Source organism: Bacteroides sp. AF25-5LB (genome assembly GCF_003602965.1).
GTDB lineage: Bacteria > Bacteroidota > Bacteroidia > Bacteroidales > Bacteroidaceae > Bacteroides > Bacteroides uniformis.
In genome coordinates, this window is the sequence record NZ_QTMC01000009.1 from 1 (window position 1) to 115,343 (window position 115,343).

A 115,343-nucleotide genomic window follows, 5' to 3' on the forward strand; every position below is an offset into this window, starting at 1 on the left:
AGTTCCGCGAAAACTCTGGTAATTTCTTATATTGGTATGCAAACCCAGGAGGTGACAATAAAACCTAGCGTAAAAGTGGTGATGAAGTCTGATACAGAGATGCTTGATGAGGTAATGGTAGTTGCTTTCGGTACAGCAAAGAAGTCTGCATTTACGGGTTCGGCTAAGGTGATAGGTACGGAAAAGCTGGAGCAGTCGCAGGTGACAAACGTTACCGATGCTTTGGCTGGTGCTGTGCCGGGTGTGACATTGACATCCAATGACGGTGCTCCTGGTTCAAAGTCATCCATCAAGATCCGTGGTTTCAGTTCACTCAATGCAGGAAACGACCCTCTGATTATTGTGGATGGTGCTCCTTATAGCGGTGATATCAATAATATCAATCCCAACGACGTTGAATCAATGACGGTATTGAAGGATGCGGCTTCCAATGCTCTTTACGGTGCGCGTGGTGCTAACGGTGTAATTATCATCACTACCAAGAAAGCCAATATGTCGGGTGAGGCCAAAGTAACTTTCGATGCCAAGTGGGGAGCAAATACCCGTGCGTTGCAGAAATATGACGTGATTGACAATCCTGGCATGTACTATGAGACGCACTATGAGGCAATGAAAAACTACTATAAATATGAGGGGGGAATGAGTGATCAGGCTGCATGGCTTGAGGCAAATAACAATTTGTTTGGCTCTAACGGTGGCTTGGGTTACAATGTCTATACGGTTCCCGAAGGACAATACCTTATCGGTCAGAATGGCAAGCTTAATCCCAATGCCACATTGGGTAGAGTTGTGAATTATAAAGGACGCGACTATCTGCTTACTCCGGATGATTGGGACGATGTAGGTATGCGTACCGGTTTACGTCAGGAATATAACTTCTCAGTGAGCGCAGCTAATGAAAAATCTTCTTTCTATGTTTCTTTAGGCTATCTTGGAAATGAGGGTATCACTGAAGGTTCTGACCTGAAACGTTTGACTGGCCGTTTAAAAGCCGACTATCAAGCCAAGAAGTGGTTGAAGATCGGTGGTAATATGGCATATGCGCGATTTGATTCCAATTCATTGAGTAATAATGGTTCCAGTAGTTCTCAAGGTAATGTATGGGCATTTATTACCCAAATGGCTCCCATCTATCCTGCTTACGTACGTAATGCTGATGGCAGTATCATGGTTGATAAGAATGGTATTGGAATGATGGACTACGGTAGCGGTATCAATGCAGGTATGCAACGTCCTTTCATTCCTGATGCCAATCCTATTCTGGACAACAAACTTAACACCCATAATGCTGAAGGAAATGCTATCAGTGGTAATGCTTTTGTAGACATAACTCCTATAGAAGGGTTAAAGGTGACATTCAATGGTACTTTCAACTTGGATGAGACACGCTTTACATATGTTTATAATCCTTATTATGGACAGTTCGATTCTACCGGTGGTACAGTAAGCAAGAGCCATCAGAGAACTTACGACTACAACTTGCAACAACTTGTCTCATATGCCAAATCATTCGGAAGCAATAATTTCGATATTTTGTTAGGACATGAATATTATGACTACCGCCTTTCTTATTTGAGAGCCAGTAAGTCACAGATGTTCTCTCAGGACAATCAGGAATTGGATGGTGCCATTATAGATGGACAGAGTGCTTCTTCATATAAGAGTCGTCGTAACAACGAAGGCTTCTTCGGACGTTTGCAATACAACTATGACGAACGCATCTTCGGCTCAGCTTCCTTGCGTCGTGATGCTTCCAGCCGTTTCCATCCAGACCACCGCTGGGGTACATTCTGGTCGGCAGGTGGTGCATGGCTCATCAACAAAGAAAGCTGGTTTGATGCTTCTTGGGTGCAGGAACTGAAGTTGAAGGCTTCAATCGGTTCACAAGGTAACGATAACATCGGTGATTTCCGCTATACGGATAGATTTAATATTATTAATTCCAATAATAGTCTCGGCACTTCGTTCTACTCTAAAGGTACTAAGGACATCACTTGGGAAACCAATACCAATTTCAATATCGGTGCGGAATTCCAATTGTGGGACCGCGTTACCGGTAGCATAGAGTACTACAGACGCAAGACTTCAGATATGTTATTCTCATTCTCCGTGGCTCCTTCATTGGGTTATTCTTCTTATCTGGACAATGTTGGTAACATGGTCAATAGTGGTGTAGAAATGGATTTCAATGTGAATATCTTCGATACACGTAACTTTACGTGGGACGTAAATTTGAACATCTCAACTTTGAAGAACCGTATTACGATGCTTGATCCTGACAAGTTGATTACTACTGAGTATACAGCTGACGGAAAGGGATATAAGGGTTATTCTAACGGAAGCTTCTTCATTGGTGAAGATTTGTCTATGTTTACATGGCGTATGAAGGAATATGCCGGAGTGGACGAAGAGGGAAGAGCCTTGTATTATAAGAATGTTAAGGATGAGGCCGGCAACATCACCGGACGCGAAACGACTTGGAACCATGCTGAAGCTGACTATTACATCACAGAGGAAAGCACGATGCCCAAGGTATACGGTGGTTTCGGTACCAAACTGAAAGTATATGGTGTAGATTTCGGTATTAACTTCACTTACCAGATTGGCGGCAAGCAGTATGATGGCACGTATGCATACTTTATGTCATCACCCAAAGGCACGGCAGGTTACAACTATCACAAGGATATCCTAAAGTCATGGACTCCCGAGAACACCAACACTGATATTCCGCGTTTCATGATGAATGACCCTTCATATCCGGCTTCATCATCTACACGTTTCTTGACCGATGCAAGTTTCTTGAATATCCAGAACATAAATGTGGGCTATACATTGCCTTCCAAGTGGACAAAGAAACTGGCTATAAGCTCTTTGCGCGTGTACATGTCGGCAGAAAATGTTTTCTACTGGTCTAAACGTAAAGGGTTCGACCCGCGTCAATCATATGACGAGACGACCAACGCTACTTTCTATTCACCGATGCGTACCATCTCCGGTGGTGTGTCATTCGAGTTCTAAAACTAAATATTATAGATAACAATGATTATGAAGAAAAATATATTCAAGTTGTTTTCAGCCATGGTGGTATCGGCTACAGTACTAACCGGCTGTATAGAAGAGGTTTTTCCCGAAGATTCTACTGCGACCTCCGAGCAAATCGGTGCGTCAGCTACGGCACTTGAGGCTGCAGTCAGTGGCATGCCGTCACAAATGGTACAAGGCTATCTGGTATATGGTAGCCAAACCCATGAAACCGACCTTGGCTATCCTTCGCTGATGTTGGCACAGTCTGAATTGTTGGGCGATGTAGTGGACACAGACTATGGGTATGACTGGTGGTGGCCCTTCAATGCAAGCTTGCAGATGTATGACAATGGTTATTACTCATATTTGCCTTACTTTACTCTATATAAGTTTGTTAAATCGGCCAATGACGTGATTTCAGTTGTTGACGTTACCGATCCCACGATTACCGATGAGATACGTGGACTCGGCAGTATATCCCATGCTTTCCGTGCGTTTAGCTATTATACGCTGATGGTGCTTTTCGAGCCAGTAGAGAATATCTATACTGATTGTAGCAAGGTGTTGGGACTGACAGTGCCCATTGTAACTGAGGAAACAACTAATGACATTGCGAAGAGCAATCCGCGTGCGACTCACGAAGAAATGGTGAACTTTATCCTTTCTGACCTTGACAAAGCAGAGATAGGTTTGGAGTCTTATATACCTACTAGCAAGAATTTTCCCGACTTGGCTGTAGTATATGGTCTGAAAGCTAAGGTATATATGTGGGATGGCCAATTTGATAAAGCTGCCGAGTATGCCCGCAAGGCTATTGATAAGTCGGGTGCAACTCCTATGAACGAAGCACAGTGGCATAACCCCACTACAGGTTTCAATACGGCTACTTCTGCATGGATGTGGTATCTTCACCCCACAGCTTCCAACATGGGTAACCTTGCTAATTTCATCGGTCACATTTCCAATGAAGCGGATTGGGGATATGCTTCTTTGTCTAAACTCCAAATGGCACGTTCACTTTATGACGCGATTCCTACTACCGATTTCCGCAAATATTCTTACCTTGACCCGGACAGATCTGTTTACGCTTACCAGTCTGTGAGAGGCAATGAGTGGTTGGACGAACAGCCGGATTATATGTCATTGAAGTTCCGTCCCGTGGGCGGTGACTATAGCACTTATTCTGTGGGTGCGGCTGCTGATATTCCCGTGATGCGTGTGGAAGAGATGTATCTCATAGAGGCTGAAGCTGTAGGTGCCAGCCAGAGTGTGGCAGCAGGTGTACAACTGTTGAATAACTTTATGAAGCAAAATCGTCAGTCTGATTACAGTTTTAACGCAGGCGATTTGCGCAGTTTCCAACTTGAGGTCTTGAAGCAGATGCGTATCGAGTTTTGGGGAGAGGGGGTTGCATTCCCTACTGCCAAGCGTTTGAAACCGGATGTTATTCAGCACTATGAGGGTACCAATTTTAAAGAAGATAACTTCAAGATCAACTGTAAAGGTGTGAAGCCTAACTGGACGCTGATGATCCCCAAGACCGAGGTGGATTCAAATATCGCGCTTCAAGGAATGAACAATCCGGACCCGACCGGTGCTATTCCTAAGCGTCCTACTCCGATAGGAGAGTTTGCGCCTGGTAACAATTAAATTAAATGAACTAACTTTATAATTGAATTTGTATATGAATAAGATATTTAATAAACTGTTTTGGGTCATGGCTGTATGCGGCTTGACAATGACGGCTTGTTCAGACGATATTGACTGGAATCCCGGTGCTGCTGCCGATGGACAAGGGGTCTTCTTCCCTTCGAGTCAATCAAGCAGTATAACGCTGACCGAGACGTCTGGTTCTTTCGAGGTAAGTGTATTTCGTACAGTAAGTTCAGGAGCCTCCACCACACAAATAACTGTTACTCCCGGTGAGAATGCTGCTGGCATTTTTACAGTTCCTACCGAAGTAAGCTTTGCTGATGGTGTGACAGAGGCAAAAATAACGGTGACTTACCAGAATATGAAGCGTGATGTCCCCTATACTTTGACCCTCTCTGCAGTGGACGGCACTCCGTATGGCATTACTGACTTGACGATCAGTGCCATTTGTCCATTAGTTTGGGAAGTGGTAAGTACTAATGCCACATTGATAGACAATATGTTTGAGGCATTTGGTGCTGCCGGTGTTAAACTGACCGGTATTACGGTGGAAAAGCATCCCGAACTTAACAAATATCGTTTTAAGAGTCCTTATGACAATTCTTATTTTAACTCTTTGTTTGGCATAGGAACTCTTCTTCCTGATGATTTTAAACTTCCTTATATTGAGTTGGACGGTAATACTTATCCGGGTGGATATTATATCACTGTTACAAAATTGGGATGGAAAATGGTAAATGGTGTAGGTCCTGAGGCCAATAGCGATTGGGGAACTTTCGGTTCTGTTTATGGAAATCTTTCCGAAGACCTTGGTACTTATCCATTGGGAAGCTACAACGATGCTGAGAAGGTATTTGATTTGGGAGCTCTTTTCTTTTGTATAGATGACAGTGGCTCTGAATTAAATTATCCTCTTAAGGGTACAACTTTGCTGTATCTGAACAACTGATTTTTGTTTGTATTCCGTGTGATACGGAACTTATGAATGTGGAGGGTGAATTATAATAGAATTCATCCTCCCTTTATTTTATCTCCCTTTCTAAGGAGCTTCCGCTAAAATTATATATATTTGCTGCCCGAACCAACAATATATATAATAAGGTATAGAAACTATGAAAGAATTTGTAATCTCCGAAGTGCGGGCAGAAACAGCGGTATTGGTAGGTCTTGTCACGAAGACTCAGGATGAGCGTAAGACCAACGAATACCTAGACGAGCTTGCATTCTTGGCTGAGACAGCCGGGGCGGAAGTAGTAAAGCGGTTTACCCAAAAGCTGGACCAGGCGCATTCCGTGACCTACGTCGGCAAGGGCAAGCTGGAAGAAATCAGAGAGTACATCCGTAATGAAGAAGAAGCCGAGCGTGAAGTCGGCATGGTGATTTTTGACGATGAACTTTCTGCCAAACAGATACGTAACATTGAAGCGGAGTTGAAGATTAAGATATTGGACCGTACTTCGCTCATTCTCGATATTTTTGCCATGCGTGCCCAGACTGCCAATGCAAAAACGCAGGTGGAGCTGGCTCAATACAAGTATATGCTTCCTCGTCTGCAACGTTTGTGGACCCACTTGGAACGCCAGGGTGGTGGCTCCGGTGCCGGTGGAGGTAAAGGTTCCGTGGGACTTCGCGGTCCGGGTGAAACGCAGTTGGAAATGGACCGCCGTATCATCTTGAACCGTATGTCATTGTTGAAGGAGCGCTTGGCTGAGATTGACAAGCAGAAGTCTACCCAGCGGAAGAACCGCGGACGCTTGATTCGTGTGGCATTGGTGGGATATACCAATGTAGGAAAATCCACATTGATGACTTTGCTTTCGAAAAGTGAAGTCTTTGCCGAGAACAAGCTGTTTGCCACGTTGGATACTACGGTGCGTAAGGTGATTATTGAGAACCTGCCGTTCCTGCTTTCTGATACAGTGGGCTTTATCCGTAAATTGCCGACGGATTTGGTAGACTCCTTCAAGTCTACCTTGGACGAGGTACGCGAGGCAGACTTGCTGTTGCATATCGTAGACATCTCTCATCCGGATTTTGAAGAACAGATAGAAGTTGTGAACAAGACGTTGGCAGATATCGGTGCCGCCGGTAAGCCTATGATTCTTGTATTCAATAAGATAGACGCTTATACCTATATAGAGAAAGCGGCTGACGACCTTACCCCCAGAACCAAGGAAAACTTGACACTCGAAGAACTGATGAAGACGTGGATGGCTAAGATGGAGGATAACTGCCTCTTTATTTCTGCCCGCGAAAAAATCAATATGGAGGAACTGAAGAGTGTGGTTTATCAGCGTGTGAAGGAATTGCACGTGCAGAAGTACCCCTATAATGACTTTCTTTATCAGACCTACGAAGAAGAAGTTTAATTTTAGTTATGAGTGATAAGTTATGAGTTATTTGCTGGCAGCGGTTTGAATCGGTAGTGCCGGCAAAGGCAATAACTTATAACTCATAATTCATAACTCGTTATAAGGATGAATTACAGAAGACTGACCGAAGATGAAATTCTCCGGTTGAAGAGTCAGTCATGTCTGGCTGATGATTGGGGAAAAGTAGCTGTTGCAGAAGAGTTCTCAACGGAATTTGTGCATCATACCCGTTTTTCGGGTGAGGTGCGTTTGGGAGTGTTCCATTCAGAATTTATGTTGCCGGGAGGAATCAGGAAGCATTCCGGTTTGCGGCATGTGACGCTGCATAATGTAACAGTGGGAGATAACTGTTGCATTGAGAATATCCAGAACTATATTGCCAATTATGAAATAGGGCATGATACTTTTATTGAGAATGTGGATATTATTCTGGTAGACGGTGTGTCGAAGTTCGGTAACGGGGTAGAAGTGTCTGTCCTGAATGAGACGGGAGGCCGTGAGGTGCTGATTAATGATAAACTCTCCGCACACCAAGCCTATATTCTGGCGCTTTACCGCCATCGTCCGGAACTGATTACACGGATGAAGGAAATCACGGATTTTTATTCCAACAAACATGCTTCTGCTGTAGGAAGCATCGGGAATCATGTAATGATATTGAACACCGGTTCCATAAAGAATGTGCGCATCGGTGATTATTGCCGCATCTGTGGTACATGCCGTCTGTATAACGGAAGCATCAACAGCAACGAGGTGGCGCCGGTACACATCGGGCATGGGGTGATTTGTGATGATTTCATCATCTCTACCGGGTCTCATGTAGATGACGGAGCTATGCTGAGCCGCTGCTTCGTGGGGCAGGCATGCAAGTTGGGACACAACTACTCTGCCTCAGACTCTTTGTTTTTCAGCAACTGCCAGGGAGAGAACGGGGAGGCGTGCGCTATTTTTGCCGGACCTTATACGGTGACGCACCATAAATCCACGTTGCTGATTGCCGGTATGTTTTCCTTTATGAATGCCGGTTCGGGGTCCAATCAGAGCAACCATATGTATAAGTTAGGGCCTATCCATCAAGGCACTTTGGAGCGTGGTGCCAAGACGACTTCCGATTCGTACATCTTGTGGCCTGCAAGGGTGGGAGCGTTCTCCTTGGTAATGGGGCGCCATGTCAACCATTCTGATACTTCGAACCTGCCGTTCTCTTACTTGATAGAGCAGAATAATACGACTTATCTCGTGCCCGGTGTCAACCTGCGTAGTGTGGGTACCATCCGCGATGCCCAGAAGTGGCCGAAACGTGACGGGCGTACCGACCCGAACAAACTGGATTACATCAACTATAATCTTCTCAGCCCCTACACGGTGCAGAAGATGTTCAAGGGACGGGAGACGTTGCAGAATCTGCGTCATGCCAGTGGCGAGCTTTCGGACATCTATTCTTTCCATAGTGCGAAGATACGTAACTCGGCTTTGGTGAAAGGTATCCGCTTCTATGAAATAGCCATTCATAAGTTCCTCGGAAACTCTGTCATCAAGCGCTTGGAAGGCATTGACTTCCGGAGCAATGAAGAAATACGTGCCCGTTTGAAGCCCGATACTGCCATTGGCAGCGGCGAATGGGTGGATATTTCCGGATTGATAGCCCCAAAGAGTGAGATAGATGCGCTGATAGACGGTATTGAGTCCGGCAAAGTCAATCGCTTGAAGTCTATCAATGCCGAGTTTGAGAAGATGCACAGCAACTACTATACCTACGAATGGACCTGGGCGTATGAGAAGTTGGAAGAGTTCTATGGTATCAAGCCGGAAGGTATGACGGCAGAAGACGTCATACATATTGTCGAAAAATGGAAAGAAGCAGTAGTTGGCCTCGACCGCATGGTGTATGAGGATGCTAAGAAAGAATTTTCACTGGCTTCCATGACGGGCTTTGGAGCCGATGGCTCACGCTTGGAAAAGGAACTCGACTTTGAGCAGGTACGCGGCGACTTTGAAAGCAATCCGTTTGTAATGGCTGTGCTGAAACACATTGAGGTGAAGACGGCGCTGGGCGATGAACTGATAGGGCGGATGCAGCGGGTGTCAGAAAATTAATTATGATTTGTTGCGTTTTTACTCTAATTAAAGAATTATTTCAATAATAGTTTTTACCTTTGCTCGGTAAAGGCGGTTTTGTGCTGCCTTTACTACCCGAATCACTTTTAAACATTAAATATACGAGTAATTATGGCAACAACACCTCCGTTCAAGTATCAGCCCATGTTCGAGAAGGGGAAAGATACTACTGAGTATTATCTGCTTACGAAAGATTACGTGTCAGTAAGCGAGTTTGAAGGAAAACCTATCCTGAAGATTGAAAAAGAAGGTTTGACGGCAATGGCCAATGCGGCTTTCCGTGATGTATCGTTCATGTTGCGTCGTTCGCACAATGAGCAGGTTGCTAAGATTCTGAGTGACCCCGAAGCCAGCGATAACGATAAATACGTGGCACTCACCTTCCTGCGCAATGCAGAGGTAGCATCCAAGGGGGTACTTCCTTTCTGCCAGGATACGGGTACGGCAATCATCCACGGTGAAAAGGGACAGCAAGTATGGACCGGCTACTGTGATGAAGAAGCTCTCTCACTGGGTGTTTACAAGACTTATACCGAAGAGAACCTGCGCTATTCGCAGAATGCTCCCCTCACCATGTACGATGAGGTGAATACGAAGTGCAACCTTCCCGCACAGATTGACATCGAAGCTACGGAAGGTATGGAGTACGAGTTCCTCTGCGTAACCAAGGGTGGTGGCTCTGCCAACAAGACTTATCTCTACCAGGAGACAAAGGCTATCCTCAACCCCGAAACATTGGTTCCCTTCCTTATCTCAAAAATCAAGACTTTGGGTACGGCAGCTTGTCCTCCCTATCACATCGCATTCGTTATTGGCGGTACCTCTGCCGAAAAGAACTTGCTGACTGTGAAACTGGCTTCCACCCACTTCTACGATAACCTGCCTACTACCGGCAATGAGTTCGGCCGCGCTTTCCGCGATGTGGAACTGGAGAAGCTGGTACTGGAAGAAGCTCATAAGATTGGCCTCGGAGCTCAGTTCGGCGGCAAGTATCTGGCTCACGACATCCGCATCATCCGCCTGCCGCGTCACGGTGCGTCCTGCCCCGTGGGTCTGGGTGTTTCCTGCTCTGCCGACCGTAACATCAAGTGTAAAATCAATAAAGAAGGTATCTGGATTGAAAAGCTCGACAGCAACCCGGGCGAACTGATTCCCGAAGAACTCCGCAAGGCGGGTGAAGGCGACGTGGTGAAGATTGACTTGAACCAGCCGATGGCCGATATTCTGAAGGAACTGACCAAGTATCCGGTTTCCACCCGTTTGTCTCTGAATGGAACCATTATCGTAGGCCGTGACATCGCACACGCCAAGCTGAAAGAACGTCTGGACCGTGGCGAAGACCTGCCGCAGTACATCAAAGACCATCCCATCTACTACGCCGGTCCTGCCAAGACTCCTCAAGGCATGGCTTGCGGCTCCATGGGCCCGACTACTGCCGGACGTATGGACCCGTATGTAGACCTCTTCCAAAGCCACGGCGGCAGCATGATTATGCTTGCCAAAGGTAACCGCAGCCAGCAAGTGACAGATGCCTGCCAAAAGTATGGCGGTTTCTACTTGGGCTCTATCGGTGGTCCTGCCGCTATCTTGGCACAGAACAACATCAAGAGCATTGAGTGCGTGGAATATCCCGAGCTCGGTATGGAAGCTATCTGGAAGATTGAGGTGGAGAACTTCCCTGCATTCATCTTGGTGGACGATAAGGGCAACGACTTCTTCAAGCAACTGAAGCCTTGGAATTGCAGCAAATAAAACAGAAGCCTTTTAGAAAGGCATAATATAAGGAAAGCCGTAACGGAGAAAATCTTGTTACGGCTTTTTTGTTTTGTAGAGGAAAACAAAGTGTTTCGCGGCATAGAACACTCTGTTTCATCAAGCAAAACAAACTGTTCCTTTATGTTGAAACAAATTGTTTCAATAGGAAGAAACAAACTGTTCTTTCATGTTGGAACAAAGTGTTCTTCCCTATTGGAACACTCTGTTCTGCCTTGATAAAACAGATTGTTCTCTATAGGAGAATAAAACTGAAACTCGTTTGTTGTCGTATTTTTGTTACATTCTCCTTTTCATTTCTCAGTTAACTTCTTTATCTTTAGCCCTCCAAACAACCAATTTAATAAAACATGGAACTGACTCTTACACGACAAACTCCGGCACAACACATCGTATGGCTGGATGTGGTACGCCTTGTTGCAATGTTTACAGTAGTTTGCTGCCATTGCACAGACCCTTTTAACTTCTATCCGGGCACATCGCCCGACATTGTTGACATCAAGTTCTGGGGAGCTGTCTACGGTGCGGCGCTCCGTCCTTGCGTACCGCTTTTTGTAATGATTACCGGTGCATTGCTGTTGCCGGTACGGGGTGACGCCTCGGCATTCTACAAGAAACGTATCCCCCACGTATTCTTTCCTTTCCTCATCTGGTCTGTGATTTACAATCTGTTCCCCTGGATAACGGGACTGCTGGGAGTGGAGCCGAAAGTGATTCTGGATTTCTTCCCTTATTCGGGTGAGGAAGTGATGCGCCAGTCTCTGGCAGTGAGCCTGGGATATATTGCAGAAATGCCTTTTAATTTCTCTCTATTGGATGTACACATGTGGTATATCTATCTGCTGATAGGGCTTTATCTCTATCTTCCGATATTCTCGGCATGGGTGGAGAAGGCCTCGGAACGTGCCAAACTATGGTTTCTTGCAGCATGGGGAGTGACACTGCTGCTGCCTTATTATACCGAGTTTGCCGCTCCGTACCTTTGGGGGACTTGCTCGTGGAACTCGTTCGGTATGCTGTATTACTTTGCCGGTTTTAACGGCTACCTATTGTTGGGCCATTATCTGAGGAACCATAACTGGACGGGCCGGCAACTCTGTGGCATCGGCATTCCCATGTTTGCCATTGGCTATGCCGTAACATTCCTTGGTTTCCGTCGTATGACCTCCTTGCCGGATTTTACGGATGAGATGCTCGAACTCTTCTTCACCTACTGTTCGCTGAATGTAGTAATGATGACCATCCCCGTGTTTATGCTTTGCAAGCGGGCCAATTTCCGTTCGGAGCGCATCAAGAAAGCATTGGCAAATTTGACGCTCTGTGGTTTTGGAGTCTATATGATACACTATTTCTTTACCGGACCGAGCGTAGTCCTGATGCGTGCTATCCATGTTCCTATCTATCTTCAGATACCTTGTGCCGCAGTCGTCGCTTTCTGTACTTCCTGGTTTCTGGTGGCAATGGCATACCGTTGTTTCGGGAAGCGGACCAAGTGGGTGCTGGGGTAGTTTGGATGAAAGATTGTTTATCTTTAAAGGAGGAGATTTAGGGCTTATTATTTCCTCCAGATTCTCCACATATAGTAAGCGCAGTGCGTGAATGCGAAAACAAACGAGATAATCAGCAGCACTTTGCTTTCTCCCCATCCCACAGTCTGTTGGTGCCACAACCCGGTGATGACGCAAAGAACGGCAAGGATAAGTCCAATCATGTTCAAGGCAACCTGCCCGTGGCGGGTGTCGCCTCCATGCTCCAGCTTACTGTGCTTCATGCCGTAGCCTACATAGATATCCAGACCGATGAGCATCCACAGTACTAGGCGTATCCATGTATCGGCAGGAAGGAACAGCATCATGCAAAGGCAAGTAAGAATACCCAGTATGGGGATAAGTGGAACAAGTGGGGTTTTAAAGGAACGGGGCACGTCGGGCATGGTTCTACGTACTACCAGTACAGCGGCACAGACCAGCGTGAAGGCCATCAGCGTGCCGATGCTTGTCATCTCCCCGGCCAGCCGTGCGGGTACAAAAGCTGCCAGCAGGCCCACAAGTACCATGAAGAGCAGGTTGCTGCGTGCCGGAGTACGGAACTTTTCGTTGATATGCGAGAAGAAAGGAGGCAGCAGCCCGTCGTGGCTCATGCTTAGGAATACGCGGCTCTGTCCCAGCAACGTCACCATGATGACGGAGCAATACCCGAACAGAATGGACAGCACGATGGCACGGTTCAGCCAGGGATAGTCCGGCTGGATGATACCTGCTGCATCAGCCTGCCCCATGTGCTCTATGGCTATGGCAACGGGAGCAATGCCTTGCTGTCCGCTGAAGGCGGTGTAGTGTGCCACTCCCGTCATGACGTGGGCAAAAACCATATAGAGCACGGTGCATACCAGCAGGGAGACCAGAATGCCGATAGGCATGTTCCGCTTCGGGTTCTTCGTCTCTTGGGCGGCTGTGCTCACAGCGTCGAACCCGAGGAAGGCGAAGAATACGATGGCCGCCCCTCGCAGGATGCCGGAGAAGCCATATTCGCCCAGCACGCCCGTATTGGCAGGGATGTAAGGTGTATAGTTGTCGGTATTGATGTATTTCCAGCCGAGTATGGCAAAAATCAGTATGACGGAAACCTTCAGGAATACAATGAAGCCGTTGAAGATGGAGCTGCCTTCCGTGCCCCGTATCAGGAAGAGGCTCATCAGCACTACGATAAGGAAGGCGGGGATATTTACGATTCCACCATCCCAGGGACAGGCGGTGAGGGCTTGCGGTAGATGTATGTCCAGTCCCTCGAGAAAGACGACCAGATAGCGGCTCCAACTGATGCTTACTGTGGTTGCGGCTACGGTGTATTCCAATACCAGGTCCCACCCGATAATCCAGGCGATGAGTTCGCCCATCGTGGCATACGAGTAGGTGTATGCGCTGCCGGCTACGGGTATCATGGACGCAAATTCCGCATAACACAGTCCGGCGAAGCAGCATCCCAGTGCGGCAATGGCAAAGGACAGTGTGATGGCCGGTCCCGTATAGCCTGCCGCCACCGTTCCGGTGATGGAGAATAGACCCGCTCCGATGATGACTCCCACGCCCAGGGCAACAAGGCTCCACGGACCAAGTACACGTTTCAATGTTTTCTTTCCGGAGGCATTAGCCTCCGCTTGCAGTGCCTCGAATGGCTTTCTGATGAATAATCCCATTATGCTTCAATTCTGATAAATCGGGCGCAAAGGTACGGATTATATTGCTTATTCCATATAGCGCGCTACTTTTCCACTGATTTGCAGTAGGGAGATTTCACATAATTTGGTATCATATTCTGCGGAGAGAATACGTTCTTCTGCATCCAGCAGACTCTTTTGGGCTTCGCGCATCTCGATTCCCGAGAGGTTGCCCAGCATATATCGTTCCATGGCAATCTCGTGGTTCTCCTTGGCAGCCACAAGGTTCTGGCGTTCCAGGTTCAGCATTTGCAGGTTGTTTTGGTAGGCCTGCCATAGGTTGCTGAGGTCGGCGCGCAGGGCTTGCTCCAGTTGCTCCCGTTCCAGGCGAGCGTTCTGCACGGCAATGCGGGCATTCTTGCGTTCGCGGCGCCGGTTGCCGTCGAACAGATTGAAGCCGACCGTGACGCCGAAGTTCAGACCGAGGTTGCTGCGGCGGCTGTTGGCAGAGATGTCATACTTGTTGAGGGTGTAGCCGTATCCGCCGTTCATCTTCACGTATGGGTAGTCGCGCGAGCAGACTTTCTTGTAGTCCAGACGAGCCAGGGTATTGTTCTGTTCGGCACGTAGCAGTGAGGCGTTGATGGTGAGGGTGGCGTTCCACAGCTCCTCGAAGTTCAGGGAGGCGGTCACGTTGATGAGGCTGTCTTGTATGATAAACGGCTGGTCTACATCTTTGTTTGCCATGAGTTCGTTCAGCTGGATACGTGAGGTGTGCAGCAGTTCCTGCTGTTTCATGTATTGGGCACTGTCGGCATTGAAGTCCACTTTGGCCTGCTGGTAGTCCAGGCGCGAGAAGTTACCGATGTGGTAACGCTCTTCCACAATGCGCAGGCGCTCTTTGGATAGCGATACGGCATAACGGAAGTTCTTCAAGCGGATTTTTTGCTGCACATAGTTATAGTATTCAGCGGCTATGTTGGCTATCAGGTCCTCGATGGCGATGCGCGTATTGGTCTCGCCTTGGCGTTCCAGCTCCTTGAGCCGTTGGTAGTTGGCGGTAATGTTGAAACCGTCGAAGATGGTCCAGTTCAGGTTGATGCCTGCATCGAGAGTTTGGTCAAACACTCCGTTGTCCTTGGTTGTCTCTCCGGTGGCTCGGGCTTTGGTTTCGATATTGTCTATGGTTCCCTTGTAGCCGGCGGAGAGGTCCAGTGTGGGCAGGTAGCCCGCATTGCCCAGTGTGGCGTTGTTCTTGCTGACCTGCTCTTCATTGCGGACAATGCGCAGGGAGTAGTTGTTCAGCAATCCCTGCTCCAGGCAGGACTTCAAGGTGTAGGTAGGCGCAGGCTGTGCGTAAAGGCCCAGCGCTGTGCAGGCAGTGGCTATGAAAATTAAAACAATGCGTTTCATTCGGTCTTCAGTTTACTTCGGTTCGTTGATACATAACTATATATGGCAGGCACGATGTACATCGTCAGTAGTGTGGAGATGAGCATGCCGCCTACGACGGCAGTACCCATGGCGATGCGTTGGTTGCAACCTTCGCCGGTGGCGTAGGCAAGCGGTATCAGTCCCAGGATGGTGGAGGCACTCGTCATCAGGATGGGGCGCAGACGTTGCAGGGAGGCGTCCTTGATGGCTCGCATCTTGTCTTCACCCGCTTCCTGCTTCTGATTGGCAAATTCCACAATCAGGATACCGTTCTTTGCCACCAGACCAATCAGCATGATAATACCAATCTGGCTGAATATATTCATTGTAATTCCCCCGAAATACATGAATACCAGTGCACCGGCAATGGCGAGAGGCACCGTCAGCATGATAACCAGCGGGTCCTTGAAACTTTCGAACTGGGCGGCAAGAATCAGGTAAATCAGCACAATGGCCAGGATGAAGGCGAACATCAGACTGGAGGAACTTTCCCGATACTCTTTGGAGTCTCCGGTCAGTGCGGTGCGGAAGGTCTCGTCCAGTGTCTCTTTGGCAATCTTGTCCATTTCATCCAGACCTTGTCCGATGGTCTTGCCGTCCGCCAGTCCCGCGGAGATGGTGGCGGAAACGAAACGGTTGTAACGGTACAACTTCGGAGGGGCGATACCGCCGGTCAGTTCAATCAGGTTGTCCAGCTGCACCATGGTTCCATTGTCGCTACGGATATAGATGCCTTTCAGGTCGGCAGGCTTGTTGCGTTGCTGGCGGTTGATTTCGCCCAATATCTCGTATTGCTTTCCGTTCATGTAGAAGTAGCCCATGCGCTGTCCGCTCAAGCCGTATTGCAGGGTTTGGGCAATGTTCTTGGTGCTTACGCCCATGATGCTCGCCTTGTCACGGTTGATGTTGATGCGCGCTTCGGGCTTGCTGAACTTCAGGTTTACGTCTGCCATCTGGAATACCGGATTTTCGTAGACCTTCGTCATGAACTTGGGGAGCACCTCCTGCAATTTCTCGATATTGGTTGCCTGCAATACATACTGCACGGGCATACCGCCGCGCCGTCCTCCGAATGAGGAGGACTGCTGTACGAAAGAGCGTGCCATTGTCTTTTTCTGCACTGCCTTCGACAACTTTTCGGCAACTTCCATTTGGGTATAGTCACGGTCTTTCATGTCTTTCAGTGTGATACGTACGTTACCGCTACCACTGGACACACGCGCTGTTACCGCTTCTGCATCCGGGATAATGGAGTCCACCAGATGATTGATGTCTTCGGTATAGTCGCGGATATATTCGTAAGTCACTCCTTCGGCACCCATTGTATTGATACTGATTTGCGAACGGTCCTCCAATGGCGCCATTTCAGCCGGGATAGTATTCCAAAGGACTCCGATAAGCAGAATGGTGACGATGGTGAAGGGCAAGGCAATCCAGCGCCGTTTCAGGAAGGCGGCCAGTGACTGGCTGTATACCCGGTTCATCCCTTCGAAGAAAGGTTCGGTCTTGCGATAGAACCAGCTCTGCTGTTCCCTTTTGATTAAAAGTTTGGTGGCAAGCATCGGCGTAAAAGTCAATGCGGCGAAGGAGGAGATAATCACCGAACCGGAGACCACGATACTGAATTCGCGGAACAGTCGTCCCGTCGTCCCGTCCATGAATACAATAGGGAAGAATACCGCCACCAGCGTAATGGTAGTGGAAATGACGGCAAAGAAAATCTCCTTGGCTCCTTCTATGCCGGCTTCTTTCGGTGGCATCCCTTTCTCGATGCGGACATAAATGTTCTCCGTCATCACGATGGCGTCGTCCACCACCAAGCCCACGGCAAGCACCACGGCAAGCATGGAGAGCACATTGATGGAGAAACCGGCCAGATACATGACGAAGAAAGCTCCAATCAGCGAAACGGGGATTACAATACATGGCACAAGCGTCACACGCCAGTCGCGCAAGAAGAGGAAAATGATGATGATAACCAGTACAAAGGCCTCATACACCGTCTGCTTCACCTCGTCGATAGAGGCACGGATAAACTTGGTATTGTCAAAACCGTAGTTGTAATGAACGTCTTCGGGAAGGTCTTTCTTCATCTTCTCCATGCGGTCATATACGGCGTTGGCTATTTCAATGTGGTTGGCACCCGGCTGCGGAATTACTACGACACCTACCATGGGCACATCGTTCATCTTCATATAACTTTTGATGTCGGCTGGTCCCAGTTCGGCACGTCCAATGTCGCTGAAGCGGACAATGCGGTTACCGTCTTCCTTCAGGATAAGATTGTTGAACTCTTCGGCTGTATGCATCAGCCCCAACGTGCGGATGGTGAGCTCGGTAGTGTTTCCTTCGATACTTCCGGAAGGGAGCTCTACGTTTTCGTTGTCCACCGCATTCTTTACATCCAGGGGAGTGATTCCATAGCCGGACATCTTGATGGGGTCCAGCCAAAGCCGCATGGAATAGCGCTTTTCTCCCCAGATACTTACACTACTTACATCTGAAATAGTCTGAAGCTGCTCCTTGACAGTTAGGTCGGCTATTTCACTGAGCTCCAGTAGGGAACGTTTGTCACTTTGGAGGGCAACCATCAGGATAGGGGTGGCGTCCGCATCGGCTTTTGATACGGTAGGCGGATCACAGTCACGAGGCAGATAGCGCTGTGCACGCGACACTTTATCACGTACGTCGTTGGCGGCGGTTTCCAAGTCAACGGAAAGCTCAAACTCTACTGTAATGCGTGATGAACCTTGCTGGCTGACACTGGAGAGGGAGCGTATGCCGGGAATACCGTTGATGTTCTGCTCCAGAGGCTCCGTTATCTGGTTCTCGATGACATCGGCGTTGGCACCCGGATAGGAGCAGGATACTGATATGATGGGATTATCTACAGACGGGTATTCGCGTACACCCAGATAATTGTAGCCGATGAAGCCAAACAGCAGGATTATCAGGGTAAGTACTGTCGAGAGTACCGGTCGCCGTATACTTAATTCGGATATATTCATTCTTTACAATTGATAATTAATGGTTGATAATTGACAGTTGTCAATTGATATTGTCCAGTGTTACCGGCAGTCCGGTACGGAGTTGCAGGGTTCCCGAGGTGATGATGGTATCTCCTGCCTGCAAGCCTTGCAATACTTGTACTTCCGCTTCCGTACGGATTCCCGTAGTAATCTCTACCGGCTGGGCTTTTCCCGACTTATAGAGGAATATTTTGTCTTTTCCCATTTCCGGTACAATGGCTTCGGACGGTACGGCGAGGGCGTTCTGAATTTCGTCCTTGTTCAGCTTGATGCTGGCATAGCGGCCCGGAAGCACGGCTCCGTTGGCATTGGGATAAAGTGCACGGATTGTCAAGGTATGGGTAGTAGGGTCTATCTTTGATTCGCGTGCATAAACCGTGGCGTGGAAGGTGTTTAGTTTTCCTTCGAGAGTGAAGTCCAGTTCGGCGCCGGTCTTTACGTCATTGGCATACCGCTCGGGTACGGCAAATTCCACCTTCAACGGTGAAATCTTGGTGAGCTTGGCTACAATGGTTGTAGGGGAAGCGTAAGTACCCACACTGACTTGGCGCAGACCGATGACACCGTCGAAAGGGGCACGCAGCTCGGTTTGTGCGATGTTCGATTCTATCAAGTCAATGTCGGCATTCAGGGTGGCCAGCTCGGTCTTTACTTGTTCGTAGGCTTCTTTACTGACTGCATCCCTTTCCAACAGGGCGTTCTGGCGAAACACGCGGTCTTCTGCCAACTTTAATTGGGAGACGAGGCGTTGCAATTGTGCTTGCAGCGGCCGGTCATTAACTTTGGCAAGTAATTGTCCTTTCTTGACGAAACTGCCTTCTTCAAAATTTATCTCTATGATTTTGCCGGATGTCTCGAAAGAAAGGTCCACTTCCTCATCAGGCAGCAGGCTGCCGCTGATTTGTATTTCATCCTTCAGCAATTGCGGTTTGATTATTTTTGCGTTTACGTTTAGAATTTTCTTACCGCTACGTTGACCGGTCATCACCTTGTCTGCAGCGGCTAATTCTTCATTCTCTTTAGGTAATTGGGAGTAGATTCCTCCTCCAATCAGTCCGGCACCAATCACGATAATGATGCCCCATTTAACTCTCTTATTCATGTTGTAGTATTAGTAGTAATAAAATCAGCCTTAGATTAGACAGCAGGAAAAAGGAAAGGTTTAAAATATAAAGAGTTAAAAAGTGTAAGAATATGAGATGGAAAGATGATAAAATGACAAATCAGTAAGCAGCCCGGTATTTCCCCTCCTCCTTGTCTTCCAGCATGTTCAGATAAGAAGCGTATCGTGACTCACTGATATAGTGCTTCTCAACCGCCTCGCGTACAGCGCATCCGGGTTCGTGGCGGTGGGTACAGTTGCCGTAACGGCAGTCGGCAGATACTTTGAATATTTCCGGGAAATAGTGGCCTATTTCTTCTTCTTCCATATCGAATGTTCCAAAACCTTTGATGCCCGGGGTGTCAATGATATATCCGTCACCGGGAACCGGGAACATTTCTGAGAAGGTAGTGGTGTGCATACCTTTATTATGATAGGTGGATATCTCTCCGGTTTTAATCTCTATATCGGGCAGTATTGCCTTGATGAGTGTCGATTTCCCTACTCCGGAATGTCCGGAAAAGAGGGTTATACGTCCTTTGAGCTCTTCCTCGATAATATCGATGCCTTCCCCTTTTTTGGCAGAAACCTTGAAACATGGATAACCGATGGTGGTATAAAGGTTGATGAGACTGTTCAGATAGTGCAGTTCCTCTTCGTTGTAGGCATCCACTTTGTTGAATATAATCTTGACGGGAACACGGTATGCCTCGGCAGAGGCGAGAAAACGGTCTATAAATGTGGTGGAGGTTTCGGGATAGTTCACCGTCACTATGAGCATGCACTGGTCGAGGTTGGCGGCAAGAATATGTGATTGCTTGGAAAGGTTGGAGGCACGGCGGATGATGTAATTCTTCCGGTCCTCTATCTCGCTGATAAAGGCCGTACCTTCTTGGTTCAGTATGATGTTTACGTAATCGCCTACAGCCACGGGATTGGTGCTTCGTATGCCTTTCAACCGGAAGTTCCCTTTGATTTTACATTCAATCTCCCTTCCGTCGTCAGTCCGTACCAAGTACCAGCTTCCGGTATTTTTTATAACGAGTCCCCTCAAAATAATTGATAATTGATAATTGATAATTGATAATTGATTGCTGGATAATTAACTATAGGTATTATTACACATGATAATTATCAACTGTCAATCATCAATTATCAATTCATTAAACGGTCATGATTTCTTTATCCTTTGCAGCCAGCATGTCATCAATCCGCTTGATGAACTTGTCGTGAATCTTCTGCAGCTTTTCTTCACCGCCTTTCTGGGCGTCTTCTGCCAGTCCGTCCTTTACGGATTTCTTCAAGGCGTCGATGGCATCACGGCGTGCATTACGTACACTTACTTTGGCTGTTTCTCCTTCTCCCTTGCATTGTTTGGCAAGCTGCTTCCGGCGTTCTTCCGTCAGCGGTGGGATGCCGATACGGATAATTTCACCGTTGTTTTCGGGCATGATGCCAAGACTGGAGTCAATGATGGCCTTTTCAATGACGCGGAACATGCTCTTATCCCATGGCTTGATGGCAATGCTGCGTGCGTCCGGAGTGGTTACGGCTGCCACATTGTTGATAGGAACCATACTTCCGTAAGAATCCACACGGATACCATCCAGTAAACGGATATCAGCTTTTCCGGCGCGGATATGAGCCAATGCCTCGTCCAGATACATGATGGCCATGTCCATACTTTCTTGCGCTTCGTCTAAGATGTCTTTTACGTCTCTCATATTATTTTCGTTTTTGGAATAGCTTTAATTTGAAACTTTGCAAATATAATTATTAAATCGTGAATTGAGAATTAAGAATTAAATAACATTCATTTTTTTATTCTCAATTCTTCGTTTTCCGTTTTTAATTCAATTATGTACCAGTGTACCGATTTCTTCTCCTTGCATCACTCTTTTCAGATTCCCCACTGTATCCATGTCAAAAACGATGATGGGTAGGTTGTTCTCCTTGCACATGCAGGTGGCGGTGAGGTCCATCACTTTCAGACCGCGCTTCACTACTTCGTCGTAAGTGATGTCGTGGAATTTCGTGGCTGTCGGGTCCTTCTCCGGATCGGCGGTATAGATGCCATCCACACGGGTACCTTTCAACATGACATCTGCCTCAATCTCGATGCCGCGCAGACTGGAACCGGTATCGGTAGTGAAGAACGGATTGCCTGTACCGGCGGACATGATGACTACTTCGCCTGCTTCCATACATTCGATGGCACGCCATTTATTGTAGAATTCACCGATGGGTTCCATACGTACGGCAGTCAGCACGCGGACCTTCACGCCGGTAGCTGCCAGAGCTGAACTGAGGGCAAGGCTGTTGATGACGGTTGCTAGCATTCCCATCTGGTCGCCTTTCACGCGGTCGAATCCTTTGTGGGTACCGTTCAATCCGCGAAAAATGTTTCCACCGCCTATCACGATGCCTATTTGTACTCCCAATTCGTGGATTTCTTTGATTTGAGCTGCGTACTCGGCAAGGCGTTTTTCGTCAATGCCGTATTGCTTTTCACCCATCAGGCTCTCGCCGCTGAGCTTCAATAAGATTCTTTTATAGGTTGTCATAATATATAGTTTGTTATATTTCTTTGCAGCAAAGATAAAGAATAAAACTGAAAAGTGCTGCAGAATGAGGTAGGATAGTTGCCTAACGTATTGTCTTTAGGAACTCGTCCATGCTGTGATATAACGGAATACCATAATGGTTACAAGTAATTCGCACATTGTCGTAGCGGTAGAAGCCGGGCTCGCAGATGACGTGCAGTTTGCCGGAACGCATGTGCAGCCCCATCTCCAGCAGAGTGATGGGAGACTTACTGCTTGCCAGGATATTCATGATTATCAGGTCGGCTTTTTCCAGATGTTCCAGTTCCCAGTTCACTTGATGTTCAAAGTCGGACATTTCACCGCTCAACCCCTTGTCCCTTCGGGGGTTGTATAGGAGATATTTGCCTTCGGGACGTGCTCGGAACCAGTCGCAGGTTGCCTTTTGCCAGTCTATGCTCTTGCCCATGTCAATGGTTCCAGCCAGGAAAATTTTGGTATATTCAGCTTCGTTCACTTCGGCTTTGTCTTCATCCGGACGGAGTACGATCACCTCGGACTGAGCTTGTAGGCCGATAGGGAATAACAGAACTAAAAGCAGGTAGAGATTTTTTTTCATGGTTGATGATGGTTTATAGAATTAGTTGTTTTTCTTGCTCTTTATCGGGAGTCTTGGAAACAGTTTCCTAAAACGAACCAGTTGGCCTGTAATGTTTCCCCCTGCGATGACGAGCGTTACGGCTACAATAATCATCACCAGTCCGATGCTTTCTCTGACAGTCAAGCTTTCTCCAAAGACAGCTATTCCGAAGAAGATGGCTGTCACGGGTTCCAATGCACCGAGAATAGCGGTCGGGGTGGAGCCGATGTATTGGATGGCTCCAGTAGTGCAGAGGAAGGATATGGCGGTGGGAAAGACAGCCAGTGCAAGCAAATTGCCCCACAGATACCACTCGTCCGGTGTGTTCAGTACTCCGGAATAGAGCAGGCGTGCTACGAAGAGCGATAAGCCGAAGAGAAGGACATAGAAGGTGACTTTGAGTGTAGCTACATTTTTCAATGACGTCTGGTTGATGCCCACGATGTATATGGCGTAGGAAAGGGAGGAAGCGAAAACCAGCAATGTCCCTATCAGGCTCAGCGTACTGCCGTCCTCACTTTTATAGAGCAGCCCGATGCCTCCCAGTGCAAGCAGCATGCAGACGATGGTTTGCAGTGCCAGCTTCTCTTTGAAGACCATAGCCATAATAAGAGCCACCATGATGGGGTAGACGAACAGCAGTGTCGACGCTATGCCGGCGGCCATATAATTATAACTCAGAAAAAGCGTCAGTGAGGAGAGGGCTACGAGTAATCCCATGATGATGAGCGGAAATGTTTCTTTCCGTTGTATCTTGAATGTCCGCCCTCTCGCTTTTATCATAATGCCCAGCAATGGGATGGCAAAAAGGTATCTGAAAAAGAGTACGGAGTCCGGATCCATGCCGGCTTTGTACAACGGGAGGGCAAACAATGGATTCATACCGTAGGAGGCTGCGGCGATAGAACCCAAAATATATCCTTTAGCTTTTGCATTCATATCTTTATATGTAGATTAGCGTGCAAAGGTAGATATTTACTTTGATTTCCTCTTTCTTTTCTGTATGAAAACCGTATGAATTTTACCCTTATACCTTCAGTGTGTAGTCACCGGCTTCTTCTGTCACTGCCTTCTGCAATTCTTCGAGTGTCTTTTCTCCGTCTGAAAACTCTACGATGGCCACCGGAGGGTTCAGAGTTACGGTGGCATGTACGCCCTCCATACTATTTAATGCTTTCTCTACGTGCATGCGGCAATGGTTGCACATCATACCTTCTACCTTGAATTCTTTTTTCATGATTGTTTCTGTTGATGGTTCAACTTTTTTGTTTTCTTCTCCTTCATGTATCTTTTTCCGTTTTAGCAGCAAGCTGTTGCTCACCACACTGACACTGCTGAATGCCATGGCTGCGCCGGCTATCATCGGATTCAACAGGAAGCCGTTGATGGGATAGAGTATTCCGGCTGCAATGGGCACACCTACTATATTGTATATAAACGCCCAGAACAGATTCTGCCGGATGGTCCGGGCTGTCAGACGGGACAGCCGGAGGGCTTCCGGAATTTTTGTCAAATCGGAGGAGATGATGGTCATTTTGGCTACGTCCATGGCGATGTCACTACCTCCGCCCATAGCGATGCTCAAGTCGGCTTGGGCAAGGGCGGCGCTGTCGTTGATGCCATCGCCCACCATCGCCACTTTCCGTCCTTCTGCTTGTAACCGGCTGATAAAGGCTGCCTTGTCCTGCGGCAGTACGCTCGCTTGATAATGCGCAATACCTGCTTTGCGGGCAATTTCGCGGGCGGTGGTTTCATTGTCTCCGGTCAGCATGTGGACTTCGATACCGGTGGCACGCAGCTCGTCGACGGCACGAATGGAAGTTTCCTTTATCCGGTCCGTGATTCCGGCTATTGCCAGTGCGTTTTCTTCGTCGGCAAACCAGATGACGGTTTGTGCTTTCGCTGTCAGTCGGGTAGCTTCTTCCCGAAGAGACCGGCTGATGGCAATCCGGTTCTCTTCCAGTAGTTTCAGGTTTCCGACAAAATAAATCCGGCCTTGTGTCCGTCCTTTTACACCTTTTCCGGTGATGGTTTCGAAATCTTGGATGTCGTCTATGGAAGCCGATTCCTTGAGGTGATTCACTACGGCGTCTGCCAATGGATGTTCCGATAACTTTTCCAGACTGTAGAAAATGTCCGGCAAGACATCTTTTGAGGAAATGCTTGGATTGGGAGTAGTTGTCGGCGTATTCCATACCAGCTTACTGACTACCGGTTTTCCTTCGGTTACGGTTCCGGTTTTGTCGAGTACTACGGTATTTACCTTTTTGGCAATCTCCAGGCTCTCGGCATCTTTTATCAGTATCCCCCTTTCGGCTCCCTTGCCGATGCCTACCATGATGGCGGTAGGAGTGGCCAACCCTAGCGCACACGGGCAGGCGATGATAACCACTGTGACAAATGCCAATAATCCGTGGGTGAATCCACCGGTTCCGTCCAGCATCATCCATACGATGAAAGCGAGCACTGCAATGCCGATAATGGTAGGTACGAATATCCCTGCTATCTTGTCGACCAGTTGCTGTACCGGTGCTTTGCTCCCTTGTGCGTCTTGCACCATGTGTATAATCTTTGCCAGCAGTGTATCTGTGCCGACTTTCTCTGCACGGAAGCGGAAACTCCCCTTCTGGTTGATGGTACCTGCGAAGACTTTGGCATCTTTTTGCTTGGACACTGCTACCGGTTCGCCGCTCAGCATACTTTCGTCTACGTACGAAGAACCTTCCGTCACGATGCCGTCCACTGCAATCCGTTCGCCGGGCTTCACCAGTATGATGTCGCCGGGGCGAATCTGCTCAATAGGGACAATGCGTTCCTCATTCCCAACGACGGTCACGGTCTTGGGTTGGAGTCCCATCAGCTTCTTGATGGCTGTTGAAGTGTTTCCTTTCGCCTTTTCTTCCAGCAGGCGCCCCAGCAGGATAAAAGCTATGATGACACTTGCCGCTTCAAAATACACATGCGGGTGGATGCCCCTGGACAGCCAGAAGTCCGGAAATAACATGTTGAACAGACTGAACAGATAGGCTGTTCCGGTGCTGATGGCTACCAATGTATCCATATTGGCGCTGCCATGTCTCAACTGTTTCCAGGCACTGCTGAAGAATCCCCGTCCCAGCCAAAATACAATAGGAGTGGATAGTGTCCACATGATAGGATTGGCATAGGGCATATCCATGAAAAACATACCTATTATGACAACAGGTAAGGATAGAATAACGGCCCAGACAGTGCGGAGTTTCAGTGTAGTGAATTTTTTGTTGTGGGCCTCTTCCGCTTCTTCGAGCGTATTGCCGTCCCGATTTATCAGCAAGTCATATCCAGCGGCCTGCACGGCTTGCTGCAATGCCTCGGAAGAACAGTTCTTGGGATCATATTCTACGGTTGCCGTTGCCGAAGCGTAGTTTACGGCTGCTATCTTGACACCGGACTGCCGGTTCAGCGTCTTTTCTATCCGTGCGGCACATGATGCACAGCTCATTCCCAATACGGGAAATGTCTCTTGAACAATATTCTTGTCTGTCATAACAATTATGTATTTAAATTCCGTAAGTTCTTGAACTTGCGAAACTTGAGTTATGTATAAATCATAGCGATACAAAGATAATGCTTTTTCCCCTTGAAATGTTCATCGCTTAAAATCGCAATAAATAGACTACTTCTCACTGGGGAATGCTTTTTTGATGACTCCCCGACTCAATCCCGTCTGCACCGCTCCCCGCATCAGGAGGTAGGTGAGGAAGGCAAGCCATAAAGCATGGTTTGCCAGGACGGGATGTAGGCCATAATACAAGACAAAGAAGCTGACGGCTGCTGCAGTCATGGACAGCAGCATGCCGCGTGTGGCTGTGGCACCTATAAAAATGCCGTCCCAAATGAAGGCGGCTATACCAACGGCAGGAACGGCAAGCGCCCAGTAGAAATAGGTGTCGGCAACCGCTATCACTTCTTTGTCATCCGTCAATAGCCCGAGGAAGGCATTACCTCCCAGTGCATAGGTCAACGTAAAGAGAACTGCCATTACCGCTCCCCATCCAAAGAGATGTCGGACGGTGTCTGTAAAGGCTTCCCGGTTGTGTGCGCCTATGTATCTGCCGCTCAGGGCCTCGCCTGCGTAGGCAAAACCATCCATTACATACGAGAACAAAGTGAAGAGCTGCATCAGCAGCGTGTTGACAGCCAAAATGATTTCGCCCTGCGAAGCTCCTGCTGAAGTAAAGAACAGAGTAACCGCCACCAGGCAAAGGGTGCGCAGAAAAATGTCCCTGTTCACTTGGAAGAATTTTAGCATTGTCTCCTTCTCCCAGATACCTTTTCTTTCTTCCCCTTTAATTTCCAATTTATAATTTTTAATTTCCCAGTATCTCTGCAACTTTCCATAATTGCGTATCCAGAGCATCAGCCCCATCAGGAAACCGGCGTACTGGGCTATCAGCGTCCCCAGGGCAACTCCTTCGACTTTCATTCCGCATAGATAGACCAGGCAGAGGCTGGCAATGATATTGACTATATTCTGTGTGATGGCTATATACATGGGAATGCGTGAATTCTGCATGCCGATGAACCATCCCGTGAGCCCGTATAGTCCCAGCATGGCGGGTGCACCCCAGATGCAGATGTGGAAATAAAGCGTTGCCATCTCTTTGACCTCGTCTGTAGGATGAATCAGCAGGAATGCGCCTTGTCTGATGGGGACTTGCAATGCTATGAGGCAGGACGCGACAGCCAGCCCTATGCCGACGGAGCGCACTAATAGGCGTACAACTTCCGGCAAATCCCGTTTTCCGTATGCTTGTGAAGTCATTCCGCTGGTCCCCATGCGCAGGAAACCGAAAATCCAGTAGATGATGTTGAACAGCATCCCGCCTACGGCAATGGCTCCGATATAGGCCGGTGAGCCTAAGTGTCCGACAATGGCTACATCAATCAGTCCGAGCAAAGGAACGGTGATGTTTGATACGATGGAAGGCAGTGCTATTTGCAAGATTTGCTTGTCTCTGAGCTTCATTGGTAACGCTTATTTCATAAGATTGGCAAAGTTACGCAGAAAAGGGGAAAATAGTGGGAAAGATTAACTATATTTTGTTGATGTTTGCAGTGAAAGTGTGTAAATTTGTAGGTGAATTTCTATGGAGATGATTCAGGCTGTTAAACTATTATATACTTTAAAAATGAAATCCTTAACTTTATTTTTCTCTTTGTTTCTGATGTTGCCTCTGTCAGTTTTCGCTCAGTCGGCGGGTGAATTGTTACAGAAAGTTTCCGAAGCGTTGTCCGAAGGCAAGGACGATTATGCCGTAAGTCTGTTTCGTCAGTCGGCAGATGCCGGTGTGGACCAGGCGGAAATGTTCTATTGGGCCAATGTTGACAAGAACACTGTGGTAGCTTCCCGTTTGGCCAATGAGCTGGCTGCCCATTACAAGGAAATGCGGAATTACGACAAGGCCTATCTCTTCTATAAGGAGTTCTTGCAACGCCATCCCGAAGATGTGCCTGCCCTTGTTTCTTGTGCCGAGATGGAAATGATGCGGGGAAAAGAGAAGGATGCTCTGAAAACCTACGAGAAGGTGCTGATGCTCGACGGTGATAACCTGCAGGCAAATATCTTCTTGGGGAATTATTTCTATCTTCAGGCAGAAAAGGAAAGGAAGAAGCTCGATGATGACTTTAAGAAGATAACTTCCCCTACGCGGATGCAATATGCCCGTTATCGTAACGGTTTGTCGGACGTGCTTACCAATAGCTATAGCAAGGCAAAGACCTATCTGCAACGGGTGCTCCAGGTATTTCCTTCCATGGAGGCAGGCAATACGCTGGAAAGAATAAAGAAGATGGAGGCGGAGATGCGTTAATAGTAGCTCAATCTCCTTTTTGAGATACGGATTGCGCAAGTAATAGATTTCTAACGCTTATTCATCGCGGGTGCGAAGCGAGGTGTTGTGCGGGAAGACTTGTTTGGCGAGGCATAGCTGTTCACTCCCATATTCTTCCGAGCAGCGTCTTCTCCGACAAGATGATGGATGCCTTTCCTTTCATGCCTTTCTGCATGAAAGGGACTTCTTTCAGTGACAGTATAAAACAGAAATAGTTGTGCCCGTTGCGGCTGATTATCCGTGTAGAAACGGTTGTGACAGTTCCTTGCAGATAGCCGTATTCCTTGCTTGTATATCCTTCCAGTTCAATTTCTGCTTTCATGCCGGTACTTACTTGTGTGATGCAGGCATACGGCAGTTCTCCGGTAGCTGACACTTCTCCTTGCTGAATGTCCGTCAGGGTGATGTTGCATTCCGTTGTTTCGGGATAGGGGACAAATGCGGCTACAGCCAGCAGCAAAGCTATAATTATTCCGATGATGCCGATTCCGCTACGTACCAGCAGCGGAGGAATCTGCCCGATGATTTTCCGTACCTGTTTGCTTCTGAGTTCTATATCCTTGCTTTCCATATGCTAACTGCCCAATTCCAATTGATTCTTCACAAGATTATAATAAGCTCCCCGGCTGGCTATCAGTTCCTGATGCTTTCCGGCTTCTATGATTTTCCCTTTGTCTATCACTACTATCCGGTCGGCGTTCTTTACAGTGCTTAGGCGATGGGCCACCACGATCACCGTTTTCCCTTTGTAGAACTCCGTCAGGTTCTCTACAATTATCCGCTCGTTGTTGGCATCCAGCGCATTGGTGGCTTCGTCCAGAAAGATGTACTGCGGATTCTTGTAGACGGCTCGGGCAATCAGTATCCGTTGTTTCTGCCCTTGACTCAGACCCACACCGTCTTGCCCTATCAGAGTGTTGTATTTCAGGGGGAGGCGCATGATGTAGTCGTTTATATTGGCAATCCGGGCAGCCTCTGCCAGCCGTTCCTTGTCTATTTTAGGTTGAACTGGTTGAGATCTGTGTCGCCGATGGAGATTTCTCCGCCCAATGCCTTGTAGTAGCCCAACAGCAATTTGATGATGGTCGTCTTTCCGCTTCCTGTTCTTTATTTCGTTGATGAAGATGCTGCCTGCTTCTTGTGTCTGTTGCAGTTTCAGGTTCTTCATGTTGGCTTCGAAAAGTTCGGCCTGCACGTCTTCCCACTCCCAGCGGCGGCGTTGCTCGCAGTCTTGCAGCTTTATCTCCTGCATGGCGGTGATGAACTGGTAGGTTTTGTTGTTGTTCTTAAGGTTAGGCACAAAGTCTCCTCCCATGTAAAAGGCGGCATTGCGCAAATAGTTTCAGGTTTCTGTATTGTAGTATTTTTCTGTTCCGGAGTAGTGCTGTTCTCCGTATTCAGTTCCTTTTTCACGGTTGTTTCCCGCCCAGGAAAAGATGGTGTAGAAAGAGAATTTATCGTTCCCGGTTTCAAAACTTCCACTATGAGAATTTGTCAACATTCCCGGATGGACGTCATTGTTCAGATTTAGCAGCTGGTAAGTCTAGCTCCTTTTTTTGAGTTTTATATTGAGCACCGTTGCATATCCGTCTTTGAGATATTTATGCGCCAACATAAAAAATGCAGGAAATGTTATTGCGCTTCCTACATTTTTCATATTTTTGCATTTGGAGAGAGGAGTTCTCTCCAAGACATTTTAGAATTTGAAGAAGCGTTATGCTTATCTTGTGGTTGGGAACCTAGGAAATTCGCAATTGTACACAAGGATAGCATAGTGGTTCTCACGCATATAGCGTGGGCTGCTATAACCATATCCGTGTACAAGGTTTTCCTAGGACCTCCAACCAGAACGTGGCATTGCAGTCTCACGCTTTTATGTTGAATGGTTCCCGGGAGAGACTGAGGGAGATTAATTATTTAAATATTATGAATGCACGTCACCTATTCATTTTATACGGTACGTTTTTGTTATTCATGGCCTGCAAAGACTCTCCCAAGCAAAAGTCTCTTTCTGCCTCAAAGAATCCAAACCACACGTATGTAATTGCAATAAAGTCGGACATTAGCGTCAAAAAGGAATCGGTGGAAGGCAAACAGGTAGGGGTTGTTGAACGTGGAGAAATGTGCGAACTGGTAGATTCGGTCAACGGATGGTATAAAGTTCGGTTACGTACAGGTGAAGAGGGCTATGTCAACAGCGAATTTTCCAAAGTGCTATCCCATGATTCTATTCCGAAGAAGGCTTTTGAAGCGTATTGTCCTTTGGCAGAGCAGAGAGTACAATACGGTGCCCTATCTTTCAGACTGGATGGAAACAACGTATTTATGGCGAGGGGTTATAATTCTGTGCCAGAGGATGGAAATCTTTGGAATTCGGTCTACCAAGGGGCAACGGTCTATTATGGAAAGATAGAAGGAAATCGGCTGGTCTTCACACGTCACTTGGAATCCTTTAGGGGACTGCTGGAAGACGTTACTCCGGAGGAGATGGAGGAAGTAAAGCCTTATACCGCATATTATTCGCCCGTTGAGGGAGGATTCATCTTTGAAGGGGCACTATTTAAGACTTCAGATGTTGATGGCATTTTGAATGCGGCTCCCGTTAATAAAGAAACTGAAACTCCTCATCCTTTGTCGGCACGTAAAGGTCTCGGCCTATATGGGAGCGTAGAAAGTCTGACCAATAGTGAAGGGGAAACCACTCGGTTTGACAAGGTTGGGAATATACTGGAAATCAGTAAAGGGGAAGAATATTCCCTGATTTATAAGTACAATGACAACCGTACAGAATACAGCCGAAGCGATTGGGGCTCTTACACCATCACATACAGCGACCATAAGCGGAGCGATATGAGTAAGAATGAATCCGATATGGAAGGTTCTGTAGAATATCTTTTTGACGAGCAGGACAGAATCATAGAACGTAAAAGTCAGGTAAGAATGATTTACCTCACAGAAACATTCACTTACACCGGTGTGAACCTTCTTCCTGATAGTAAAAGTGTACACGATTACGATGAAACCGGAGATTACCTTACCACAGATAGATATGAGTATCTGGAAGTGGACGAGCATGGGAATTGGTTGAAGCGAAAAGTTACCCGCACCAATCAGGTGAAAGAGTATAAGGAGAATGGTGAGTCATTCTCTACCAAAACAGAACCGGAACGTATCGAGACACAATCCCTTGAGTATTTCAACAACTAAAAATAACTATTTATGAGTACGAAAATGAAATTCAAGTGTACTTCATGCCAACACATATTTGAACATGATGCTTATCAAAAGGAATGTTTCTGTCCGAAGTGTGGTAACATCAGTGAACGTTGTGCAGAAGAGGAACAGTTTATTGTTTGTAGTGAATGTGGAACTGAAATCCCTAACGGTGTAACATCGTGCCCCACATGCGGGTGCCCCATATCTGCCACGAAAAATCGCCATTGCCATGAATGTGGTGCTGAGCTGGCTGATTCCGTATACGTTTGTCCGCAATGCGGATGTCCCGTTGTACCAGCTACGCCGATTGCCGCTTCATCTATCCCTCCGGTATCCATTACACAGACAGCATCTCCTATAGAGGTTGAAGAGCAGGAACTTTCCCTTCCCCCAAGGAGTAGGGCTTTATATTGGTTTATTGGTGGTATTGTATTGGTGCTGTTAGTAAGTTTCGGTATATTTTATTATACGACCGATTATTTTAAGGATAAGACCAACACATTGGAATCTGTCGTAGGTACTTCGCGGCAAGTAGTGATTGATGGTGTCAACCTACGTTTACGGTATGCACCATCGTCGGATGCAGAAACATACAAGTGGGCTGACGGAACCAACCGTCACCCGGAGAAAGGTGAACGGTTTCCTTATTTAGGAGAAGTAGGAGACTTTTATAAGGTTGATTATAAGGGACTTGTGCTGTATGTTTCCAAACAACATACTCACCTAGAATAGTTTTTTATTTATTAACGCTAATATATTTTGTATTATGGCACTCATTTTTTGTTCCCATTGTGGAAAGCAGGTTTCGGACAAAGCTACCACCTGCCCTCATTGTAATGCAGTCCTGCAAGCAGGACAACCTCAGGTTCAACCTCAAACAGCCCAGCAGCCGTTCCAGCAGAACACAAATGCTACGCAACAGTCGGTTTACGTAAATGTTCCAGGTAAGCAATCCAATGGTATCGGCACTACTGGGCTGGTATTCGCCATTCTTGGAATCTTTCTTGGGTGGATACCTATTCTTGGGTGGATTATCTGGTTCCTCGGTGCGCTTTTTAGTTTCATCGGCTTATTCAAAAGTCCGCGCGGCTGCGCCATTGCAGGTTTCATTATCTCATTTATATGGGTGATTGTCGCTGTGTTCGTCGTTGGGTCTATTGGAGCCTTTTCACTCTTTAGTTAATGGTTGTTATACATAGAAGGTTCTATCGTTTAAGAATTTTAGATACCAATTAAGTGATGCTGGCAAAAAGAACAAATTCACTTTTTGCCAGCATATTTTGTTACTTTTGTAATCAAAACAAAAGAAAGTAGAGCTAAAGAAATTTCATAATTTTCATTCTCACATTTCCGGTGTCCCTTTTTCTCCGGTCACTTTCTGATAAAGTCGTCTTCGGATGGAAGAAATGCTTTCCGGCTTGGGTGCATCAACCGTGCGATGTCTGTTTGGCGGAATTGGAGCTTGATAAGCATACATACGTGCAGTTCGTTTTCGTTGGGATTGTGCAGTGAATGCAGCTTTTCAAAGAAGTTGGGGCAGACAGGAGACATCAGTTCTTTCAGTATTTCCCATTCTTCAGGGGTGATGTATGCCTCGCCACGAGCGAAGTTTGCCCGTTCTTATAGTTTCTGCTATATATTGGAACCAAGCAGATACTCTTGGCCCTCCTGCTCTTGCTCGTTTTCTATCGCTTTTTGTTGCAAGATGTGGTTGAGCAACTCTAAGTTGTCGCTTTCAGCCGGTTGTTCTCTTTTTCACGCAGTTGATAGTTGTAGAGGGAAGTGCATCCGGTGGATGGTTTCCGTCTGTGTCGCTTGTTCGATGGTGAGTTCCAAAAGTTTGCGATAGGCAACTTGTTTGGCATAGATGGTTCCTCCCTTGTGACGTGATAGCGTGACAGATGAATTTCAAAATAAACTTTGTGATAGGGATGAATCTCCTTTACAGAATGTATTGCACTTCCTTGAACAGATATTCCCGTTCACTTCCTCCTTCATCCTCCAGCACGAACCGTCCGTCTTGCTCTACACGCAGCAACCGGGCAAGGAACTTGCCGTTGGCATCTTCATAAGGGTGCAATCCCCGGCGACGGAAAAGGGAGCGGGCATACCGTGTGGATATCTCGTCGGAGTAGACGGCGAAGTCCTCCATTTGGAGGCTGTTGTAGTAGATTTGTACACGTCTCAGGATATGGGCAAGGATTTCATAACGGTCGTGCTCCTTTCCGGTGATTTGTTTCAGTGAGACGGGGTTGGGAGCATCACTGTTGAAGACTTCCTGGTTGATGTTGATGCCGATTCCGGCAATGCTGCGCCTGATATGATGTCCGGAAAGGTCGTTCTCTATCAGTATACCGCAGATTTTCTTGTCTTTCCAATAAATGTCGTTCGGCCATTTGATGGTGATTTCATCAGACCATCTGCTCAGTTCTTCCTTAATGGCGAGGGAAACGATTTGTGAAAGGATGAACTGTCGGCGGGCTTCCAGAAAAGAAGGGTAGAGTACAAAGCTGAAAAGCAGGTTCTTGCCTTCTTCAGCTTCCCAGGTGTTGCCGCGCTGGCCTTTACCGGCGGTTTGGAACTCGGCAGTCACGGTTGTTAGTTCGGCAACGGATTCTTGCAACTGGTTGCAAAGCTGGCTGAGGTATTGGTTGGTCGATGCCGTTTCGTCCAATGCTACCAGCGGGAACGGGAATGTGTCAGGGCAGGGCTTCATATTCGGTACGCATTTTTTTGGTGAACTTCTTCAATACTTCTTCCATAGAGTGGTCTATCAGTTGCTTCAACAGTTTGTCGTCGACGTCACCGTCAAGGAACACCTGGTTCCAGTACTTTTTGTTGAAGTGATAGGCACCTTCGATGGCAGCATAGTGCTCCCGCAGTTCGAGTGCATATTCGGGGTCGCATTTCAGACAAATCTTGTTGGCGCTTTCCAGGTCGATAAGTGCAAACATTTTATCCATGACTTTCATCACGAGCGAGTATTCGTCGAACGGAAGGCATTCCGTGACGGCCTTTTTGCTGAGGCAATATTCGCGGGCGGTTTCTATGTCCATGATGGTATTTACGGTTTACAATTTATAATCTACGATTTACGATTGAAATAACTCTCACTTATCAATTGTCAATTATCAAAATATGGGTGGATAGAAGGCATCCTTCATGTGCTCTATCCTGAATGCTCCCGGTTCGCCTACAGCAGTTATGATGTCGAAGCGGACGGGTGCATCCAAACAGAAGTGCTTGATATAGGCATCGGCCGCTACGACAATACGTCGTATTTTCTGCCAGTTCACGGCATTCTGCGGCTCGATGTAGTCCGTATTGCTACGGGTTTTCACTTCCACAATAATCAGTTCCTTATCTTTGTCGGCTACAATATCCAGCTCAAGGTGATTCTTCCGCCAGTTACGGTCACGTATGGTGTAACCGTTCTGTTCCAAATATTTGGCAGCGGCGTCTTCACCGGCTTTTCCAAGAATATTGTGTATTGCCATTATTCCGGCAACTTAATCATGCCTTCATGTCCTCGTCGGTAGATGGCAGGGACCTTCAAGGCTTTGCCTCTCATCAGGGGTTCTGCACTGCGTGTTGTGGGTGCCGGAGCCTGACCGGTGATTTCCTGGATGGCACGGGCATATAGGAACTCTTTATCCGAACCATAGTCTCTGTATATGTAATATCCGTCTCCTCTGCCGTAAGGGTCGTTTTCATCTATTTCGATGTCAGGTGTGAACCCATTTTCATAATCTCCAACTCCTTTGGCATTATAGCTTTGGAAGGTGATGGGAACCACTTCGTAGACGTTATTTCTTATGGTATATTCTACTGGTTCCATACCTACATTTTTACCGGTAGTTCTTTTACCTATAAGTGTTACTTCTACATCTATTCCCTTTAGAGAATTGATGACAAGTTCACTGGCTGATGCTGTTCCGTTACCTACGATACAATAGACGTGCTGAAGGTTTAAGGCACCTGCTGATAGAGACGTAGCCAGATTCTCATAGTTGGAATATGCAAACAATTCTTCCTCACGTTTATCGTTGCGTTTTTTCATTCTTTCTTTATTATATCTCAGGCTTGTGAACACTTTGCCTTCAGATTTTGCGCCGGCTATACAAGTTGCTATTAGGTTGGCTGATATAACGTGGCCACCTCCATTGTAACGTAAATCCAAAATTAGGTCCGTGATATTCTGACTTTTGAATTCTTTGAATACATCGAATAATTCTTGGTCAAATCCGGCCTCAAATCCAGAATAAACAAGATAGCCAATTCTGTGCCCTGGGGTTTCTTCTTCTGTTGTCACTTTACTGAAAAGAATAGGATTGCAGTACATGGCTTCGGAAGATATGTCTTTTTCTTGGGTTCCTCCCTCTGTCTTTTCCTCTGTAATTTTCAGGCTGAAAGCCGAAGCTGGTATCAGTAAATCTAGGTAATGTTGCCAATAATTACTCATGGTTAACTTCTCTCCGTTTATTTGCATGATTGAGGAACCTCGTTTAATACCTGCCCGTGCTGCCGGTGAATTGGGGTAAACACCTTGTACAAAGAAGTAGATAGTGTAATTATCTTCGCTTCCAATTGCTCGAACGTCTGCTCCGGTAATGCCGAAACTGTAAGTTTGTTCTTTTTTTACCCATTGAGTGGAACGGGTTGAACCGATGGGATTTTTTTTCTGTATGTATGAAAAGAGAGTATATTTTCCATCCGCAGTGGCCTTTTTATCCAAAGTATTAGTAGTCATACTTCCCAATGCATCATAGAAGAAGTCTTCATAGCCTTTGTTATGGTCAAGATTCAATGTTTTGTATTCATCGTTCCAGAGATACATTTCTCTCAGATATTCATCAACTTTTGCGTTAATCTCCATATCTTCAGTGGTTTGGGGAGCACTGGTCCCTTTTTGTGTAACTTCAAAACTTGCAGGAGAATAGCCGTCTATATTAATGGAGATTCTGGCTGTCCGGTCGGTGGTGGAACTTGTACTTACAGATAATTTCAAGGTACTTTGTCCTTTTGTGCCCGAGGTCGTATTCAGTTTGCACCAATCCGCTCCAGAGGTGACGGAAGCTACCCATTTAGCTGCAGCATTGAAGCTTACAGACAAGTCATTATCCTGGCTGATCTCCAGGGATTTTCCCTCTGTCCAACTTTGATTGGTTATGCCGGTATTAAGCTTATTATCGTCATCGTCACTACATGAGATAAAACTTATACTGAACAACGCGAGTAGAAAGAAGCTGAGATAATTTACATGTTTCATACCTTTTAAATTTAGAACTCTCCAAAAATACGTTTTTAATTATTAAATTAAAATGTTTTTAAGAAATTCTTTAAGTTTATCGGTCAAAAAAATATTTCAGTGCCATTTAAGCGTTTCTGATATAAAAATTACGTAGGTTCGTTTTGTTTTTACAGAAGTAAAAGTAATTTTGCAGGAAATATGAGAAAGAGAGATAAAACGTGTGCGAAAGCAACGCCCGAAGAACCGAAGCGCGAGCAGCGCATGGTATGCCTGATGAGCGAGGAAGAGCAGCGGATTGTGGATCGTTATCTGGAGAAATACAAGATAACGAACAAGTCGCGTTGGCTGCGGGAGACTATTCTCATGTTTATCCATAAGAATATGGAAGAGGATTATCCTACTTTGTTCGGTGAGCACGACATGAGGAGATGAGCATTAAAAATTAGAAATTAACAATTAAAAGGGGATGGCGTTGGACGATAGCTATTATATGAAGCAGGCACTTCAGGAAGCGCAGAAGGCAGGTGAACGGGGAGAAGTTCCTGTAGGTGCGGTTGTGGTTTGCAAGGACCGTATCATAGCTCGTGCCCATAATCTGACGGAGACCTTGACAGATGTCACCGCCCATGCCGAGATGCAAGCCATTACCGCTGCCGCTGCATCCCTTGGCGGCAAATATCTGAATGAATGTACTCTCTATGTCACAGTGGAACCCTGCGTGATGTGTGCCGGTGCCATTGCCTGGGCGCAGATGGGACGTCTGGTCTTTGGTGCTGAAGATGAGAAAAGAGGGTATCAGCGCTATGCCTCGCAGGCATTGCATCCCAAAACACAAGTGGTAAAAGGAATTCTGGCAGATGAATGTGCCGCCCTGATGAAAGAGTTCTTTGCCGCCAAGCGCAAATAATCTCTAATCCTTTATCCCTAATCCCTACTCTTTGATTTCTTCAAAATCCACATACTCTCCCTCGTCTTTGGAGAACAGTTTCTTGTGGCGGGGGCGTATTTCACCTTCTTCAGCTTGTACCTCTTCAGACGATTGTCTATTATCATTGTAGGAGTATCCTCCCGGCTGGTAGTTACCATTTCCTTTTTGGTAGGGACCGGAGTTGGAGGAAGTACGGCGTCCGCCCAATCCGAATATGTTCCGGATGACAGTACCGATAATGCTGAGGCCAATGAGCAGAATGGCAATTATGATGATGAATAAAAATCCTAAAATATGAAACATGGGCTAATGTCTTTTTATGTGTTCGTTTTCTGCGAACTTCAATACAACAACCGTGCCAAAGATTTGTTTATTTACTTTTCCTTGTAATAAGCGAAAGTAGTATATACCACACGATAATTGCAGCAAAGCTGCAGATTCCCAAGAAGATGAGGAACGGAATGCAGACAAGCAGGAAAATGAAGCTTGTTTTATTGTCTTTCCATGACAGATTCTTGAATTTGAGTGAGAACATTGGAATCTCCGATACAAGTAGCCATGAGAAAAGGCAGACCAGCAGCAACAGATAAACCGGATGGAAGCTGCCGCTCACCAGCCAGTCGTGAGCGCCCGTCACCAATGAAGCCCAGAACAAGGCGTTTGCCGGGACGGGAAGTCCTACGAAAGAGCTCGTCTGGCGGGTATCGTTGTTGAACTTGGCAAGCCGCAGTGCAGAGAATACGGACAAAAGAAATGCGAGATAGGGGAAAACACCGGCCAAGCTTTCCATTGCGCCCGAATAGTCCATTTCCTTGAACAAGGAAAATACAATCAGGGAAGGGGCCACTCCGAAACTGACATCATCTGCCAGAGAATCCAAATCCTTGCCGATAATGGAGTGTGCGTCCAGTGCACGTGCCATCATGCCGTCGAAGAAATCGAATACGGCACTGAAAATAATGAAAGCGAGTGCCCATTCATATCTGGCTTCGAATGCCATGACACAAGCAATACACCCGGAGAATAGGTTCAGGCAGGTCAGAGTATTTGGAATATGGCGGGTAATGCAGTTTGCCATTGTTGTTCTTTTATTATTTAAGTTTGGCTATCACTGTCTGATTGCCAGTAGTCAGTTGTCCTAGTTTAACGAATACTTCGGTGCCCAACGGCAGAAAGACATCCACGCGGGAGCCGAATTTGATGAAACCCATATGTTCGTCAATATAGCATTCCTCGCCTGGTTCGGCATAGGTCACGATGCGGCGCGCCATGGCTCCGGCTATCTGTCGTGCCATAATCTCCACGCCTTCCGGGGTTTCTATTACTACGGTGGAACGCTCGTTGTCAGTGCTGGCTTTGGGCAGCCAGGCTTTCATGAACTTTCCGTTTTGGTGCCACACCTTCTTTACCGTACCGTCTACCGGATACCAGTTGGCGTGTACATTAACCAGACTCATGAATATAGATACCATGATACGGCGGTCGTGGAAGTATTCGTTTTCCTCCACTTCTTCCACCACTACGATTTTACCGTCGGCAGGAGCTACCACGACTTTCTCCGTTTCTTGTCCGAACAAACGGATGGGGCAGCGGAAGAAGTTCACGAGTATGCCATATACTATGAGGCTGATGACCGCTACTACGTAAAAAGGAACTTTGCATTCCAATCCGAAGTAAAGGGCAGTGTTGACAGCCAGAATCAAGGCCAGGCTGCCTGCCAATGTATGTGTTCCTTCACGGTGTATGCGTATCTTTTTTAATCTTTTTAATCGACCCATGTATATCGTATTTGCTAATTTAGATAGAAATTATCTGCAAAAATAGGCTTATTTTGAAAATCTAACAAGGATTTGGAGAGAGAAATGTGTATGTTGATAACTTTTTGGGAAATATTTTTGTTAGCTGTGATAGAGGTTGTAATTTTAGGCTCTGAATAGAAAGGATATATATGCAAGATTTTGTTCATTTACATGTCCATACCCAATACTCTCTTCTGGATGGCCAGGCAAGTGTCAGCAGGTTGGTTGACAAGGCCATGAAGGATGGTATGAAAGGCATTGCCGTGACCGACCATGGAAATATGTTCGGTATCAAGGAGTTCACCAACTATGTCAACAAGAAGAACAGCGGGCCGAAGGGGGAGATAAAGGACCTCAAGAAAAGGATTGCCGGTATTGAAAGCGGTGAGATAGAGTGTGAAGACAAGGAAGCGGAGATTGCCGGTTGCCGTGCCAAGATGGCAGAAGCGGAAAGCAAGTTGTTCAAGCCGATTGTAGGCTGTGAAATGTATGTGGCTCGCCGAACCATGGATAAGAAGGAGGGGAAGCCGGACCAGAGTGGCTATCACCTGATTGTGCTGGCGAAGAATGAGAAGGGGTATCACAATCTGATAAAACTTGTATCGCATGCCTGGACAAGGGGATACTATATGCGTCCGCGTACAGACCGCAGTGAACTGGAAAAGTATCATGAGGGGCTGATTGTCTGCTCGGCTTGTATCGGTGGCGAGGTCCCTAAGAAGATTATCAATGACCAGCTGGAAGAGGCGGAAGAAGCTGTACGCTGGTATAAGAATCTGTTTGGCGATGATTACTACCTGGAGCTTCAGCGCCATAAAGCCACTGTTCCCCGTGCCAATCACGAAGCCTATCCGCTTCAGCAGAAGGCGAATGCCAAGTTGCTGGAGCTTGCCCGGAAATATGACATTAAGGTTATCTGCTCTAATGACGTCCACTTTGTGGATGAAGAGAATGCGGAAGCGCACGACCGCCTGATTTGTCTGAGCACGGGTAAAGACCTGGATGACCCTACCCGAATGCTCTATACCAAGCAGGAATGGATGAAGACAAAGGCTGAGATGAACGCCTTGTTTGAGGATATTCCCGAAGCCTTGTCCAATACCTTGGAGATTTTGGACAAGGTGGAATATTATTCCATCGACCATGCTCCTATTATGCCTACGTTTGCTATTCCGGAAGATTTTGGAACGGAAGAGGGCTATCGGCAGAAATATACCGAAAAGGACTTATTTGATGAGTTTACCCAGGATGAAAACGGCAAGGTGGTGCTGGATGAGGATGCCGCCAATGCCAAGATAAAGCGTCTGGGGGGCTACGACAAACTGTACCGTATCAAGCTGGAAGCCGACTATCTGGCAAAGTTGACATTCGACGGTGCCAAGAAGCTGTACGGTGATCCCTTGTCCGACGAGGTGAAGGAACGTCTGGTCTTTGAACTGTACATCATGAAGACGATGGGTTTCCCCGGATACTTCTTGATTGTGCAGGACTTTATCAATGCCGCCCGCACACAGCTGGGCGTTTCGGTAGGACCGGGACGTGGCTCGGCTGCCGGCTCGGCGGTGGCCTATTGCTTGGGCATCACGAAAATAGACCCGATTCAATACGACCTTCTGTTCGAGCGTTTCTTGAATCCCGACCGTATTTCTTTGCCTGATATCGATGTGGACTTCGATGATGACGGGCGTGGAGAAGTGCTCCGCTGGGTGACGGAGAAATACGGGCAAGAGAAGGTGGCGCACATCATTACATACGGCACAATGGCGACCAAGATGGCCATCAAGGACGTGGCGCGCGTACAGAAACTGCCTTTGAGCGAATCGGACCGTCTGTGCAAGCTCGTGCCGGATAAGATTCCCGACAAGAAACTCAACCTGCCGAATGCTATCGCGTACGTACCCGAATTGCAGGCTGCGGAAGCTTCACCCGATCCCCTGGTGCGCGATACGATGAAATACGCCAAGATGCTGGAAGGTAATGTACGTGGTACGGGTGTGCATGCCTGCGGTACTATTATTTGCCGTGACGATATTACGGATTGGGTACCCGTCAGCACGGCAGATGATAAGGAGACGGGCGAGAAGATGCTCGTAACCCAATACGAAGGTTCCGTCATCGAAGATACGGGACTTATCAAGATGGACTTTCTCGGACTGAAAACCTTGTCCATCATTAAGGAAGCCGTTGCCAATGTACGTCTGCACCGCGGCTTGGAACTCGACATCGACAAGATATCCATTTCCGACCCTGCTACCTATAAACTCTATTGCGACGGCCGCACCATCGGTACGTTCCAGTTTGAATCGGCCGGTATGCAGAAATATCTGCGTGAGTTGCAACCGAGCACTTTCGAGGACTTGATTGCCATGAACGCCCTCTACCGTCCGGGACCTATGGATTATATCCCCGACTTCATCGACCGTAAGTGGGGACGCAAGCCCATCGAGTATGACATCCCCATCATGGAGAAGTATCTGAAGGATACCTACGGCATTACGGTCTACCAGGAGCAGGTCATGCTTCTGTCGCGTTTGCTGGCAGACTTCACCCGTGGTGAGTCCGATGCCTTGCGTAAGGCGATGGGTAAGAAACTGCGTGACAAGCTGGACCACATGAAGCCGAAATTCATTTCGGGTGGACAAAAGAACGGCCACGACCCGAAGGTGCTCGAGAAAATCTGGGCCGACTGGGAAAAGTTTGCATCCTATGCCTTCAATAAGTCACATGCCACTTGCTATTCGTGGGTGGCCTATCAGACGGCTTTCCTCAAGGCCAATTATCCGGCCGAATACATGGCGGCGGTCATGAGCCGAAGTTTGGCGAATATTACCGATATAACCAAACTGATGGACGAATGCAAGGCGATGGGTATCAATACATTGGGACCGGATGTAAATGAAAGTAACCTGAAGTTCACCGTGAACAAGGAAGGCAATATCCGTTTTGGCCTTGGTGCGGTGAAAGGGGTAGGCGAGGGTGCTGTGCAGAGCATCGTGGAGGAACGCGAGAAGAACGGTCCTTTCAAAGGTATATTTGATTTTGTGCAGCGTGTCAATCTGACAGCCTGCAACAAGAAGAACCTGGAATGTCTTGCTTTGGCAGGCGGGTTCGACAGCTTCCCGGAGCTGAAGCGAGAGCAGTATTTTGCCGTAAACTCCAAGAACGAGGTCTTCCTCGAAACCTTGGTGCGGTATGGTAACCGTTACCAGGCCGACCAGGCTGCGGCTGCAAACTCCTTGTTCGGCGGTGAGAATGTGGTGGATATCGCCACTCCGGAAATACCGGTAGCGGAACGTTGGAGCGACCTCGACCGTTTGAACCGGGAGCGCGATTTGGTAGGTATCTATCTGTCCGCACACCCGTTGGATGAGTATTCCGTAGTTCTGGAGCATGTTTGCAACACTCACATGGCAGAGCTGGAAGATAAGACGGCACTTGTGGGACGCGAAATAACAATGGGTGGCATCGTGACCGCCGTGCGTCGCGGTATCAGTAAAAATGGAAATCCTTACGGCATAGCCAAGATTGAAGACTATTCCGGTTCGGCAGAGCTTCCTTTCTTCGGAAATGATTGGGTGACCTATCAGGGGTATCTGGGTGAACGTACCTTCTTGTTCATCAAAGCCCGTTGCCAGCCCAAACAATGGCGGCAGGATGAGTTGGAGCTGAAGATAACCTCCATGGAACTGTTGCCTGACGTCAAGGAGAAACTGATTGAGAAGATAACCATTCTCATTCCGCTGAGTGTGCTGAACAAGGCTTTGATAACTGAACTGGCAGAACTGACCAAGGAACGTCCGGGCAGTACGGAGCTTTATTTCAAAGTCAGAGATGAGGATAGCAAGATGACGGTCGATTTGATTTCCCGTCCCGTGAAGCTTTCCGTGGGGCGTGAACTGATTACTTATTTAAAAGAGCGTCCAGACCTTGAGTTCAGGATTAATTAGTTATCTTTGTTGGAAAACGAAGATAGGCTGCACCTCGGCATAAAAAATGAACAAGTTCATTTTGTTTTGCATTCGGTTTGCACTATCTTTGCTTCGAAAGCGAAGGTTGATAAAACGCAATTGACAGTAAATTAATAATTATAGTTGACATTTAATATTAAAAGAAATGGCTTTAGAAATTACAGACAGCAATTTTCAAGAAATCTTGGCAGAGGGAAAACCTGTAGTTATGGATTTCTGGGCGCCTTGGTGCGGCCCTTGTAAGATGGTGGGACCAATCATCGATGAATTGGCTACTGAATATGAAGGAAAGGTAATCATTGGCAAATGTGACGTGGATGAGAACGGCGACGTGGCTGCCGAATATGGTATACGCAACATCCCTACAGTCTTGTTCTTCAAGAATGGAGAGCTGGTGGACAAGCAGGTAGGTTCTGCTCCGAAATCTGCTTACGTGGCCAAGATAGAAGCGATATTATAAGGTACTATTTGACGATTTACTATTTACGATTTACCTTTCGGCATCATAGCGCAGCCAAATAGTAAATAGTAAATCGTCAAATAGTCAATAACATTAACCCTTTAAGCAATAGTAAGTATGGGAATGGAAGACGATTTTTTGCAGAATGATGTCGATGATGAAAAGACCATCGAGTACATCAAGAATTATTTGCCGCAGGAGTTGAAAGAGAAGTTCTCTGACGACGAGTTCTATTATTTTCTCGATTTGATTGACGAGTACTATTCCGAGAGCGGCATCCTTGATGCGCAGCCGGATGCGGATGGGTACATCGAGATTGATTTGGGGAAAATCGTGGACTATATTGTCAAGGAAGCCCATAAGGATGAGATGGGTGACTATGATCCGGAAGAAATCCTTTTCATCGTACAAGGTGAGATGGAATATACGGAATCTTTGGACGAAGAATAGTCTGTATCAAAAGTATAGGAAAATCGCGGATGAGCATGGCTTCATCCGCAATTTTTTGTTTTTATGTAGCCGGTGGCGTATTCAGAAAAAAGAAGATGGACGTGCCGATGAGGATGACACCCAATACACCGTAGAACAGGCGGGCTTGTCGCCGCCCTACATTTTGTACGATAAACTGGGTGTTTCGGGCAGTAAAGAACCAGTTCCAGTCCAATATGGCTGCCAGCAAGGCGGTGATGCCCGCGACGGCAAAAATTCCTTGAACGATGTATTGGCTCATCAGAAATAAAAATTAAGAATTAAAAATTAAAGTGGGGGAAAAGCATGCCTTATTCAAAGTTCTCTAACGTGACTTTCCGCTCTCCGTTCTCCACTTCTTCGATGGTGACCTTGATGGTATTACCTGGCAAGAGCTCCTCTACCAGCTCCGGCCATTCTATGAAGCAGAGGGCGCCGCTGTAGAAGTAATCTTCGTACCCCATGTCATACACTTCTTCCAGTTTCTTGATGCGGTAGAAGTCAAAATGGTAAATCAGTTCACCGGCAGTGTCGGAACGGTATTCGTTGACAATGGCGAAAGTAGGGGAGGTGATGACGTCGGAAACGCCCAACTCCTCGCAAACGGCTTTGATGAAAGTCGTCTTGCCCGCCCCCATTTTTCCATAGAGGGCGAAGACGGTATTGTCGCCCATTTCAGCGATGAACTGGCGGGCGGCTTCATGAATCTGGTCTAATGACTGAATTTTGATTTCCATTGTGTTTATAGATTTCTTTAGCGTTGCAAATATAGCCAAAAACTTTTTCCCGTCTTGCAAATGGCATAGATAATGATGGAAAAGAATATGATGGATGCACCCGAGGGGACATTCAAGTAGAAAGAAATCATCAGCCCGCCCAGGCAACTGAGGTAACCGATGCCGATGGAAAGCCAGATGATGCGGTGGAACCGGTGCGAGAACAAGTTGGCGGTCATCTGCGGAACGGTGAGCAGCGAAATGACCAGCACGATGCCCACCATGCGCAGGCATGCCACGATGGTAAGCGCAATGAACATCATCAGTGCATATTCGAATACCTGCACCGGAATGCCTTGCGAGCGGGCAAACTCCCGGTCGAAAGCCACGTAGATGATAGGATGGAGATACAGTGCAAAAAACAGTATCAGCAGCAGGGCAAGCCCACCCAATAGAGCGATGTCGCTCCAGGTAATCGTGAGAATGTTGCCGAAGAGATAGGCGGACAAGTCGGGTGCGAATCCCGGCGAAAGGAAAGTGAACATAATGCCCAATGCCATGCCCAATGTCCAGAATACGGCAATAGCGGAGTCTTCCCGCATATCCTTCCGTTTGCTGAGCCACTCTACACCGAAAGCGGACAAGACTGCAAACAAGGCTGCCGACAGAATGGGGGAAATGCCGGTATACAATCCCAGACCGATACCGCCGAAGGAGGCATGCGTCAATCCGCCGCTGATGAACACCAGTCTCCGGGTGACGATGTATGTGCCTATCAGCCCGCAAGCAATGCTTGCCAGCAGACTGCCGATGAGGGCATGTTGGAAAAAAGTGTATTGCAGTAGCTCCATTTATTCAATTAAAAATTAAGAATTACAAATTAAAAGTTGGATGTGGAGTGTTAGGAATGGGGGGTGAGACGACGTTCGCCGATAATGAGGAATACTTCATCCTTGATATTCTCCGGCAGGGCTATGCCGCGTAATTGCAGGCTGCGCACCCATCCGGCTACGTCCGTGTCTTGCATGGTGTAGAACACGTCGCGGAACTCGTCTTCCTGCTCGGAAGTATAGGCATCGGGAGCGGTGCCGATGTATTTGTCCAGTTCCTCGTCATCGTAATATTCAATTTGTTTGCTGACGGCTGCCAGTAAGCTGTCACGTTCGCAGATTTCATGCTGTCCGCAGCATTCGGAATCCACTTCCTGCACTTCGGGCATGGCGTCCAGTTCGCCGCGGTCTATCTTCTTCTGCAGTTTCCGGTTGCGTATAATTCCGGCTGTGGCTGCCACGAGGGCAAGGGCAATCAGGCTAATAATCAATATCCACATAGGCCTCCTTTTCTTGAAAAACATGTTCCATTAATAGAACGGACAAAGATACACATTGTTTTGTACACGACAAAATAATGAGTCAGATTGCAGGTAGGCAGATTACTTTCGCCCGACCCAGGCATTACTTGCTTGGAACGTAGTATAAAACTACTTTGGATGCATCCTAATCTTAGAATGTATCCTTTATTCCTAAGAATAAAGGTTATATTCTTAAGAATAAAGGCTGTATTTCTAAGAATAAAAGCTTTATTCTAAGATTGCATTGCATCTTGGCGGACTTTAAATCCCGCCTTTTGCAAGTCTTCCCAGTAAGCAGGGTAAGATTTGGTAACGACCTGTGGTTCATTTATCCGTATTTGGGGCAGTACAAGGCAGGCAGGGGCAAATGCCATGGCCATACGGTGGTCTTCGTAGGTGGCGATGACGGGGTTAGCGTCTGCCGGGCAGCGTTCGCCATCCCATAACAAGATGCTGTCTTGCTCGGAGCGCACGACGTAACCCAGTTTACGCAGTTCCCTAATGAGGGCGGTGATACGGTCGGTCTCCTTTATTTTGAGGCTTTGCAGTCCGGTGAAGCGGAAAGGGATGTCCATCAGGCAGCAGGTGACGACAAAGGTCTGCGCCAGGTCCGGGATGTCCACCATGTCTTCGTCGAGACGGGTGGCGGGAGTACCCTTACGGGTCAGTTTTACTCCCCGGTCTGTATATTCGGTATGGACGCCGAGGCGGGCAAAGACTTCCGCGCCGCGGCTGTCGCCTTGATAGCTGTGGGCGAAGAGACCGAGTAGTTCGATTTCTGCCGTGTGCGCTTCTTCCTTCGTGCTGTCTTCACTTTCTTTTGCGCTACTTCTGTCTCCCCCTTTTATTTTTTCATTTTTAATTCCTTCTATTGCCATCATCTGATACCAGTAAGAGGCGGCGCTCCAATCGCTTTCTACGGTGAAAGGGGTATCCGTGTATCCGCCGGGGCTGACGGTGATGCAATCTTCGGAGACCCAGTCGGCTTGGGCGCCGAAGTCGCGCATCAGTTGCAGGGTCAGGTTGATGTAGGGGCGGGAGATGATGTCACCCGTCAAGTGCAGGCGCAGGCCTTTGGGAAGGACGGCACCAATCATCAGCAGGGCGGATATGTATTGTGAGCTGACATTGCCGGCGAGGGATATTTCGCTGCCGGTCAGTTCTGTTCCGGTGATGCGCAAGGGAGGGAACCCTTCGTTTCCGACGTATTCTATGCGGGCGCCGAGCTCTCGCAGGGCGTCTACCAGTATGCGGATGGGGCGTTGCTGCATGCGTTGCGTACCGGTGATGATTCGGGTGCCAGGAGTTACGCTGAGGTAGGCGGTGAGGAAACGCATGGCGGTGCCGGCGGCAAGGATATCTATATGTCCGGGATTTCCGTCGAGGGCGCGAGTCATCACTATGGTGTCGTCACAATCGCTCAGATTGCAGGGCAGGATATTGCCGTGGGCAAGGGAGTGGAGGATGAGTGCCCGGTTACTGATGCTTTTGGATGCCGGGAGCTGTATGGCTGCGTGCAGTGAGGCAGGAGCGGAAACGGTATATCGCATGGTCGTATTTGTTAAGTTACGGTGGTAAGGCGTTTTTTATTGTCACTGCAAAAGTAGGATAAATCTTTGGGAAATGGAAAAAAGGAAACTTGTTTCTGTGGTTTCAATCTTTCGTTTATCTTTGCGGAAGTAAGTCCTGCTATCGGGACGGATAGATATAATTAAGCATCATTCTTATGGAAATAGATTTAACCACCCCCGCTTTGCTGTTTTCGGCCATATCGCTGATTATGCTGGCCTATACCAACCGTTTCTTGTCCTATGCCCAACTGGTGCGCACCTTGAAGGAACAGTACATGGAGAACCCGTCTTCGGTGAAGGCGGCGCAGATTGCCAACCTGAGGAAGCGGCTCTACCTGACGCGTGCCATGCAGGTGGCGGGTATCGGAAGCCTGCTGCTGTGTGTGGTCAGCATGTTCTTTGTCTATATCCGTCTCCATCTGCTTTCGGCCTATATCTTCGGTTTAGCGCTGATATTGCTGATTGTTTCGCTGGCCATATCAGTGTACGAAATATATATATCGGTGAAGTCTTTGGAGATACATCTCAACGATATGCACGAGTAGCGGCTCTATGGGATGATGTTCCGTACGGGGAGCTCCAGTTCTCCCCAGTCAATCATGGCATTGAATAGTCTGACGGTAGAGAATGAAGGCAAGTCTTCCGGTCTGATGTCTTTTTCCTGCAAGATTCCTTCTTCCAGCAAGGCTGCCCGTTTGGTTCCTTTCAGCAGGGGATGTGCCGGCGTGTACCAGTGGGTGCCGTCGGAAAGGGCGATGTTGGCGATGGAGGTGTCTGTCAGCAGGCCTTGTTTCACAATCAGAATGTCGTCGCATGCGTCGCGCAGGGCAAAGAGGCGGTTCAGCGGTTCGCGTCCGGCGCTTTTGTAGGTGTAGTCGATGTGGTCTGCCTGTATCAGTGCCAGCGAATGCACGTGCCGCATGGTGTAGGGGGAGTAGCTGACATCTTCAATACCTTTCTCACCATACACTACGCGTGCCTTGACGATACCTGCCTCGCAGCCGAGAGACGACAAATGGTCACGCAGTTGTAGCGGTGTACTTTCCGGCCAGAAGTGGGCGCGGGTATCGTTCAGCCTCCGATTGTGGCGGGAAAGGTTGCAGGCTTTTCCGTGGTCGATGCGTATGGTTTCAATAAATAGGCACATATATTTTCTGTATTACTTCGTTGTATTCGCTTTCCCACCGGCTTTTGGCGGTGATGCCGCCTCCTGCCTTGAAGTGGAGCCGGCCGTTTTCCTGCTCGATGAAGCGTATCATGACTGCGCTGTCCAGCTGTCCATCGGCATAATGCCCCATGATGCCGGTGTAGAAGCCCCGTTCGTAATCTTCGGCTTCGGCAATGATTTCCACGGTTTTGGGCTTGGGGGCACCGGTGATGGAACCGGCGGGAAGCAGGCGGAAGAGGATGTCGCCGATGTGTGCGGTATAATCTTCGGGGAGGGTCCCGCATATTTCGGAGCTGGTCTGGAGGATGGGGCCTTTGTTGGTTTGCAGGCGGTCTATGTATCGGTAGGAGGTTACCTCTACGTGCTCTGATACCATACTTAGGTCGTTGCGTATCAGGTCGACGATGGTGGCGTGCTCGGCGGCCTCTTTGGCATCCTGCATCAAAAGCTGTTCCGCATCAGGCAGGGTAGCGTCGATGGTGCCTTTCATGGGGAAGGACTTTATCTTGCCCTTCTCTATGCGGACAAAGATTTCGGGGGAGAAGCAGACGAATCGGTCTTTCAGCCACAGCTTGTACAAGGCTTCGGAGTGGAGGAATATTTCGTCCATTGTCAGATTGGTGCTGACGGGCACCCGGCAGGTGAGGTTTGTCAAGTAGCTGTTGCCCGCCAGTAGATTTTGCTTCACGAGGTCAAACGAGTGTTTGTATGCGGCGGGGGAAGGGGGAGTGATGTCCCACTGAATAAGACCGGCGTATCGGGCGGCTGTTGCAGCTACCCCCACGTTGCCTGCCTTCGGGAATTGGAAAAGGCAAGTGGCGGGATTTATCTGGTCGAGGGGCTCTACGTGCGACTGCTCTTGTGCGTAGTCTACGATGAAGAGGAAGGGCACATTGTCCCCGGCCAGTGCGTTCATGCGGGCGATAGCTTCTGTTCGGTTGTAAGTTTTCATATATCAGTAGACTGCAGAGGATATCACCTGGATTATCAGAATGAGGAATACCATTGCAATGGGATATACCGTGGCATAGGCTACGCTCGGTATGTTGCTGTCCGTCATGGAGTCGGCGGCGGCAAGGCCGGGCGTGCTGGTCATGCCACCGGTGATGGTGCCCAGCAGGTCGAGAATGTTTATCTTGAATACGAACAGTCCGACGATGACGGCCACCAGCATGGGTACCAGCGTGATGGCGGCACCTACGCCGAACAAGAGCCAGCCGCTTTCCTGGAATGTGGCTACCAGGTTCCGTCCTGCCGAGGTTCCCACTTCGGCCAGGAAGAGCAGCAGTCCCAGCTGGCGCAGCAGTTGGTTGGCTGGGCCGGACATAGACCACAGAATGGGACCGGTCTTTCCGATGGCACTGAGGAAGAGGGCCACCATGAGGATGCCTCCCGTCAGTCCCGGTGAGAACGACAGACTGTCCGAGAAGGAGATGTTCAGCTTGCCGAAGAGCACGCCCAGCACGATACCCAGGGCGATGGGAAAGAAGTCGGTGTCGGACAGTTGCTTGTTGTCGTTGCCCAGCAGGCGTGCCACGCCTTTAATACCGTCTTTCTCGCCTACCACCATCAGCTTGTCGCCGAACTTCAGTGCCAGATCTGGCGAGGGGGAGAGGTCGATACCGCTTCGGCGGACGCGGGTGACGGTACAGCCGAAGTTCTTCATCAGGTTGAGGTCGCCCAGTTGTTTGTTTATCATGTCCTTCTTGGTGAGCAGTAGAGATTCAATCTCCTGCATGTCTACGAGTGGCAGTTCGCCTTCTTCGCGCTGGCCCACGAGGACGGCGAGCTGGTTCAAGGCCTCTTCGCTGCCCACGGCTTGTATGTAGTCTCCCTCGTGAAGTATGGTCTGGGCGGTGGGGATGGCTATCTGCTCATTGTGCTTATGGCGTGAGATGACAGCTCCGGTCATGGCGCGCGCATTGATTTGCATCAGGCTCCGGTCGAAGACGGCGGGGTTGGTTACACGGAACAGGCAGGTTGTCAGTTCCGGGAACTGGCTGCGGCGTTCCTTCTCCAGTCGGCGCGCCTCCTTGTCGAGGTCGATGCGCATAATGCGGGGCAGCAGCTTGACGAAGAGGATGACGCCGATGACACCGAAGGGATAGGCGATACCGTAGGCGATGGAGGCTAGCGGAGAGTGGGTGCTGTCGATGGCTACGGCGAGTCCCGGCGTACTGGTCAGCGCGCCGGCTATGAGACCGACCACGCTGGGTGTGTCTATATCGAAAGCGTACTTCAATCCTACGGCTGTGAGGGCGGCAGAACAGATGATGAGCAGGGTGATGACGATAAGTGTCTTGCCCTTGCTCCGGAAGGAGTCGAAGAATCCGGGACCGGCCTGGATACCGATGGTGAAGATAAACAGCACCAGTCCGAAGTTGCCTAACTCTTTGGGGATGATGACGCCGAAGTGTCCGAACAGCAGGGCAATGAAGATGACAGCGGAGACGTCGAGTGAAAGCCCTTTAATCTTGATTCTTCCCAACATGAAGCCTAAAGCCACAATAAGAAAGAGCGCGAAATAGGAGGAGTTTAACAAGTCAGCAAACATAATCAGTTAAAGAGTTAGGAGTTTATGCCACAAAGATAGTGCAAAAAAGTGAGATAGAAAAAGGCATTGTTTTCTTGTGGTATATATTAAGGAGTTAAACCACGGTTTAACTCCTTAATATATATTGGCCTATATGGCCGGTATTCCTGCGTGGGGCAGGGCGGTACTTATTTTTCGAGTTCCTTCAGCAGTTCCTCTACGGCAGCTTTCAGTTGTGTGTCTTCTCCCTTCACGATGGTCTCGGGTGAATTGGCTACCTTGATGTCCGGCTCCAGCTGCGAGTTCTCCAGATAGCTGCCGTCTGGTAGGCGGTAGCCTACGACGGGGATGCCGAATACCAATGACGGGTCTTGCAGGCGCTCCCACGACACGCTGGTCATGGTTCCCGGCACGGGCATACCTACCAGCTTGCCGATGCCGCGGTGGCTGTATACCCACGGCGTGCCGTGCGCATTGGAGTAGTTGGCCTCGCACATCACCATGATGGAGGGTTTGTTCCAGCGGCGGCTGGGCATGTCGCACGCCTCGCGGCCGCGCACCACCTGGGTGAAGTATTTCTGTCCGCTGAAAAGTATTTCTATATCCTCGTGCAAGCGTCCGCCGCCATTGAAACGGGTGTCGATGACGATGCCTTCGCGGTTGTTGTACTTGCCCAGGATGTCCGAGTAGACAGAACGGAAACTGTCGTCTCCCATAGACTCAATGTGCACGTAACCCAATCGGCCACCCGACCATCGGTCAACGTCTGCCGCGCGCTGTTTCACCCAGCGGCTGTAGAGTAAATCGCTGAACGCACCGTTCGTAATGGGGATAATGACCTCTTCCCAGTGCTCCTTGGTCTGCGGGTCGAAGAGAGAAACAAGTGTTTTCTTCCGTGCCTTGTTGTTGAGCAGCGTGTAATAGTCCGCATCGGGGGTGATTTCCACGCCGTCTATCTTTTCGATGACTGTGCCGGCTTTCACCCGGGTGTTGGCTGTGTCGAAGGGGCCTTTCTCTACTACTTCGGCAATGAGCATGCCCCGGCCCGTGTAGTTCCAGTCGAAGAACAGTCCCAGACTGGCAGTAGGCTCGGACTGCCCTTTGGGATAGAAACGGCCGCCGGTGTGAGATACGTTCAGCTCGCCCAGCCATTCGCTCAGCAGTTCGGCAAAGTCATAATTGTTGTCGATATGGGGCAGGAAGCGGCGATAGGCGGCGGTCATCTTCTCCCAGTCCACTCCGTGCATATTGGTATTATAGAATCGCTTCTGCTGCTGGCGGTACACGTGGTCGAACATGTATTCGCGCTCCGCAGCCAAATCCATCTTGGCATCTACCTGGAAGGTGATGGGGGTCAGCGCATCGGATGAAGTGTCCATTTTCTGCATCTTACGGCTGCCCAGCAGGAAGAGGTTTTTACCGTCCTTGTCCAGCTGCATGTCTGCCCATCCGGCATCCATCTTGTGCAGCAGTTTGGTTTCCTTCTTGCGGAGGTTCATCTTCCAGAGGTCGTAGCCACCTTCGAAGGCTGCCAGGTAGTAGAGTGTCTCGCCATCCTTGGAGATGATGGTGCTGCCCATGTCGGAAGAGTTCGGGGTGAGGCGCACCACACGGTCTTCGATGCCTTTCAGCTCTACGACGATGTCTTTCGGCTGGTCATCTTTTTCGTCAGCATTGCTGTCTTTCTTGTCGTCTTTCTTCTTTTTATCCTTGTTTTTGCCTTGGGGGGTGTCCTTCCCGGCAGACTTCTTCTGCTCCTTCTCCAGCTCCTTGTGCAGCTCGTAGTCTTCTTTGCTCAGACAGTATTTGTCGTAGGCGTCTTGGTTGAGGAAGACGAGCATGGCGTCGTTCAGCGAGCCCCATGAGGCGTGGGCACGCATGCCGTAGCGTTCGGTGGTGAAGAGGATGGCGTTGCCGTCCAGCGCAAAGCGGGGATAGCCGCTCATGTAGCCGCTATTGGTGAGGTTGATGATGTCTTTGCCTCCCTCTGCGCTGACCAGGCCGATGTCGGAGTAGGGGTCGTGCTTGTTGCCGGTGAACTCAAGTGTAAACCACTTGCCGTCCGGCGACCATGCGTAGTCAAATCCTCCGCCGGTGCTGTACCAGGTGGAGCCGTCCGTAATCTGGCGCACCTTCTTCGTTTCCAGATTGAGCACCATCAGCCGGATGCGGTCTTCGATAAAGGCGAGTTCCTTACCGTCGGGCGAGAATTGCGGATGGGCACGTTCCACGGTGGTGGAGGGCAGCAGCACTTCTTCTTCAATCAGCGTGGCGTTCGGGAAGTTAGGGTCTTCCTTGCGGGCTATCTTGGCAAGGTAGAGCTGCCAGTTGCCGCCTCGCTCGCTGGCGTAGGCCAGGGTGCGGTTGTCTGGCGCAAAGGAGAGGCCCGCTTCGCGTGCCGGTGTGTGTGTCACCTGCTTGGTAGTGGCATAGTCTGCCGAAGTGACAAAGACTTCGCCGCGCAGCGTGAAGGCAATCTGCTTTCCGTCCGGGGACACAACGGCAGAAGTGGCTCCGTCGGAAGACTGCAGGTTGGCGAATTGCGGCCGGTCATCGCGCACAATTTCTATGGCGACTTTCTTCGGGGTGGCATCCGGCTGCTGGGTATAGATTTCGCCGTCGTAACCGTAGCACAACGTCCCGCCGTCACTCATGGAGAGAAAGCGCACGGGATGTGTCTTGAAGCTGGTGATGGGCTTCACCTCTCGGGGCTGTGCCAGCGGGAAGGCATACACGTTGAATGAGCCGCCGTTTCTCTCACTCAGAAAGTAAACCGTTCTTCCATCGGGTGACAACACCGGGTTGCGGTCTTCGCCCGCGCGGTCGGTGAGGTTGGTATGGATACCCGTCTTTGCATCATACAGCCAGATGTCGCGGGTGATGGAGGAGGTGTGGTGCTTTCTCCATTCATCTTCAAATCCCTTGCGGTCTTGGTAGAGGAACTGCTGGCCCGCCTTGTCGAAGCAGACCGCTTCGGCAGGGGTGCCCAGCACTTGTTCCGTACGCCCTCCCGTTGCAGGTACTTTGTAAAGCTCGGTCATGGCCGACGTGGGGAAAAGAGCGCTGCTTGCCGGGTCCTGGATGGAGGCGGAAAACAAGATATACTTTCCGTCCGGAGTGAATGTGGAGGGTATCTCACCGGTGGAGTGGGTAGTGAGCCGTTGGGCGGTTCCGCCGTCTGCCGGCATCACGAATACGTCGAAGTTGCCGTATCTGTCGCTGGCAAAGGCAATCTGTTTGCCGTCCGGCGACCATATGGGGGTACATTCGTAGCTCTCTTGGGTAGTAAGCTGTGTGGCGGTTCCACCTTTGGCAGGCACCTTGTAGATGTCTCCTTTGTAGCAGAATGCGATTTCCGTACCGTCGGGAGAAATTTGCACATCGCGCATCCAGAGCGGCGTGGCGGCATGTCCGGCAATGGCAGTAAGGCCTAGTGCAAGGATTGCAAGGGTTTTCTTCATAAATGTGTGGGTTGATGTTAATATAGAATGTTTATAAACGTCATGATGCTGTCCACAAGGCAAGGCACGAGGTATGTCATTTCATACCTCGTGCCTTGTATATCTGTTCTTTGGCATTGTTGATGCTTTGGAACTTCTCTTCTGCGGCTTTCTTGATGTCTTCGCCCAGCGTTGCCACCCGGTCGGGATGGTGTTTCAAGGCTAGGCGGCGGTAAGCGGCACGCACTTCGTCATTGGTGGCGGTAGGTTCAATTTCAAGTACTTTATAGGCCTCGTTCAGTGAGCTGCCGCCCAGGTTGAGCATGGATTCCACTTCCTTGACGGATAGTCCCATGTACATGGCCACTTCTTTCAAGGCTTCTATCTCCTCGTTGCAGACGTGTCCGTCGCTTTTGGCAATTTCTACCAAGAATACCAGCAGTTGCAAGCGTTCCTCGTATGTCAGGTTGGCGGCAATCTGCGTTCCACAGTCACGGATGGTGTTTTTAAATGCCAGTGGGTTTTGTCTGTCCATCTGCTTGCGCTGTTCGAAGAGGTTGAGCAGTATTCGTTCTCCCTCGCCCACGGCAGCCTCACCGAATGTGCTTCTCAGAAAGCGGCGGACGAATTCCATTTCACTATGCATGATGCGCCCGTCTGCACGGATAATGTACGAAGCCATCACGAGCATGGAGAAGAGGAAACTGTTCCGTTGCCCGGTATAGGTAGTGCCGCGCGTTGGTTCTTCTCCATAATAACTGCCTGCGTCATTTGAATCGGTGTCGAACAGTGAACCGAATACAAAACCTGCCAAGGCTCCCAGCGGTCCTCCGGCCATGAAACCGATGATGCCGCCTATCCATTTAGCTGCTCCCATAATTTTTCTTGTTTAAAGTGCAAAAATAGAGATTTCTTACGAGAATTCCAGTAATTTGATGGGCTATTCCCACTGAAGCGAATAGCACCGTCTTCTTTTTGTACATATTCAGCATATTCATGGCAGCAAGTCTGTCATTAAGAAATACTATAAAAATTAAGGAGTTAAGTCTTAGACTTAACTCCTTAATGCTCAACAGTCGGGATGACAAGATTCGAACTTGCGACCACACGCCCCCCAGACGCGTACTCTACCGGGCTGAGCTACATCCCGTCTTTCTTTGAATTGCGGTGCAAAGGTACGTATTTATGGGGATTCTGCAAATTTTCTTCCTCTTTTTTTGTATTAATAATGAGTTTTTTTTCTTTTGATATGCGTAACTTGTTGTTTTGTAGTTGATTATCAGCTGCTGTGATGTTGATTGTTGTTTGTATTTGTTTATATACAGTCTACTTTAATATTTTAGGAAAGTTTTAGGGAGAAAACGTGGCAGAAATTAGGTATATATTTTCTTCTGTTAATCAGTATTAAATAGGCGATATTTTTATAAACCTATTTTTCTTCTTTTGAGAAATAACCCTATATTTTTGCTGCACTTTAATATTTATAATATGGCAACATTTAAAGTGCTTTTGCATTCCTCTAATAGGAGGAAGGATGGAACCTATCCGGTTTCATTGAGAATCATAAAGAACATGAAAGCCAAGTATATTTCACTGGGGCTTTACTCCAAGAAGGAGGAATGGGACGTTATTGGTGAACGTTTCAGATGTGATAAGCGTGTCTGTCCTAATTATAAGGAATTCAATGCGCGAATAGTTCAACTGCTGGCACGCGCTCAAGAAGTCGAGCGCCATTTTGAGTTTGATAGGATTGATTGGACGCTGAATCAATTCGAGGATGCTTTCCTATATAAGGATAAGAAGGGAAAGTTCTTGGATTTCGCATTGTTGTGTATTAAAGATATGAAAGAAACGGGACATATCGGTAATGCAAAAGTGTGGGAAAAGGTCATCTGTAATATGAAATTGTTCGACAAGAAGCTGTCCACACGTTATTTTCAAGAGATAGACATCAAGTATGTTTCCGCCTATAATTCTTTTATGGAAAAGAAAGGGTGGTGCGGCAACACCCGTAAGCACGATATGAAGACGTTAAGGGCAATATTGAATCGTGCTATCGTTGCTAAGGAATGTTCTTCGACTTCTTATCCTTTCGGTAAAGGTGGTTTTTGTATTTCCGCATTGGAAGAAGAGACCCGTAAGCGGTATTTGCCTCAAGAATATCTGCTGAGATTGATGAACCGGCAGTTTGAGAACAAGCCCAAGGAAATTGCAAGGCGCTTGTTTCTGTTTTCTTATTTCTGTTATGGGATGAGTTTCATTGATATGGCTAATCTGAGGAAAGGGAATATAAGAGTGGAGGGTACTTCTGTACATATTATATATAAAAGGCATAAGACGGAACACAGTAAGAATGCCAAATTCATTCGAATACCCATGACTGATGAACTGAATAATCTGCTTCTGTGGTTCAAGTCCAACAGTGTTCTTGTAGGTGATTATCTTCTTCCTCTAGTGTCGAAAGACTATGATGGTGAGAAGCTTTATGACCATTTGCGTCGTAGACTGGCACGCTATAATGAGCGTTTAAAAGAAATCGGCGAGGAGCTTGGATTTACAGAGAAATTAACAAGCTATGTGAGTAGACATTCCATGGCTATGACCCTACAGACTAACGGTGTTCCTCGTGAAATGATAAGTCAGGTAATGGGACATAAAGACCTGGAGACTACCAATACTTATTTGGATAGTTTCGGTGATGTTGAAATAGAGAAAATGACAATAAATTCATTGTATAAAATTAACGTAAATTTATAAAAGGGCATGAGAAAGAAAAAAGAAGAGAGTATTGAGAACTTTTTGAATAAGCTGATACGGGCAAAGGGTTGTTTTGACGTTGCGGAGATGGAAAGCTATATTAAAAGAACCACTTCATATGATAGGGATTTGCTGGATAGGCAAATAGAACGTGTTGAGAAACTTTTGGATACGCGTTATGGACATTATGGAAAAATAACGGAGGAGAATGAAGTTGAGGCCTGGAGACAAGGTTTTTATGTTTTAGAAAAATTAGGTGTTACTCTTGATGATGTACGTCGAATGATTGGCAAATTCAATATTGAGGAGGATTCTCCGATGGGGATTCGAATTCGGCAAGACTGGAATTATCTTGGACATTTACTGAATGATTATTTATATCTAGAGAATGCTAATTTGATTACTTATTTGAAATTGTTGAAAGATAGTCAGAAACGAATAGGAAACCAGAAAATGTACAGCGCCTATTCGGATATGCAATTGGATGCTGTTTATGATTATTTGTGTAAGGAGGAATGGATTGACCCTTCTAAAAATGAGAAATTGAATTTTCGTAAGGTGTTTAGGGCTTGCGGCTTGGATGTTACGCAGAAAATAAAATTTAATACAAGAAAACGTGGAGCTAAAGCTTGTTTACGAGTTGTTGTTGAAGTTTTGACGGGTGGTTTTTCAGCAGTTTTAGTAAATCAATATTTTAGTGATAATGAAGGTAAGGAATTGAATTTGGCTTCTCATAATAGAGTGCCTTCATATGATGACTGTAAGAATGAATTAAAACTACTCCTTGCACAGACTGCCTAGACGTAAATTTATGACTTTGCGACTTTTTAAATCGGTATATGATATTGGTAATCAATAGTGTATGCCGATTGTTGTTGTGCTTTATGTCGCATTTTAAATTTGTATGTCTCTTTTTTATTCCTTTATTTTGTGTCAAAATTAAAAAATATGGGAAAGAAAAAAGAAATACAAATAAATGGTTTGACTGTTGATGAACTGAAGAAATTGATTGGTGAGGTTCTGAATTCCTATTTTGGTAATATGAAGAGTTCTAGTACTGAAATTATTGGAATTGACGAAGTGTGTAAAATAACGGGGCTTTCTAAACACACGGTTTATAAAAAAACGTCGAATAAGGAGATTCCTTTCTATAAATCTACTTTAAGGAGGAGGAGTGTTCTGCGGTTTAGGCGTTCTGAAATAGAAAATTGGATACTGAGGCATTCTATAGGGACGGTTGATGAATACCTCGATGCGCAGGATGCTTTATAATAATATGAATAATATAATTAAAATAATAACAATTTAAAAAAGGAGGCAGTAATGTATGACTCAATAAAAATTGTGTTGTCCGAAAAGGACTTGAATAATGAAATTAGTTTCATGGAAGAGATTCCTTGCAGAATTGTTGTGAGTGTATGTTCAGAGAATAGGGTTGTCGGCTATCTGAGGAACATGCGGGTAGAAGTTAGGGGAACTACTTTGGTGGTAGAAGGTAGTCTGACTAAGTGGGTATTGGGTAATAATTATGCAAAGCCTTTAGGGATATGGGAAATTAGAAGTGGGGTTAAGGCATTGAGTGTGGCTCTTGGTGTCCCTATTGAAAAGGCTGTGGTACAGCGTTTGGATGTTGCTTTCAATTTCCGTGTGAAGCATATGCCTTGGTTATATATGCGTAGGTTGTTGTATTCGGATGGTTTCTATAGTGCTCATATAAAGAAAGAGACTTTGTATTTTAGCAAGCATGATTGTCAGATGGTGTTTTATGATAAGATAGCTGAAATGAAAAGTTGTAAAAGGACGGATGATATAAAGCAGGGGCTTGAGGATTTTGAGGATTTGAATGTGCTAAGGTATGAATTCAGATTCAAGAAGGTCAAGTCCATTTTCGGTAGGACAATCCGTGGAGAGGATTTATATACTACGTCCTTTTGTTTGTTGGTACTGAAAAAATGGTATGATTGTTATATGGATATACAAAAGACATATGATATAGAGCTTTCTTATTGTATGTTCAATAGTAAAAAGGCTTTTGAGCTTGCATGTGTTGCTTATTGCATGAATCAGTTCAATGTGTATGATATGCTGGAAGAAGCTTTTATCAGACGGGATATTAGTAGCAAGAACAAGTATGATATAAAGGAGGTGTTGGCGAAGGCTAAAAATGTGGGGATTGATTCACTTAATGCAGCTTCCATGATAGATGAGCTGACCTCTAAAATAGAGCATGCATATGTCAAGTTAAGAAGTAGATATGATGTTGCTCCTGAGCGTTTGGAAAGATTGAATAGGTGGGTGGATAGAGGAGTGACTGGAATGCCCAGTTAGAATATGGTTTATATTCGTTTTTCTGCATGGTATATATTGAAGTCGGGTTCCTCAGTAGGTCTGTTATTGATAATGAAATAAAACGCGTAAAAATGCTTTTATATAATCAATAACAATTTCAATTATGCAGGTGAGTTGAAATGGGCAAGGTATTGGTTGTTGTTACATTAGGAAGGAGGTTTTGTGTCATTGCAGAGCAAGACCTCCTATTTGTAATGGATTTTATTATGAAAGATTTAAATATTGAAATTTAAGCTAGATTTGATGAAAGTCCGTAAAGCTTCTGTGAAAAAGAAAAGCAGTCTCCGAAGAAACTGCTTTAGAAAAGAGTCTCGGTCGTACGACTCCTGACGACTCCGTCTTTCAGCATGGCCTGAATCCGTTCCGGTATAAAACCTCTCCTGCTTTCATCGACTCTTTTAATAAAGAAGAGAGTGGGCGAAGCTGCTCTTCTGATGTAAATGTCATAAGAAAATTTGAGAACACCAACGAAAGGAATACAGAGTTAAATATAATTAACCAAGAAGATAAATTAAAAAAGAGCTTCGATTACACACTTCCTGGTAATTCTGAAACAGACAGGGGTCAGTCATTAACTGTTTTTAGCTCTGAAAGCTCTCTTTTAATTCCTAAAGATACAACAAATCTAAATATTGAACAACAATTTATGGACGAAATTATAGAGAAAGCTAAGAAATCATCCCCTATTGGTACAGAAAAGACGTGGGGAAGTAAGGTTTATATAAATGCTGGAATAGGATGAACATGTTGTCTGTGTACTTTATTTATATTGGTGTTCATTGTGTTGTTACGCTTTCACTACTTTATAAAAGATTATGTAATAAATATTTGGTCAGTCAAAAATAATTAAATATATTTGTTCTTCATAAGGTATAAATGTGCTATATACAGTGTGTTAGTATAGTGCATTGAGTATTAATATGAACAAATATTGGGATTATGGCGACTAAAAAGAACGGCTTTAATACTGGAATTGCTAGTGAGTATTTGGTGTTGTCCATGTTGTATCGGTTGAATTATGAGGCTTATATAACAATGGGAAATAAGAAAAGTGTTGATATTTGGATAATGAGGGATGATAAAACTGCTGTCTCGATTGATGTAAAATCTGTTCGTGAATATGATTCTATTCCCGTAGGTAATGTGGAGGCAAAAGATAACCACTATGTTATATTTGTGATATATAATAAAAAATTTGAAATTGAAGGTACTCCTACACTGCCTGATTTTTATATAGTTCCTAGTTCATATGTGGTAGAAAAACGGAAAAAATTTAAAAGTAATCATGTTGATATATTTAAAAAAGATATTGAAGGATATAAAAATCGTTGGGAGCTGTTGAATTCTTCTATTAAAAGTGGGAATGTTACATATGGTGAACAAATAATATAGCCAACTATATGGAATTTAATTTTTAAAGATTAGGTTATGGAAATATTGGGAATATTGTTTTTTCTTGTACTTCTTGTTGTATGGGTTGGGTTAAGTGCTGAAGTAGGTAGTACTGCTAGAGCATTTGGTAGAAGTGAGATTGGGTGGATAGTTTTGTCTCTTCTTTTTTCTCCTTTGTTTGGTGCGATAATGGTACATTGTCTTGGAAAGAGTAATGATGAACCTGCATGGGCAGACTCTGTTGAAGAAGTAAAAAAACAGTTTAGTAAAGAGACTGAGGATGAACGCATAATTCGTGAGGCTGATGAAAGAATAGCTGTAAAAAGAGATGAAAGAGTGAAATCTACTGATGTGAAATAATTATTTTTTAAGTTTATTATGTCGGAAAGTAATAATAAAGAAGAAGTGAAAGTTCCATGGTTTTTTATTGGAACGATTTTGTTTGCAATATTATTGAGCTTGTTGTTTTTGAATCCCGACACAAGTAATTCACCTACAGAAGTCTCAGAAAAAGAGTCTTTAAGCTACAGTGATACTATTTTAGTTGCTAATGATAGTATAAAGGATAGACTTTATGCTGAATATGGTTTACAAGTTTTAAAAGTGAATTATGATAAGTACCATAATGATTGGATTTTCAAATTAAAAAATGTGAGTAATCGTATAATTGGTGATAGTAAACAATTATCTTTAAAATTGACATATAAAGTAACAGATTTGAAGACTGATGAAGTTGTAAAGGCAGATTATACATTTCTTAATGTTAATAAATTGCAAGTAGGAGAAACAATTCAGCTTCATCCTAATGTTAGTTGGTCAGCTTATGTTGGAGTGAAATATAGGATAGATTTTTGGATGGAAAATCTTCCTATGTGTCCTTATTTTTTGAAATTAAATTATTGATTTTTTTGTTTCTTTATAAGAATGAATAGTAAAGAAGAAAAACATTTAGTTAGTTCTCGGTGGAATGACTGCAGTACAATGAGTATTATTCATACTCCTACTGAGGAAGAGAGGAAAAAAGCAACTGATGAAATGGTTGACAATGTAATTAGTAATGTTGAGAATTTTTATTCCAATAAAAACGAACAAAATATAAAAGACTTGAAAGATTGTCTGAAAGATGTTTTGAGGGAGGAAAAGAAGCTTCAACGGAAAATTTCTCTTGGAGTGAAGAAGTACAAAGAGAAATTATCAAAAGATTATATAGAAACTGGGTATGAAATAGAGTTGTCTTTGGCAGAACAATATATAATTAGTATCTTGGATAAGTATGTAGAAGAGGGTGATTTTGATATGGTAGAACAATATATGTTCTATATGTTTAGAGATTATGGGGTTGACCTGCTTGAAAATTACGAGATAGCCGATAGAGTTAAATATATAAAGAGAATTCTTCCAGCTTTGATAGATATAAAGGTGAGAAATTCTATATTAGAAGAAATTACAAAAATGATTTCTAATGATATTGAGGATATTAAATTTCTAATTGAAATTAAAAGGGAGCTGTTTGTATTGGAGCAGAAAATAAGCTCTCGATAAATAATTTAATTATAAAAGGTTGAATGCCGTTTGACTATTTTGTTGAATGGCATTCTTTTTATATATGGCTTGCCACTATAAGGAAGATAATATTGTGTGTTCTGGATATATGGGGATTTACATTGAAGAACCGCGTTGTAAATAATGGTCTGCTTTGTTGTCCGCGGTTAAAGAATGTCCGAACTTTATAGTGTACTAAAATAAATGATATTATGGTTTGTTTCGGAGTTGATTTGTATCGATTTTCATTAATTTGTAATGATTGTTTTAGAAAAGTTGTATATAAAAAAGAAAAAGGAGATGAACAGATTGTTCTAACTCCTTCTATATCTGAAAGTAATATTAAGTTCTTGAAAATTAGCTCTTTGTTTCCCCCAGACGCGTACTCTACCGGGCTGAGCTACATCCCGAATTGCGGGTGCAAATGTACGGCTTTATTTTAAAATAGCAAATATTTATAGTGCTTTTTTTATTGAATGAACCTATATTTTGCAGTTTCAAGGCTTTCGGCCAACGTGCCCTACTCTCTTTTTACTTGTATGCCTGCTTCGCAAGGCAATGGCTTTGAGCGGGCAGGCATACTTTGAATGAAGTTATTGCAGGTTTAGGCTATTTCTTACGGAAGTGACAGCCGGACTTTCGGGCGTTACGGATTTCCGGGTACAATAATCGAATTCCGCAGACTTTTCGCCGCTGAATGATTTCCATTTCAGTTTCAATTTAACGGTCTTGCCTTCTGTATCAGGCAGGGCATCCAACTTGAAAGCAACCAGACCGTCCGCATACCTGCCGTAAATATCGCCCTTGGCATTGTGGCGGAATTCTACTTCATACGGGTTTTCCGGATTCTCGCTCAGCAGCAGATTGACAAAGTGCTTTGTTTGATAGTCTCCTTGCTGAGTTCTAAAGCGAAGGGTTAGATAACCGTCTTCTGCAATGGTCACCCAATCGTTCACAATTTCCACCGGGTCGGTGCCGTATACGGTATCGTTCTCTTCACCCAAATCCGGGGCGATGGGTTTGGTAAGGATACTGTCTATCCAGTTTATATGTACAGCTTGGGTGTAGATATCGCTGGGCTCGTCCACTTCCTTGTAGTTTACCAAAGCGCGGACTTCCTTTTCGCCATAGGGAGATTTCGTCATGTTGGTAGGCAGCAGAGTGGTCTTGTCATCCAATTGCAGAAAGACTGTCTGGTCTGCATCGGTCTTTACCGTTACCAGGGCATTGGGGAATCTCATGGCATAATTATCATCGTCGTCCAGGCATGATTGGAGGCTTAAGGAACTGATGGTTGCAATAGCGATTAAAATTTTCTTGTTAAAGATTGACTTTATTTTCATAGTGTACTCTTTTAAATTAAACATTCGGAATAGGCTTCACTTTTATAAAAATAGCATATTTGCGAAAACCCTGCATGCGGCATTGTTAATTAATGATAAGAGCCGGAGTAAGCTGGTGCGGAACATTATTCCCCGATACATGAAAGATATTTGTATATCAGGTGGAATATGATTATCTTTGCTGTATGAGATGCACATCTCGCGTGTGTTGAGATGTATGTCTCGAACTGCATGAGATGTGCATCTCGTGCATGTTGGGGAATAGCTGTCAGGCCGTATGGAAACTGGCTTTCTGTTGAGGGGAAGTAAACTTCGGGTGGGGTGTCGGCAGTCTGGTTGCAGTAAGAAACATTATGTTCATTGTGAAAAGAGTATGAGTATAGTCTATTTGGTTCGAAAGAAGGTTTTCCGCACGGCGGAAGGGGTGAAGCAACTCTATTATGCTGTGCAGCGTGTGTTACAGCGGCGTGGAGGTGTGACGGCAGAGCTGCTGGCGCAGCGTATGGCATCCAGAAAAGGGATGAGTTCGGGAGACGTGCAGAGTGTATTGATAGATTTGCCGAAGTTTATAGAGGAAGCGCTGATGGAGGGAGAGTCGGTGACCATTAAGGGGCTGGGTTCCTTCCATGTGGCGGTGACGAGTGACGGGTTTGAGCATCCCGACGATGTGATGCCGGGCAAGGTGCGCTTATCTCGTGTCTATTTTCGTCCGGATAAGTCGCTGGTGGCGAGGCTGAACAGCGGGATGGATTTCTACCGTTATCCGCTTAGCCGATATTTCCCTCACGATATGTTGCGGCCGGAAACGCTGCGAAAGGAGCGGGCCGAGGGAAAGACGGGAATTCCGGATGAAGACCCGGTTGGGATGGAAAATGATACGGAGGACTTTTCGGGGGAGGAGTGAGCGATGAATGTGGAAGAATTCAGAGAATACTGTCTCTCCTTGCCGGGAGTGCTATGCTCCCATGCACTCCCTATAAAAGTCGAACATCTCGAAGATAGTATCCTTGTCTGCCGTCTGGTTGAGACAGATGTTACCCACTTCTTTCAATAGGGTGAAGTTGATGACTCCGGCGGTATTCTTCTTGTCATGCTTCATCAGTTCGTACAGCTGGTCGTACTGTTTGCAGTTGAAGGAGAAGCTGCCATAATTCTCTTTGACGAATTGGATGGTCTGGCGCATCTTGTCCTTCGGGAATCCGGTCTTTATATAAGAAAGGTATAGTTCGCAGACCAGCCCCCATGCCACTGCATAGCCGTGCAGCACCGGACGGTTTTCGGCAAGGGCGAGGCTTTCGAAGGCGTGTCCCACGGTGTGCCCCAGGTTCAGGGCTTTGCGGATGCCATGTTCCTGCGGGTCTTCTTCTACGATGTGTTCCTTTACCTGCACGGAACGTCCTACCATGGACTTCAGCAAGGCATAATCTATCTTCTCCGTATCGAAGGCCAGCAGTTCCGCCAGATGTTCCGGGGTACTGATGAGGCCGTGCTTCAGCATCTCCGCATAGCCGGAGAAGAAGTTATGGGCATCGAGGCTGCGCAGGAACTCGGTTTCCAGCAGCACGCAGGCGGCAGGAGCAAAGACGCCGATTTCATTCTTCAGACCGTTGAAGTTGATGCCCGTCTTGCCTCCCACGGAAGCGTCGACCATGGCGAGCAGCGTAGTGGGAACGTTGATGTAGGCGATGCCCCGCTTGAAGGTGGAAGCGGCAAAACCGCCAAGGTCGGTCACCATGCCACCGCCCAGGTTGATGAGCAGGGAGTGGCGGCTGGCCCCTTTCTCACTCAGGGCTTGCCATACGGCAGCCAGCGTTTCCAGATTCTTGTGTACGTCTTCTGCACCGATAATAATTTCTTCCGCTTCTTCCAAGGCGGGGATACCGTCCAGATGCGGGCGGCAGAGGCGGTGGGTATGCTCGTCGGTAAGGATGAAAAGCTTGTCATGGGGACACTTCGCTATGGCATGCGTCAGGCTGTTTGCCAGTCCTTCGCAAAGGATTACTTCTTGTTTACTCATCTTGTTAATTACAAATTACGAATTACCAATTACTGATGTTACGGATTATGAAGGAAAGGGGGCCTTCTTCATTATATTGTGGCACAAAGATAGCTCTTTTGGCAATAAAACGTTATCTTTGTCCCGTGAAATTCTATGGGTGGCAAGGCGTTTCCGTCATCTGCCTCCCACTATTTGTAATTAGTAATTTGTAATTGATTGATAGAAATGAGAGCATTACTTCCCGTTTATTGCCGTCCGCTGGGTTATTTCATCATAGCTTTGGCGTTGTTCCTCCCTTTCATATTCCTATTGTGGGGAAAAGTGACAGATGCCAACTTGCTGTTTTACAAGGAATGCTCCAAACTCCTGATGATGATGGGGGCACTGATGATAATCTTTGCCTTGACGAAGAACGAGAATAAGGAGATAGAGCAGGTGCGCAACAAGGCCACGCGCAATGCCATCTTTCTGACCGTTCTTTTTATCTTCGGCGGTATGCTCTACCGGGTGGCGCAGGGTGACCTCCTTTCGGTCGATTCTTCTTCTTTTCTCATATTTCTTATATTGAATGTGCTTTGCTTGGAATTTGGTATAAAGAAAGCGACAGTTGATAGATTATTTAAGCGGAATAGTCGATAAACGGAGCAAATCGTCATGTGGGGCATTAAACCTTTTGCCCGGAAGTCTGTCAAATGAAACAGTGAATAAAAGGCATTGTTCATTTAAGAATAGACAAAGAATAGACACATGAAGAAAATTATCACGGGAATGGCGTTGCTGTTGGTAACAACGCTGTCTGCATTCTCACAGACCAAAAACATTACGGTATCGGGCCGTGTCGTGGAGGACACCAAGGAGCCCGCGATACAAGCTACCGTGCAGTTGCTTTTGTTGCCAGACAGTGTCCAGGCATCGGGTACGGCTACTACGGCACAAGGTTATTTCACTCTTCCCAAAGTCAGTGCGGGTAAATACGTGCTAAAGGTTTCTTATATCGGGTTCAAGAGCCGGTACATCCCTTTACATCTTTATGCCACGACAACCGCCAAGAACGTGGGTACCCTGGCACTGGAAACGGATGCGGTGATGCTGGCCGAGGCTGTGGTTACGGCAGAAGCGCCGCAAGTGCAGGTGGTGGAAGATACATTGGTCTATAATTCCTCTGCTTATCGTACCCCCGAGGGAGCCATGCTCGAAGAGCTGGTGAAGAAGTTGCCCGGTGCGGAGATTGATGACGAGGGGAATGTGAAAATCAACGGTAAGGACTTGTCGAAGATTATGGTCGACGGGAAGGAGTTCTTTGGTGGAGACGTAAAGACCGGTTTGAAGAATCTGCCGGTAGATATGATAGAGAAGCTGAAAACCTACGACAAGAAGTCCGATTTGGCACGTATCACCGGTATTGACGACGGTGAGGAGGAGACGGTGCTCGACCTGACCGTAAAGAAAGGCATGAACCAGGGGTGGTTCGGTAATGCCGATGTGGCCGGAGGTACGGAAGACCGCTACATGGGACGTGTTATGCTGAACCGTCTTGTTGAAAATACTCAAGTTACTCTTATTGGCTCTGCCAATAACGTGAACGACCAAGGCTTTTCAGGCGGTGGCGGTCCTCCGCGCTGGCGCAGGAACAACGGACTTACTGCAACGAAAATGCTGGGTGTAAACTTCGCTACCCAGACCGATAAACTGGAACTGGGTGGTAGTGCACGCTACAACTATCAGGATGGGGACATTGCAAGCATTGGCTCTACCGAGGACTTTCTGCCGGACGGCAACTCTTACTCCAACTCGAACAGCAAGCAACGTAACAAAGCCAAGAATTTCAATGCCGATTTCCGTATGGAGTGGAAGCCGGATTCGATGACGAATATTATTTTCCGCCCCAACTTCTCGTATGGTAAAACGGACAATCTCTCCAATTCTGAGAACGGTACGTTCAATTCCGACCCTTACAGTCTGGTGAGCGACCCCAATAACTGGCTGAATCTGGAGAAGATTCTCAATCCGGACGATGACCCGTTGAGAAGTATCCGTATAAATGCCATCAATAGCGGTTCGCTGAGTGACAATAAGAGTGTGTCTACGGATGCAACCTTGCAGTTGAACAGAAAGCTGAATGACAAAGGACGCAATGTCACGTTCCGTGGAAGGTTCGGTTATACCAATACTGACAACAACCAGTATACGGAGTCGGAAACGCACTACTTCCAGTTGTTGAATGCTTTGGGAGGAGACTCCATCTTGGTACGTAACCAGTACATCACTACTCCTACCAAGAACTACAATTACAGTGCACAGCTGACTTACAGCGAACCGATAGCCCGTGCCACTTTCCTGCAATTCAGCTATCAGTTCCAGTACAAGTACAGTGAGAGTGACAAGACGACGTACGATTTGCAGGGCTTTCCGGATTGGGGATTGTCAACCCAGCTTCCCACGGGATATGAAGAGCATGCGGTGGACAGTCTGGGTAAGTATGCGGAATATCGCTACTACAACCACGATGCATCCGTGTCCTTGCGCTTTATCCGCGAGAAGTATCAGCTGAGCGCAGGTATGTCGTTTCAGCCGCAACATTCTGTGTTGTCCTATAAACGTGGCGACTATATGATTGATACCACCCGCAATGTGTTCAACTTCGCTCCGAACCTGGACTTGCGCCTCCGTTTCTCCAAAGTGAGCCAGCTGCGTATAACATACCGCGGGCGTAGCAGCCAACCGAGTATGGAGAATCTGTTGCCGATTGTGGACAACTCCAATCCGCAGAATGTGCGTATCGGTAATCCGGGCTTGAAGCCTTCCTTCACGCACAGCATGAGATTTTTCTATAATACGTATAATGCCGAAAAGCAACGCGGTATTATGTCGCACGTCAATTTCTCGGCAACGCAGAATAGCATCAGCAACAGCCGTGTGTACAATTCGGAAACCGGTGGATGGACTACAACTCCGAAGAATATCAACGGTAATTGGAATGCGTTCGGCTTGTTCGGCTTCAATACAGCGCTGCCCAATAAGAAGTACACCATCAGTTCTTTCTCCAATGCCAGATATCAGAACAATGTGGCTTATCTGACGTCCGGTAAGGGAGCAGATGCCGTGGAACGGAAGAATACGACCACCAACCTGACGCTGGGCGAACGTCTGAATGCCGCCTATCGTAACGACTGGTTTGAATTCGGCTTGAACGGAAGCATTTCCTATTCAATAGAGAAGGATAAACTGACGCCTGACAATAACCAGGAGCCCTATACCTTCTCCTACGGTGCCAATACGCAGATTTCCATGCCGTGGAACATGACGCTCTCTACCAACATTGCCAATCAGAGCCGTCGCGGATATACGGACAGTAGTATGAACCGTAATGAGCTTATCTGGAATGCGCAGTTGTCGCAGACTTTTCTGAAAGGAAATGCCACTGTCAGCTTCGAGATGTACGACATTCTGAAGAGGCAGAGCAACATCAGTCGTTCGCTGACTGCAAGCGGTCGCTCGGTGTACGAATATAACGGCGTGAACAGCTATTGCATGCTTCACTTCATCTATCGTCTGAATATTTTCGGCAGCAAGGCCGCACGCGACAAGATGCAGGGTCGACGTGGCTTCGGTGGTCCGGGCTTTGGTCCGGGGCATGGTCCTGGCCGTTTCGGAGGGCATAGGCCGTTCTAAAATCCTTTTCTGTATAAGGTTTGTAAAAGACACAGAGGCACAGAGCTTATTCTTTATATTATATAAGCTCTCTGTATCTCTGTGTCTTTGTGATTTTCCTTTTCTTTTTCTTTCATTTCATTTTTTGTACTTCATTTCTTTTTCCTACATTTGTTTCACACTTAATTGTCTGTGAACATGCTTGATTGGAACTTCATTGCCAGCCAGATTGCTACGATAGCCTTCGACATTGTTTATTTCGGTGCCATCATCGGAACGATTGTCGTCATTATCCTCGACAACCGCAATCCGGTGAAAACCATGGCATGGATACTGGTATTGATGTTCCTTCCTATCGTGGGGCTGGTGTTTTACTTCTTCTTCGGGCGTAGTCAGCGCCGTGTGCGCATGATAGGGAAGAAGAGTTACAGCCGCTTGTTGAAGAAACCTATGGCGGAATATCTGGCGCAGGATTCATGTACGCTTCCCATCAATTACAGCCGTCTCATATCTTTGTTCCGTAATACCAACCAGGCTTTCCCCTTCGATGGAAACCGGGTGGAAGTCTATACCCTGGGGCTCTCCATGCTGCAATCCCTGCTGCGCGAATTGGGGAAAGCAACGAAGCATATCCACATGGAATTCTATATCTTTGAGGACGATGCCATCGGGCGCTTGGTGCGTGATGTCCTGATGGAAAAGGCGCGTGCCGGGGTAGAGGTACGTGTGATTTATGATGATGTGGGTTGCTGGCATGTTCCCAACCGTTTTTTTGAAGAGATGCGCGAGGCCGGTATCGAGGTACGCAGCTTCCTGAAGGTACGTTTTCCGCTTTTTACCAGCAAGGTGAATTATCGTAATCATCGGAAAATAGTTGTCATTGACGGGCACATCGGCTTTGTGGGGGGGATGAATCTTGCCGAACGCTATATGCGCGGATTCTCATGGGGCATCTGGCGGGACACACATCTGCTGCTGGAGGGCAAGGCTGTTCACGGATTGCAGACCGCCTTCCTGCTCGATTGGTACTTTGTGGACCGTACACTGATTACGTCTACCCGCTATTTCCCGAAAATAGAAAACTACGGTACTTCCTTGGCACAGATTGTAACGAGTGAGCCCGTGGGCCCATGGAAAGACATTATGCAGGGCCTTGCCATATCTATTTCCAGCGCGAAGAAATACTTCTATATCCAGACTCCCTACTTCCTGCCAACCGAAGCCGTACTTGTTGCCATGCAGACAGCTGCCTTATCAGGTGTGGATGTGCGTCTGATGCTGCCCATGCGTGCTGATAATCGCTTGACACATCTGGGCTCCTGCTCTTATCTGGCAGATGTGCTCTATTCGGGAGTCAAGGTCTATTTCTATAAGAAGGGCTTCCTACACTCCAAACTGATGGTTTCGGATGATGAGTTGTCCACGGTAGGCTCCACGAATGTGGATTTTCGCAGTTTTGAACATAACTTTGAGGTGAATGCCTTCATCTATGACACAGAAACAGCGCTTCAGATGCGCGAAATCTTCCTCCAAGATCAGCGCGACTGCGTACAGGTATTCCTGAAGAACTGGGTGAAGCGCCCTTGGTATCGTAAGGCTGCAGAGAGTGTGGTGCGGCTGATGGCGCCGCTTTTGTAATTGTGATAATTATCAATTAAAGAACGTGAAGTTCACGCTACCGTACACCCTTCTCTCCACAAAGTGCGGATGTCCTTCGAAACTGTTTTTCTTCCCGTGTTCCAGAACGAAGAGGCCGTCTTCTTTCAGCAGGTTGTTTTCGAAGATAAGGTCGGGCAAAGTTTCCAGCCCGGCAAGTTCGTAGGGAGGATCGGCAAAGATAAAGTCGAATTGCTCCCGTCCGCTTTTGAGGTATTTGAATACGTCACCGCGTATGGGCAGGCACTTGTCCGTCTTTAATTCCTGCATAATCTTGCAGATGAAGGCATAGTGGTCGCGGTCTTTTTCCACGCTGATTACTTGGTCGCAGCCTCTGGACACAAGCTCGATGCTGATGCTGCCCGTACCGGCAAATAGGTCGAGGGCACGGATGCCGTCCTCAAAGTCCATGTAGTTGGAGAGTACATTGAACAGATTCTCTTTGGCAAAGTCTGTGGTGGGGCGTGCCTTGAAGGAGTGGGGCACGTCGAAACGTCGTCTTTTGTATATTCCACTGATTACTCGCATAGGGTTATGGCTTGCAGGTCAAGATTAGTGGCGGGATTCATGATGAATACCTGCCGGATGAATTTTCGCAGTTCGGGCAGTAGCAGCTCTTTGTCGTTCAGGTCACCGGTTAGGTGCAGCTCATCGCGCTCCTGCTCGAAGCCGAGTTGTTTCCATATATATAATAGGTAGTAGACACGGTCGGGTGTGCTTCTGCACTCAAAGGAATTGGCTAGAAGCAGGCGTCCGCGCTCGTAGCCGTATACGTCTACGGCATCTTTTCGCAAGTGTGCATACATTTTCCGGCTGTTGCCCAAGCGGCTCTTTGAAGAGAAGAACTCAATGAAGGGGCTGGCTTGGGAATAGAACTTGACACCGGGATACTGTTCGCGAAGGAAGGAACAGGCACTCTTATCCATGCCGAACAGTACGACAGTGTTGTTCTTATGCAGTATGTTGTATTGTACGGTTTCATTTTCCCGTTTAGGGTGGTTGTGATAGAAGATGATTTCCGTTTGTTCGTCTTCGAAGAACTCCAGGGGAATGAACGTGAAGCGTTTGTCTGCCATGAGCACATTGACACGGCGGAAGGGGCGTTTCAGCCACTCCAGCTCGCGGAAAGTCTGTTTCAGATTGGCAGTGAGGGAGAGGGACTCATCCACTTCACGGTCGTAGTAAGAAAACTCACCGTCGCCCAGAGGATTGAACACAGAAAAAGAAAATCCATCCGTGCTGAGACGGATGGATAATGTATACTGTTCCGATTTATTAAAATCAGTCGTTTCTATCATACGTTTGTCGGGGTGAGATTATTCCCAGTTACCGGCGTTGTTGTTAGCTGTTTCCAAGCTACCAATCATCAGACCGCAGTACTTGCCAAGTTTGGTTTGTACGTCCTTGATGTTAGCAATTTCCTGCTTATCCAGACCGTTCAAGTAAACTTCATACGGAGTCTTCACTTCGAGCAAACAGAAAGGAGCACCGGATTTGGCTGTATCGTTCTTGATGGCCATTTCGAATTGTGCACCGTTTCCGAAGGGAACATATCTCATTGAATCGGGGTTGAAACCTTTCGGGAAGATAGTGTCCAATACGGCTACCCACAAGGTATCACGTTTGAAGTTTTCCAATCCCCATTTCTTTACTTCATCATATTTGCCGGTCTTCTTGGCTTTATTGATGATGTTGATGGCTTTCTTTTCAGTCAGACCGTCTTCCAGCTGCTTATCGTTCAGTTCTCCTTGCTTGAAGATGAACGGAAGTTTCTGGTTTTTAACAAAGTCAATCAGAGAGTCGAAGCTTGCAGTATATTGCTGGTCATGTAAAGTACGATATTCCAATTGTGCTTTACGGATGTCAATCAGACGTGCAATGACAGCTGCATCTCTGTGCTTCTTTGCTTTTTCAAAGTTGATAGGACCCATAATGCTGGCGTAACAAATATAAATTAGCACCAAAGCACATAAGCCTAAAATGACATTAAATACTGTTTTCATGATAAATATGTTTTTTAGTTGTTATATTCGCACCGCAAAAATAAAAGAAATTAATTTAAAAACGATAGTTCCCTTTACTTTTTTCTGTTACAAAAATGATAAATAACTATTTAGAAAGGCAAATTAAGGAAAATTTTCCTTACCAACCAACTCCTGAGCAAGAAATTGCTGTAAAATCTTTATCGGAGTTCCTTCTATCACCTTGTAGCGAGGTGGTTTTTATGCTTCGTGGTTATGCGGGGACGGGTAAAACATCGTTGGTCGGTGCCTTGGTGCGGACGTTGGATAAGCTGCAACAGAAGTCGGTATTGCTGGCACCAACCGGGCGGGCGGCAAAAGTTTTTTCATCGTATGCGGGGCATCCGGCGTTTACAATTCATAAAAAAATCTATAGACAGCAATCTTTCTCCAACGAGCTGAGCAATTTTTCTGTGAACGATAATTTGACAACTCACACTCTCTATATAGTGGATGAGGCCTCGATGATTTCCAATGAGGGACTGTCCGGTTCCATGTTCGGCACGGGCAGGTTGCTGGACGACCTGGTGCAGTTTGTCTATTCCGGCCAGGGATGCCGTTTGCTGCTGATGGGCGATACGGCACAGCTGCCGCCAGTGGGGGAGGAGCAGAGTCCTGCCCTCTTTGCCGATGCCTTGAAAGGCTACGGGCTGGAAGTGGTGGAGGTGGACTTGACGCAGGTAGTGCGTCAGGAGCAGCAGTCGGGTATCTTGTGGAATGCCACCCGCCTGAGGCAGTTGATAGCGGAAGACGATTGTTACAGCCTGCCAAAGATAAAGGTTTCGGGGTTTGCCGATATTAAAGTTCTGCCCGGTAATGAGCTGATAGAGACGCTGAGCTCTTGCTACGACCGCGACGGGCTGGATGAAACCATCGTGGTGTGCCGTTCCAATAAGCGGGCGAACATCTACAACAAGGGCATCCGTGCGCAGATTCTCTGGCGTGAGGATGAATTGAACACCGGTGATTTGTTGATGGTGGCGAAAAATAACTACTTCTGGACGGAAAAAGAGAAGGAGATGGACTTCATTGCCAACGGTGAGACTGCCGTAGTGCGCCGCGTGCGCCGTACGCGGGAGCTGTATGGTTTCCGCTTTGCGGACGTGACGCTGGTCTTTCCTGACTATAACGACTTTGAACTGGAAGTGAACATGCTGCTCGATACGCTGCATACCGACTCGCCTGCGCTGCCTAAGGCAGAGAACGACCGGCTTTTCTATTCCGTCCTCGAAGACTATGCCGACATCACCGTGAAGCGTGAGCGGATGAAGAAGATGAAGGCAGACCCGTATTACAATGCTTTGCAGGTGAAGTATGCCTACGCCGTGACTTGCCACAAGGCGCAGGGCGGGCAGTGGAGGAATGTATTTCTGGACCAGGGCTATATGACGGACGAATATTTGACACCCGATTACTTTCGTTGGCTCTATACGGCTTTTACCCGTGCCACGGGAACGCTCTACTTGGTGAACTATCCGAAAGAACAAATCGTTTGAAAAAGAGAGGGGTACCGATGCAGTATTCCGGTATTTTTTGTATTTTTGTAGATAGAACAACTATAACAGAACAAGTATGAAGAAGCTATATTCTCTCTTTGCCTTGATAGCACTGCTGTTTACCGCTTCCGGTTGCGAGGACGATTACCGGAGCATGGTACTTTTCGAAGGCGTGGAGCCTATTTATCAGATTGGGACATGTGATAATCTGGTGTCTAATCTTTCTTATTATCTTTCTGAAACAAACGAAGATACAGTGCTGGGCATTGACGGTGGTGACGGTTCCTATAATGTGATTAACGAACATGAGTCGGTGGCTTCCGTGACTTTTACCGATGAGGTCAACGGTTATCAGCGTATCAAAATTCATCCGTTGGCAGAGGGAGAGACGATTGTGAAGGTGATGGATGGTTCCGGTGAGGAGACCCAACTGCGCATCACGGTGAAAGGTCGCAGGCAATATACGTTGACGAAGATGGGCTCCGAGTATGGTATCAGTAATGGTGCACTGACGGAACTGCTGAGTGATGTCTCTAAGGCGCTTGCCGAGCGTCCTTGGGTGAAGGATGGCGGGTATTATGTGCTGGTACCCGAAGATTTCTCCAATAGTATGTGGAAAGGTGTATTGGAAATCTATCCGACGGGGAAAGAGGAGGAACCGCTAATGGGAATATACGAGACAGTTCCAGTGGAAGATGAGAACGGAGATACATATGCACTGTGGCAGTTTACTTATAATGGAGAGAAGAGGCTCTTTACGCGGACGGTCTCGGGAAATGGTAAATGTGTACTTGCGGAAAATGTAACTCCTTTCTGTCCTTCCGGTTTGTTGCCCGAAGGTGCACTGGTGGTTTATCGCGAGATGTTTCTACTTCGGACGGAATGAGGTTTTAGTGAAAATCTTGTCAAGAGTAGATTTACGAAAGATTAACAGACGGGAGGCTTAGGCTTCCCGTTTTTGTTTCTGTTGTGCATCATCTGTCTGTTCTGTATGCATCATTCGTTTGCTTCGAATGTATTGTCTGTTTGTTCTGGACTAATCATCCGTTCCCTCCACTTCACTGTCCCAAACCTCAGGGCTTTTCACGGAAACCCCAGGGCTTTGGAGGGTAAATGCCAGCCATTTCACTTGCTAAGGTGTGGCATTTAGGATGGTAAGGTGTGGAGTTTGGGGAGCCGGCATGTGGCATTTCAAATGGAATACTGTGGAGGGTAAAAAGAAAAGGAGAAGCAATGCTCCTCCTTTCCCGGTAGTTTAATTTTTAAATATCTAAAAAATGACGTTACAAATATACAACATCGCAGAGGCGATGTCAAGTGTTTTGCCAATTATTTTCGATTATAATCCTGCCAATTCCAATACTTTGTCAATGGCAGCGTTCAGTCCATCAACATTCTTACCGCCGGCAGTTGCAAAGTGGGGCTGGCCACCGCCACCGCCTTGGATAAGTTTGGCGGCTTCTTTCACCAGGTTACCGGCTTTCAGTCCACCTGCCACAAGGTTGTCGCTCAGCATGACGGTCAGCATCGGCTTGCCTTCGGCTTCTGTTCCGGCCACGAAGAACAAGTTTTCCGTAATCTGGCCACGCAGCTGGAAGGCGATGTTCTTCACTGTTTCTGCCGGCAGCGGGGCACAGAACTTGATGACTTTAACGCCATTGACTTCCTGCACGTTCTTCAGCAGTCTTTCTTTCAGCTGTGCTTCTTTCTCTTTCATGAAGTCCTCTACCTGCTTCTTCAGTCCGGCGTTCTCGTCGATATACTTGCGGATGGTTCCGGCAAGGTCGGGTGCGTTGTTGAAGAGCGCCTTCAGGTCGTGCAGCGTGTCCTCGATGGTGTTCATCAATTCCTCCACGCGTGCACCCGTGTAGGCTTCGATACGGCGCACACCGGCAGCCACGGAGCTTTCGGAGATAATCTTCACCATACCGATGTTTCCGGTTGCAGCCACATGTGTACCACCACAGAACTCTACGGAAGAACCGAACTGGATAACGCGTACATGGTCGCCGTACTTTTCGCCGAACAGAGCGATGGCGCCCAGTTCTTTGGCTTCTTCGATAGGAATGTTGCGGTATTCCTTCAAAGGTATGTTGGCGCGAATCTTTGCATTAACGATGTGTTCCACCTTGCGGATTTCCTCGTCCGTCACCTTTTGGAAGTGTGAGAAGTCGAAACGCAGGGAGTCTGGTGTAACCAAAGAGCCCTTCTGCTCTACATGTTCGCCCAATACTTCGCGCAGTGCGGCATCCAGCAAGTGGGTGGCAGAGTGGTTGGCAGCACAAGCAGCACGTTTGTCGGTATCTACGCATGCCATCATCGGAGCTTCCAAATGTTGGGGCAGCTTCTTGGTGATGTGGATGGGCAAGTTGTTTTCCTTCTTGGTGTCTACTACTTCGATGGTTTCGAACTCGTTTACCAATACACCGGTATCGCCTACCTGACCGCCGCTTTCGGCGTAGAATGGAGTCTTGTCCAGTACAATCTGATATAAGGTCTGGTTCTTCTGCTTCACTTGGCGGTAGCGCAGAATGGATGTCTCGTATTCCGTATAGTCATATCCCACGAATTCAGTGGTACCTTCTTTCAGCGTAATCCAGTCACCGGTCTCTATGGCAGCGGCATTGCGGGCACGTTGTTTTTGCTGTTGCATTTCGGCGTCAAACTCCTTGATGTCGGCAGTCATGCCGTTTTCGCGGAGAATCAGCTCCGTCAAGTCAAGCGGGAAACCGAAGGTGTCATATAAAGTGAAGGCGTCCTTTCCGCTGATTTTGTTCTTGCCGGCGGCTTTGACGTCTGCCATGGTCTTTTCCAGCAGGCGGATACCCGTCTCCAAAGTGCGGAGGAAGGAATCTTCTTCTTCCTTGATAACTTTGGCAATCAGTTCCTTCTGTGCATTCAGTTCGGGATAAGCGGCACCCATGTTCTCGATGAGTACGGGGAGGAGCTTGTACATGAATGCCTGCTTCTGTCCGAGGAACGTGTAGCCGTAGCGAACGGCACGGCGGAGAATACGGCGGATGACATAACCTGCTTTGGCATTACTTGGAAGCTGTCCGTCGGTAATAGAGAAGGCGATGGTACGGATGTGGTCGGCAATCACACGCATGGCGATGTCCGACTTCTCATCGTCGCCGTACTTCTTGCCTGCTATGTCTCCGATGGCTTTCAGTATCGGTTGGAACACGTCGGTGTCGTAGTTGGAGGTCTTTCCTTGCAGTGTGCGCACCAGTCGCTCGAAGCCCATGCCGGTGTCGATAACCTTGGCGGGAAGTCCTTCCAGGCTGCCGTCTGCCTTGCGGTTGAACTGCATGAACACGAGGTTCCAGATTTCAATCACCTGCGGGTGGTCTTTGTTCACCAGCTGGCTGCCGGGTACTTTGGCCTTCTCTTCTTCCGAACGGGAGTCCACATGGATTTCCGAACACGGACCGCACGGTCCCGTATCGCCCATTTCCCAGAAGTTATCGTGTTTGTTGCCATTCAGAATGTGGTCTTTCGGCAAGAACTGCTCCCAGTAAAAAGCAGCTTCGTTGTCGCGTTCCAGTCCTTCTTCGGCGCTACCTTCGAATACGGTGGCGTAGAGGTCTTTGGGGTCGAGTTTCAATACATCCACCAGATACTCCCATGCCCAGGAGATGGCTTCTTTCTTGAAGTAGTCGCCGAACGACCAGTTGCCCAGCATCTCGAACATGGTGTGGTGGTAGGTATCGTGACCTACTTCCTCCAGGTCGTTGTGTTTTCCGCTTACGCGAAGGCATTTCTGCGAGTCAGCAACTCTTTTGTATTTCGCCGGGTGGTTGCCCAAAATGATATCTTTAAACTGGTTCATTCCCGCATTGGTGAACATCAACGTGGGGTCATCCTTAATCACCATCGGGGCCGAAGGCACTATCTGGTGACCTTTACTTTCGAAGAAACTCTTGAAAGAGTCTCTGATTTCGTTTGCAGTCAACATACTCTCTATTGATTTATCTGATTCTAGTTTGATTTATCTTCTTCTGTCGTTTTTTGTCCGTTTCTTACTACTAACTACTTGCTACTTAGTCTTAATATTCTTGAAAAAACTGTGCAAAGATAGCTTGTTTTTATTACTTTTGTCGCATTGACAAGCGAAATATTTCCTAAGATGCGCAAAGTTTACTACATTTATAATCCCCAGACGCAGACGTATGACCGTATTTATCCTACCGTGAGGCAGCGGGCGTTGAGCATTCTCCGCCGTTTGTTCATCGGTATGGGGCTGGGTGCGGGCAGTTTCATCGTATTGCTGCTTATCTTCGGTTCTCCGTCGGAGAAGGAGCTGCGGAAGGAGAACAGCAAACTGCAGGCGCAGTACAACGTGCTCTCCCGTCGGCTGGACGAGGCGATGGGAGTGCTGCAGGACATACAGCAGCGTGACGACAATCTGTACCGGGTGATTTTCATGGCCGACCCTATTCCTTCTGCCATCCGTCAGGCTGGATATGGCGGCACCAACCGCTATGAGCATCTGATGGATATGGCAAACTCTGACCTGGTTATCAATACCACCCAGAAGATGGACATGCTGACGAAGCAGCTCTATATTCAGTCATGCTCTTTCGATGACGTGGTGGAGATGTGCAAGAATCATGATGAAATGCTGCGTTGCATTCCTGCCATACAGCCTGTTTCGAACAAGGACCTCCGTAAGACTGCTTCCGGTTACGGTACGCGTATCGACCCCATTTATGGTACCAGCAAGTTCCATGAGGGTATGGACTTTTCGGCTCCTCAGGGTACAGACGTCTATGCCACGGGAGACGGTACTGTGGTGCAGATGGGCTGGCAATCGGGCTATGGCAATAGAATCGTGATAGATCACGGATTCGGTTACCAGACAGTATATGCACACTTGCGCGATTTCCGGACGAAGTTAGGCAAGAAAGTGGTACGTGGTGAGGTCATTGGCGGGGTAGGCAGTACGGGCAAGAGCACTGGTCCGCATTTGCACTACGAAGTACACGTCAAGGGAAAGGTTGTGAATCCCGTCAACTACTACTTTATGGACCTCAGTGCTGAGGATTATGACCGCATGATACAGATTGCTGCGAACAATGGTAAGGTGCTTGATTGACGGATGATTGATAAAGAAAGGATTACATCATGTTGAATACAGATAAGAATTTGAAGTTATATTACTCCATCAGTGAGGTGGCTGCCATGTTCGACGTCAACGAATCGCTGCTCCGTTTCTGGGAAAAGGAGTTTCCGCAACTCAATCCGAAGAAAGGAGGGCGGGGAATACGCCAGTACCGTAAGGAGGACATTGAGACAGTGAAACTTATCTATCATCTGGTGAAGGAGCGCGGGATGACCTTGCCCGGCGCCCGCCAACGGATAAAAGACAATAAGGAAGCTACGATACGTAACTTTGAAATCGTAGATCGCCTCAGAGCTATCCGCGAAGAACTGGTAGGCATGAAACTGGCATTGGATGAGTTTACCTACGAGGATGTGGAGAACTTGAAGGAAAATATCCAAGGACTGAAGTAGAATACCACTCCGTTTATTCCTCTACTCTCGTCACTTGTTTTATATTCTGTATCTGCTTCAGATTATTGCAGATAGTGCGCACGTCGTCCACATCGTGTACATAGAGCTGTATCTTTCCTTCGAAGATGCCATCGTTGGTTTCGATGGTCAGTTTACGGATATTCACGTTGAGCTGGCGGGAGATGACTTGGGTCACTTCGTTCAGCAATCCCATGCTGTCTATACCTTTTATATATATGGTGACGAGGAACGACAAATCCTTGTGAGTGTCCCATTCGGTGGCGATGATACGGTTTCCGTAGCTACTTTTAAGGCGGGTGGCAACGGGGCATTGGCGCTTGTGGATGACAACACGGTTCTGTTCGTCGATGTATCCCAGTACGTCGTCACCCGGAATGGGGTGGCAACAGTCAGCCATGATATAGTTCTTTGAGATGGTCTCTTCCGTCAGCTTCAGAATCTGCTTGGTGTTGATTTTCTCTTGCGGTGCTTTCTCTTCCGGTTGTTCTTTGGCATCCTTGTTGTCCTTGTTACCGAAGGAGAAGGTCAGGAACTTCTTCCAGTTGCTGTTCTGTTTTTCCTTGAACACATTCTTGTCGGCATCGCCCAGCACAACCCGCTTGTTACCAATGGCAACGAACAACTCGTCGCGGGTGTGGAAGCCGTGCAGCCTGGTCAGTTTGTCCAGAGCGGCATCATCCATACGTATATCCTCGTTTTTGAAGAATTCGTTCAGTATGGTTTCACCTTCTTTTTGATAGGCTTTTGCTTCTTTACGCAAGATGGCGGCAATCTTGGTACGGGCACGGGCGGTGGTGGCATATACTTCCCACTCCGGCTGCACGCGTTGCGATTTGGAGGTCAATATCTCTACCTGGTCACCGCTTTGCAGTTTGTGGCTTAGGGGGACCAATTTGTGGTTTACCTTGGCGCCGATGCAGTGGCTGCCGATGTCGGTATGCAAGGAGAAGGCAAAGTCCAGTGCCGTAGAGTTCTGCGGCATGGTCTTGAGGTCGCCTTTCGGGGTGAAGACGAAAATTTCCGACGCGAACAAGTTTAGTTTGATGGTATCGAGAAAGTCGATGGCGTCCGGTTGCGGGTCATCCAGAATTTCTTTGATGGTACGCAGCCATTTCTCCAGTTCGCCTTCATCTTCGCTGCCTCCGCCTTCTTTGTATTTCCAGTGGGCGGCAAAGCCTTGTTCGGCAACGTCATTCATACGCTCACTGCGGATTTGTACTTCAATCCATTGCCCGTTGTTACCCATAAGGGTGACGTGCAGGGCTTGGTAGCCGTTGGCTTTGGGATGGCTCACCCAGTCGCGCAGGCGGTCGGGGTGGGGCTTGTATATCTTGGATATGGAGACGTAGATGTCGAAGCAGTCGTTTAGCTCTTCCTCTATATTGCGAGGCTCGAAGATGATGCGGACAGCAAGCAGGTCATAGATTTCCTCGAAGGGGACATGTTTGGTCTGCATTTTGTTCCAGATGGAGTAGATGGACTTTACACGGGCAAGGATACGGTATTTCAGTCCCATTTTGTCCAGTTGCGCCCGTATCGGAGCGGTGAACTCATTGAATACCTTGTCGCGCTCTACAGCGGTGGCTTCCAGTTTCTCTTCTATCTCGTGGTACTCTTCCGGATGTTCGTACTTGAAGCTCAGGTTTTCCAGTTCTGTCTTGATTTTGTACAAGCCGAGGCGGTTGGCGAGAGGAGCATAGATGTAGAGTGTTTCGCCTGCAATCTTGAACTGTTTGTTGGGCAGCATGGAGCCGAGTGTACGCATGTTATGCAGACGGTCAGCTATCTTGATGAGGATAACCCGGATATCGTCGGACATAGTGAGCAGCAGCTTCTTGAAGTTCTCCGCCTGCGCCGAGGCACGGTCGCCGAAGATACCGCCGGAAATCTTTGTCAGCCCGTCTACAATCTGGGCGATTTTGGGACCGAAGATGTTTTCGATATCCTCTACGGTGTAGTCAGTGTCTTCCACCACATCGTGCAGCAATGCCGAGCATATGGAAGTAGACCCCAGTCCTATCTCATTACAGACAATCTTTGCCACAGCAATGGGGTGCATGATGTAGGGCTCGCCGGAACGACGCTTGATGCCCTTATGCGCCTGGTTGGCAAAGTTGAATGCTTTGGTTATTATTTCGACGCGCTTGCGGTGTTTGGTGGCCAAATAGTCGTTCAACAGTTCTTGGAATGCTTGTTCGATCATTTCCTCTTCGGCTTTTTCCTTTTCCTTCTGACTTATATTTTCTTCCATATACTGCTTTCTCCTTTCTTCACTTCACTTTTTGCAAAAATAAGCAATTTTCAACACCGGGCAAGCGTTTATGTCTTTATTTATAAATCTTCAAACGCTTTCCTGCGGAGATTCTGGTACTACGCAATCCATTCCAACTTTTTAACTGATTGACTGTGACGCCGTATTTTCGTGCAATGCTGCCGAGATTGTCCCCCTTGCGTATCTTGTAGTAAGTGACATTCCCCGTAGTGGTACTGCTTTTGCTGCTGCGTGCCGTCGAGCGTGTATTGGAAACGGCCACGACTCTGCGGTTCTTGAACAGCTCATTGCTGCGGTGGGCATAGATTGTATCTTGTTTGTCGATGAAGGCACTGATATAATTGATGGGGAGGCGTAGCGTCTGTGGCTTGCTCTCTCCGGGGATGATACTTTTCTTGAATTGAGGATTCAGACTCTTTATCTGATCCAGACTGATGCCGCATAGGTCGGAAATCTGTTCGAAATGAAGGTTACGGCTTACCTGCACCGTATCGGTTGCTTCCGGAATGTCGGTTTCCATGGGGCAGATGTTGTGCTTGCAGTAGTAGGTCATTACGTAGTTGGCGGCAATGAAGGCGGGCACGTAGCCACGTGTCTCTTTGGGCAGATAGTTGTAGATTTCCCAATAATCAGTTTTCCCTCCCGAACGACGGATGGCTTTGTTGATGGTGCCCGGACCGCAGTTATAGGCGGCAATCACCAGGTTCCAGTCTTTGTAAATGTCGTACATGTCCTTCAGGTAGCGTGCTGCCGCCCAGGTTGCCTTTATCGGGTCGCGGCGTTCGTCTACGAGGCTATTGCTTTCCAGTCCGTATATCTTCCCGGTGGCGAGCATAAACTGCCATAGTCCGCAAGCTCCAGCGCGGGATACGGCAGAAGGGTTGAGAGCGGATTCTATGATGGGCAGATATTTCAGCTCGAGCGGCAGACCGTAGGCATCCAGCGCTTCTTCGAAGATGGGCATATAGAAGTTGCAGGCGCTCAGCATGAAGGCAACTTGGTTGCGCAGGCGTCCGGTATACATGTCGATGAATTTGCGTACAATCTCGTTGTACGGCATTTCCATGACGGTCGGCATGCGCGACAACCGGTCTATGTATACAGAGTCACTGAACATCGGGTTTACGGTAGAGGTGCTGCAGTCTTTTCCCAAGTCTATGTAATTCTTGGCTTTCCAGTCATTGAGCAGGCTGTCCAGCGGATAGGTCATGCTTTTGGGCAGCTCGATGGATTCCTGGCGTTCTGTACCGTTTTCGCGGATAAGTACTTCCACGCTTTCTTGCGCATGCATGGCCGGAACGGCGAAGAGGGCGCAAAACAGAAGCGAGGAACCGAGAATAATTCTTTTCATATATATGGCCTTGTGTATCATTAGGTAATAATTTATGCTTTAATTTTCGTTTTTAGAATCGGAAACTGCATTGCACGCCGACGTTCTTATTAGAGGAACCGGTCATCTGACTGTTGATTATGGCAGGTTCCACTTTCATGCTGAGGTCGGGGGTGATGTCGAAGTTGGACAGTTCTGCGTCTACGTATGCGTCGACAACGGACAATAGATATACACCGATAAAGGCGAAGATGCTCAAGTCGCGGTATCGTCGGAAGGTGTCCTTACGCTTCCGCAGTGTCTCCGTCAGCTGGCTTTCGGTATAGTTATAGTTGGGAGGCAGCAGGTCGGTAATGGTACTGGAGTTGAAATTACCATTTACGGCATCCTTGTAGGCGGCCGAATAGTCCTTGTACATCTTGCTGTTCCACGTGAGGGCATAGGCACAACCGGCAAATCCTCCATAGAAGATGGGCAGTTTCCAATATTTGCGGTTGTAGATTTGTCCACCGCCGGGAATGACGAGGGCAAGCCAGGTGGCTTTTGTGGGGTTGGGCACCCATCGCTTGGGGTCGATGGCCTTTTGCAGGCTGTCTGTAGGTACGGGCTGTTCCTTCAAGTCGGGGCTGGCGGTCATTTCCAGCATCTTCCGTTTGTTTTCGGCCGCAAGACTGTCGGCAACAGCGAGGCTGTCCCGGTTTACCACGGTGTTGAGTGTATCGGTCTGATGCCGCTGCGCACGCTTGGAAGCGGCACGCGGACGGTCCTGACCATACATAGCAATCCCTGCCGTCTGTAAAAAACAGAGCAGCAGGGTAATGGCTAACTGATATATTCTTCCTTTTTTTCTCATTTATTTCTTCAGCGTATCAAGAATGCCGATGATACGTTCCAATTCTTCTTCGTTATTGAACGGGATACTGATTTTGCCTTTTCCTTTCTCCGAGCAGGTGAGTTGCACCTTGGTACTGAAAAAGCCCGAGAGTTGTTGTTTCAGCATATTGAATTCTTCGGGCAGTTTGGCGCGCTTGGGGGCAATCTTACGACCACCGCTTTTCACGGTTTCGCCTTCACTCAGTGACTTTACTATTTCTTCCACTTTGCGTACGGAATACCCGTGCTCCAGGATTTCCTCGAAAATCTTTACTTGCAGTTTGGGGTCGCCGAGCGTTACCAACGCGCGGGCATGTCCCATGTCTATCTGCTTGTTCTGCAGCCCCATCTGGACGGGAGCTGGCAGTTTGAGCAGCCGCAGGTAATTGGCGATGGTGGTGCGCTTCTTGCCTACACGTTCGCTGAGGCGCTCTTGCGTCAGCCCGTATTGCTCCAATAGATGCTGGTAAGCGAGAGCTATTTCTACGGAGTTCAAGTCTTCGCGCTGTATGTTTTCGATGAGCGCCATTTCCATGACGTTCTCATCGTCTGCAGTGCGGATATAGGCGGGGATGCTGGTCAGTCCGGCAAGCTGCGAAGCGCGGAAACGACGCTCGCCGGCGATAATCTGGTATTCGTCGTCGCTAAGCTTGCGCAGGGTGATGGGCTGTATGATGCCGATTTCGGAGATGGAATCAGCTAACTCCTGCAACGCAACCGGGTCGAATTCATGACGGGGCTGGTTGGGGTTGACCGTAATCTTCGACAACTCTATTTCATTGATAGAAGAGGAGCCTTCGGTCTTTACTTCATCCATGGAGAAGAGGGCGTCCAGCCCGCGTCCTAATGCATTTCTTTGTGCCATCTATTTATTTACTATTTATTCCCTACGGTCATGACACATTTCTTATCTTTGACACATAGGTACGTTGACGATTTACAATTTACTATTTAGCCATGCGGGGTGATTTTGTTGTGTATTGTAAATATGGTATTTATCACTACCCCCTAATCATTAATCACTAACTGCTTATTCCTTATCCCTAACCGCTAATCCCTTCTTTCGTTTCTGCTTATCAGCTCCTTGGCAAGTGCCATGTGGTTCTTGGCTCCGGTTGAGTCTGCGTCATAGAGAATGGTGGGCAGGCCGTAGCTGGGAGCTTCGCTCAGTTTCACATTACGCTGGATGACGGTGTTGAACACCAATTCCTGGAAGTGGCGTTTCACTTCATCGTAAATCTGGTTGGCTTGGCGCAGACGCGAGTCGTACATCGTCAGCAGGAAGCCTTCAATTTCGAGGGCAGGGTTCAGCTTGGACTTGATGATTTTAATGGTATTCAGCAATTTGCTGATGCCTTCTAGTGCAAAATATTCCGCTTGTACGGGGATGATTACTGAATCGGCGGCAGTCAGTGCGTTGACCGTAATCAGGCCCAGAGACGGGGAACAGTCTATCAAGATATAGTCAAATTCATTCTTCAGCGGAGCGAGTACCTCTTTCAGTATCTTTTCGCGGTTTTTCAGATTGAGCATCTCTATTTCGGCACCTACCAGATTGATGTGGGAGGAGATTACCTTCAGTGTGTCTATCTCCGTGTCATGAAGGGCTTCGCGTACGTCTGCACGGTCAATAATGCACTCGTAGATAGTACATTCCGACTGCTTGATGTCCACACCCAATCCTGAGGAGGCATTGGCCTGAGGGTCGGCATCCACAACGAGCACTTTCTTTTCAAGTGTGGCGAGTGAGGCTGCGAGGTTGATCGTCGTCGTAGTCTTGCCTACACCACCCTTTTGGTTAGCCATAGCAATTATTTTTCCCATAATCTCAATATTTATTGGCAGCGAAATAAGTGATAATTCCGGATAGCGCCTACAAATTTGGAGAAAGATTGCAAAAACGGTTGATAAGTCGGCTGTTTTGTTAATAACTCACAGACGTTTACCGCTGTTTTTCTTCCTGTAAATTACTCGTAAAGCGTTCTTTCTCTGTTTAGTGGGCAAATATACGTATTTATCTTGAAATGAAGCTGTTTTTTTGTCTCGCTTGCAGAAGATTAAGATTTGTAAACCAATGGAAGACATTGGCTTGGACTATTCTCTCTACTTGCATGAGATGTACATCTCGTGTTGTTTGAGACGGGCATCTCATGTTGCTCGAGATGCACATCTCATGCAGATGGACTACTGTGTGGATGGCGGTCGGCAGATAAGTTGTTTCCGGGCGGAAGGAGAGGAGATGGTGTCAGACCAAGGCTTTGACGAACTCCCAGCAGAAGTACGCACATATGACACATTTCACTACTGTGCCCAGCAAGAATCCAAGCAGCGAGCCCAGCCCCGATTTCAAGGCCTGGTCTGTCTTGCTGCCTCCCATCAGTTCGCCGGCAAAGGCTCCGAGAAAGGGGCCGAGGATGATGCCCCAAGGCATGAAGAACAACCCTACGATGGTGCCTATGAGGCAGCCGCGCGTTCCCCACCGACTGCCTCCGCTATATTTGCTGCCCAGCATCGGGACGAAATAATCCAGTATCTGTACAAGGACGACTGCTGCCAGCCATAGAAGTAACTGCGTGGTGGAAAACTGCGCCTTGTCCGTGAAATGTAGAAGCAACAAGCCTGCATAGGCTACGGGCGGTCCCGGAATCATAGGCAGGATGCAGCCTGCCAATCCGACAATCAGACAGAGGATGCCCAAGATGATGAGAAGAATGTCCATAGGTGTATCGTTTCTGTTGGTGAAGATGACAGCGGTTGTTCCCTGCTACTCGAATCGGTTGTATATGACAATGGGGCGGGAGCGGCGTGTGCTCATCGACGGGAACCATATATCGTCGGCTGTGAGGCCGCATTGCTTGATGGCTTCGGCGCAGTATTCCAGTCGTCCGAAGTCGGCATCGACATTGTTTGTACCGAATGTGAATTTGATTCCACGTGCTTTGGTGCGACGGATAATCTCGAAACTGGGAATCCGGTAGCGTGCATTGATTTCCAGAGCGATTCCATGTTGTTGCAATACATCCAATACGCGTTCAATGCGTCCGTCCGTCCAGTACTTGTCGTAATCATTCGCCATAGTGTCGGGCAAGAAGGTAGGGTTGGCATAAATGTCGGCAGGCTCGTTGGTCAGAATCAGGACTGTTTGGTCGACAAGGTGGTCCATATACCGTTCAAGCGTAATGTCATCAAAGAGTGCTTCTTCGGCCCGGTAGATACGCGAATTACGTCCTTTGTGGTCTATGATGGTCATGGCGTCGGTAAACAGGTAATCGAAAATCCCCAAGGCTTCCTGCGAGAAAGTTGCCGTCCATTTGCGTCCCTCACCTTGTACACCGCACAGGAATGGCATCCCTTTTACTTCATTAAAATAGTCGTACACTTCTTTGTCATCGGCCAGCATACGTCCTACGCCTCCTTCTCCGGCATTGGGGGCGACACCATAGTTGATACCGTAATTCATGGACATGGCGTGTGCCATTTCCTTTGTCAGCCCTCCTTTCAAGTGAACGTGGTAGTCTATAACTGGGAAATCGCGTTGTTGTAGCCTGATTATCTCATCCGTGCGCTCGTCTACCGGAGCAAGCGTGTCGGCTTCGTTGCGTGCTTCCTTGGCAAGCCGTTCGATGGCGAGATTCCGGAATGACACTTCGCCCTGTATGCCTTGCAGGGCAATGGAACCTTGACTCAGCACTTGTCGGGCGTGCTCCTCTGTGCGATATGGGTGTTCGGGTTCGGTATAGCAGACAACTTCGGTTCCGTTAATGCAGACAATGATGTTTTGCCCGCGTACGGTTATCTCGAAGTCAAACCATTCTCCATCTTTTGCGAGTGAGCGATAGAGGTTGCGCACCGAGGCGAGTGAGCCGCTCTTGCGTGTGCCGTCGATGTCTCCGTTACGGAATATCACTTCATAACCGGACTCACCGTCCGTATGAAAGAGGAGGCCTGCTTCGGAGCCGGGCTGTGTGAGGGCTTCTCCGGTGAGTCGGAAATTTTGGTATTCTTTGTCGTTGAAAAGCTTCCGGCCTTCTGCAATGACCGGGTCTGCTGTGTGGAGCGTAGATGTCCCGTCATTCCATTGGTCAAGTGGCTCGAGAGAACTGTTCCTGCCACAGCTTGTCAGGGTTGTTAGAAACAGAATTATTGCGGCAGCTGCCGTCTCGATGCGTGCAGCAATGGTAGGATGGCAAAAAGTGTTCATTATAGCATGGATTTTATGAATGATTATATTCCGATTATTGTCGGTACAAAGTTAGCCTTTTCTGAAAATATCTTTGAATACAAAAGAATTATTATCTTTGTAGTATTCAGTTTAAAGCCTTTTTAGCTACTTTTGCACGATAATAAAAAAGAAAGTTATGGAAAATCAGAGACCTTTGATATTGATTTCCAATGATGACGGCATCATTGCGAAAGGTATTAGCGAGTTAATCAAATTCCTCCGTCCGCTGGGTGAGATTGTGGTAATGGCGCCGGATGCACCCCGCTCTGGAAGTGCTTGTGCGCTGACAGTAACGGAACCTATCCACTACCAGCTGGTTCGTAAGGATGTTGGGCTGACGGTATACAAGTGTTCCGGTACGCCGACCGATTGTGTGAAGCTGGCTTTTCATACGGTGCTCGACCGCAAGCCCGACTTGGTGGTAGGCGGCATCAATCATGGCGACAATTCTTCCGTAAACCTGCATTATTCCGGTACGATGGGCGTTGTGATAGAGGGATGCCTGAAAGGAGTGCCTTCCATCGGATTCTCCCTTTGCAACCATGAGCCGAACGCTGATTTTGAACCTGCAGGTCCTTACATCCGCGAGATAGCCCGGCTGGTATTGGAGAAAGGACTCCCTCCGTTGACATGCCTCAATGTCAACTTCCCCGATACCAAAGAATTGAAGGGTGTGAAGATTTGCGAACAAACCAAGGGGCAATGGACCAATGAATGGGAAAACTTTGCCCATAGAGGAGATGCCCATTACTACTGGCTGACCGGCGAGTTTGAGAACAACGATGCCGAAAATGAGAAGAATGACCATTGGGCGCTTGATAACGGTTATGTGGCAATCACCCCGACCACGGTGGATGCAACGGCATACGGCTTGATTGATGAACTGAAAACATGGTTCTGAATTAATTGACAATTATCAATTGATATGAAGTACTACTTGATTGCCGGTGAAGCTTCTGGTGACCTGCATGCTTCCCATCTGATGGCTGCATTGAAGGAGGAGGACTCGCAAGCGGAGTTCCGTTTCTTCGGAGGCGATCTCATGGCTGCAGTGGGTGGTGTGATGGTGAAGCATTACAAAGAGTTGGCATATATGGGGTTCATTCCCGTATTGCTGCATCTGCGCACCATTTTTGCCAATATGAAGCGCTGCAAGGAGGATATTGTTGCGTGGCAGCCGGATGTGCTGATTTTGGTGGACTATCCGGGCTTTAATCTGGATATAGCCAAGTTTGTCCATGCCAACACGAGGATTCCTGTCTTTTATTATATCTCTCCCAAGATTTGGGCATGGAAGGAATACCGCATCAAGAATATTAAACGGGATGTAGATGAGCTGTTCTCCATCCTACCGTTCGAGGTGGAGTTTTTTGAAGGGAAGCACGGGTATCCGATACGTTATGTCGGCAATCCGACAGTGGATGAAGTGACGGCTTTTCTTGCTTCCAGCTCAGAGACATTCGACGACTTTGTCCGGGCAAACGGACTTCCTACCAAACCCATTATTGCTCTGCTGGCTGGTAGCCGCAAGCAGGAAATCAAGGACAATCTGCCCGACATGCTTCGTGCGGCAGCTTCTTTTCCCGATTATCAACTGGTGCTGGCCGGTGCTCCGGGTATTTCCCCCGAGTATTATAAACGTTATGTGGGTGGGGCGGACGTGAAGATTATCTTCAACAAGACATACCCTTTGTTGAGGCAGGCAGAGGCTGCACTGGTCACTTCGGGGACGGCAACGCTGGAAACAGCTCTGTTCCGTGTGCCGCAAGCGGTGTGCTACCATACTCCGATAGGAAAGGTTATCGCTTTCCTGAAACGGCATATACTGAAAGTGAAGTACATTTCCCTGGTCAATCTCATAGCCAACCGGGAGGTGGTGAAAGAGCTGGTTGCAGATACCATGACGGTAGAGCAGGTACGCTCGGAGCTGAACCGCATTTTGTACGATAAGGAATACCGCCGTCAGATGCTCGAGGGATATGAGTATATGGCATCCCGTCTGGGAGAGGCAGGAGCACCCAAACATACTGCCCGCGAGATGGTGGCATTACTGAGAAGGAGGGAAGAATAATCGAAAAATTAAGAATTTGTTAAAATGGGAAAAGCCGGTGCAGTAAATGCCCGGCTTTTGTATTTTCTATACAGAAACAAATGAAAAGGACTTTGATTATGAAAAAGCTACATTGGTTATTTATGGCAATATGTTTGGCAGTGATGCCCGCTTTGCAATCATGTGATGATAACGACGGATATTCTTTGGGTGATTTCACCCCGCCTTTGTGGGCTACTGTGCGTGTTACGGGAAATGCCTTTTATTTAAACTGCGATGTCTGGGGGACACTCTGGCCGGTGAATACGGACATTGGGTGGTATGATGCTGTGGATGGGCAGCGTGTGATTACCATGTTCAATCCTTTGTGGGATGACTATGCAGGGTATGACCATGCTGTGAAATTGTTACGCTTGCAGAATGTTCTGACGAAAGAGGTGGAGACGCTGACTCCCGAAACAGAAGAGGAGTTCGGCAATGATTCCGTACTTATATATAAAGGTGACATTACCATTAGCGGTGGCTATATGAACATTTTTTTCATGCAGAACCTGCCGTCTTCGGCTGATAATAAACATCGCATTAGTCTGGTACGTCCGCAAGAAGATGATGCTTTGTATGGTGAAGACGGATACATCCACTTGGAGCTCCGCTATAACGACTATGATGACTTGACGGGTTATCGCAGCCCCGGTGCTGTTTCTTATAATCTGAACAGTCTGGACATTCCCTCTGAAACCAAAGGTATCAAGTTGAAACTCAATTCAGAGGAGAATGGAGAGGTGGAAGTAACCTTTGATTTGAAAACTGTGGGTACTAATGAAAAGTTGACTACTAATGTGGATTTGTCCAATATGCAGTTGAAGTAAGAAAGAGTTTGCGAGAGTATATAGTTAGAAAGAGCACCCGGGATTTTGATGTCATTCACCTTGCCCGGGTGCTCTTTTTATATTTGTTTTATGTAAGTTTGGTCATGTGAGTCGTCGTTAGAACATCGTCAAGGCATATAGATAAACAACTGCTGCAGGAATTGCCATCAGTGCACTGTCGAAACGGTCGAGCATCCCTCCATGCCCCGGCAGAATGTTACCGGAATCCTTTATGCCCAATTGGCGTTTCATGAGTGATTCGGTCAGATCGCCCCAAGTGCCGAAAATGACGACAACGATTGCCAGACCTACCCATTGCCATTCTGACATAAATGGAAAGAAGTGTGCAAAGCCAAGAGAGGAAGCGATGGAGAATATTCCGCCGCCGATGCTGCCCTCCCAAGATTTTTTAGGTGAGATACGTTCGAACAGACGGTTTTTGCCTATCAGCGAACCTACGCAATAGGCACCTGTATCGCTCAACCAGATAAATACGAAAATGGAAAGCGGTAGAATAGGGTTATAGGTTACACTGCCCGTTTCCGAGGAATTTTGAAAAGCAAGTACGTTCAGCAGGGCAAAGGGGAGTGCCACGTATAATTGGCTTAGCATGGAGTAGGCCCAGTTACCCGTCGGATTCTTTTTCTTGAGGTAAAGTTCCGTAATCATCATGTAGAGCAATAGTCCCAAATAAGGAAGGAATACCCGTGCTCCTACAGACTGCTGGGTACAGAAACTCATTAATGCAAGGAAAAGGTAGGCTCCCCCCAATGCAGTGATGGTTTTGTTAATGCTTACTTCGCCGCTTTTGCTGACTAATTGGGCAAACTCATGTACGCTCAGTGCGCTGATAATGGTGAACAGTATACCGAACGAAAGGGGGCTGTAAAGAATACAGCCCACCAATACTATGACGAATAACACGCCGGTAACGGCACGTTGGATAAAGTTATTTTTCATGCTTTTCTTCTTCTTCCTTGACTTCCTTTTCTGCTTCTATGGCTTTTTGCTCTTCTTCTTGCTCTGCTTTTTTTAGCTCGGCAGCAGTCTTGTTTGCACTGATTTCCTCCGAGCGGGAAGCCCATGGACGTTTCCCAAAGATGTGCTCAACGTCTTCGGCAAAGATTACTTCTTTGTCAATCAGCAGTTGTGCCAGCCGGTTGTGCCCTTCTTGGTTTTCGGACAATATTTTCTTGGCACGTTCGTACTGTTCGTTGACCATCTGCTTCACTTCTTCGTCAATCAGTTCCGCAGTCTTTTCGCTATACGGGCGGTTGAAGGAATATTCCTCATTATTATAGTAACAGAGATTGGGGAGTTTTTCGCTCATACCCAGATAGGCAATCATACCGTACGCCTGCTTGGTCACGCGTTCCAAGTCATTCATGGCTCCGGTGGATATTCTACCTAAGAATAGGTCTTCGGCAGCACGTCCTCCCAAGGTGGCACACATCTCATCAAGCATCTGTTCCTTGGTGGTGATTTGCCGTTCTTCCGGCAGATACCAAGCCGCGCCCAAAGCGCGTCCACGGGGTACAATGGTTACTTTAATCAGTGGATTGGCGTATTCCAGTAACCAGGAGATACTGGCATGGCCGGCTTCGTGTATGGCAATGGAACGGCGTTCGGCCTCGGTAGTGATTTTGGTTTTCTTTTCCAACCCACCCACAATACGGTCTACAGCGTCCAGGAAGTCTTGCTTTCCGACAAACTTTTTGCCGTGGCGGGCGGCTATCAAAGCTGCTTCGTTACATACATTGGCAATGTCTGCCCCCGAGAATCCGGGAGTCTGGCGTGCCAGAAGGTCTACATCCACACTATTGTCTATCTTGATGGGGCGCAGGTGTACACCGAATACTTCCTTACGCTCATTAAGGTCGGGTAGGTCTACATGTATTTGGCGGTCAAAACGTCCGGCACGCAACAATGCCTTATCCAAAACGTCCACACGGTTGGTGGCGGCTAAGATGATAACACCACTGTTGGAGCCGAAACCGTCCATCTCGGTCAGTAACTGGTTCAATGTGTTCTCGCGCTCGTCGTTGCCACCCATAGCGGCTGCTTTGGCACGGGCACGCCCTACAGCGTCAATCTCGTCGATAAACACGATACAAGGCGCTTTTTCCTTTGCTTGGCGGAACAAATCGCGGACACGGGAAGCTCCCACGCCGACAAACATTTCCACAAAGTCGGAACCTGCCAAAGAGAAGAAAGGTACGTTGGCTTCTCCGGCCACAGCCTTTGCAAGCAGGGTCTTTCCGGTTCCCGGAGGGCCTACTAGCAAAGCGCCTTTGGGTATCTTACCTCCCAAATCGGTATATTTCTGGGGCTCTTTCAAGAACTCGACAATTTCTTCTACCTCTTGCTTGGCTTCGGCAAGTCCTGCCACATCTTTGAATGTAATCTTGATGGGGGAACCTTTTTCAAACAATTGGGCCTTGGACTTTCCTACGCTGAAGATGCCTCCACCTCCACCCATGCCTCCACCACCGCTCATGCGGCGGGACATGAAAATCCAGAAACCGATAAGGAATGCAAAAGGGAGAATCTGCCACAGAATGGCACCGAAGTAGTTCCGTTTTTTTTCGTAGTTAATAGAACCGTCAAAGTGGGCGTCGTCTCTTTCCTTTTGCAGGAAATTGCCCAGGCTCTCGCGTGAAGGGGCCTCGGTCGTAATAAGCGGATTCTTACCTACGCGACTGGAGTCCTGACGAAATACGTTTCCTACGTGTTGCGGTTTGACGTATGCTTCGACAGAATTGTCGTCGTAGCCGATGACTTTGCTTATATAACCGTCTCGTACATATTGCTGGAATTCATCATAAGAAATATTTTTAGTTGCCGTACCACTTTCATTAGTCAGGTACAACCCCAGCAACATCATTGCTATAATCATATACAGCCAGTTCAGGTTGAACTTGGGCATATTCACTTTATTGGGTTTCTTGTTGGTATTATTGTCCATACGTTTTGATTAATCGAGATCAGGAATTTGAGTTAATTTGGCGTCTGCCCAGAGGTGTTCCAGATTGTAGAATTCCCTTGTTTCAGGCAGGAAGACATGCACCAATATGTCCGGGTAGTCCATAGCTACCCATTCGGCATTGCGCAGCCCGTCTACGGCAAAGGGCTTGGTGTCGGCACCCTTGCGTGTGAAGTCCCTGATGGATTCTACAATGGCTGTCACTTGGCTGGGAGAGTTTCCTTGGCAGATGACGAAATAATTGCATATTGTATCGTCGATTTTTGTCAGATCTGCGATGACGATTTTTTTTCCTTTTTTATCTTGAATACCTTCTGTTATCTGTTGAATCAGTTTTTTCGTTTCGTTCATTATACAGTATTATATTAAAACTGTTGACAAATATACGTTGATTTCTCATATCAAACACGCAAAAGAGGAAAACTCTTTCAATTTTTGATTTTTTTTAGTTATATAATCCTTTGGATTACGGTATCTTATCAGTTTTTTGCGAAAAAAATACTCGTTTTTGTTTTGATTTATAGAAATCTTTGTATCTTTGCAACCGCAAAACGGAAATAACAATAATTGGGCTATGGTGTAATGGTAACACTACAGATTCTGGTCCTGTCATTCCTGGTTCGAATCCAGGTAGCCCAACTATCAAACAGCTTATTTAAGTCAAAAAAACACTAAAATCGCAAGTTTTAGTGGTTTTTTTGTTACTTTTCAATCATGTACGAAAATTTCAGTGTAGGCATTCGGTGGCAAATTCAGTGACAAGGCTTCTGTAAGCCGGAAATATTCTGTAAATTTGTAGCATTTCAACATTAAAGCAGAATTTTATGGCAAAAGAATTAGCACTGAAGTACGGCTGTAACCCTAACCAGAAGCCGGCTCGCATTTTCATGCAGGAGGGGGAGTTACCTATTGAGGTTCTGAACGGACGTCCAGGGTATATTAATTTTATGGATGCCTTGAATGGATGGCAGTTGGTAAAGGAACTGAAAGAGGCGACCGGTATGCCTGCTGCAACTTCATTCAAGCACGTCAGTCCGGCGGGGGCCGCCATCGGTTTGGAACTCGACGAAATAATGAAGAAGATTTATTTTGTGGATAATCTTCCGCTCTCTCCGCTTGCTTGCGCATATGTGCGTGCCCGCGGTGCCGACCGTATGTCTTCTTATGGTGACTTTATCGCTTTGAGTGATGTGTGCGACGAGGCTACTGCACGTTTTATTAACCGCGAGGTCTCGGATGGCGTTATTGCTCCGGGGTATACGGACGAAGCACTGGCTATCTTGAGGGAAAAGCGTAAAGGAACTTACAATGTGATTCAGATAAGTCCCGGCTATAAGCCTGCCCCGATTGAACATAAGGATGTCTTTGGTATCACGTTTGAGCAGGGACGTAATGAGATAAAGCTGAATGGAGATGAACTCTTTGCGAATATTCCTACTCGGAATAAGAATTTCCCGGAAGCAGCGAAACGTGATTTGATGATAGCCCTTATCACTTTGAAATATACGCAGTCGAATTCTGTATGCTATGTGAAGGACGGTCAGGCTATCGGTATTGGTGCCGGCCAGCAGAGCCGTATCCACTGTACTCGCTTGGCGGGCAACAAGGCCGACATTTGGTATTTACGCCAGCATCCGAGGGTGTTGAATTTGCCATGGGTAGAGAAAATCCGCCGTGCCGACCGTGATAATACGATTGATGTCTATATCAGTGAAGACCATGACGATGTGCTGGCTAACGGTGTTTGGCAGCAGTTCTTTACGGAGAAACCTGAAGTGCTGACCCGTGAAGAAAAACGGGCTTGGTTGGATACATTGAAAGGTGTTTCTTTGGGTTCGGATGCATTCTTTCCTTTTGGAGACAATATTGAGCGTGCCCATAAGAGTGGAGTAGATTACATTGCCCAAGCGGGTGGTTCTGTACGCGATGACCATGTGATTGAAACTTGCGATAAATATGGCATTGCCATGACGTTCACGGGTATCCGTCTGTTCCATCATTGATAAGACTTAATAAAAAAATAGACCCGCCCCTACAGCTATACAGCCGTGGGGGCGGGGCTATTTTTTTTTTAAGTCTTATCTTGTTGCGTTATCCTTGATTTTTGATATTCTCGTCCACCACTTTTATCTTTTCTTTTACAAGTTCGATATCTGCTTTCAGCTTTTCCACCTTGCGGTTGATTTCTGTCAGCAGACTGTTTCCCTTTTTGGAAGAAGTGGTTAGGAAACCGAGATTGTTTTCATATGTCTGAAGCTCGTTCTTCATATTGTCGAAGGCACGTACCAGCTTCTCACGTTCCCGGTAAAGGGCTTGTGGACTACCTTCCTGAATGGAGCTGATAGTCGACTTGAAGTTGCTTAGCTTCTTGTTGGAGGCGCTGATGTTGAAGCGTTCAAACAATTTGTCTACCTGGCTGTGGTATTGCTTATAGATTCGGTCTTTCTCTTTGAAAGGTACATGTCCTACGCCGTTCCACTCTTTCATGAGGTCGCGTACCAGTTGGGTAGCTTCCTCCGTATCCATTTGGTCATCGATAACATTCAGTTTCTCGATGATGGCTTTTTTCTTTTCCAGATTTTCCTGCTCTACGCTGCGCTGTGAAGAAGTGGCTTTGTTCTTTTGTTCGAAGAAGTAGTCACAAGCGGAGATGAAACGTTTCCATACGGCATCCGAATATTTTTTTGCTACCGGACCAATGGTTTTCCATTCTTTCTGAAGTTTGGTCAGTTCATCGGCGGTTGCTTTCCAGTCGGTACTGTCCTTCAGAGCTTCTGCTTTTTCGCACAAGGCACGCTTCTTTTCCAGGTTTTCGTTCATACCTTCCTTCAGGCTCTTGAAGAACTCTCCCTTTCTACGGAAGAACTCGTCGCACGCTTTGCGGAAACGTTCGAAAATCTTCACGTTCATTTTTTGCGGAGCGAAACCAATGGTTTTCCATTTGTTTTGAAGTGCGATGACTTCTTGCGTCTTGCTCTCCCAAGAAGCAAAGCTTGTCAGTTCTTTGTAGTCAATGGCTTCTATGATTTCGCAAATTACAGTCTTTTGGTCAAGATTGTGCTGTTCCACTTCCTTCAATGCTTCGAAATGTTGCTGGTGACGTCGGTTTACGGTTGTAGAGGCAGCTTTGAAACGTGCCCAGATTTCGTCGCGTAGTTCCTTGGCTACCGGCCCTGTATCACGAAATTCTTGATGTAGCTTCTGTAACTGATGGAAAGCTGAAACTACATCCTCTTCATCCGCCAGCTTTTCGGCAGCTTCACAGAGATGTGTCTTGATTTCCAAATTCTTCTTGAAATCGTATTCGCGGAATTCATTGTTCAGTTTCAGAAGGTCATAGAATTTCTCAACATACAATTGGTAGTTTTTCCAAAGCTCGTTGACCTTAGCTTGCGGAACGAGTTTAACTTCGTTCCATTGCTGCTGTAGTTTCTTGAACTCCGTATAGCTCTTGTTGGCGTCATCTGGAGATTCAACCAGCTCCTTCAGCTCTTCGATGATGGAAAGCTTTACCTGCAGGTTCATTTCCTTTTGCTTCTCCAGTTCGGCTGTGAGTGCACTTCTTTTTTCTTTGATGACGGACATGATATTCTTGAACTCTTCCTCCACACAGTCTGTTTGTGGAACAAAGTTCTCCGCGGCGCCTCCGTTTTCAATGAACAGTTTTCTCGCCGCATCCTGCTCAGCATTGTGCAGCTTGTAGAAAGATTGCTTCAAACCGTCTATTTCAGGTTTTGCCACGTTCTCCACGTCTGCAACCACCTCTTTGAGTTTGGCAAGTATTTCCTCTTTCGTGAGCTTCAGAACTGACTCTACCGGCTTTTTTGAAACGATTTCTTCAGCGGGAGTTTCTGTTGTTGCCGGTTCAGAAACCTCTGCTGTCTTCTTTTCTTCTTCTAATTCCACCGGCTTTTCGGGGAGATTAGTGTCATGAGTGTCCGTCATTGTATTTACTTTTTTAGAAACGGGTTCCTCCCGTTCGGGTTACATTAGGCTACAAATTAATGAAATAAAATGATTACTTCATACAATTTGCCTTGATTTTTTTCTATTTTCTTGTTTTTATGACAGTAAGACTGTGATACCCATGTACAGCATCATGCCTATAATGTCATTGGTGATGGAGATAAATGGGCCGGTGGCAATGGCCGGGTCAACCTTCAGCTTCTCTAAAGTCATGGGGACTAGCGTTCCGAAGATGGAGGCGAACATGACGACTGCAAAGAGGCTGATGGAGACGGAATAAGTGACCGTAGCCGTAGCTCCGAACCGGATAAAATTATAAATGTATACTAGCAGGGAAATGATGGTTGCATTGATAACCGCCACTACAGCTTCCTTAGCTACCTGTTTGAAGATGTCTTTGGCATCCAGTGAGCTGTTGGCAAGGCCTTGTACGATGATGGCAGACGACTGGGTTCCCACGTTTCCCCCCGTACCGCCAATCAACGGAATATAAAGGGCCATTTCCGGGTGGGCGGCGAAAGTCGTGTCGAAGTTGCCCAATATCATGGAGTTGCCTATACCTCCCAGCATACCGATGAGTAGCCATGGAAGGCGGGCTGAAGTTTGGCGCATAACATTATCGTCCGTTTCTACATCTTGGGACAAACCGGATGCCAGCTGGTAATCACGTTCCGACTGTTCGCGGACTTCGTCCATGACGTCGTCTACGGTAATCTGGCCTACCAGGCGCCCGATGCTGTCTACAACAGGAACTGCCACTAAGTCATACTTTTCGATGATTTGCACCACTTCGTCAATGGGGGTATCTACATGGACGGAGATAGGATCTTTTCGCATCACATGCTTTACCTTGGAGACAGAAGGGGAAGTTATCATTTTCTTTAATGGGAATACTCCTTGCAGACGGTCTTCGTCGTCGATGACGTATACGTAGTAAATTTCATCCAGCTTTTCAGCTTGCAGGCGCATTTCCTTCAGACACTCCGGCATACTCCAGTTTTCATTGACAGTCACCATTTCCGTACCCATCAAACCACCGGCAGTGTCTTCATCATATTTCAGCAGGTCAACGATGTCACCGGCTTGTTCTATATCTTCGATGTGCGAAAGTATTTCCTCCTGCTTGTCTTCATCGAGTTCGCGCATCAGGTCTACGGCATCGTCCGTGTCCATATAATCCACGAAACGTTTGGCAATGGTCTCCGAAGGAAGAAGTTCCAGGAATTCTTTCCGGATGTCTTCGTCCATTTCAACCAGTACATCCGCTGCCGTTTCGTTGTCAAGGAGGCGGTAAACGAAGCGGGCTTCCTCCAAGCCGAGGTCATTGCATAGTTCTGCAATATCCGCCGGATGAAGGTCGGTCAAAAGTGTCTTGACGTTTTCCGCGTCTTTCTGTTCTATCAGGCTTTTGACTTTGTCTATATATTCTTCGTCTATTTCCATGATTATTCGTGTTTAATCACTAACCATTAATCATTAATTGTTCTCAATGCCTGCTCCACTTGGTTGGTCAGCTGAATAAATTCCTTTACGGACAGTTGTTCCGGGCGTTTATTAAATAATACGTCCTCCGTCAGTGGACAGTCTTTGCCGAGTATCGGTTTTATGGAGTTCCGCAGTGTCTTGCGTCGTTGGTTGAACGTGGTTTTCACTACTTGCTTGAACAATTTCTCGTCGCAGCCTAAATCGTGCGTTTCATTGCGCATCATGCGGATGACGGCACTTTTAACTTTTGGGGGCGGGTTGAAGACATGTTCGTGTACCGTAAACAAGTACTCCACTTTGTACCATGCTTGTATCAGTACACTTAGGATTCCGTATGTCTTGCTGCCCGGCCCGGCGGCTATGCGCTCGGCTACTTCCTTTTGTATCATACCCGTACAGCAGGGAATCAGATCCTTATATTCCAGCATTTTGAAGAATATCTGGCTGGAGATATTATAAGGATAGTTTCCCGTCAGCACAAAAGGTTGCCCGCCAAACAACCGTTGCAGGTTCATTTTGAGGAAATCGTCCTCAATGATGTTGTCTTCCAGTTGCGGATAGGCTTCCCGTAGGTAGGCCACTGACTCGTAGTCCAGTTCTACTACTTTGACGTTGCGTTCTTTGGGCAGAAGAAACTGGGTCAGTACTCCCATTCCCGGACCAACTTCGAGGATGGGAATTTCGGGACAGACATCTACCGTGTCGGCAATGTCTTGTGCCACTTTCAGGTCTTTCAGGAAGTGTTGCCCGAGAAACTTTTTAGGTTTAACTACTCTCATGTATCAACTAAATCATTACTTTTGCTCCGTAAACGTAGGCTGTAGCGTGAACAACAACCTATCTTTACACGGAGCAAAGGTAGTTCTTTTCAATGAAGAATGAAGAATGAAGAATGAAGAATTTGGGAATATCGTATGAATAAGCTGCTAAAAAAAACGTTGAAAATCATCTTACCCATTTTATTGGGTGGTTTTATCCTCTATTGGGTATATCGTGATTTTGACTTTTCAAAGGCAGAAGAAGTTCTACTTCATCAGACGAACTGGTGGTGGATGTTGTTGTCCTTGTTCTTCGGTGTGATGAGCCATGTGTTGCGAGGCTGGCGTTGGAAGCAGACTTTGGAGCCACTGGATGCTCATCCCAAAACAAGCGATTGCGTCGATGCCATTTTCGTATCTTATGCCACCAATCTGGTACTGCCCCGTGTGGGAGAGGTTTCACGTTGTGGAGTACTTGCCAAATATGATAATGTTTCCTTTGCGAAGTCCTTGGGGACGGTGGTGACAGAGCGGTTGGTAGATACGCTTTGCATTCTGCTGATTACGGGGATTACTTTTTTGGTGCAGATGCCCGTTTTTTTCCGTTTTTTTGAGGAGACGGGCACCAAGATTCCATCACTGATGCATCTTGTGACTTCTCCTTGGTTTTATGTGGCTCTTTTTTCTATTATTGGTGTTCTGGTACTTCTCTATTTTCTGTTGCGTATGCTCTCTTTTTTTGAAAAGGTGAAGGGGGTAGTCTTGAATATATGGGAAGGTGTGATGTCGCTTAAGAATGTGAAGAATGTGCCTTTGTTTGTTCTTTACACTTTACTTATTTGGCTATGCTATTTTTATCATTTCTATATAACTTTCTATTGCTTCCAGTTTACAGAGCACCTTAGTTTCCTTGCCGGAATGGTGATGTTTGTCGGAGGAACGTTTGCAGTCATTGTTCCTACGCCCAACGGGGCAGGTCCCTGGCACTTTGCTGTCATCACTATGATGATGCTTTATGGGGTAAATGCTACGGATGTGGGTGTCTTTGCGCTGATAGTGCATGGCATACAGACGTTGCTGGTGATAGTGCTGGGCATCTACGGGTCGTTGCACCTGGTGTTGGCGAATAGGACAAAGAAATAGACGTTTCTTGTGGTGAGTTCCTATATTGTTATTTCTTATGTTAGAGGACAGAAACAGTTATTTATAGAGAACCACTGTAGTACTCCTTTAAAAGTACTGTAATACTTCTTTGCAATAACTTCGGCATTTCCTTATATGTACTGGAGTCGTAAAGGTTGTTGGAAGATTGGTTTCTTTAAACGATATTGTTGCTTGTATATGGAAGCGGGAGAAATTCCTAAATGATGTAAAAGCCATATTTAAGATAGCCGATGATTTAGTACTTTAGAAAAATCCCGGTTTATTGTACTTTCCGAGAATAAACCGTTATATTTGCGAAAACTAACTTTTTAGAATTATGAGTACAATCTTACAGTTAGCTCCACAGAATGTATGGAAGCACTTTTATTCACTGACCCAGATTCCCCGTCCGTCAGGACATATGGAGAAGATTACCAAATTCCTTATTGATTTTGGAAAAGGCTTGGGGTTGGAATCATTTGTCGACGAGGTCGGCAATGTTATTATTCGTAAGCCTGCCACTCCGGGTATGGAAAACCGCAAGGGCGTCATCCTTCAGGCGCATATGGACATGGTGCCCCAGAAGAACAACGATACTATCCACGATTTTACAACAGATCCCATTGAAACCTATGTTGACGGTGATTGGGTGAAAGCCAAAGGAACCACGCTGGGGGCAGATAATGGTTTGGGAGTGGCTGCCATTATGGCGGTACTTGAAGATAATAACTTGAAGCATGGTCCATTGGAAGCTCTGATTACTAAGGATGAAGAAACGGGAATGTATGGTGCATTCGGCTTGAAACCGGGAACTATGCAAGGGGAAATTCTGCTGAACCTTGACTCTGAGGACGAAGGAGAACTCTATATCGGCTGTGCCGGTGGTCTTGATATTACTGCTACTTTGGAATATAAGGAGGAGATGCCTATGGTCGATTTCGTTGCTCGTAAAATTACGTTGAAAGGTTTGCGTGGCGGTCATTCCGGTTTGGAAATCAATGAAGGGCGCGGTAATGCCAATAAATTGCTGGCACGTATCGTACATGATTTGCTGATTGAGTTTGACTCCCAGCTGGCAAGTTTTGAAGGTGGCAATATGCGTAATGCTATCCCTCGCGAAGCACATGCGGTATTGGTGTTCAATCCTGAGGATATGGACGGTTTGGAAGATTATATGAAGGAATACGAGGCACAACTGAATGACGAATATGCTCCGATTGAAAGTGGTATTACTCTGAGTGTAGAAGAGGTGACTCTACCTGCTGCCGTTGTTCCCTCAGAAATCCAGGATAATATGATTAACGTGTTGATGGCTTGCCAGAATGGTGTGATGCGTATGATTCCTACTGTTCCCGATACTGTAGAAACCTCCTCTAATTTGGCTATCGTAACCATTGCAGATGGTAAGGCCGAAGTTCGTATTTTGGCGCGTAGTTCTTGCGATACAATGAAGGATTTCCTGGCAGACAGCCTGACAGCTTGTTTCGCTATGGCAGGTATGAAGGTGGAATTGAGTGGTGGTTATTCCGGATGGCAGCCCAATGTGGATTCTCCTATACTGCATGCCATGAAGCTGTCCTATAAGCAGCAGTTTGGTGTGGAACCTGCCGTGAAGGTTATTCATGCAGGTCTGGAATGCGGTATTATTGGTGCCAATTGTCCAGGACTTGATATGATTTCTTTCGGTCCCACTTTGCGTTCTCCGCATTCACCGGACGAGCGTGCGTTAATTCCTACTGTTTCCAAGTTCTATAGTTTCTTGGTGGCTACATTGGAGCAGACTCCTGAAAAGTAGAGAATACTTTATGTTATGAATAGGGGCGGGGTGCTTTATAAGTATCCTGCCTTTTTTTGTCTGTGACAGTTTGTCCTCTTTCTGCCAGAATGTCTCGGACTTATTACAATGCATGTCAATATCCTTTCACTTTCTCCTTGAAAATTGACTTAAGTCAAGAAATATGTTATAAAACATGTTTTTTATCCATTTTTTGCTTGTTATCTTGAACAAAGGCTCTATTTTTGTGTTGTAAAACATGAAAACAATAGAAAACTAGTAGATTTTTTAAGGATAACAAGATTGATTTTAGGAGGATAACAAAATGAAAGTGTTAAAGAGTTTTTTTAAGCATGTCGGCGAAGCCGATAAGAACATTTGGGGGTATGTAATGCTTTAAGCATTCCTCCCCTTTCGTGAAGTATTGAATTTTAGTTTTCAGGTATTGGTTTAATTTTTTAAGATTATGAAAAAGAAGATTGCAAATTCATTTAAGCACATTCTTACCGCCGCTGGTAAGAATTGGATGGAGGCAATGAGATATTATAGCCTCCAAATGTGAGTACACTAACATTTAAGTATAGAACAAGGGATATGTTTGCAAAACATATCCCTTGTTTTTTTGTAGGAGTAGAATAAGATTTTTTATATCTAAAAGTACATTTGTTTGAACTTTATTCACTTCCTTTGTTATTAATACAAAGACTAACAAACGAATAATCATGAGAGTAATTCAAAGAATTTGTAGCATATTGTTGCTGCTGGTTACATTTGGGGGGTCGGCATTGTATGCGCAGACGTACGATAAGTTGTGGAAGCAGGTGGAGCAGGCTCAAAAGAAAAGCCTGCCTCAAACAGTGATAAAACTGGCTGATGAAATCTATCGGAAAGGTCGGCAAGAGCAGAATGCTCCGCAAATGTTGAAAGCCTACATTTGTAGGGAGACTTATCAAGAGGGGCTGACTCCGGACAGCCTTTACTCCAGTCTGAAATATATGGAATCTTGGGCACAATCGGAGAGGAATCCTGTGAACAAGGCTATTCTACACTCTTTGTTGGCATATGAATATGTTGACTTGATGCGGAAGAATCGCCGTGTCTTGCTGTCACGTACTCTACTGGCTGTTGACGAGGTCCCGGAAGATATCCGTGAGTGGAGTATCAGCCAGTTTGTGGATAAAATAGATAGGTGTAACCGTGCATCCTTGCAGGATTCCATCCGCTTGCTTGATACATCTGCAGAAAAATATGTGCCTTTTGTGGTGTTGGAAGACGGTAGCCGGTTCTATGGGCACGATATGTACCATCTATTGGTAAGCCGTGCTGTTGATGCTTATCGGCAGCTGGATGGTTTCAGCGTAGATTCTTTGGTACAGACCCGTATCGAAAGGATTTATCTGGATATGATGAATGCTTATCGACATCGTGCCGGTTCGGAAGATGCTATGTTGCTCTGTTCTCTTGATTATTGGAGCTGGAAGCTGACCGGTGGTATCAGCCAGCAGCCTTATCCTACTTTCCGAATGCGTCAGGAAAAGGCTAATCGGGAATATCTTGAGGTTTTGGATAAATTGATAAAGGAATACGGTTCACGAGAGGTTTGTGCCGAGGTTTACATTCATAAAGCCAACCACCTGCGCCGTTTGGAACCGAAACGCGCTGATGAGGCTCTAAAAGTCTGTGAAGAAGGCTTGAAGCGCTATCCTGCGTATAAGCGTATCAATGAGTTGAAAAATATCCGTGAACAGATTTTGCAGCCTGAACTCATTCTGACTATGAATGAAAGCGGTTATCCCGGCGATTCGGTAAATATGAGACTGCATTATCGTAATGTCGGGGGCTTCACTCTCAACTTATATGCCACTACTTTAAGTGAAGTGCCTTGGATGGACCATGGTATAAATAAAGATACTTATAGAAAGTATGCCCGGAAGTTTTCTTCCACGCATTTTGGCTTAAAGCCGTTGCCAGGCAAGGATAAATTGCCTGAAGATGTCCCTTATCTTGCCTCGGACACTGTATTTAAGTTCATGATACCTCGGGAAACGGGAGTCTATATTCTTCAAATAGTACCTGATGCTGAAACGGCCCGTACAGATGATAAATTTTTGGTATCTACTCGCTTCAAGGTGCTGACATTGGATTTGGGTGACGACCGTATGGAAGTGGTTACATTGGATGCCCGTAGCGGACAGCCGATTGCTGATGCCAAGGTGAGTTTCTACTCTTCTTATGATGAGAAGAATAGAAAAGTGATGGCAGAGGTACTGACTGATGCCGGGGGGAAAGCTGTATTACCCTGGCAGAGTGGAATCCGAAGTTATGTGGCGCGTAAAGGCAGAGACACAGGTATGATGCCGCAGAATGTTTATATGAATCATTCTTATTACGGTATAAAGGATACAGATTGGAGGCAGATGGCATTGCTGACAGACCGTTCGCTTTATCGCCCCGGGCAGACCGTCCATGTAAAAGGAATAGCTTACAAACAGAACAGTGATAATGCCCAGGTGCTACAAGGAGTTGATTATGAGCTTGTCTTGTTGGATGCCAACCGAAAGGAACTTGCCACTAGGAAGGTGCAGACCAATGATTTCGGCTCTTTTGCTACGGAGTTTGTACTTCCGGCAGCTTGCCTGAATGGCATGTTCAGTATACGGACTAAAGAGCCTCAATCTACCGTCACTTTTAGGGTAGAGGAGTACAAGCGACCTACGTTTGAGATTGCCTTCACTCCGGTTTCGGAAGCTTACCGACTGGGGGGCAAGGTAGTGTTGAAAGGAAATGTCAAGGCTTTCAATGGCATGATGGTACAGGATGTGCCATTGGCATATACGGTGACTCGCCGGAATCCGAGACCTGGCTATTGGAGCAATGCTGATAAACCATTACTGTCTGACACCATACAATTGGATGCCAACGGGGATTTTTCCATACCCTTGACTTTAGAGGTTCCGGTTGTAGATACAGACGGGTATGGAAGTGTGTATACTTATCATGTGGAGGCGGTGGTGACGGATGAGGCTGGTGAAACGCAGTCCGCTTCGTATAACTTGCTGGCAGGCCCTAAGGCTTATTCCTTTGATGTCCGCCTGCCTCAATATGTTTGTAAGGAAGATAGCATGCTGTTCACTTTTAGAGTGAATAATATGATGAATGTTCCTCAAGATATGAAAGGCTCCTATTATCTGTATCCATTAACAGAACGGGATCGGGGGAGGAATATAGGAGACTCTGACCCTTTGACTGATGTAATATTAGAGGGGGACTTCATGGCCAATCGGCTCCAGGATTTTTCGGCTTGGAACAAGCTTCCTTCAGGTAACTATCGTTTGAAACTTTCCGTGCGTGATAGTTTGGGACGTGAAGAGAATAACGGGGCATATGGCAGTGACAGTTTCATGCTCTTTTCAAAGAGTGACAAGTGTCCGGCTGCGTTTACAGATTTCTTTTATTATAAAGAAAATGAGGAATTTGATGTACAGCACCCTGCCGCTTTTCTGTTGGGGACTTCTTATCGGGATGCATATGTGCTGATGGATGTATTTTGTGAGAGAAAACGCATTGAAAGCCGTGTGTTGCAGTTGAATGATACTATTATCCGTATGGAATTCCCTTATAAGGAAGCATATGGCAAGGGAATCACCGTTCTTTTCAGTTTTGTGAAAGATGGTGAGATGTATAACCATCAGGTTGAACTGAAGAAGCGGCAGCCTGAACGTGCTCTCGGCATGAAATGGGAAGTGTTCCGTGACCGTTTGCATCCCGGACAAGAGGAAGAGTGGAAGCTCGTCATAAAGACGCCTCAAGGTATGCCTGCTGCGGCTGAAATGCTGGCTACGATGTACGACGCTTCACTGGATAAGATTTATAAGAGTAACCAGATACTACGGGTCTTCTATCCGGATAATCTGTATGGAGCATTCCGTGGTGCGAGCCGTTATAATAGCAATTACTTCTCCATTTATTTCCCGTTGAAGGCTTGGAGGGTTCCGGTGTGGTCGTTTGACCACTTCTGTTCTCCTTATATGGATGGAAGGATGCGGATAGTGATGGTAGAAGACAATGCGCTTTTGGAAGAAGTAAGTGTTGTGGGATATGGGACTACCCGGAATGGCTCTTTGACCGGTAATCTTAGAATACGTGGTGCCAACCAGCCGATGCTTGCTTCTAAAGCAGAATCTGGGAATGCCGTTGAAGTGAAATATGTTCCTGCACAAGTAGTGGAAGATGTTGTTTTTGAATCGGAAACGATACCGGTTGGCGAGGCCTTGCAACCTATTGAGGGACTTCGCACCAATTTTGCCGAAACAGCCTTTTTTTATCCTCAACTTCGTACCAACGAACAAGGGGAGCTTGCATTTTCCTTTACGATGCCGCAGAGTTTGACCCGTTGGAATTTCCGTGGTTACTCACATACTAAGGATATGCAGACTGGGATGTTGGATGCTTCTGTTGTAACTGCCAAGGAGTTTATGCTGACTCCGAATATGCCTCGGTTTGTCCGCGTAGGAGATAAAACACAGATAGTCGGAACAATAGCCAATCTGACGGGTAAAGCGGTGAAAGGAACAGCTGTATTCACACTGTTCGACCCTATGACGGAGAAAGTTATTGCTACTCAGCGTCAGAAATTCTCAGTAGAAGCAGGAAGAAATACTGCCGTCAACTTCCATTTTGATGTGTCCGACTGCTATGATTTGCTTGGTGTCCGTATGGTCGCTGATGGAGGCGCGTTCAGCGATGGCGAGCAGCATCTGTTGCCCGTATTAAGTAATAAGGAGTACATTACGGAAACGCTTGCTATGCCTATTCGTGGCGAAGAGACCCGTACGTTCTCATTAGACAGCCTTTTCAATCGTAATAGCCGTACAGCGACAGACCGTCGTCTAACTGTAGAATTTACCGGGAATCCGGCTTGGTATGCTGTACAAGCGTTGCCGGCATTGAGCCTGCCTGCCAATGATAATGCCATTTCTTGGGCTACAGCTTGGTATGCCAATAGTCTGGCAGGCTTCATTGCCAACAGCCAGCCCCGCATTAAGACTGTATTTGACAGTTGGAAGGCTGCCGGTGGTACGAAAGAAACCTTCCTCAGCCAGTTGGAGAAGAATCAGGATGTGAAGAATATCCTGCTCAGCGAGTCTCCGTGGGTACTGGAAGCTACTACTGAAGCCGAACAGCAGGCACGTATTGCCACGCTGTTTGATATCAACCAACTGAATAACCGCAATCTTTCCGCTTTTACCAAATTGAAAGAATTGCAGGGTGAAGACGGTGGATGGAGCTGGTATAAAGGAATGCCCGGTAGCTGCTATATAACTGGCTATATTACAGAATTACTTGTTCGTCTTCCTTTGCTGACGAAAAATGAGCTGCCTGAAGAAGTTGCCGCCATGCGGCAGAAAGCTTTCGGCTATTTGAATCGGCAGGCTTTGGAAGAATATCGCAATATCCGTAAATCTGAGAAAAATGGCGCTAGAATTACTGTCAACTCGGAAGCTGCCATGACGTATCTGTATCTGATTGCTGTCAGCGGTGAAAAAGTACCGGCTGCAAACCAGGATGCTTACCGTTACTTCTTGTCGAAAGTTGGGGCCAATCTTAAAGATGGAACAATGAGCAGCAAGGCGCAGTCTGCCATCATTCTGAAAGCGGTAGGGCGTACAGCCGAGGCGCATGAATTCATCGCCTCTCTCAAGGAACACTTGGTACAGACGGATGAACTGGGTGCATACTTTGCTTTCCAGGCAAATCCGTACAACTGGGGTATGCTACCCATCCCTGCCCATGTAGAAGTAATGGAAGCCCTGCGTATGGCAGGTGGCAACGATGCTTTGGTGGAGGAAATGAAACTCTGGCTGCTGAAACAGAAGCAGACTGTCAGCTGGAATTCTCCGGTTGCAACGGCTGATGCTGTTTATGCATTGCTTTGTCAGGGCACTAACCTGCTGGAAAGCCGGGGAGACGTACGTATTACGTTAGGCAACGAAGTTCTGGAAACATTGTCGCCTGCAAAGACCATAATCCCAGATTTAGGTTATGTCAAGGAAACTTTCATTCAAGGAAGTCCGGAGCTGAAAGCTAAAACCGTTACAGTAGAGAAACGGGATGCAGGCATTGCCTGGGGAGCTGTTTATGCCCAGTATCTGTCACCCATATCCGATGTAAAGCAGCAGGGTGGTGAATTGAATGTAGAGAAGAAACTTTATGTAGAGCGTATATCGGCCAGTGGCGGCAAGTCCTTGCAACCGGTTGCGGAAGGGACCGTATTATCCGTCGGTGATAAAATAGTGGCCCGTTTGACTATCCGCTTGGATCGTGCTATGGATTTTGTTCAGTTGAAAGACCTGCGGGGTGCCTGCTTTGAACCTATAGGCTCGCTTTCCGGTTATCGTTGGAGTAATGGCCTCGGTTATTATGCAGAAGTGGAAGATGCCGCAACCAATTTCTTCTTCGACCATTTGGGCAAAGGCGTTTATGTCTTAGAGCACAGTTATCGCATAGCCCGTGGCGGAACATACGAAACGGGGCTGGCCACTATACAATGTGCGTATGCTCCGGAGTATGCTTCGCATTCGGCGGGAGGGATAATTGTAATAAAGTAACAATAGAGTATGGAGCGCAATTTGTACAAATTGCGCTCCTCTATTTTAGGTACTCTCGCTAAAAACACCTATTTTTGTCCGGCTAATATTGAATAAGAGTAGCAGAATTAGGAAATCTTGATATTAAAAAATAGATGAAGAGGATATTGATCACTTTATATGTGCTTGCAAGTGTGGCATTGGCTGCCGTAGCGCAAGCTCGTTTTACCTCGAATACAGAGATGTACAGTTTCGGCCAGATAGAATGGAAGCATCCCGTGACTGTGCAATATACCATCACCAATACGGGTGACCGGCCTTTAGTGCTTACAGAAGTGGAGCCGGATTGTGCCTGCTCCGTAGCTCAGTGGACAAAAACGCCTATTGCTCCGGGGGCAAAAGGAACGGTGAATGTGACTTTTGATGCTAAGGCATTGGGGCATTTCCAGAAATCCGTGGCTATTTACAGCAATGCGCAACCCAATCTGGTCTATTTGAAATTCAATGGTGAAGTAGTACAGGAAATCAAGGACTTTACCAAGACGCATCCCTATCTTATCGGTCAGATACGTATTGACAAGAACAGCCTCGATTTTCCCGATATTCAGCATGGTGAGCAGCCGGTGATTCATATCGGCGTGGTCAATCTTTCCGACCGTCCTTATGAACCGGTACTGATGCATCTACCCCCTTATTTGCAGACAAAAGTAGAACCTAATGTATTGCAAAAGGGAGAAAAAGGAGTGATTACACTTACATTGAATTCGGAAAGACTGACTGACCTCGGACTGACTCAAGCGTCGGTCTATCTTTCTCGCTTCTCCGGTGACAAGGTGGGCGATGAAAACGAAATTCCCGTTTCTGCCATTCTTTTACCGGATTTCTCCGGAATGACGGAAGTGGAGAAGGCTAATGCTCCTGCCATCAACCTTTCTACCAAAGAAGTTGATATGAGTGCGATATTGGCCAAGAAGTCAAAAGCACGTCAAGATATTACCATTACCAATACCGGGCGTTCTCCTTTACAGATAAACAAGCTCCAGGTATTCCACCCGGCAGTGGGAGTTAACCTCAAGAAGAGTGTATTGCAACCCGGTGAAAGCACTCGCCTGCGGGTAACGGTAGTGAAGAAGAATATAGGCAAGAAGCGCCGTCATCTGCGTCTGCTGATGATTACCAATGACCCGATGCAGCCGAAAGTTGAAATCAACATCAAGTAATGTTCTAATGTGAGGAATGTGCCAATATGCTAATGGAGATAGTAGAGATTGTCATAAAAGCCTATTAATATATTCAGCACATTCCTCATATTAGCACATTAGCATATTAACCATATTAGCACATTAAACCATGGAACATCCCGAAAATAATGAAGCATATAAAGGCTTGGTTGTCAATGCAGGCATTGAGCAACCTTCATCGGTCAATCCTTACTTGAAGAACCGTCCCAGGCGGAAGAAACGCGAGCTTTCCGTATCAGACTATGTGGAGGGCATAGTGAAAGGTGATGTTACGGTACTCAGCCAGGCTGTGACGCTGGTGGAAAGTGTGAAACCGGAGCACCAGACTGTGGCGCAGGAGGTGATAGAGAAGTGTTTGCCCTATTCGGGAAACTCTGTTCGTGTGGGCATCAGTGGTGTGCCCGGTGCTGGTAAAAGTACCTCTATTGATGTATTTGGCTTGCATGTACTGGAGGAACACGGAGGCAAGTTGGCCGTTCTTGCCATTGACCCGAGCAGCGAACGCAGCAAAGGCAGTATTCTCGGTGATAAGACGCGTATGGAGAAGCTCTCCGTTCATCCCAAGTCCTTTATACGTCCCAGTCCCTCTGCCGGTTCGCTGGGTGGCGTGGCACGCAAGACGCGTGAAACGATTGTGCTTTGTGAGGCTGCCGGTTTCGACAAGATATTTGTAGAGACAGTAGGGGTGGGGCAGAGTGAGACTGCCGTACATTCTATGGTAGACTTCTTCCTGCTGATACAGCTGGCGGGTACGGGCGATGAGTTGCAAGGCATCAAACGCGGCATCATGGAAATGGCCGATGGCATTGTTATTAATAAGGCTGATGGCGACAATCTGGAGCGGGCCAGACTGGCAGCAACGCAGTTCCGTAATGCGCTGCACCTCTTCCCGGCTCCGGAGAGCGGTTGGACACCCCAAGTGCTGACTTATTCCGGTTTCTATAATCTTGGTGTAAAAGAAGTGTGGGATATGGTCTACAAATACATTGACTTTGTGAAAGATAACGGCTATTTTGAATACCGCCGCAACGAGCAAAGCAAATACTGGATGTACGAGACCATTAACGAACAGCTGCGTGACAGCTTCTACCACAATCCGCAGATTGAAGCGATGCTGACTGGCAAGGAAAACCAAGTGCTACAAGGCAACTTGACTTCTTTTGTGGCTGCCAAGAACTTGCTGGACACCTATTTTGCAGAACTGAAGAAATAAGGGCATATCCCTTTCTCTATATCGATGACTAAGGAAAACAACATGGAAGTGGCGCGGCGGTTTACCCGCCGCCTTCATGAACTCCCTTCTGAGGAGCTGGAGCTCATTGCCGGTTTGTTTGTACGCCGTGAGGTGCACAAAGGAGAACTGTTGATTAGTGAGAAAGATATAGCCAGGGATATTGTTTTCGTAGAGAAAGGACTGCTTCGCCAGTTCTATTTCAAAGAAGGCCGGGACATTACAGAGAACTTTGCCTGCGATGGTGACGGCGCCATGTGTATCGTCAGCCTTTTCACCGGACGCCGTAATTGCCTTCAGCTGGAATCCCTGGAGGAAGGCGTCATCTGGAGCATTTCGTATGCAGGACTGGTCGAACTCTCTGAGCGCTATCTGCATATAGCCCGTCTGCTTCGTCATTTGTTGGAGGGGTCTTTAATGCTTTCCCAATATAAAGCAGACTCTTGGCGTTTCGAAACCTCACGCGAACGGTATGCGCGTTTCGTCAGAGATTATCCGGAGATAGCCCGGCGTGCCTCAGTCAACCACATAGCATCTTATCTGTTAATGACTCCCGAATCTCTGAGCCGGGTACGTGCCGGTGTGCTGTGACGGCGGAATGGCTGTCCTATACGGCTTTCCCTTCTTTCTCAAAGTCCTTGCGTGACTTGCTTTGTGTCACGATGTACACTCCCAGGAATACCAGGGCTATGGCTATCCCCTTTTCCAAATTGAACACTCCCAAGCCTAAGATGATGGCAACGGTTGAGGCCACGATGGGCTGCATGTAGTTGTACATGCTCACCACAGTGGGGCGCAACAGTCTCTGCGCACTCATTATGAAGATATAGGCAAGGAAGCTTCCACCCACAACCACATATCCCGCTTGCAGCAGGGCGGCTGTGGAGATGCTGCTCCACTGTATGGAAGCCACGTCGTGGTAAGAGAACGGGATGTAGCACATGGAGGCATAGACAAACATCCATTTGTTCAGGGTGATGGGAGAGTATTTCTGCGACAACCCCTTGAATACGGTCAGATAAATGGAGAAGCTGATTTGGGCGAGCAGGCAGAGAAGGTCTCCGATAAGGTTGCCATTGCCGGCACCGGTGGTCTGGCTGCTCATGATGAGTATAAATGCTCCCATAGCCCCTACAAAGATACCCAGCACTTTCTTGTTGGTGACCGGTTCTTTCAGATAGATTGCAGCTACTATCATGGTGACGATAGGCAGCGTGGTTGTAACGAT

At 47.1% G+C, this 115,343-nt stretch carries 94 protein-coding genes, 2 tRNA genes and 1 pseudogene (1 of these 97 running past the window's edge); 44 read left to right on the plus strand and 53 right to left on the minus strand.

Annotation, left to right across the window (positions count from 1 at the left end):
* The 7 genes from DWY57_RS11180 to DWY57_RS11215 all read left to right on the plus strand — a co-directional run.
* The coding region (locus DWY57_RS11180; protein WP_317126736.1) for a SusC/RagA family TonB-linked outer membrane protein at positions 1-3,018 on the plus strand (3,018 nt) is incomplete at its 5' end.
* Between the two features lie 27 nt (positions 3,019-3,045).
* On the plus strand, positions 3,046-4,674 hold the full coding sequence (locus DWY57_RS11185) for a RagB/SusD family nutrient uptake outer membrane protein (protein ID WP_226791303.1): 1,629 nt from the start codon (positions 3,046-3,048) through the stop codon (positions 4,672-4,674).
* Positions 4,675-4,708: 34 nt separating this feature from the next.
* Positions 4,709-5,626 (plus strand): hypothetical protein, encoded by a 918-nt coding sequence (locus DWY57_RS11190; RefSeq protein ID WP_120164391.1) that lies wholly within the window; start codon positions 4,709-4,711, stop codon positions 5,624-5,626.
* Between the two features lie 163 nt (positions 5,627-5,789).
* Positions 5,790-7,046, plus strand: coding sequence for a GTPase HflX (hflX, locus tag DWY57_RS11195; protein ID WP_119961765.1), 1,257 nt, complete (start codon positions 5,790-5,792; stop codon positions 7,044-7,046).
* 108 nt (positions 7,047-7,154) lie between these two features.
* On the plus strand, positions 7,155-9,146 hold the full coding sequence (locus DWY57_RS11200; protein WP_165491381.1) for a DUF4954 family protein: 1,992 nt from the start codon (positions 7,155-7,157) through the stop codon (positions 9,144-9,146).
* A 132-nt stretch (positions 9,147-9,278) separates the two neighbouring features.
* Complete coding sequence (locus DWY57_RS11205) at positions 9,279-10,919, plus strand: fumarate hydratase (protein ID WP_005824254.1); 1,641 nt, start codon at positions 9,279-9,281, stop codon at positions 10,917-10,919.
* Between the two features lie 371 nt (positions 10,920-11,290).
* Positions 11,291-12,448: an acyltransferase gene (locus DWY57_RS11215; protein WP_119961767.1), complete on the plus strand. Its 1,158-nt coding sequence runs from the start codon at positions 11,291-11,293 to the stop codon at positions 12,446-12,448.
* 47 nt (positions 12,449-12,495) lie between these two features.
* Here DWY57_RS11215 and DWY57_RS11220 read toward each other — a convergent pair whose 3' ends face one another.
* From DWY57_RS11220 to DWY57_RS11270, 11 genes are all read right to left on the minus strand, one after another.
* On the minus strand, positions 12,496-14,136 hold the full coding sequence (locus DWY57_RS11220; protein ID WP_119961768.1) for an amino acid permease: 1,641 nt from the start codon (positions 14,134-14,136) through the stop codon (positions 12,496-12,498).
* Positions 14,137-14,184: 48 nt separating this feature from the next.
* Positions 14,185-15,510, minus strand: a complete 1,326-nt coding sequence (locus tag DWY57_RS11225; protein WP_117599267.1) for a TolC family protein — start codon at positions 15,508-15,510, stop codon at positions 14,185-14,187.
* On the minus strand, positions 15,507-18,539 hold the full coding sequence (locus tag DWY57_RS11230) for an efflux RND transporter permease subunit (RefSeq protein WP_119961769.1): 3,033 nt from the start codon (positions 18,537-18,539) through the stop codon (positions 15,507-15,509). Before DWY57_RS11230 ends, DWY57_RS11225 begins: the two co-directional genes overlap by 4 nt.
* 40 nt (positions 18,540-18,579) lie before the next feature.
* Entirely contained in the window at positions 18,580-19,662 is a 1,083-nt protein-coding gene (locus DWY57_RS11235; RefSeq protein ID WP_119961770.1) for an efflux RND transporter periplasmic adaptor subunit, read from the minus strand.
* Between the two features lie 121 nt (positions 19,663-19,783).
* Positions 19,784-20,716 carry a ribosome small subunit-dependent GTPase A gene (rsgA, locus tag DWY57_RS11240; RefSeq protein ID WP_117599270.1) on the minus strand — a complete coding sequence of 311 codons (933 nt, stop codon included), beginning with the start codon at positions 20,714-20,716 and terminating at the stop codon, positions 19,784-19,786.
* A gap of 109 nt (positions 20,717-20,825) precedes the next feature.
* Positions 20,826-21,386 (minus strand): ribosome recycling factor, encoded by a 561-nt coding sequence (gene frr / locus DWY57_RS11245; protein WP_025834253.1) that lies wholly within the window; start codon positions 21,384-21,386, stop codon positions 20,826-20,828.
* 129 nt (positions 21,387-21,515) lie between these two features.
* Complete coding sequence (gene pyrH / locus DWY57_RS11250) at positions 21,516-22,226, minus strand: UMP kinase (protein WP_119961771.1); 711 nt, start codon at positions 22,224-22,226, stop codon at positions 21,516-21,518.
* Positions 22,227-22,308: 82 nt separating this feature from the next.
* The gene (locus tag DWY57_RS11255) at positions 22,309-22,824 is read right to left on the minus strand and encodes a nucleoside 2-deoxyribosyltransferase domain-containing protein (protein WP_117964922.1); all 516 of its coding nucleotides are present in this window, start codon (positions 22,822-22,824) and stop codon (positions 22,309-22,311) included.
* 21 nt (positions 22,825-22,845) lie between these two features.
* Positions 22,846-23,784, minus strand: a complete 939-nt coding sequence (locus DWY57_RS11260; protein WP_119961772.1) for a DMT family transporter — start codon at positions 23,782-23,784, stop codon at positions 22,846-22,848.
* Positions 23,785-23,872: 88 nt separating this feature from the next.
* Positions 23,873-26,371 (minus strand): heavy metal translocating P-type ATPase, encoded by a 2,499-nt coding sequence (locus DWY57_RS11265; RefSeq protein WP_119961773.1) that lies wholly within the window; start codon positions 26,369-26,371, stop codon positions 23,873-23,875.
* A 129-nt stretch (positions 26,372-26,500) separates the two neighbouring features.
* Positions 26,501-27,853 (minus strand): MATE family efflux transporter, encoded by a 1,353-nt coding sequence (locus DWY57_RS11270; RefSeq protein WP_117599275.1) that lies wholly within the window; start codon positions 27,851-27,853, stop codon positions 26,501-26,503.
* A gap of 163 nt (positions 27,854-28,016) precedes the next feature.
* Between DWY57_RS11270 and DWY57_RS11275 the strand changes: the two genes are divergently transcribed.
* The gene (locus DWY57_RS11275) at positions 28,017-28,697 is read left to right on the plus strand and encodes a hypothetical protein (RefSeq protein ID WP_117599444.1); all 681 of its coding nucleotides are present in this window, start codon (positions 28,017-28,019) and stop codon (positions 28,695-28,697) included.
* 121 nt (positions 28,698-28,818) lie between these two features.
* Here the strand turns inward: DWY57_RS11275 and DWY57_RS11280 are convergent, their stop codons facing one another.
* The 3 genes and pseudogenes from DWY57_RS11280 to DWY57_RS20895 form a co-directional block, all read right to left on the minus strand.
* Entirely contained in the window at positions 28,819-29,289 is a 471-nt protein-coding gene (locus tag DWY57_RS11280) for an HlyD family secretion protein (protein ID WP_117599276.1), read from the minus strand.
* Between the two features lie 3 nt (positions 29,290-29,292).
* Positions 29,293-30,097 (minus strand): annotated as a pseudogene (locus DWY57_RS11285) (ATP-binding cassette domain-containing protein); the annotation flags it as partial.
* Positions 30,061-30,219, minus strand: coding sequence for a hypothetical protein (locus tag DWY57_RS20895; protein ID WP_158562813.1), 159 nt, complete (start codon positions 30,217-30,219; stop codon positions 30,061-30,063). The pseudogene DWY57_RS11285 and the gene DWY57_RS20895, both read right to left, overlap by 37 nt.
* A 581-nt stretch (positions 30,220-30,800) precedes the next feature.
* On the opposite strand from DWY57_RS20895, the gene DWY57_RS11290 reads away from it, so the two are divergent.
* Genes DWY57_RS11290 through DWY57_RS11300 form a run of 3 tightly spaced genes read left to right on the plus strand, consistent with a single transcriptional unit; the run spans position 30,801 to position 33,117 of the window.
* On the plus strand, positions 30,801-31,925 hold the full coding sequence (locus DWY57_RS11290) for an SH3 domain-containing protein (RefSeq protein ID WP_165491383.1): 1,125 nt from the start codon (positions 30,801-30,803) through the stop codon (positions 31,923-31,925).
* 12 nt (positions 31,926-31,937) lie between these two features.
* Positions 31,938-32,666 carry a zinc ribbon domain-containing protein gene (locus tag DWY57_RS11295; RefSeq protein WP_117599278.1) on the plus strand — a complete coding sequence of 243 codons (729 nt, stop codon included), beginning with the start codon at positions 31,938-31,940 and terminating at the stop codon, positions 32,664-32,666.
* A 34-nt stretch (positions 32,667-32,700) separates the two neighbouring features.
* On the plus strand, positions 32,701-33,117 hold the full coding sequence (locus DWY57_RS11300) for a zinc ribbon domain-containing protein (RefSeq protein ID WP_117599279.1): 417 nt from the start codon (positions 32,701-32,703) through the stop codon (positions 33,115-33,117).
* 159 nt (positions 33,118-33,276) lie between these two features.
* Here DWY57_RS11300 and DWY57_RS21545 read toward each other — a convergent pair whose 3' ends face one another.
* The 5 genes from DWY57_RS21545 to DWY57_RS11325 all read right to left on the minus strand — a co-directional run bounded on the left by DWY57_RS21545 (position 33,277) and on the right by DWY57_RS11325 (position 37,203).
* Positions 33,277-33,411, minus strand: coding sequence for a hypothetical protein (locus tag DWY57_RS21545; RefSeq protein ID WP_256163060.1), 135 nt, complete (start codon positions 33,409-33,411; stop codon positions 33,277-33,279).
* Positions 33,412-33,876: 465 nt separating this feature from the next.
* Positions 33,877-34,650 carry a biotin--[acetyl-CoA-carboxylase] ligase gene (locus DWY57_RS11310; protein WP_005835105.1) on the minus strand — a complete coding sequence of 258 codons (774 nt, stop codon included), beginning with the start codon at positions 34,648-34,650 and terminating at the stop codon, positions 33,877-33,879.
* A complete protein-coding gene (locus DWY57_RS11315; RefSeq protein WP_025834268.1) occupies positions 34,634-34,990 on the minus strand; it encodes an MmcQ/YjbR family DNA-binding protein in 357 nt (118 codons plus the stop codon). The genes DWY57_RS11310 and DWY57_RS11315 overlap by 17 nt, the downstream gene beginning before the upstream one ends.
* Before the next feature lie 75 nt (positions 34,991-35,065).
* On the minus strand, positions 35,066-35,431 hold the full coding sequence (locus DWY57_RS11320; RefSeq protein ID WP_117599281.1) for a YraN family protein: 366 nt from the start codon (positions 35,429-35,431) through the stop codon (positions 35,066-35,068).
* Positions 35,431-37,203, minus strand: a complete 1,773-nt coding sequence (locus tag DWY57_RS11325; protein WP_119961774.1) for a S41 family peptidase — start codon at positions 37,201-37,203, stop codon at positions 35,431-35,433. The genes DWY57_RS11320 and DWY57_RS11325 overlap by 1 nt, the downstream gene beginning before the upstream one ends.
* A 180-nt stretch (positions 37,204-37,383) precedes the next feature.
* On the opposite strand from DWY57_RS11325, the gene DWY57_RS11330 reads away from it, so the two are divergent.
* Positions 37,384-37,617 (plus strand): hypothetical protein, encoded by a 234-nt coding sequence (locus tag DWY57_RS11330; protein ID WP_005824205.1) that lies wholly within the window; start codon positions 37,384-37,386, stop codon positions 37,615-37,617.
* Between the two features lie 40 nt (positions 37,618-37,657).
* Positions 37,658-38,092 (plus strand): nucleoside deaminase, encoded by a 435-nt coding sequence (locus DWY57_RS11335; RefSeq protein WP_117599445.1) that lies wholly within the window; start codon positions 37,658-37,660, stop codon positions 38,090-38,092.
* 24 nt (positions 38,093-38,116) lie between these two features.
* On the opposite strand, the gene DWY57_RS11340 is transcribed toward DWY57_RS11335, so the two are convergent.
* From DWY57_RS11340 to DWY57_RS11350, 3 genes are all read right to left on the minus strand, one after another.
* Positions 38,117-38,416 carry a DUF4834 family protein gene (locus tag DWY57_RS11340; protein ID WP_016274162.1) on the minus strand — a complete coding sequence of 100 codons (300 nt, stop codon included), beginning with the start codon at positions 38,414-38,416 and terminating at the stop codon, positions 38,117-38,119.
* Between the two features lie 67 nt (positions 38,417-38,483).
* Positions 38,484-39,191 (minus strand): CDP-diacylglycerol--serine O-phosphatidyltransferase, encoded by a 708-nt coding sequence (gene pssA / locus DWY57_RS11345; RefSeq protein ID WP_117599282.1) that lies wholly within the window; start codon positions 39,189-39,191, stop codon positions 38,484-38,486.
* Positions 39,192-39,204: 13 nt separating this feature from the next.
* The gene (locus DWY57_RS11350) at positions 39,205-39,891 is read right to left on the minus strand and encodes a phosphatidylserine decarboxylase family protein (RefSeq protein ID WP_117599283.1); all 687 of its coding nucleotides are present in this window, start codon (positions 39,889-39,891) and stop codon (positions 39,205-39,207) included.
* Positions 39,892-40,061: 170 nt separating this feature from the next.
* Between DWY57_RS11350 and dnaE the strand changes: the two genes are divergently transcribed.
* From dnaE to DWY57_RS11365, 3 genes are all read left to right on the plus strand, one after another.
* Positions 40,062-43,859, plus strand: a complete 3,798-nt coding sequence (gene dnaE / locus DWY57_RS11355) for a DNA polymerase III subunit alpha (protein ID WP_119961775.1) — start codon at positions 40,062-40,064, stop codon at positions 43,857-43,859.
* Positions 43,860-44,025: 166 nt separating this feature from the next.
* On the plus strand, positions 44,026-44,340 hold the full coding sequence (gene trxA / locus DWY57_RS11360; protein ID WP_005824191.1) for a thioredoxin: 315 nt from the start codon (positions 44,026-44,028) through the stop codon (positions 44,338-44,340).
* A gap of 117 nt (positions 44,341-44,457) precedes the next feature.
* Positions 44,458-44,790: a hypothetical protein gene (locus DWY57_RS11365; RefSeq protein WP_005824189.1), complete on the plus strand. Its 333-nt coding sequence runs from the start codon at positions 44,458-44,460 to the stop codon at positions 44,788-44,790.
* Between the two features lie 61 nt (positions 44,791-44,851).
* Here DWY57_RS11365 and DWY57_RS11370 read toward each other — a convergent pair whose 3' ends face one another.
* The 5 genes from DWY57_RS11370 to DWY57_RS11390 all read right to left on the minus strand — a co-directional run bounded on the left by DWY57_RS11370 (position 44,852) and on the right by DWY57_RS11390 (position 48,425).
* A complete protein-coding gene (locus DWY57_RS11370; protein WP_117964911.1) occupies positions 44,852-45,070 on the minus strand; it encodes an immunity 17 family protein in 219 nt (72 codons plus the stop codon).
* Positions 45,071-45,119: 49 nt separating this feature from the next.
* Positions 45,120-45,545 carry a tRNA (adenosine(37)-N6)-threonylcarbamoyltransferase complex ATPase subunit type 1 TsaE gene (tsaE, locus tag DWY57_RS11375; protein ID WP_057097246.1) on the minus strand — a complete coding sequence of 142 codons (426 nt, stop codon included), beginning with the start codon at positions 45,543-45,545 and terminating at the stop codon, positions 45,120-45,122.
* Positions 45,546-45,562: 17 nt separating this feature from the next.
* Positions 45,563-46,375, minus strand: coding sequence for a metal ABC transporter permease (locus tag DWY57_RS11380; RefSeq protein WP_055288494.1), 813 nt, complete (start codon positions 46,373-46,375; stop codon positions 45,563-45,565).
* A gap of 50 nt (positions 46,376-46,425) precedes the next feature.
* A complete protein-coding gene (locus DWY57_RS11385; protein ID WP_119961776.1) occupies positions 46,426-46,854 on the minus strand; it encodes a phospholipase in 429 nt (142 codons plus the stop codon).
* 254 nt (positions 46,855-47,108) lie between these two features.
* A complete protein-coding gene (locus DWY57_RS11390) occupies positions 47,109-48,425 on the minus strand; it encodes a 3-phosphoshikimate 1-carboxyvinyltransferase (RefSeq protein WP_117951628.1) in 1,317 nt (438 codons plus the stop codon).
* Between the two features lie 176 nt (positions 48,426-48,601).
* On the opposite strand from DWY57_RS11390, the gene DWY57_RS11395 reads away from it, so the two are divergent.
* Entirely contained in the window at positions 48,602-48,991 is a 390-nt protein-coding gene (locus DWY57_RS11395) for a DUF2721 domain-containing protein (RefSeq protein WP_057097244.1), read from the plus strand.
* 5 nt (positions 48,992-48,996) lie between these two features.
* Here DWY57_RS11395 and DWY57_RS11400 read toward each other — a convergent pair whose 3' ends face one another.
* The 6 genes from DWY57_RS11400 to DWY57_RS11425 all read right to left on the minus strand — a co-directional run bounded on the left by DWY57_RS11400 (position 48,997) and on the right by DWY57_RS11425 (position 56,737).
* Positions 48,997-49,593, minus strand: coding sequence for an aminotransferase class IV family protein (locus DWY57_RS11400; protein WP_117964907.1), 597 nt, complete (start codon positions 49,591-49,593; stop codon positions 48,997-48,999).
* Complete coding sequence (locus tag DWY57_RS11405) at positions 49,577-50,566, minus strand: aminodeoxychorismate synthase component I (RefSeq protein ID WP_117964905.1); 990 nt, start codon at positions 50,564-50,566, stop codon at positions 49,577-49,579. Before DWY57_RS11405 ends, DWY57_RS11400 begins: the two co-directional genes overlap by 17 nt.
* 3 nt (positions 50,567-50,569) lie before the next feature.
* Positions 50,570-52,168 (minus strand): TrkA C-terminal domain-containing protein, encoded by a 1,599-nt coding sequence (locus DWY57_RS11410; RefSeq protein ID WP_117599288.1) that lies wholly within the window; start codon positions 52,166-52,168, stop codon positions 50,570-50,572.
* Positions 52,169-52,335: 167 nt separating this feature from the next.
* Positions 52,336-55,608 (minus strand): S41 family peptidase, encoded by a 3,273-nt coding sequence (locus DWY57_RS11415; protein WP_119961777.1) that lies wholly within the window; start codon positions 55,606-55,608, stop codon positions 52,336-52,338.
* 76 nt (positions 55,609-55,684) lie between these two features.
* A complete protein-coding gene (locus DWY57_RS11420) occupies positions 55,685-56,464 on the minus strand; it encodes a DnaJ domain-containing protein (protein WP_119961778.1) in 780 nt (259 codons plus the stop codon).
* A 199-nt stretch (positions 56,465-56,663) separates the two neighbouring features.
* Positions 56,664-56,737: transfer RNA gene (locus DWY57_RS11425), tRNA-Pro, on the minus strand.
* A gap of 338 nt (positions 56,738-57,075) precedes the next feature.
* Between DWY57_RS11425 and DWY57_RS11430 the strand changes: the two genes are divergently transcribed.
* The 8 genes from DWY57_RS11430 to DWY57_RS11465 all read left to right on the plus strand — a co-directional run bounded on the left by DWY57_RS11430 (position 57,076) and on the right by DWY57_RS11465 (position 63,627).
* Positions 57,076-58,344 carry a site-specific integrase gene (locus DWY57_RS11430; RefSeq protein WP_055288506.1) on the plus strand — a complete coding sequence of 423 codons (1,269 nt, stop codon included), beginning with the start codon at positions 57,076-57,078 and terminating at the stop codon, positions 58,342-58,344.
* A 6-nt stretch (positions 58,345-58,350) separates the two neighbouring features.
* Positions 58,351-59,145: a hypothetical protein gene (locus tag DWY57_RS11435; protein WP_005835134.1), complete on the plus strand. Its 795-nt coding sequence runs from the start codon at positions 58,351-58,353 to the stop codon at positions 59,143-59,145.
* Positions 59,146-59,292: 147 nt separating this feature from the next.
* Positions 59,293-59,616, plus strand: a complete 324-nt coding sequence (locus DWY57_RS11440; RefSeq protein WP_005835135.1) for a helix-turn-helix domain-containing protein — start codon at positions 59,293-59,295, stop codon at positions 59,614-59,616.
* 51 nt (positions 59,617-59,667) lie between these two features.
* Positions 59,668-60,672 (plus strand): phage/plasmid replication protein, encoded by a 1,005-nt coding sequence (locus DWY57_RS11445; RefSeq protein WP_005835136.1) that lies wholly within the window; start codon positions 59,668-59,670, stop codon positions 60,670-60,672.
* 960 nt (positions 60,673-61,632) lie between these two features.
* A complete protein-coding gene (locus DWY57_RS11450) occupies positions 61,633-62,085 on the plus strand; it encodes a hypothetical protein (RefSeq protein WP_055288480.1) in 453 nt (150 codons plus the stop codon).
* Between the two features lie 36 nt (positions 62,086-62,121).
* Entirely contained in the window at positions 62,122-62,445 is a 324-nt protein-coding gene (locus tag DWY57_RS11455; protein ID WP_119961779.1) for a hypothetical protein, read from the plus strand.
* An 18-nt stretch (positions 62,446-62,463) separates the two neighbouring features.
* Complete coding sequence (locus DWY57_RS11460; protein WP_055288478.1) at positions 62,464-62,988, plus strand: hypothetical protein; 525 nt, start codon at positions 62,464-62,466, stop codon at positions 62,986-62,988.
* 21 nt (positions 62,989-63,009) lie between these two features.
* Entirely contained in the window at positions 63,010-63,627 is a 618-nt protein-coding gene (locus DWY57_RS11465; protein ID WP_055288477.1) for a hypothetical protein, read from the plus strand.
* A 593-nt stretch (positions 63,628-64,220) separates the two neighbouring features.
* On the opposite strand, the gene DWY57_RS11475 is transcribed toward DWY57_RS11465, so the two are convergent.
* Positions 64,221-64,970, minus strand: coding sequence for a NigD-like protein (locus DWY57_RS11475; RefSeq protein ID WP_165491384.1), 750 nt, complete (start codon positions 64,968-64,970; stop codon positions 64,221-64,223).
* A 373-nt stretch (positions 64,971-65,343) separates the two neighbouring features.
* Here DWY57_RS11475 and DWY57_RS11480 point away from each other — a divergent pair, with 373 nt between their 5' ends.
* Positions 65,344-65,874, plus strand: coding sequence for an HU family DNA-binding protein (locus tag DWY57_RS11480; protein WP_008665685.1), 531 nt, complete (start codon positions 65,344-65,346; stop codon positions 65,872-65,874).
* A gap of 51 nt (positions 65,875-65,925) precedes the next feature.
* Here the strand turns inward: DWY57_RS11480 and aroB are convergent, their stop codons facing one another.
* Positions 65,926-66,987: a 3-dehydroquinate synthase gene (aroB, locus tag DWY57_RS11485; RefSeq protein WP_117974686.1), complete on the minus strand. Its 1,062-nt coding sequence runs from the start codon at positions 66,985-66,987 to the stop codon at positions 65,926-65,928.
* Between the two features lie 207 nt (positions 66,988-67,194).
* On the opposite strand from aroB, the gene DWY57_RS11490 reads away from it, so the two are divergent.
* From DWY57_RS11490 to cls, 3 genes are all read left to right on the plus strand, one after another.
* The gene (locus tag DWY57_RS11490; protein ID WP_016274145.1) at positions 67,195-67,608 is read left to right on the plus strand and encodes a hypothetical protein; all 414 of its coding nucleotides are present in this window, start codon (positions 67,195-67,197) and stop codon (positions 67,606-67,608) included.
* A gap of 108 nt (positions 67,609-67,716) precedes the next feature.
* Positions 67,717-70,641, plus strand: coding sequence for a TonB-dependent receptor (locus DWY57_RS11495; RefSeq protein WP_117599294.1), 2,925 nt, complete (start codon positions 67,717-67,719; stop codon positions 70,639-70,641).
* A gap of 177 nt (positions 70,642-70,818) precedes the next feature.
* Positions 70,819-72,258, plus strand: coding sequence for a cardiolipin synthase (cls, locus tag DWY57_RS11500; RefSeq protein ID WP_119961780.1), 1,440 nt, complete (start codon positions 70,819-70,821; stop codon positions 72,256-72,258).
* A 12-nt stretch (positions 72,259-72,270) separates the two neighbouring features.
* Here cls and rsmD read toward each other — a convergent pair whose 3' ends face one another.
* From rsmD to DWY57_RS11515, 3 genes are read right to left on the minus strand one after another with little or no spacing between them, the layout of a single operon-like run.
* Complete coding sequence (gene rsmD / locus DWY57_RS11505; RefSeq protein WP_119961781.1) at positions 72,271-72,804, minus strand: 16S rRNA (guanine(966)-N(2))-methyltransferase RsmD; 534 nt, start codon at positions 72,802-72,804, stop codon at positions 72,271-72,273.
* Positions 72,795-73,574, minus strand: coding sequence for a DUF3822 family protein (locus DWY57_RS11510; RefSeq protein WP_117588673.1), 780 nt, complete (start codon positions 73,572-73,574; stop codon positions 72,795-72,797). The genes rsmD and DWY57_RS11510 overlap by 10 nt, the downstream gene beginning before the upstream one ends.
* Positions 73,575-73,592: 18 nt before the next feature.
* Positions 73,593-74,279, minus strand: coding sequence for a hypothetical protein (locus DWY57_RS11515; RefSeq protein WP_117964889.1), 687 nt, complete (start codon positions 74,277-74,279; stop codon positions 73,593-73,595).
* 95 nt (positions 74,280-74,374) lie between these two features.
* Here DWY57_RS11515 and DWY57_RS11520 point away from each other — a divergent pair, with 95 nt between their 5' ends.
* Positions 74,375-75,793: an AAA family ATPase gene (locus tag DWY57_RS11520; RefSeq protein ID WP_117588671.1), complete on the plus strand. Its 1,419-nt coding sequence runs from the start codon at positions 74,375-74,377 to the stop codon at positions 75,791-75,793.
* A 76-nt stretch (positions 75,794-75,869) separates the two neighbouring features.
* Positions 75,870-76,679, plus strand: a complete 810-nt coding sequence (locus DWY57_RS11525) for a hypothetical protein (protein ID WP_117588670.1) — start codon at positions 75,870-75,872, stop codon at positions 76,677-76,679.
* A gap of 453 nt (positions 76,680-77,132) precedes the next feature.
* Here the strand turns inward: DWY57_RS11525 and alaS are convergent, their stop codons facing one another.
* Positions 77,133-79,751, minus strand: coding sequence for an alanine--tRNA ligase (gene alaS / locus DWY57_RS11530; RefSeq protein WP_119961782.1), 2,619 nt, complete (start codon positions 79,749-79,751; stop codon positions 77,133-77,135).
* A gap of 171 nt (positions 79,752-79,922) precedes the next feature.
* Here alaS and DWY57_RS11535 point away from each other — a divergent pair, with 171 nt between their 5' ends.
* Complete coding sequence (locus tag DWY57_RS11535; protein WP_117588668.1) at positions 79,923-80,891, plus strand: M23 family metallopeptidase; 969 nt, start codon at positions 79,923-79,925, stop codon at positions 80,889-80,891.
* Between the two features lie 29 nt (positions 80,892-80,920).
* Positions 80,921-81,310: a MerR family transcriptional regulator gene (locus DWY57_RS11540; protein ID WP_117588667.1), complete on the plus strand. Its 390-nt coding sequence runs from the start codon at positions 80,921-80,923 to the stop codon at positions 81,308-81,310.
* A gap of 13 nt (positions 81,311-81,323) precedes the next feature.
* Here the strand turns inward: DWY57_RS11540 and DWY57_RS11545 are convergent, their stop codons facing one another.
* From DWY57_RS11545 to DWY57_RS11575, 7 genes are all read right to left on the minus strand, one after another.
* Positions 81,324-83,582 carry a RelA/SpoT family protein gene (locus DWY57_RS11545; RefSeq protein WP_119961783.1) on the minus strand — a complete coding sequence of 753 codons (2,259 nt, stop codon included), beginning with the start codon at positions 83,580-83,582 and terminating at the stop codon, positions 81,324-81,326.
* A gap of 76 nt (positions 83,583-83,658) precedes the next feature.
* Positions 83,659-84,975: a lytic transglycosylase domain-containing protein gene (locus DWY57_RS11550; RefSeq protein ID WP_119961784.1), complete on the minus strand. Its 1,317-nt coding sequence runs from the start codon at positions 84,973-84,975 to the stop codon at positions 83,659-83,661.
* Between the two features lie 31 nt (positions 84,976-85,006).
* Positions 85,007-85,786 (minus strand): DUF5683 domain-containing protein, encoded by a 780-nt coding sequence (locus DWY57_RS11555; protein ID WP_117964879.1) that lies wholly within the window; start codon positions 85,784-85,786, stop codon positions 85,007-85,009.
* Positions 85,787-86,671, minus strand: coding sequence for a ParB/RepB/Spo0J family partition protein (locus DWY57_RS11560; RefSeq protein WP_061411439.1), 885 nt, complete (start codon positions 86,669-86,671; stop codon positions 85,787-85,789). It lies immediately after the preceding gene.
* Between the two features lie 185 nt (positions 86,672-86,856).
* Positions 86,857-87,630, minus strand: coding sequence for an AAA family ATPase (locus tag DWY57_RS11565; protein ID WP_117964877.1), 774 nt, complete (start codon positions 87,628-87,630; stop codon positions 86,857-86,859).
* A 421-nt stretch (positions 87,631-88,051) separates the two neighbouring features.
* Entirely contained in the window at positions 88,052-88,525 is a 474-nt protein-coding gene (locus DWY57_RS11570; protein WP_117964875.1) for a DUF456 domain-containing protein, read from the minus strand.
* A gap of 45 nt (positions 88,526-88,570) precedes the next feature.
* Positions 88,571-90,007 (minus strand): family 16 glycoside hydrolase, encoded by a 1,437-nt coding sequence (locus tag DWY57_RS11575; RefSeq protein ID WP_119961785.1) that lies wholly within the window; start codon positions 90,005-90,007, stop codon positions 88,571-88,573.
* A 157-nt stretch (positions 90,008-90,164) separates the two neighbouring features.
* On the opposite strand from DWY57_RS11575, the gene surE reads away from it, so the two are divergent.
* The 3 genes from surE (at position 90,165) to DWY57_RS11590 (ending at position 92,947) form a co-directional block, all read left to right on the plus strand.
* On the plus strand, positions 90,165-90,929 hold the full coding sequence (gene surE / locus DWY57_RS11580; RefSeq protein ID WP_025836086.1) for a 5'/3'-nucleotidase SurE: 765 nt from the start codon (positions 90,165-90,167) through the stop codon (positions 90,927-90,929).
* A 24-nt stretch (positions 90,930-90,953) separates the two neighbouring features.
* Positions 90,954-92,099 carry a lipid-A-disaccharide synthase gene (lpxB, locus tag DWY57_RS11585; protein ID WP_117599301.1) on the plus strand — a complete coding sequence of 382 codons (1,146 nt, stop codon included), beginning with the start codon at positions 90,954-90,956 and terminating at the stop codon, positions 92,097-92,099.
* A 98-nt stretch (positions 92,100-92,197) separates the two neighbouring features.
* Positions 92,198-92,947 (plus strand): NigD-like protein, encoded by a 750-nt coding sequence (locus tag DWY57_RS11590; RefSeq protein ID WP_165491385.1) that lies wholly within the window; start codon positions 92,198-92,200, stop codon positions 92,945-92,947.
* A 117-nt stretch (positions 92,948-93,064) separates the two neighbouring features.
* Here DWY57_RS11590 and DWY57_RS11595 read toward each other — a convergent pair whose 3' ends face one another.
* From DWY57_RS11595 to rsfS, 3 genes are read right to left on the minus strand one after another with little or no spacing between them, the layout of a single operon-like run.
* Complete coding sequence (locus tag DWY57_RS11595; RefSeq protein WP_117599303.1) at positions 93,065-93,907, minus strand: phosphatidate cytidylyltransferase; 843 nt, start codon at positions 93,905-93,907, stop codon at positions 93,065-93,067.
* Positions 93,897-95,912 (minus strand): ATP-dependent zinc metalloprotease FtsH, encoded by a 2,016-nt coding sequence (gene ftsH, locus DWY57_RS11600; protein WP_016274133.1) that lies wholly within the window; start codon positions 95,910-95,912, stop codon positions 93,897-93,899. The genes DWY57_RS11595 and ftsH overlap by 11 nt, the downstream gene beginning before the upstream one ends.
* Positions 95,913-95,921: 9 nt before the next feature.
* Positions 95,922-96,281 (minus strand): ribosome silencing factor, encoded by a 360-nt coding sequence (gene rsfS / locus DWY57_RS11605; RefSeq protein WP_117599304.1) that lies wholly within the window; start codon positions 96,279-96,281, stop codon positions 95,922-95,924.
* Positions 96,282-96,498: 217 nt separating this feature from the next.
* On the opposite strand from rsfS, the gene DWY57_RS11610 reads away from it, so the two are divergent.
* Positions 96,499-96,569, plus strand: a tRNA-Gln gene (locus DWY57_RS11610).
* Positions 96,570-96,754: 185 nt separating this feature from the next.
* Positions 96,755-97,933, plus strand: a complete 1,179-nt coding sequence (locus DWY57_RS11615; protein ID WP_119961786.1) for a phosphoribosylaminoimidazolecarboxamide formyltransferase — start codon at positions 96,755-96,757, stop codon at positions 97,931-97,933.
* A gap of 88 nt (positions 97,934-98,021) precedes the next feature.
* On the opposite strand, the gene DWY57_RS11620 is transcribed toward DWY57_RS11615, so the two are convergent.
* The 3 genes from DWY57_RS11620 to rsmA form a co-directional block, all read right to left on the minus strand.
* Positions 98,022-99,875 carry a DUF349 domain-containing protein gene (locus DWY57_RS11620; RefSeq protein ID WP_117599306.1) on the minus strand — a complete coding sequence of 618 codons (1,854 nt, stop codon included), beginning with the start codon at positions 99,873-99,875 and terminating at the stop codon, positions 98,022-98,024.
* 117 nt (positions 99,876-99,992) lie between these two features.
* Positions 99,993-101,333: a magnesium transporter gene (mgtE, locus tag DWY57_RS11625; protein ID WP_119961811.1), complete on the minus strand. Its 1,341-nt coding sequence runs from the start codon at positions 101,331-101,333 to the stop codon at positions 99,993-99,995.
* A gap of 32 nt (positions 101,334-101,365) precedes the next feature.
* The gene (gene rsmA / locus DWY57_RS11630) at positions 101,366-102,160 is read right to left on the minus strand and encodes a 16S rRNA (adenine(1518)-N(6)/adenine(1519)-N(6))-dimethyltransferase RsmA (protein ID WP_119961787.1); all 795 of its coding nucleotides are present in this window, start codon (positions 102,158-102,160) and stop codon (positions 101,366-101,368) included.
* 135 nt (positions 102,161-102,295) lie between these two features.
* Here rsmA and DWY57_RS11635 point away from each other — a divergent pair, with 135 nt between their 5' ends.
* From DWY57_RS11635 to DWY57_RS11660, 6 genes are all read left to right on the plus strand, one after another.
* A complete protein-coding gene (locus DWY57_RS11635; protein ID WP_119961788.1) occupies positions 102,296-103,282 on the plus strand; it encodes a lysylphosphatidylglycerol synthase transmembrane domain-containing protein in 987 nt (328 codons plus the stop codon).
* A gap of 337 nt (positions 103,283-103,619) precedes the next feature.
* Positions 103,620-105,077, plus strand: coding sequence for an aminoacyl-histidine dipeptidase (locus DWY57_RS11640; protein WP_119961789.1), 1,458 nt, complete (start codon positions 103,620-103,622; stop codon positions 105,075-105,077).
* Between the two features lie 701 nt (positions 105,078-105,778).
* Positions 105,779-111,664 carry an alpha-2-macroglobulin family protein gene (locus tag DWY57_RS11645; RefSeq protein ID WP_119961790.1) on the plus strand — a complete coding sequence of 1,962 codons (5,886 nt, stop codon included), beginning with the start codon at positions 105,779-105,781 and terminating at the stop codon, positions 111,662-111,664.
* 134 nt (positions 111,665-111,798) lie between these two features.
* Complete coding sequence (locus DWY57_RS11650) at positions 111,799-112,863, plus strand: DUF1573 domain-containing protein (protein WP_119961791.1); 1,065 nt, start codon at positions 111,799-111,801, stop codon at positions 112,861-112,863.
* Between the two features lie 130 nt (positions 112,864-112,993).
* Positions 112,994-114,097 (plus strand): methylmalonyl Co-A mutase-associated GTPase MeaB, encoded by a 1,104-nt coding sequence (gene meaB / locus DWY57_RS11655; protein ID WP_119961792.1) that lies wholly within the window; start codon positions 112,994-112,996, stop codon positions 114,095-114,097.
* 24 nt (positions 114,098-114,121) lie between these two features.
* Positions 114,122-114,706, plus strand: a complete 585-nt coding sequence (locus DWY57_RS11660) for a Crp/Fnr family transcriptional regulator (RefSeq protein WP_005824006.1) — start codon at positions 114,122-114,124, stop codon at positions 114,704-114,706.
* Between the two features lie 16 nt (positions 114,707-114,722).
* On the opposite strand, the gene DWY57_RS11665 is transcribed toward DWY57_RS11660, so the two are convergent.
* Positions 114,723-115,343 carry the 3' portion of a DMT family transporter gene (locus DWY57_RS11665; protein WP_119961793.1) on the minus strand. Its footprint extends 291 nt past the window's final position, so 621 of the gene's 912 nt are visible here — the last part of the coding sequence; its start codon lies off the right edge, out of view — the gene reads right to left on this strand; its stop codon occupies positions 114,723-114,725.

Coding starts and splice junctions, on each gene's coding strand:
- DWY57_RS11380 (WP_055288494.1), bottom strand. CDS start 46,375: ATGGAGCTACTGCAATACACTTTTTTCCAACATGCCCTCATCGGCAGT.
- DWY57_RS11450 (WP_055288480.1), top strand. CDS start 61,633: ATGGCGACTAAAAAGAACGGCTTTAATACTGGAATTGCTAGTGAGTAT.
- rsmD (WP_119961781.1), bottom strand. CDS start 72,804: ATGCGAGTAATCAGTGGAATATACAAAAGACGACGTTTCGACGTGCCC.
- DWY57_RS11340 (WP_016274162.1), bottom strand. CDS start 38,416: ATGTTTCATATTTTAGGATTTTTATTCATCATCATAATTGCCATTCTG.
- DWY57_RS11660 (WP_005824006.1), top strand. CDS start 114,122: ATGACTAAGGAAAACAACATGGAAGTGGCGCGGCGGTTTACCCGCCGC.
- DWY57_RS11445 (WP_005835136.1), top strand. CDS start 59,668: ATGTATGACTCAATAAAAATTGTGTTGTCCGAAAAGGACTTGAATAAT.
- DWY57_RS11520 (WP_117588671.1), top strand. CDS start 74,375: ATGATAAATAACTATTTAGAAAGGCAAATTAAGGAAAATTTTCCTTAC.
- pyrH (WP_119961771.1), bottom strand. CDS start 22,226: ATGACAACCTATAAAAGAATCTTATTGAAGCTCAGCGGCGAGAGCCTG.
- DWY57_RS11525 (WP_117588670.1), top strand. CDS start 75,870: ATGAAGAAGCTATATTCTCTCTTTGCCTTGATAGCACTGCTGTTTACC.
- DWY57_RS11215 (WP_119961767.1), top strand. CDS start 11,291: ATGGAACTGACTCTTACACGACAAACTCCGGCACAACACATCGTATGG.
- DWY57_RS11280 (WP_117599276.1), bottom strand. CDS start 29,289: ATGGAAAGCAAGGATATAGAACTCAGAAGCAAACAGGTACGGAAAATC.
- tsaE (WP_057097246.1), bottom strand. CDS start 45,545: ATGGAAATCAAAATTCAGTCATTAGACCAGATTCATGAAGCCGCCCGC.
- DWY57_RS11235 (WP_119961770.1), bottom strand. CDS start 19,662: ATGAATAAGAGAGTTAAATGGGGCATCATTATCGTGATTGGTGCCGGA.
- DWY57_RS11190 (WP_120164391.1), top strand. CDS start 4,709: ATGAATAAGATATTTAATAAACTGTTTTGGGTCATGGCTGTATGCGGC.
- dnaE (WP_119961775.1), top strand. CDS start 40,062: ATGCAAGATTTTGTTCATTTACATGTCCATACCCAATACTCTCTTCTG.
- DWY57_RS11385 (WP_119961776.1), bottom strand. CDS start 46,854: ATGTGGATATTGATTATTAGCCTGATTGCCCTTGCCCTCGTGGCAGCC.
- DWY57_RS11490 (WP_016274145.1), top strand. CDS start 67,195: ATGAGAGCATTACTTCCCGTTTATTGCCGTCCGCTGGGTTATTTCATC.
- DWY57_RS11455 (WP_119961779.1), top strand. CDS start 62,122: ATGGAAATATTGGGAATATTGTTTTTTCTTGTACTTCTTGTTGTATGG.
- DWY57_RS11570 (WP_117964875.1), bottom strand. CDS start 88,525: ATGGACATTCTTCTCATCATCTTGGGCATCCTCTGTCTGATTGTCGGA.
- DWY57_RS11615 (WP_119961786.1), top strand. CDS start 96,755: ATGGCAAAAGAATTAGCACTGAAGTACGGCTGTAACCCTAACCAGAAG.
- ftsH (WP_016274133.1), bottom strand. CDS start 95,912: ATGGACAATAATACCAACAAGAAACCCAATAAAGTGAATATGCCCAAG.
- DWY57_RS11635 (WP_119961788.1), top strand. CDS start 102,296: ATGAATAAGCTGCTAAAAAAAACGTTGAAAATCATCTTACCCATTTTA.
- DWY57_RS11555 (WP_117964879.1), bottom strand. CDS start 85,786: ATGAGAAAAAAAGGAAGAATATATCAGTTAGCCATTACCCTGCTGCTC.
- aroB (WP_117974686.1), bottom strand. CDS start 66,987: ATGAGTAAACAAGAAGTAATCCTTTGCGAAGGACTGGCAAACAGCCTG.
- DWY57_RS11435 (WP_005835134.1), top strand. CDS start 58,351: ATGAGAAAGAAAAAAGAAGAGAGTATTGAGAACTTTTTGAATAAGCTG.
- cls (WP_119961780.1), top strand. CDS start 70,819: ATGCTTGATTGGAACTTCATTGCCAGCCAGATTGCTACGATAGCCTTC.
- DWY57_RS11225 (WP_117599267.1), bottom strand. CDS start 15,510: ATGAAACGCATTGTTTTAATTTTCATAGCCACTGCCTGCACAGCGCTG.
- DWY57_RS11545 (WP_119961783.1), bottom strand. CDS start 83,582: ATGGAAGAAAATATAAGTCAGAAGGAAAAGGAAAAAGCCGAAGAGGAA.
- DWY57_RS11270 (WP_117599275.1), bottom strand. CDS start 27,853: ATGAAGCTCAGAGACAAGCAAATCTTGCAAATAGCACTGCCTTCCATC.
- DWY57_RS11365 (WP_005824189.1), top strand. CDS start 44,458: ATGGGAATGGAAGACGATTTTTTGCAGAATGATGTCGATGATGAAAAG.
- DWY57_RS11405 (WP_117964905.1), bottom strand. CDS start 50,566: ATGAAAACTTACAACCGAACAGAAGCTATCGCCCGCATGAACGCACTG.
- meaB (WP_119961792.1), top strand. CDS start 112,994: ATGGAACATCCCGAAAATAATGAAGCATATAAAGGCTTGGTTGTCAAT.
- DWY57_RS11370 (WP_117964911.1), bottom strand. CDS start 45,070: ATGAGCCAATACATCGTTCAAGGAATTTTTGCCGTCGCGGGCATCACC.
- DWY57_RS11220 (WP_119961768.1), bottom strand. CDS start 14,136: ATGGGATTATTCATCAGAAAGCCATTCGAGGCACTGCAAGCGGAGGCT.
- lpxB (WP_117599301.1), top strand. CDS start 90,954: ATGAAGTACTACTTGATTGCCGGTGAAGCTTCTGGTGACCTGCATGCT.
- DWY57_RS11645 (WP_119961790.1), top strand. CDS start 105,779: ATGAGAGTAATTCAAAGAATTTGTAGCATATTGTTGCTGCTGGTTACA.
- DWY57_RS11320 (WP_117599281.1), bottom strand. CDS start 35,431: ATGGCAATACACAATATTCTTGGAAAAGCCGGTGAAGACGCCGCTGCC.
- rsmA (WP_119961787.1), bottom strand. CDS start 102,160: ATGAGAGTAGTTAAACCTAAAAAGTTTCTCGGGCAACACTTCCTGAAA.
- DWY57_RS11465 (WP_055288477.1), top strand. CDS start 63,010: ATGAATAGTAAAGAAGAAAAACATTTAGTTAGTTCTCGGTGGAATGAC.
- DWY57_RS11205 (WP_005824254.1), top strand. CDS start 9,279: ATGGCAACAACACCTCCGTTCAAGTATCAGCCCATGTTCGAGAAGGGG.
- DWY57_RS20895 (WP_158562813.1), bottom strand. CDS start 30,219: ATGTTGACAAATTCTCATAGTGGAAGTTTTGAAACCGGGAACGATAAA.
- DWY57_RS11310 (WP_005835105.1), bottom strand. CDS start 34,650: ATGAAGCCCTGCCCTGACACATTCCCGTTCCCGCTGGTAGCATTGGAC.
- DWY57_RS11540 (WP_117588667.1), top strand. CDS start 80,921: ATGTTGAATACAGATAAGAATTTGAAGTTATATTACTCCATCAGTGAG.
- DWY57_RS11620 (WP_117599306.1), bottom strand. CDS start 99,875: ATGACGGACACTCATGACACTAATCTCCCCGAAAAGCCGGTGGAATTA.
- DWY57_RS11640 (WP_119961789.1), top strand. CDS start 103,620: ATGAGTACAATCTTACAGTTAGCTCCACAGAATGTATGGAAGCACTTT.
- DWY57_RS11480 (WP_008665685.1), top strand. CDS start 65,344: ATGAGTATAGTCTATTTGGTTCGAAAGAAGGTTTTCCGCACGGCGGAA.
- DWY57_RS11330 (WP_005824205.1), top strand. CDS start 37,384: ATGAGAAAGAGAGATAAAACGTGTGCGAAAGCAACGCCCGAAGAACCG.
- DWY57_RS11350 (WP_117599283.1), bottom strand. CDS start 39,891: ATGGGTCGATTAAAAAGATTAAAAAAGATACGCATACACCGTGAAGGA.
- surE (WP_025836086.1), top strand. CDS start 90,165: ATGGAAAATCAGAGACCTTTGATATTGATTTCCAATGATGACGGCATC.
- pssA (WP_117599282.1), bottom strand. CDS start 39,191: ATGGCAAACTGCATTACCCGCCATATTCCAAATACTCTGACCTGCCTG.
- DWY57_RS11495 (WP_117599294.1), top strand. CDS start 67,717: ATGAAGAAAATTATCACGGGAATGGCGTTGCTGTTGGTAACAACGCTG.
- DWY57_RS11575 (WP_119961785.1), bottom strand. CDS start 90,007: ATGAACACTTTTTGCCATCCTACCATTGCTGCACGCATCGAGACGGCA.
- DWY57_RS11415 (WP_119961777.1), bottom strand. CDS start 55,608: ATGAAGAAAACCCTTGCAATCCTTGCACTAGGCCTTACTGCCATTGCC.
- DWY57_RS11565 (WP_117964877.1), bottom strand. CDS start 87,630: ATGGGAAAAATAATTGCTATGGCTAACCAAAAGGGTGGTGTAGGCAAG.
- DWY57_RS11260 (WP_119961772.1), bottom strand. CDS start 23,784: ATGAATGCAAAAGCTAAAGGATATATTTTGGGTTCTATCGCCGCAGCC.
- trxA (WP_005824191.1), top strand. CDS start 44,026: ATGGCTTTAGAAATTACAGACAGCAATTTTCAAGAAATCTTGGCAGAG.
- DWY57_RS11440 (WP_005835135.1), top strand. CDS start 59,293: ATGGGAAAGAAAAAAGAAATACAAATAAATGGTTTGACTGTTGATGAA.
- DWY57_RS11295 (WP_117599278.1), top strand. CDS start 31,938: ATGAGTACGAAAATGAAATTCAAGTGTACTTCATGCCAACACATATTT.
- hflX (WP_119961765.1), top strand. CDS start 5,790: ATGAAAGAATTTGTAATCTCCGAAGTGCGGGCAGAAACAGCGGTATTG.
- DWY57_RS11400 (WP_117964907.1), bottom strand. CDS start 49,593: ATGTGCCTATTTATTGAAACCATACGCATCGACCACGGAAAAGCCTGC.
- DWY57_RS11515 (WP_117964889.1), bottom strand. CDS start 74,279: ATGAAAACAGTATTTAATGTCATTTTAGGCTTATGTGCTTTGGTGCTA.
- rsfS (WP_117599304.1), bottom strand. CDS start 96,281: ATGAACGAAACGAAAAAACTGATTCAACAGATAACAGAAGGTATTCAA.
- DWY57_RS11200 (WP_165491381.1), top strand. CDS start 7,155: ATGAATTACAGAAGACTGACCGAAGATGAAATTCTCCGGTTGAAGAGT.
- DWY57_RS11535 (WP_117588668.1), top strand. CDS start 79,923: ATGCGCAAAGTTTACTACATTTATAATCCCCAGACGCAGACGTATGAC.
- DWY57_RS11390 (WP_117951628.1), bottom strand. CDS start 48,425: ATGCGATATACCGTTTCCGCTCCTGCCTCACTGCACGCAGCCATACAG.
- DWY57_RS11230 (WP_119961769.1), bottom strand. CDS start 18,539: ATGAATATATCCGAATTAAGTATACGGCGACCGGTACTCTCGACAGTA.
- DWY57_RS11550 (WP_119961784.1), bottom strand. CDS start 84,975: ATGATACACAAGGCCATATATATGAAAAGAATTATTCTCGGTTCCTCG.
- DWY57_RS11325 (WP_119961774.1), bottom strand. CDS start 37,203: ATGAAACATGTAAATTATCTCAGCTTCTTTCTACTCGCGTTGTTCAGT.
- DWY57_RS11430 (WP_055288506.1), top strand. CDS start 57,076: ATGGCAACATTTAAAGTGCTTTTGCATTCCTCTAATAGGAGGAAGGAT.
- DWY57_RS11560 (WP_061411439.1), bottom strand. CDS start 86,671: ATGGCACAAAGAAATGCATTAGGACGCGGGCTGGACGCCCTCTTCTCC.
- DWY57_RS11300 (WP_117599279.1), top strand. CDS start 32,701: ATGGCACTCATTTTTTGTTCCCATTGTGGAAAGCAGGTTTCGGACAAA.
- frr (WP_025834253.1), bottom strand. CDS start 21,386: ATGAGAGACGTAAAAGACATCTTAGACGAAGCGCAAGAAAGTATGGAC.
- DWY57_RS11595 (WP_117599303.1), bottom strand. CDS start 93,907: ATGAAAAATAACTTTATCCAACGTGCCGTTACCGGCGTGTTATTCGTC.
- DWY57_RS11395 (WP_057097244.1), top strand. CDS start 48,602: ATGGAAATAGATTTAACCACCCCCGCTTTGCTGTTTTCGGCCATATCG.
- DWY57_RS11590 (WP_165491385.1), top strand. CDS start 92,198: ATGAAAAAGCTACATTGGTTATTTATGGCAATATGTTTGGCAGTGATG.
- DWY57_RS11410 (WP_117599288.1), bottom strand. CDS start 52,168: ATGTTTGCTGACTTGTTAAACTCCTCCTATTTCGCGCTCTTTCTTATT.
- DWY57_RS11420 (WP_119961778.1), bottom strand. CDS start 56,464: ATGGGAGCAGCTAAATGGATAGGCGGCATCATCGGTTTCATGGCCGGA.
- DWY57_RS11255 (WP_117964922.1), bottom strand. CDS start 22,824: ATGAAAAAAAATCTCTACCTGCTTTTAGTTCTGTTATTCCCTATCGGC.
- DWY57_RS11510 (WP_117588673.1), bottom strand. CDS start 73,574: ATGATAGAAACGACTGATTTTAATAAATCGGAACAGTATACATTATCC.
- DWY57_RS11460 (WP_055288478.1), top strand. CDS start 62,464: ATGTCGGAAAGTAATAATAAAGAAGAAGTGAAAGTTCCATGGTTTTTT.
- DWY57_RS11315 (WP_025834268.1), bottom strand. CDS start 34,990: ATGGACATAGAAACCGCCCGCGAATATTGCCTCAGCAAAAAGGCCGTC.
- DWY57_RS11275 (WP_117599444.1), top strand. CDS start 28,017: ATGAAATCCTTAACTTTATTTTTCTCTTTGTTTCTGATGTTGCCTCTG.
- alaS (WP_119961782.1), bottom strand. CDS start 79,751: ATGTTGACTGCAAACGAAATCAGAGACTCTTTCAAGAGTTTCTTCGAA.
- DWY57_RS11265 (WP_119961773.1), bottom strand. CDS start 26,371: ATGACAGACAAGAATATTGTTCAAGAGACATTTCCCGTATTGGGAATG.
- DWY57_RS21545 (WP_256163060.1), bottom strand. CDS start 33,411: ATGTATGCTTATCAAGCTCCAATTCCGCCAAACAGACATCGCACGGTT.
- DWY57_RS11185 (WP_226791303.1), top strand. CDS start 3,046: ATGAAGAAAAATATATTCAAGTTGTTTTCAGCCATGGTGGTATCGGCT.
- DWY57_RS11650 (WP_119961791.1), top strand. CDS start 111,799: ATGAAGAGGATATTGATCACTTTATATGTGCTTGCAAGTGTGGCATTG.
- DWY57_RS11475 (WP_165491384.1), bottom strand. CDS start 64,970: ATGAAAATAAAGTCAATCTTTAACAAGAAAATTTTAATCGCTATTGCA.